Below are 115,343 nucleotides of genomic sequence, written 5' to 3' on the forward strand. Positions count from 1 at the left end.
TTAGAGCATCTACTTTTTCTTTACTTTGGGGCCAACCTTGTTGTGTTTTTCTAGGCGGCGGCGCTTGTGTGCCTCTTTTTCCTGAATTTCACGGTGAATACGGCGCTCACGGGCTAATTTACGCTGGAACGCCTGAGCCTCTCGGTACTCCACGTAGATGACGTCATTGCGCAGGTCTTTTACGATTGCGAACATCAAGAAGATGAGCACGATTAGAAAAGGCGATGCTGCCACAATCGTTACGTTTTGCAGATTGCTTAGTGCATCTTCATTGGTCATCAGTAGGACCAAGCCTACGGCAGCAGTGAGGGCACCCCAGACGGCAGACAGCCACGGAGTTGCATCAGAGCGACCATTTTGGGACATGGAGCCCATGACGGTGGATGCCGAGTCCGCCGAGGTAATAAAGAAGGTAGCCAGCAAAATCATTGCGACAATCGCTGCGATGCTACCCAGCGGGAAGGACTCGAGCAGGTTGAACAACTCAGCTTCAGTAGATTCGCCAACGATAGAACGACCAGTCTGCTCCAAGTGGATAGCGGTACCGCCAAAGATGGCGAACCACAAAGTAGAAACGCCCGCAGGGACCATTAGGACACCCAAGCAAAATTCGCGAACGCTACGGCCACGGGAAATACGTGCCAAGAACATGCCTACGAACGGGGACCATGAAATCCACCATGCCCAGTAAAAGATAGTCCAGCCGGACAGCCACTCACCGGCAGTGCCGTCAGCAGATTCTGCAGTACGGCCGATCATCTCAGTGAAGTTAGCTAGATAGTTGCCAATTGAGCTTGGAACCATATTCAGGATGGTTACTGACGGACCAACAATGAATACAAAGATAGCCAGCAGTGCGGCGAGAACCATGTTCAGGTTGGACAGGTACTGAATACCCTTGCCCACGCCGGAAAGCGCAGACAAAATAAAGGCCAACGTTAGAACCAAAACAATGCCCAAAACAATGCTATTCGATGGATTATCGACCAAGCCAGAGGCTTGTAGACCGGCCTGAATCTGCAGTGCACCTAAACCCAAAGAACATGCAGTGCCGAATACGGTAGCGAAAATAGCCAGGATATCGATCAGCTTGCCGATTGGTCCATCAGCACCCTTTTGCCCTATCAGTGGGACAAAGGCCGAAGACAAAAGCTGCTTACGTCCAATACGGAAGGTGGAATAGGCGATAGCCAAGCCCACAATGGCGTAGACCGCCCATGGGTGCAAGGTCCAGTGGAACATAGCGGTTGCCATAGCAGTTCCGACTTCTTGTGGCTCGTGACCGGGAACGCCATCCCGGTAAAAAGCCAATGGCTCAGAGGCACCGTAGAACATCAGACCAATGCCCATTCCGGCAGCAAACATCATCGCAATCCACGACACCGTGGAAAACTCAGGTTCTTCATTGATAGCGCCCAGTTTGATCGAACCGAACTTCGACGCAGCGATTGCAATGACGAATACGACAAATATGGCAGTGAACAAGATAAACGCCCAACCGAAGTTGTCCACTACAAAGCTCAAAGCATTCGCTGAAAAATCCGCAAAGCTGTTTGGCAGGGCAAGACCCCATACCACAACAGCTGCGACGAGCACTGCTGCGATGCCAGTGACGGTCCAGTCAATCTTGGCGTTCTTCTTGTCGGCTTCGAGTTCGACCTCTTCTTCTTGGTGTTGAGAAGGATCGAAATCGGTGTCGAGCATGGACGCTAGCTGACCGGTTGCAGATTCATTCGATTCGTAAGTCTCCTCCCCGGTTACCTGTGGCGGGACTCCCCCATCCATATTTTCAGCCTGGCCGGAGCCAGGCTGACTTTCTTGTGAATTTTCAGGATCTCCAATAGTCATAGCTAAAAGGATGCTGGAAAAACAGATGCAATGGCAACATAAAAAGGATTGATTTACATATTAATTCTATTAATCTAAGAGCCACAAAAACCCGTGTTTGCTGCTAACTTCATGCACAATGCCATTATCCTCACGAAAGATGATCATTTCACCCGGAAAAATAACGGTTGTATAACATTTCGCCTTTTGTGTGGTGCCTAACAGCTATTTCTTAAGGTTTTTGCAGTGCGGCTTGATATAAATCGCGGTTAGATACGCCAGTCCCCTCAGTTACATGCTTGCAGGCATCTTTCAAACGCATGCCAGACGCTACTAATTTCTCAACCTCCGGCAGCAAAGATTCCACGGACACAACCTGCGCGCTGCCGCCATCTAAGACCACGGTGATTTCCCCGCGCGCATTGTCGACTGCCCACTCGGCTAACTCCCCGAGGGAACCGCGGCGAATTTCTTCAAATTTCTTTGTCAGCTCACGGCACACCACGGCGTTGCGCTCAGCACCGAGCACTTCCACGGCTTGGGCCAGGGTTTCAGCTAGTCGATGCGGCGATTCAAAAAAGACCACCGCGCGCGATTCCGAACGCAGGCTCTCTAGCCACTTTTGACGCTGCCCTGCTTTGCGCGGGACAAAGCCATCAAAGATAAACCGTCCTACTGAAAGACCAGATAGAGCCAAAGCGGTAGTTACCGCGGATGCCCCTGGAAAACACGTTACGGGCACGCCCGCTTCGGCAGCTGCCACCACAATCGAATGCCCCGGATCAGAGACCAACGGCATGCCAGCATCAGTGACAACTAAAACCGTGCCGGTGCGGGCGGCATCGATAAGCTGGTGTGAACGCTGATCTTCATTGTGGTCGAAGTTGGAAACTACCTGTCCCCGAATTTCAATCCCCAAAGCCTGCGCGAGGTTGCGCACGCGACGGGTATCTTCAGCAGCGATGACATCAGCTGTGGCTAAGCCCTGCTTTAGTCGATCTGTTGCGTCGGCCATATTGCCCAATGGGGTTGCTGCGAGTACTACACCGCGCGGAAGATCTGAAGTGGTCATATCTTCCATTATGATGACTTGAGTGCCTAGACTTCAATCCCACCCAGGAAAACCCGGTACACAGAACACCTCCGTGCCACCCCGGTTTGCTCCCTTGGCGCCACCGGTGCCACCCCCTGTCTATTTCTGGCATCGCACCGATCTGATTTCTACCTGGGTTATTGCTGCTCTAGCGTTTATCACCCGCTTTATCGGGCTGACCGCGCCAACGTCATCAGGTACCCCGATTTTTGATGAAAAGCACTACGTCCCCCAGGCCTGGGACATGACCAAGGCCGGTATAGAGCTCAACCCCGGCTACGGCCTGGTGGTCCACCCCCCGTTGGCGAAAGAAATCATTTCTTGGGGTGAGATGCTCTTTGGCTATAGCCCTTTGGGCTGGCGCGTCATGTCCGCGCTCTTTGGGGTGGGCACCGTGGTGATGATCATGTCACTTACGCGACGATTGACCGCATCGTGGCAAGTAGCCACCTTCGCCGGCATCATCGCTGTATTTGATGGCGTGCTACTGGTGACTTCCAAGTTCGGCATGCTGGATATCTTCCTTACTTTCTTCGTGGTCGTTGCCGCATGGGCACTGGTGCGCGACCATCAGCAAGTACACAATCGGCTGCATGCCGCCTGGCTCGACGGCGGCCTCGGGGATTCTGTATTCGGTCCACGCATCGGCTTTCGCTGGTGGCGCTTTGCTGCCGGCGTATCACTCGGGCTTGCACTCAGCGTGAAATGGTCCGGGCTGTACTACATTGCTTTCTTCGGGCTTACTTGCGTCTTTGCCGATTTATGGCTGCGCCGCCGCTACGGCATCAAGCGTTATATCACAGGCACTTTGCTTCGCGATGTCCCCGCCGCCCTTGCCTCTCTTGTCGCCCTTCCGGTTGCTTTGTACCTGTGGTCGTGGCGCAACTGGTTTGGCACTGAAACCGCCGTCTACCGCCACGCGGTCGCCGATGGCACGGTGCCTGCGGATTCTCCCTTGCGGATGTTCCCCGATACTCCGGCGAACTTTTTCTACTACCACTCCTCCGTGCTGGAATTTCACGCCTCGCTGACCACTTCTGGGGGCCACTCCCACCCCTGGGATTCCAAGCCTGTGGAATGGCTGGTCGCCGGGCGTCCGATTCTGTATTACTCCAATACCAATCTGGAGTGCTTCAACGGCACTGAATGCCGGCAAATGATCTATCTTTTCGGCACCCCAATTATCTGGTGGCTACTCATCCCAGTCTTGCTCTGGTCGCTATGGTGCGTACTGCTGCGCAAAGACCGCCGTTTCATCCCGCCACTGGTCGGCTTTGCCGCCGGATTCATCCCTTGGCTCATTGCCTACGACCGCCAGATGTATTTCTTCTATGCTGCACCATTGATTCCCTTTGTCATCGTGACCTTGGCGCTTACCCTTGGGCAACTAGTGGGTCATGGCAAAGAGGTGCGCTGGCTCATCCCTGCGCGCGCCCCACGCGGCACCGTCGCCGCCTACTGCTACCTCGGCGCCGTTATCGCCATGTTCGTGTACTTCTCCCCCATCTTGTACGGATACACCATCCCCGAGGCTTGGTATAACTCCATCATGTGGCTACCGAATTGGCGCTAGCCCAAACGCACCTTGGCCAGTTGTGTACACGAGATGGCTCGTCTGCAAATGAATAAACGGTGCTGCATCCTCATATCGAAGAGCAGCACCGCTTAGATTTTCTATGGCATTATGTCACCAGAGTTAGGCCCCAGTGTTTGACCGGTGTAGATATCACCGCCGGGCGAAGATGCTAGGAGCAAAGCCGTAGGTGCAACTTCTTCCACCCTGCCGAAGCGCCCAATAGGCAGTTCTTTTTGCTTCTCATCACGCCATTGCTGAGTAATCCCGTCAAACAGTGGAGTCTCAATAGGGCCAGGTGCAATGGCGTTGACCAAGATATTGTGCTCTGCTAGCTCCAGTGCCATTGATTTAGTCATGCCGATTACACCGGCTTTGGCAGCGACATAGTGTGCCAGGCTGACTGCGCCCTTGATGGCAGTTTGCGAAGCAATATTGATGATGCGCCCGCCACCACGCTTGACCATATGGGGCGCAGCATATCGTCCTGACAGGAATACTCCCTTGAGGTCAATTCCAATGGTGCGCTCAAAGGTCTCTTCGGACACTTCCAAAAAGTCTTGTTGGTCCAAGATTCCAGCTGCCGTGACTAGAATGTCTATTCCGCCGAATTCAGCTGCGACTTCGTCCATTACCTTTGCGGTTGCCGCCCCATCGGTCACGTCCAGGGACCAGGCTTTCGCTGTACCACGCTGCGAAAGAATATTCTCAACGGTCCTCTGCGCTTTTTCTGCGTTGAGATCAACTACCGCAACAGATGCCCCGTGCTCGCCGAATAATTCCGCTATGGCAGCTCCAATACCACTGGCAGCCCCGGTAACAACTGCAACTTTGCCTTCTAATTGAGGTCCAATAGCCATTTTTTCTTCGTATCTCCTTCTATGTCTCCATGCTTCAGTTCATTCATGACAGCGGTCTAGCTAGGCCAACGCACGGTTTGTCCGCCGTCAACAATAAGTTGCTGGCCGGTGACAAACGCTGCGTCATCGGAGGTGAGGAAGCGAATCGCGCGGGCGCATTCTTCGGTGGTGCCAACCCGTCCCCACGGGATATAGCTGCTCGCTGCATCTAGCCCGTCCTTACCCAGGGAATTGTTTCCATCCAGCGACTGAGGGCTTTCGATGAGTCCTGGAATAATCGTGTTTACGCGGATCTTTCGCGGAGCAAGCTCCACTGCCAAGGAGCGGCATAGCCCCTGAAGACCAGACTTCGCTGCGGCATAGTGGACGTGCTCTTCCCAACCGTAATGTCCGCCCGCAATAGATGAAGCTGCAACCATCGCACCACCGTCAGTCATGCGCGCTGCGGTGGAACGGAAAAGGCGAAGAACACCGACGAGATCGATATCGAGCATGTCATTGAAACGCTCATCAGTCATGTCCTCCAACGGTGCACGACGCAAAATCCCCGCCATGGCTACCGCAATATCAATACGTCCAAACTCATCTAGTGCGGTTTGTGCGAATTTCTCAACTTCAGCAGCCGAGGAAACATCACATGGGACAGCGATACAGCGACGTCCTTCTGCCTCTACTGCCTTGACCACAACTTGTGGGTCGTGACCATCAGCTTCGATATAGGAAATGACACTGTCGCATCCGGCCTCTGCATAGAGTACGGCTAAAGATGCGCCGATGCCGAAGCTCCCGAAGTGCTCGGCAAGATACGGCATCAGAACACATGAAAGTTGCCGCGCTCGCCCTCGGCGCCCACACATGCACTTTCGAAGGCAAAGTCAGCGCAACATTCGGTGTGGATCAAAAGCTACAGGCGCATCGCGGGGGACCTAAGCCATCAATAAGATGCTCTTTTGACGTGCGTAAATCACCTACATGCTGGGGTAACCGGGGTTATAAAAGTAGCCAAAGTCCGGTAAAGAACACCGCTTGGCGATAAAGTAGCTTCTCATGAGTTCTCGCCAGTCTGCCCGTGTTTTTATGGGAGTCACGCTCCTGCTTTTCACCGCAGGATGGGCGGCCAACCACTTCGCTTCAGCCCTGGTTATCATCCGTGACCAACAAGGAGTCCCAAGCCTTCTGGTCAATGCCGCGTTTGGGATTTATGCAATTGGTATGCTGCCTTGTTTGCTCCTAGGCGGCGTTTTTGCAGATCGCTTTGGACCACGTTTCATCGTCCTTACCGGCGGTATTATTTCTGCCCTGGGGAATCTCCTCATGCTCTTTGTGCACGAGGGCGCGTGGTTATTAGCAGGACGCTTTATCGTTGGCATCGGAGTGGGACTAGTTGTTAGTGCCGGCACTGCTTGGGCTGGGCATGTAGGCGGGGCCAGCGGAGTAACTTTAGCCGGCATTATTTTGACGCTGGGCTTTGCGGTCGGCCCGATAGCCACAAGTCTCATTGGTGCATCTACTGCGAACATTGCGCTTCTATTCGCCGTGAGCGTGGCGTTCTCTGCTATCGCTGTCGTGGCCGGTCTTGTTGTTGGCGATGCACCCCGTGTTCCTATCCAGGGTAAATCCGGGAACAGTCCGTCCCAAGACCGTAGTTTGGGCAAGGCTCTAGCAGTGTCCTTGCCCATGGCACTGTGGGTTTTTAGCTGCATTACAACATCCGTTGTAATTTTGTCGGCTCGCGCAGCTGGACATATCGATATCCCCATTCTGCTGCCAGCGCTATCGTCAGGGCTAGCTTTTGGTTCCGGCCTAGTGATGCAGTATTTAGGCCGCAAGTTCTCGTGGGGCCGCAAGTCAGGAACCGCAGGTGCTATTTCCGCCGCCTTGGGTTTCGCTGTGGCGGCCTTCGGCGGAAACGATTTAACTGTTGCACAATTTTTCCTGGCAGCGCTGTTGCTTGGCTCCGCATATGGGCTCTGCCTGCGTGAAGGTTTGGTGGGAATTAACACCTATGTTCCGCTTGCTAAACACGGCACAGGCATCGGTATCTACTATGTCTTTACCTACTTTGGCTTTGCCTTCCCCTTCATCTTTGAGGTACTAGACCCATTCGTAGGTGTCAGCGCACCGCTGGTCTTCATCGCGTTATTAGCGGTGGGCTCTGCGGCTCTTCGCGCGGTACAAATCCGGCGCGGGTACTTGGTCTAAGCGAAAGCCCAGCATGAGTGGGTTCTTACTAATACGGGTCTGCTGAGAGGTTCTTCCACATGTGCCGGATGAAGTATCCGCGATCAGCTAGCCATGTCCACACCATCACGGCGAGCGCGATCCCTAGGCCACAGAGTGTATAAACCTGGCTGGTAGAAAGCGTGTCGAGCGCAATATCGCGCATAGCAAAGCCCGTGAGGAAGAAAAATGCCGTGCCCACAACCGGCAGCAGGCCACCGATAAGGTTAGGCCGCCAGGCGCTAAAGAACATTCCGCCAGCAAGACCTAAACGCAGCGCTGCGGCTTCAATCAGGTGCTCTGCCTCGACTGGATTGGAGTCAGGGTTTAGCATTGCTCCGCCTTCTGCTACACCAGTAAAAGGCCCGGAGGCAATAATGAGCGTAACTGCCCAAATGACAAAAGTGATGGCAAGAACTACTAGGGCGACCCGTGCGCCGGCCAGGCTTGCCAGACGTCCACCAGATACGCGGCGCCATTCTGGTTCCACCTGTGCAAGGATATTTTCAGCTAGTTCCTGCGATGGTTCCAACGGCGTTTGGGGCGCCAGCGCGAAAGTTAGTTTCGCAGCGCTCTCCTGAAAGGCTTTGCATTTCTCGCAGTGGGCAATGTGGGTGTCAATGACATCGTCTTCAAGGTCATAGTCCTCGCCATCCATGCGAGCTGAAAGCGCTTCTTGGACCTGGTCATGCTTCAACACGGCTTAACACCCCATCCAAACTTGCTCGACCAGATCCAAATACCACAACCATCAATAATGCCACGCATAGTACCGCCGCGTACTCAAACCCACCCTCTTCAATAAAGAGTCCGTTTTTAAAGTGCACGAAGTAAATGGACAAAGCGCTTAATAAAGCAAGCATTCCTGCAGCAAATGTCGCTAACAGGCCGATGACCAGCATGGTGCCGGCGGCGATCTCACCCACTGCTACTACCCACGCAAAAATTTGGGGCTGCGGAATCCCCCAGGCAGAAAATTGTCCGATGGTGTCATCCATACCTGGGAAGAAGAATTTATCAATTCCGTGTGCGATAAACACCAAGCCGAGTACCACGCGGAAAATCAGCAGCGCGCCGTCGCGGACAATTGGTGAGTTCATGGCTAACAGATTACCCGGTTAACCACTGGGCAACGAATACGCGGGGTGTGAGATTTCTATGGCTCATATCCTGGGAACCTCTAGTTAGAGCTGCCCGTCTAAAAATGCATGACTTCTTTTAATGATGATTCCTATCCAGAATGGGCGCAAGCCTCTTCCCTTACCCGTGAGTACTACGAATTTGAATGGGGCCGCAGAATTACTGAGGAACACGAGCTCTACGAACTTATCGCTCTATTAGGTTTTCAGGCGGGTTTAAATTGGTCGATGGTTTTAAATAAACGCGAGCGATTGCGCGAGGTATTCCACAATTTTGACCCGGACGCTGTCGCACAATTTGACCACGACGACATCGAGGGCATGCTGCACGACAAGACTCTTATCCGCAATAGAAGAAAGCTTAGCGCTGCGGTGCATAATGCTAAGGCCATAGTGAATTTACGCGAACACGGCGGGGTTTCTGCCTTGGTGTGGGCGCATCAGCCAGACAATCCCACCCAGTGTGAGACCGTAACTGAACTTATTGAACAAACACCTGAGATCACCGAGTTAGCTCAAGAACTTAAAGCTCATGACTTCACCATGGTTGGACCCCGGATGGTTGCCGCACTAGCTCAAGCTATGGGTATGGTGCCCGCTGTTAAACGGCGCTCAAATGCTGCCTAGGTCTGCTATCTAGCAGCGTAGGAGAATCCGGAGACAATAGAAAAAGCGCGTGCTTGCCCACTTCAAAGTTGTGGGCAAGCACGCGCTAGATATTTAAGCTAAAGGGTCTTAGCCGACGCGACGGGCAGCTAGATCATCGCGACGAATACGACGTGGTGCTGGGCGCTGCGGAATATCTTCTACTTCTTCATGCATCTCAGGAAGGTGGTCCCAGTCTGGGCTCGAGTCATCAATTTCCACGATGACAGCGCCTGGGCGGCGGAGGTAGCGCGGGATTGCAAGTTCTTCATCTTGTGCCGAGCGCACACCCAAACGAGCACGACGTAGCTGCGAAATACGACGGGCGCGCAGTTGCTGTTCCTGACGGACCTGAGTACGTAAAGCAACCAGGTAAGCAATGGTGAGACCACCAGCAATCGCGGCGGCCCACCACAGCCATCCGCCGAAGATAATTCCCAGGGCTACGGTCAGCACGACCACAATGGCAAGCCCCATCAGGGTGCGCTGGCGACGCTGATAACGCGTTGCTTTATTCTCCGCATCTGCTTGTGGATCCCAGCCTCCACGGCCAACGCGTGACTGTGCGAATTCTAATTCCTCTTCAGACAGTTCTGTATCGGAGTCCGCGCCAACGAGGTCTTCTTCGAATTCCTGGTTGACTTCGTAATGGGTGACATCCTCGTCTGCGACTGCTACTTCGTTCGTATCAGCGCCCACGCCATCTTCGAGGTCTTCGTCGGTGTTGTGCTCAGCAGCGCTCGTCAGTTCCTCATCAGCTACAGCATCAGCGTTAGCCTCGGTGTCGGGATCGACAGCGCCTGGGTACATCATGTCAACAGCAGAGACGTAGGTTTCGTCCATCTCATATGCATCATCAGCTAGTTCATACGCTGCAGGAGCGGTGAAAACAGTGCTTTCGGAAGCAGATACTTCAGCATCAAACGAAGCCTTTGGCGATTCCTTACGAGGTTCATCTTCTAACAAGATGTCATCATCCTCATCGAGGCCACCTTCGAGGGCATCCAGGTCTTCATCGCTGAGCTCTACGGTGACTGGGCGCATTGCTGATTGCGCAGGTGCTTTCTGCTGTGGTTGTTCAACCTCGGCGTCCACTACATCTACGTCAACAATATCGTCAGCGGCGTCGGCAGCGCTGTCAGCATCGCTGGATGCTGCAGAGTCGGTGGCTTTCTTCGAATCAGCGGCTTCTACTTCGTAGACGATTTCGCCTTCGATGGTCTCAGCAGCCTCTGCAGGCTCCGCGCTGTTATCGGCTTCCGACTGAGCTTTGGCATTGTCATATTCGCTCTTGATGCGCGCGGCAGCAGCCGCAATGGTCTGCTTCTCCTCGTTCGATTCGGCCGCATCGTCGGCTTGCTCGGCAGCTCCGTCCTGTGCAGCATCGGTGTTAGCTTCCGCCTCGGCTTCGGCGTCTTTCCGAGCCTTGATGCGCGCAGCTTTAGCAGACAGCTTTGGGCCGCGTTGCGGTTCAAGGGCGCCCGAGTCCCCTTCAAAAAGCACGCGGGTGTCGTCAAAGGCCTCACCAGTACGGCTCATTGGTTTTTGACCGCGCAACAAAATCGGCGCCAAAATCAAAAGCCACAGCACGATGATAAGAACAATCGCTAATCCTGGAGACACGAGCCTCGGCCACCTTCCGCTCTTAGGCTTTATGAATAGACAGTAAATCTCAATCTAGATTACGTGCGAAGCCAACCCGTGGTTTCCTGCCACGCCGCGCAAAGTGCGCGCAGGCATCAATTGCCAGAAAATTCTCAGACCACGCGCTGCTATGTCGGGAACATGTTCTATAAGACAAAAGAGAACCTTACGGATTAAGGGCGTTTGGTGCGGGCAAGATATCCCAGCACGCGACCAGAGGCGCACAAGCGATCAATGGCGGTGGTGGAATATTCCTCACGGGTTAAAGCCACAAAATGGTGATCCCGCCACGCGCCATCGATGTGTAAGTTGCGGCGTAAATAGCCTTCTTCCCGGAAACCATTAGCCATCAGCACTTTGCCGGAGGCGGGGTTTTCCGGCATATACGTTGCGGTAATCCGGTGCAGGCCGATGCGATGAAACGCATGATCGACACCCAAACCGCAGGCAGCGGTGGCAACACCGGCGCCTGTGTATTTGGAATACACCCAATAGCCAATCCAGCAATCGCTAATTCCGCCGTGCTGGATATTGCCTAAGGTCAATTGCCCAGCAAATTGGCCATTGACCTCAATGACCATGGGCACAAGCAATCCGCTTCGGGCGCTCGATCCGAGGTAGTGGAAGTGGCTGCGCCAGCTAGATTCCGAATGCGCATCTTTCCACGAACCCACCGCGGTAGGTTCCACAGGGCGCAGAAACTTCTCATCCGCGATCCGCTGCCTACGCCACGCACCTTTATCTGTGGAAACTAATGGACGCAGTCGCACGCGCAGCTCGCGGGGAAATTTCTTGGACTCTGGAAGCAGCACCATAGGCGTTACTTCCGGCCAACCAGGATGATAAGGATGACGTTCCGAGGCATCAGCTGGGCTAAGCCGCGCTAAGCGCCAGCCAAAGGGATTAAACACTTCGGATAAAACCTGCTTAGCTTCTCTGGGACAAGAAGATGACGTCTACAACATCACCGGGACGAATCGAGGTGACATCTTCTGGAATCCGCACCATGGCATTAGCTTCAGCCAGACCTGCCAAAAGGTGCGCTGGTGCACCGGTTGCACCTGATAGTCCTTCCACCAAGTAATCAGAAGTTTCAGCATCACGCATCAAGCGCGCACGAATAAACCCGCGACGGCCCGGGCGCGATTCAATGTGGTTGAGCGCGCGAGCACGTACCACGCGGCGATTAGCCACGCGCTTGCCCAAGCTCAAGCGAATCAATGGGCGCACGAAGGTTTCAAATACCACGAGTGCTGCGACTGGATTAGACGGCAGTAAAAAAGTTGGGGTGCGGTTTTCACCCAGCAGACCAAAGCCCTGCACTGAGCCAGGGTGCATAGCAACACGGGAGGTATCGACATCACCAAGCTGCTCTAGCACCCCGCGGATGACCTCGGCTCCCGCGCCACCCACGGCACCGGAGATAACTAGTACCTCTGAACGCGAAAGATGCGTTTCTAAAGTCTCTTTAATCCGGCGCGGTTCGCCTTGGGCAATGCCCACGCGCTGTACATCCGCGCCGGCTTCTTTGGCAGCAGCCGCCAAAGAATAAGAGTTCACATCAAAGACTTGGCCCAGACCAGGCTCGCGGTCGACATCAACAAGCTCGCGGCCAAAAGACAAAACTGTTACGCGTGGACGCGGATAGACCAAGACTTTGGAACGTCCGACAGCCGCCAACAAGCCAATCTGGGCAGGGCCCAAAACGGTGCCAGAAGTAACGGCAACATCACCGGGTTGGATATCGTCACCAACACGGCGCACAAAATCCCCGGAGCGCACCGGGCGATGCGCGGTAACCCGCTTGCGTCCGCGATCTGTCCATTCCAGGGGCAACACTGCATCAGCCAAAGTTGGCAACGGCGCACCCGTGTAAACGCGCACGGCTTGACGCGGCTGCAGACGCAGCGGCTGGCGTGAGCCTGCTGGCACTTCGCCTACAACGGGAAGAGAGCGTTCAACTTCCACGCCCTCTTGTTCGGGTTGAGCACCAATCGCCTTTTCGCCACCGACGTCAACCGCACGCACGGCATAGCCATCGATGACTGACTGAGGAAAGCCTGGCAGGGGCTGATTGGCTTGCACTTCCTCAGCGCACATCAGCCCCAAGGCATGAGCAATCGCCGTACGGACCGGTTCCGGCTTCACAGCCGCATCCATTACCAATGCCAGCTGTTGCTCCACTGATCGCATAATTTACAGGCCCTTCTCTGCCTCATAATTAGCAATAATCTTCTTCAACTGCGTGTACAACGCAGGACCATAAACCTCCGAGCGCAGCCCGAAGTCCACATTCGCCGGGATATACCCACCTGGGTTACCCAAGTCATGACGGGTGCCTTCGTGCACGACTACGTGTACTGGCTCGCCTTCTTGAATAAGCAACTCAATCGCATCGGTTAACTGCAGCTCGCCGCCCTTGCCAGGGGTGATTCGACGCAGCGCGTCAAAGATCTTCTTATCCAACACATACCGCCCAGTTGCCACCAGGTTCGAAGGCGCATCAGCAGGGGCCGGCTTTTCCACCATGCCCACGACTTTTTTCACGCTGTCTTCTTCGGTTGCTTCAATATCAAAAACGCCATAGTTAAAGGTCTGATCACGTGGCACTTCAACAGCCAGCAGGACAGAGCCACCCAGCTTATTGCGCACGGCCACCATCTGTTCCATCGCGTTATTAGGAAGCACAATGTCATCCGGCAGCATCACGCCAAAGAACTCTTCTTCATCCTTGAGCACCGACTCCGCCAAGCCCACGGCATGCCCTAAGCCCAAAGGCTTTTCTTGCTCAACCGCAATGGGGTGAAGCAGAGAATGAGCGCGCTTGACCTTGTCAGATTGGGATAGCTTGCCGCGAGATTCCAGGGTTTCCACCAAGTCCGGGAAAGCCTCAAAGTGCCGCATGACCTCCTGCTTATTGGGAGCAGTGATGATAGCTAGCCTATCGGCGCCTACGGCGGCAGCTTCTTCAGCAATCAACTCGATACCCGGGGTATCTACCACCGGCAACAACTCTTTCGGCACAGTCTTCGTCGCCGGCAAAAACCTAGTTCCCATTCCAGCAGCGGGAACAACAACGGTTTTAACCCACGGTGAAGCTTCGTCGCGATCATTAACCATAACGAACAGCTTACATTCCAGCCCCACCATTACGTGTTGGCACTACCCTGTGTTTATGGTTGCTTTGACAAAACAAGACATCCGCCGTGCACACACCCGGACCCGCAAAGAACTTGATCCTTTGCATAAGGCACAAAAAGACGCGGCAATTACCCGCGCGGTAGTAAAGCGCGCTCAAGGCCTAAAGGTTTCAGCTTACTTCCCGTTGGCATCAGAGCCTGGCGGTGCAGGGTTCATCGACAAGCTTTACGATGCAACCGCCGAGCTCTGGCTTCCGCTTTCCGGTAAGGAGGGCGTTTTAAGTTGGTCTTTGTACCAGGGCCCGGAATCCCTAAAACCAGGTGCTTTAGGAATTGCTGAGCCCACTGGCAAAACTTACGACAGTTCTGTTCTAGCGTCGCTCGATGTGCTTTTCATCCCTGCTCTCGCCATTGATAACAATGGTATGCGCCTGGGCAAAGGTGCTGGCTATTACGACCGCGCGCTAGCAAGTCTTAACCCGCGGCCGCAGACCATCGCCATTGTCTACACAGAAGAAGTCCTTGATGCTGTCCCCCACGACGATCATGACCAGGCCGTAGATCTGGTTATTACGGACTGATACCTCGGCAACCTTTGAAGCCTCATTGCAGTCCAATATATTCATGGCCACTGCAACAAAGACACCTCGAAGCTCACCTCGTGGCGGAAGTCTTCGTGAGGGGATTTCCCGGAAACGAAATCCCCGAAAGTCACAGACTTCGACGCTGCAAATTTTAAAGACTCCTGGCTATCAACGTTCGCAATTTATTCGTCGCGCGCTTGGGCTCGTGTTGGTCTTAGCCGCCGCACTCGTAGCACTTAGTGGACTGCGTGAGAATCCGGAAGTTGTCGTCTTTGCGCGTGATGTCGATGCCGGCCGAGCATTAACCGCTGAGGATGTGGCCACCGTGCGTGTTCCGGAGGAAATTATCCCCGCCGCCGGCGCATTGCATACACCTGAAGAGGTCATTGGGCGTGTGTTGGCCGCACCTGCAGTGGGTGGCGAAATCATCACTGAGCTGCGCCTTGTTGGCGATGACCTAACCTCATTTCTGGTGCCCGACGGACACTTGGTGCCCTTGAAACTTGCAGAACCCGACTTGGTCTCACTGTTACATCACGGCGATACCGTCAACGTGGTCACCTCCCAAGAAACTGCGGAAGAGCCAGGCTTTGCCCAACCTTTAATCATCGCCGAGGGTGCGCGCGTTATCGCGACTTCCGCTGATATTTCCGCCGGCGGCAACGGCGGGCAAGGCTCTACCTCAGGATCGCCCGCGACCGTGTTGATTGTGCTTCCCGCTGAGCAGGCACAGGTGGTTGCGAGCGCTTCTATTTCCCAGCCTTTGACGGTGGTAATCACAGGAGATCGGGCTCGACTGCCGGGAACTCCCCAGGGTTAACGCGTGCACGTGACTGTTTACGCGTACATTGTGATGTTGAAGCACCAAGCTTTAAGTGTTTACTATCACTTTTTGGCTAGTTATCTAGCTTCTTTAACTAATTGTGGTTACATTCCTAACGGCTTATTTGCTACATAACTCAATCTAAGACCCAGTACACCTGAACCTGCAAAGGAAAGATCATGCTCAAGGGCTTTAAAGATTTCATCATGCGCGGCAACGTAATCGATTTGGCAGTTGGTGTCATCATCGGTGCCGCTTTCACCGCCATCGTCACCGCGATTACTGATTCTCTGATTCAACCAATCATCAACTCTTTCGGCTCCGCCGATATGGCTGGTCTTGGTTTCCAGATCACCGACAATGAAAACACCTTCATTGACTTCGGTGTTGTCATCACCGCCGTTATCAACTTCCTGATCATCGCGGCAGTGGTCTACTTCATCATCGTTGCACCAATCAATAAGCTCAACGAGGTGAACAACAAGCGCCTCGGCGTTGACGAAGACGCCCCAGCTCCAACCTCTGAAGAGCTCCTGGCTGAAATCCGCGACCTCATGGCTGCTGACGCTGGTGGCTCCACCGGTGCTCACGGTATCGGCCGTCCCACCGGAGACGACACCAAGTAGTATCCTCGAGGTTCTACGTCTTCGGGCCTGACATTTGAGCCCAAAGCCTTTGGTCAAACGCATTAAGTTGCGTGACCAAAGGCTTTAGTTATGTCGCTATCGTTTGGTGGGCAACTTTCACAAGATAGCTACCCACCGTGGTGTGGCGGGCGCTGTTCTTTCCAGAATTCTTCTGAAGCCCTATCCGGGATGGCAGTGTCTGTCTGTCCATCGTCTAATTCCACGCTGCGGGTAGCATCATCTGATTCCGCTTCATTCGGAAATGCGGAGATAAAATCCGGGCGATCTGCAGTTCGGTCATAGTTCGGCGAAGCTGACTCTTTAAATACTCGTCGACGTTTCCGTGGCACAGTGCCCTCCTTAAGACGTTTTAAAACACAAACTTTTAAGGTGCCGGTCACCAGCTTTTAGCTGCTGGGGTCCGACACCTTGAACGAGGAAATCTAGACTGAGTACTCCTGCAGCTGGTCTACTAAATGGTGTACCAGCGGGGTGATCGTAGCCATACCATCACGTACAGCTGCGCGGGATGGCGCTAAGTTAATCACCACGGTGGAGCCGGATACACCAGCGATACCGCGTGACGTACATGCATCAACGGCACCACACGCCTGACCTGAGGAGCGGACCGCTTGGGCAATGCCCGGTACAATTTGGTCTAATACCTCACGCGTTGCCTCAGGCACCTTATCGCGTGGGCCAACCCCGACCCCGCCGACGGTCAGTACGAGGTCAACACCGCCAACCACTGCGGTTTCAATGGCCTGACGGATCTTCGACTTCTTCATCCGCACGGTGATAGCACCGTCTACGGTAAAGCCAGCTTCTTGCAACAGTTCAGTGCACAAGGAGGTATTTTCTTCAGCTGCTTCATCTGGATGATCTGTTGCAAGAACTACCAGCGCGCGACGGTTTGGCTGCGGAGCATTCTGCTGTTCTGACGCCAGCAAGTACGCGTCATCTGGTTCATCCATTTCCAAAAGAGCGTTCGGGTGAACTAACCCGGGAGCCGGGTTCGAGTCAGTTGTCATAGTGATTTCCACTTCTAGTAGTTAGTTGTTTCGAACGTCATGAGGCTGCTTATTAAACTACTCTGTTGGCAAGGTAACCTCTACCTCTCGCGAAGAATCGTCGTCTTCGCGGGTCACCTCGAGGGTGATTTTATTGCCAAATTCCTGCCCACGAATGGAGGCAATGAGGGAATCTGCGTCTTCAATCGGACGGTCATTAACCCGGGTGATGATATCGCCTTCTTCCAGCCCAGCCTCAGCACCGGCACTGCCTGGTTCCACGGAGACAACATGCGCGCCGTCGGTGATATCTCGGCCGTCAACCTGCACTCCCAGCATGGGGTGAACAACTGCGCCATTATCAATCAGCTGCTGCGCCATGCGTTGCGCGAAATTAGATGGGATAGCAAAGCCCAAGCCAATCGAGCCCGCTTCACCACTCGTTCCAGCTGACAAGGAAGCAATCATGGAGTTCATACCCACCAGATTGCCGCTCATATCCACCAACGGCCCGCCTGAGTTACCGGGGTTAACAGCAGCGTCGGTCTGAATAGCATCGATCAGCGAAGACTGCCCGCCACCTTGGGACGCACGCACTGGACGGTTGACTGCGGAGACAATACCGGAAGTCACCGTCGCATTAAGACCAAGCGGGGAACCAACAGCTACGACTTCCTGGCCCACCTGCAAGGACTTGGAATTGCCGAATTCCAAAAATGGCAGGTCTTGAACATCCTTGATCTTAATCACCGCTACGTCGGTATTAACATCCGAGGCTACAAATTCAGCATCGTGCTTGGCGCCATCATTCATGGTCACCTGCATCATGCCGCCTTCCTCAGCACCAGCGACGACGTGGTGGTTAGTCAGCACATAACCATCAGGGGAAATAATCGAACCTGAACCTTCAGAAGCCGCGGTAGATGAGACTACTTGAATGGAAACCACAGCCGGCAATACCTTGGCGGCAACTGATTCTGTCGTGCCAGCTTCTGCTTCCTGGCCGGTGGTATTGGTGTTATTGACCGGCTGACTGTTAAGAATCTCGCTTACGGAAGTCCCGTTATTCGAGGAACTGTTATTGCCTACGACATAGCCGGTGACCCCGCCCGCACCGATGCCTGCAACCAACATCATGGCCAACGCGGTTCCAAGCCCTACAGTGCGCTTGCTTTTCGATGTCTTCGTCGCGCCATCATCCACCCCCGGCACACCAGTCGGTTGGGCGCCTGTTTGCTGCGCACCGAACTGCTGAGTGCCTGCCTGTTGTCCGTAATACTGCGCCCCTGGCTGCTGCCGCGGTACTTGCGCAGGTCCTTGCAACGGATCCTGCGCACCCTGTGACTGAGCACCATAGGGGCCATAAGGTTCTTGCGGAGGATTAGAGGCAGCGTTGTCAGGTGTTGCTGGAATCTCTTGGGTGCTGTCCGAACGTGGCTGGTTCCAGCCGCGCGAGTAGCTTTGCGGCGAATCCGAATGTTCATCTTTGGAAGTCATAGTAGGTATTCTCCCCCATCAATCTTATGTTGTACTGGAATAATTCTGTAAGTCCGAACGTGGGTTCCTGGACGTTCCCTGTATGCATTTATGTGCGCAAACTCCACGACTTGAGCGCTTGAATGCAACAACTTCTTCCATCCTATAACCCGCACCGGACACTGCTTGCGGGTGATGCGCCACAAGCAATACGCAGGACAATCCAAGAGACATGCGGATATGAAAAAGACACCTGTCATCCTTTACGGATTCCAGGTGTCTTCTTTTAAAGCTTAGTAAGTGACAGTAGCCGTCGAAGCTTTTATTTTTAGAACTGCTCTACGTCAACGAGGCCGAGCTGTGCAGCCTTGACCAAACGACGTGGGATACGAACAGTCTGACCATCGATGGTTACTTCCTGCAGGGCGACATTGTCAGCCTTCCACTGGGAGCGACGGTGGTGGGTATTGGAACGGGACTTCTTAAACTTAGGAGTTGCCATTGTTTTCTTTCCTCCTTATGCCTTCTTCTTACGGCGAGCCATTGCGCCGAAGCGCTGGTTGAAGCGCTCAACACGGCCAGCGGTGTCCATAACGCGCTGTGCACCAGTCCAGAATGGGTGGGACTCAGCGGTCACGTCGACAACGATCAGTGGGTACTCATTGCCATCTTCCCACTGAACAGTGCGGGAGGAGCTGGCAGTGGACTGGGTCAGGAACTGGGTACCGGTACCAGCATCCTGAAAGACCACCGGGTGGTAATCCGGGTGGATATCTTTCTTCATAATTCGATTCCCTCAGGGTTGAAACTTCAGGTCGGTTCTTTACATCCTGAAAGGGTAAAGATCGTGCCTGAGTTGGGTATCTAACAAACTGACAAGAAGGTCACTAACGCAGCTACATTCGCATTCGCGATGACATGCGGTGATCAACTCGAACAAGCATACAGAATACGAGCATAAAACCTAAATCCCGCCGACGAGCACCCTGACAAGAGATCGGATAAGGTAGGCATGCAGCTCTCAAGGTAGGCGTGAAGAAAGCAATCCTCCCAGGCGATTAGGAAATGGCCATAAAGCGGTGTAAGGTTGTTCCTTGCTGTTGTCACTTTGTACGTAATACGCCCCGTCTACCGGTATTTGGCAGCTAGTCTCATCGCTCTTTACCTCACCTCACCTTTTAAAAGAGCAACACGCAGAACGCTTTAGTCATTCTCGTGATAGGCCAGCGCCGTAGCCAAGATGTGGGCGGCTAGGAGAAAGAGAACCCATGTCGGCTATTTGCCAGGTAACGGGCCGCGAGCCGAGCTTCGGCAAGCAAGTCTCGCACTCGCACCGCCGCACCTCGCGTCGTTGGAACCCCAACGTGCAGCGTCGTCGGTACTACTTGCCCTCTGAGGGCCGTACCATCACCTTGAATGTTTCAACCAAGGGCATCAAGATCATCGACCGCGACGGAATCGAATCCGTTGTAGCGAAGATCCGAGCACGTGGGGAGAAGGTTTAAGCATGGCACGTAATGACATCCGTCCAATCATCAAGCTCAAGTCCACTGCGGGTACTGGTTACACCTACGTCACCCGTAAGAACAAGCGCAACAACCCGGACCGCATTTCTTTGATGAAGTTCGATCCAGTTGTCCGCAAGCACGTCGAATTCCGCGAGGAGCGATAATCTATGGCTAAGAAGTCTAAGATCGCCAAGAACGAGCAGCGCAAGGAAATCGTCGCCCGCTACGCGGAGCGTCGCGCTGAGCTCAAGGCTATTATCAAGAACCCGAACACCTCTGACGAGGATCGCATGGACGCACAGTTCGAGCTGAACCGTCAGCCACGTGATGCTTCTGCAGCACGTGTACGTAACCGCGACGCCCATGATGGTCGTCCACGCGGCTACCTCCGTAAGTTCGGCCTGTCCCGTGTCCGCATGCGTGGCATGGCTCACCGTGGTGAGCTGCCAGGCGTTCGCAAGTCCAGCTGGTAAGGGGTGTTGCAAAAAATGAAGCGCAATAACCAGAAGAAGTTCCGGATGGAGCAGACCCGCCGTCCGAAGAAGAACCCATTGAAGGCTGAAGGCATCGAAAAGGTGGACTACAAGGACACCAAGACCCTTCGTCTTTTCATCTCTGACCGCGGCAAGATCCGTTCCCGCCGCGTCACCGGTCTGACCCCGCAGCAGCAGCGTCAGGTTGCTACCGCGGTAAAGAACGCTCGCGAAATGGCTCTCCTGCCGTTCACCACCCGCTAATTAGTAGCCGGGTTTCAACAGCGCACTTTTGCCGTTGGCATAAAGTGTGAACGGTAAAAGTATAAATTGGCCCTTGGCCTCTTCCACCATATAACTGGTGAAAGAGACCAGGGGCCTTTTGTTTCCCCTATGCTGGGGCACCGAGTACGCTAAAGTAGAAAATCTTCTCCCCACCGCTTTAATGCAGGAAGGACGGCCATGCTGCACTCATCGTTGCGGGAACTTGCCTTACAGGCCAATCGGTGTGAGTCCACCGCCGCTGCCCGCGGGATTTTATCTGAAGCTCAAGAGCTTTTGCGCAATGCTCTTCGCCACCGAGAAAGCGAAACCGAACTGACTGCGTGGTTCTCACGCCTGGTTAGTGATGTTGTCCGCTCCCCTGCTATCGCCAGCCCGGTTCGTCTCACAGGAGCAGTAAGCCGGGGGGATGCTATTCCTTCCATGCCGATTACATGGCTTGGTGAGGATGAGCAGTTGCTTGAGATTTTGGAGTCAGTAGGCCTTAAAGGCCGCCAGGCTGAGGACGAGTTTCTGGCGTGGCGGGTGGATGCCGGATACCCGGTGGGCATTGGTGGAGAGCAACAGCTTCTGGATGAAGCCTTAAGCCTGCGCCCACCAGCACTCAAGGTCGTCAATGGCTTGCCTGACCCTGACAGCGAAGTCGATATCGAGTCTTATCTTCTTGCTCCCATTGCAGGGATTGCACGATGGGCTGCGCCGTCTCCACGGCCAACGCTTGACAGGTTAGAGATTGCGATCGAAAGGCAATTGCTCAGCCCGTCGGAGTCACAGTCTTTGGCCGTGGCTTGGGAGACCGCGATAAGCATTGCCATGCGCCGTTGGCTCGCTAATATGGATGGTCGCAGCACTACGTTGGATAATCTTCCAGCACTGGATCGCACTGCCTACGGTGCAGCATGCCGTCTAGTCGCGCAGACCTTCGCGGCGATCTCCGCGCGCTACTCACAAGAATCGTCAGACTCGCAAGAGACTCTGGATCCACAAAACGTGAATTAGCCCCAAGCTGGGCTTTAATGTCGTATATTTAAATGTGCTTTATATAAGGAGGAATTGGTTTTATGGCTGGTGCGGTTGGACGCCCTCGCAAAAATAGTCCTCGCCGACGCGGTAGCACCGCGCGCGAGGAAATCTTGGATGCTTCCTCAGAGTTATTTACCACCCAGGGCTTTGCCAATACCTCGACGCATCAAATTGCAGAGGCTGTTGGAATTCGCCAGGCCTCGCTGTATTACCATTTCCCTTCCAAGACGGAAATCTTTCTCACGCTGCTGAAATCCACCATCGAGCCTTCCATTGAGTTGGCCGATGAGTTGGCAAGTTCTAAGTCTTCACCGGAATTGCGCCTGTGGGCCTTGGTCGCGGCCGAAGCACGTCTTTTGCTCACCAGCGGCTGGAATGTCGGCCGGCTCTATCAGCTGCCGGTTGCGAACTCGCCTGATTTTGATGATTTTCACGATCAGCGCGCACAGCTGCAGAAAACTTTCAGCGATACTGCGGCCGAAATCGTAGGACCTGAGGATCCGCGCACAGATCTGCCTTTCCACCTTGCACTCTCCGCGATGGAAATGCGCGAGAATAATGGCACTCCGCCGTTTCAACATTCAGATTCCGAGCTGCCGCCGACCGCAGTCGTGCTTGCCGATGCCGCCCTGAGAGTCTTGCAGGCTGAATTCCCCGAGGATCGCGAGCAAGCCACCTTGGACATGATTGCAGCTAAAGACGCTAAGAAGGACTAGCGGTCTCATTTCTCGAGCCAGAATCCCCCAGCTGATAGTGAAGTGGCTTTACCTTATTAGGTTCTAACTATTAGGGTTGAAAGAGGTTTCACCACCATGACTCGTCTTAAGCACTAATTTCCTCAAGTCAGTGAACTTCTTCCTTTAATGCTGTTCAAATTGCCAATGCTCGACCGTCGGACCGCGCGGCCGGACTCGGCTGCGGAAGTAGACCTTTCAACCTCCATCGCTGGCAGACCTTCATCGCTTCCTTTCGGAATTTCGCCTACAGGCTTTGCGCGCTTCATGCATTCGGAGGGCGAGGATGCCGGCGCTCCAGCAACTGCGAAAGCCGGCATTCTATTCTCTTTGTCCCCTATGGACACCCGCTCTGTCAAAGAGGTAGCTAGGGTGCCAGCTGTATCTTTGGAAAGACCGCGAGGCATCCAAGGACTTGTTGGAGCGTGCGCAAAAAGGCTCCATCCCCCTACTGGTCGCCGTGGAGACCCCGGTTGCTGGCCAACGCCTGCGTGATACTCGCAACGGCATGACCATTCCGCCACAGCTTACAGCGAAGATAGTGCTGGCTGCGACTTACCGTCCCGCGTAATGGTTTAACTTCCTAACCGCTGATCCGTACAACTCTGCCTCGCTGAGCAACACCGCAGAGGATCTACCCTCTATTTTGGGCTCCATGCTTGATCCTTCCTTGTCTATTGAGGACTTGAAGTGGAATCGTGAAGTGTGGCAAGGTCCGCTATTTTTTAAATGTATCTTAACTGCGGATGCTACCCGCCGTGCTGTCGATCCGAGCGCCGATGGTTTGGTTGTCTCCAACCACGGTGGCCATTAGCTAGACCACAGCCCTGTGTCTATCCAAGCGCTAAGTGAAGTACGCAAAGAAGCAGGTCCAGATATCGAAATTATCTTGGACTCAGGCGTGATGTCCCGGTGCCGATATCGTGGCTGCTTTTAGACTCGGCGCTTACTTTGTCCTCGTCGGGCGCGCGTATCTCTACGGACCTATGGCCGGTGGTGAGCAAGGCGTGGATAAGACCATTGAGTTGTTGCCCGAAGAAGTCAGACCAGGTCATCGCGCCGTGGCTGGGAAACGCAGACGAGAACATCGACGCTTAAAGCTCGATATTTAAAAGTCAGGCTCTAGAAAGCCGAGGGGCCTGTTCACACCGTTAAAATTACGGGTGAACAGACTCCCTTTTTGCTAACTCTTCTGAGCTAAAGCTTCCCGAACGCGAAGCAGAGGAAAGCTTTAATGCGCGAAGTGGCGGGTACCAGTGAAGTACATGGTGATACCAGCTGCTTCAGCGGCAGCAATAACTTCTTCATCGCGGATGGAGCCGCCGGGCTGGACAACGGCGGAAACGCCGGCATCGATAAGCACCTGCAAGCCATCGGCGAATGGGAAGAACGCATCCGATGCTGCGACGGAACCGCGAGCACGCTCTGCGGAATCAGCCAAAGTATTCGCGCGGTCAACAGCCAACTTCGCCGAATCAACGCGGTTGACCTGGCCCATACCCACGCCAACGGTTGCACCTTCATGCGCCAACAAGATGGCGTTGGACTTTACCGAGCGTACTGCGCGCCAAGCGAATTCCAGCTCCGCGAGTTTTTCCTCGGATGCAGCTTCGCCGGCAGCCAAAGTCCAAGTCGAAGCCTTATCGCCCTCAGCCTGGTAAACGTCTGCTTCCTGCAGCAGACGGCCACCAGAGATTTCTTTGACCTCTACTGCTGGTACTTCATGCTCAGCAACAAGGATGCGAATATTCTTCTTGCCCTGCAAAATCTCGACGGCTCCATCTTCGTAGGACGGTGCGATGATGACCTCGGTGAAGATGTCAGCAACCTGGGTTGCCATTTCCTTGGTGACTTCGCGGTTGACCGCAATAACGCCACCGAAAGCGGACATTGGGTCACAGGCGTGTGCCGCTGCGTGCGCCGCTGCGATGGACTCATCAGAAACAGCGATACCGCAAGGGTTAGCGTGCTTGATAATTGCTACACATGGACGTTCATGATCCCAAGCAGCGCGCCATGCGGCGTCCGCGTCCTGGTAGTTGTTGTAGCTCATTTCCTTACCGTGCAGCTGCTTCGCATTAGCAACACCGGTCGTGCCTTCACGAACGATGGAAGCCTGCTGGTGAGGGTTCTCACCATAACGCAGCGCTTCGCCTTCTAGCTCAGCAGAGGCAGCGGAGTCATCGGCAAGCTGCTGGGCAAACCAGCCAGAAACTGCAACATCATAATCTGCCGTGTGCTTGAACGCAGTCGCGGCCAGCTGACGGCGCTGCGCCAGATCGAATCCGCCCTGAGCGACAGCCTCAGCGATGTCGCCGTAACGCGCTGGGTCTACAACAACCGCCACCGATGGGTGGTTCTTGGCAGCAGCACGGACCATGGATGGACCGCCGATATCAATCTGCTCGACGCAACCATCGAAGTCTGCGCCAGAAGCTACAGTCTCTTTAAATGGGTACAGGTTAACCACGACCAACTGGAATGGCTCAATCTCAAGCTCTTCCAGCTGATTAAGGTGATCCGGCTTGCGGGTATCAGCCAAAATGCCCGCATGCACGCGTGGGTGCAAGGTCTTAACGCGGCCTTCGAGGCACTCTGGGAATCCGGTGAGAGATTCAACCGGAGTGACGTTAATACCAAGATCAGCAATCTTGGCGGCGGTGGAGCCGGTGGACACAATCTCTACGCCTGCGCTGTCAAGCGTGCGAGCGAGCTCTTCGAGCCCTGTCTTGTCATAAACGCTAATTAGTGCACGCTTGATCTGCTTGCGGTCATCACTCATGGATGAAAGCCTTGCCTTCCTGACTGTGGGAAATCTGGTTTAAATCTCAATAATAAGCTGCTGGTCTTGAACATTCGCTGCGCGTAAGACCTGCACGATAAGCTCACGTTCGACGCTTTTGATGCGCTCATGCAAGCTTGCCTCATCATCTTCTGCCTCAATCTCTACTGCGCGTTGTGCGATGATGCGGCCAGTATCGACTCCCGCGTCCACAAAATGGACAGTAGAGCCGGTGACTTTCACGCCATAAGCCAACGCATCCCGGACTCCATGCGCGCCCGGAAAGGACGGCAGGAGTGCGGGATGCGTATTTATTGTGCGGCCTTCAAAGCTGGCCAAGAATTCAGGCCCCAGGATTTTCATAAATCCAGCGGACACCACAACATCGGCGGTACCAACCGCTGCGACAAGGTCTTTGTTCCACTGCGCGCGGTCTGAGCCTAAAAGCACGACTTCGGCGTCGATGCCTGCATCTTGGGCTCGGTTAATCCCCGGGCAGGGCTTATCCGCGACTACCTTGATAACCCGATAGGAGTCATCTTGGTTGTCGATAATATTTTGCAGCAAAGATCCGGTGCCAGATACCAGCACCACTACTTGGAGCGGGTCTTGTGCTTTCAAAACTTGCGAAGGCGATTCAGTCACGTGTTAAAGACTAGTCTGTAGCCCTTTCGAGGACGAAACGATGCCGCCAATTTTTCCTCCACCACGGAAAAGAGGACAACTTATCCCCTCTTATTGGGTATCTTTGCCTGTTTTATCGTCCTCATCGCTTTGCTGTTGGCCATCGTGGCCATCATCAGCGTGCTCGACCCCAGAAGCTTCCGTGTCATTTTCCGCAGCTTCTTGGGCTCCGTTGTCAGAGTCTGGCAATACCCCTTCCGCGGTTTGCTCTGCATTGTCGATGTCAATGTCTTCGACGCCGGGCTCGTTATTGGCATCTCCATCGCTCGGCTCATGCGTAGCAGTACCGATCCTGTCCTCAATATCGTCTTCGCCTGGCACTTCATCGGGGAAGGAACCATCTTCCAAATTATCGATCAGCTCCTCCGACATTGCTCCAACGGAGACTGCCTCACCCTGGGAGCCACCCTCGTTGGCAACGGATGTCTCTTCTTCGAGCTCACCATCAATGTAGTCCACTGCCCCATCATCACTAGCCTCATCAGCTTCACCTGCGTCGATAATTTCTGAGGATTCAGCAGCTTCAGTGGATTCGGTGGACTCAGTCTCTTCTGTTGTGGCCTCTGCTGCTGCCGCCACGGAAACATCCGCTGCCTCGTCGCGGCGGGCCTTAATTGCCATTCCCGCAGCCACCGCAAGACCGATGCCACCAACCCAGACGACTGCCAGTCCTGCCGCCATAAACACCATGAGACCCACAGACTCATAAAGGCCAAGTTCACCAGCGGTCAAATAACCACTAACCAGCACAATAATTCCTGCTGCCACACCAGATGCTGCAGCTTGGTAAAAGCTCGGACGCTTCTTTACGGCTACGTATCCGATAGCTACGGCAGTCAGCACCAACAGCCCAATTGCCCAAGGCGATGCCGAACCAGGAACCGCGCCCAACAAAGGCAATGGTGGAAGTGGAACAAGATGCACACTAAACAGGCTGACGCTGGCATCACCAATGTGAAATTCTGAACCCAATAGGATTCCCGCGACTGCAACTAGTGCATTGGGCAGGTACAGAACCGAAAGTCCAATAACCGCAAATAATCCCAAGCCAGCTAAATGCGGAAAGCTATCTGCAATCAGCGCTTGGTTCTTCCAGTTCACAGCCAAAGCAACAAGGAGGACCACAGCAGCTGTAGCCAACAAAGCTAACAACGACAAAGCAGCAAGTACTACGCCATCGACAACGTCGCGCGGAATTTTATAGCGCTTCGCTAGTGCACGCCATAGCCGTGGACCCATGCCAATAAGTAGTGCAGCCAAATGCAATACCAGCGCCCGGGCGATGGTATTTCCCAAAGGTGGTGGAGATAGGTCATAGACCTGGGCAGCATCCCACAACATAAACCAAGCAACCCCAATCAGCACGATGGGGATAGCAATTACCCAGCCCAAAAGCGCTAGGAGGTCATTCACACTGACCTTATCTTTAATAGCGCGATGAATATTTCCCGCGAGCATCCATCCCAGGATCAGCGCAGGCAGGATTGGAAGAGCAGAAATTGTTAAGTCTGCTGCCACAACAGGAGCCAGGTTGGTAACCATCCAAGACTGCGCAATGGCAGTAGGCAACCACGCAGATGGCGAACTAGTTAGCAGCACTGTTGCCGTGGCAATGGCCGCCAAAGAGAAAAACACCACAAGATTAGGGACAGCTACAACAAAAAACATTCGGCGAAGGCGCGAGCGCCAAGTCACCGGACCAGTTGCGCGCCGCGCTTTGGTTTCCTTACCCACCGTCTTGGCAACGCGCGCGGCTGACGGCGAGGCGGCCTTAACACGCCCGCGCCCTCGTGCAGAGCTGCGCGGACCAGAAGTTGACCGTGATTGGGGGCTCGTATTTTTGCTCATCAGCTATACACATTGCCACGATCTGGTTTCTTTTTAGCGTTGGCACCCCGACTCTTCAGCTAATATCCAGCCTGCTGTTAGTTCTTCGCAGTCATGTCGCTGGAGGACACCGCGGATGGAAAACCCTCAACCTTTACAATGGGTTCAAAGAACTCCTATATAAGGAGTAAATAAGTACATTTCACCGTGGCGTCAACGCGAACCTGGCCATTGCCACACAAGCCACATGCATACCGTCAAAAGTTAGAATTTCGACGACCGCTAACCCTGAAAATTTAGCCAATTTTTGACCATTTTTACCCCAGTGGCGGTAATCACATTAAATTTCATCGAGTCAATTTTAGGCCATAAAAACATCCCTGTAATCGTTTGTGCTGGCGCAACGGAGGTAGGGGCAGAATTTGCTTAGCCGCAAAATCAAGCTACCCTTGTTTAATTCCCTGAAACAGGTTGCTCGAGATCATTTGAGACGCTATTGTTACCTCTCGTTGGTAACAGTAAGGTCACAATCCGATAAAGAGCAAGGGTTCAATGTAACGCCCTCTCGCATCAACAAGATGCACACGCTCCAGGAGTGAGACGACAATAGGGAAGAAAATTTACATGCAAAGCATTTCTCGGCGCTCTGGCGTTGGACGTCACCGCAAGGTGAACACCGCACAGACGGCTAAGGGACGCATTGCTTTAGTAACCGTAGCCGCAGGCGCGGTTTCTACTGCTGGCGTTGGTGGAGCTACTGCAGCTCAGGTACAGACCGCCCCTGAAGATACAACCAAAACTCAAACCGTTGACTTCAAGCAAGTTAGCCAGACCTCTCCATTGGATCAGGTTTCCGGCAACATCCAAAACGCTGTTGAGGGGGCACAGAACCAGGTTGATTCCGCTGTTGCAGCTACCCCACAGATTTTGACCGTTGCAGAAACCAAGCCAGTTCAGAACCTCTCAGAGCAGCTCAACACCGCCATCCAGGCTTCTGAAGCTCGCGCAGCCGCTGACGAAGCAGCTCGTGCACCATCTGTCTCTCGCCCTGCTGAAGGTACTTTCACCTCCGGATTCGGCCCACGTTGGGGCTCTTTCCACGCCGGCATTGACATCGCTAACTCCAATGGCACCCCAATCCTGTCCGTTATGGACGGCACCGTCATTGACTCTGGCCCAGCATCTGGCTACGGCAACTGGATCCGCATCAAGCACGACGACGGTTCGATGTCCGTTTACGGCCACATGGAATCTCTTGACGTCGCAGTCGGCGAGCGCGTAACCGCTGGCCAAAAGATCGCTGGCATGGGCAACCTTGGCTTCTCCACCGGTACCCACCTGCACTTTGAGATTCACCCTGACGGCAACACCGCAGTTGACCCTATTCCTTGGTTCCAGGCACGCGGAATCAACATCTCTTAATTTCTTAAAGCGCAATACAAAGCCCCAGGCTGAGCTTCCACCTCCCTACCAACGACATCTTCTGGTGGATGCCCAACCCGGGGCTTTTGCCATGCCCGGAAACGCTCGTCCAGCGCCGAGGCGTCTTATGACGCAATAGCGAACAGCAGGCACCTCAAACAGGACCTTGAGGACCCAGTGGGCCTAGGAAGGCTGCAAGCCCCGCCACGACCCCTGGAACCAAGACTCAAGGCCTTCCGGCACGCCGACCAACAGCTTGCCCACACACGCGCCTAGCAAAGCGCAGAAGCCGCAAGGCCGCCGTTTGCGCGCACATTTACAACATCGTTCCCAAACGCCTTTCCAAGTTGCACCCGGGCCCGATCCCGCGCCCCACAGAGCATCACCGACTTAAGAAAAGGCAAACCAAGCAAGATATAACGATACTTAGGTCTAGATAGTTACGACACGCCGGAAATTATTCCCCGGGCCCAGAATTTGACACCCCCTTTTGCCACCCCCAGAACTTGAACCATTGGTTTACATTCGCAACTTCTTTAACATTAGCAACATGCGCAACATGCTGGGGTGTTCGAAAGGTTCTCGAAAACGAACTGCCATCACCTGCCGTTTTCCCATTGCATAGTGCGCAAACTCCCGATAACTTTAATCGCGTTGCTACAAATCAATCACAGCTATGCAACGAATTCAGTTCATCGAACGATGACGCCTTTTTAGGCGGGTGATTTCTGCATTGTGTTGATTGTGATGGCGATATCAAACACTGATGTACAGCGTTTAGCAAAGGACCGTATCTATGAAGCGCATTCCCCGCGCACTCAAAGCTGCTCTTGCAGTGGCTGCTGCTTCAGGCGTTGGCCTAGCCACCGTCACAGCTGCCACGGCAGACACCCCAGCGCTCAGCCTCAGTGTCGTCGATGGCTCTTCTCAGCCTCAAATCAACCACGTTGATAACAATGAGCTGATAAACGCCGCAACCGGTTTGTTCACAAGCATCGACGGTATTTTAAACAGTGGCGTCGTTCCGACCATTGAACGCACGGAATACGGCGTCTCAATCGTTTTGGACCCAAGTTCCATTCCTGGCCTGGCAGAGCAATTCGCTCCGGCTGACCCATCACAGCTCTCCCCGATGCGTGGCAGTACCGCTGATGGCCGCACGGTAGTCTTTCCTACCTCCGGTACGCTTACTTCCACCTACGGAGCTCGTTGGGGCACTCACCACAATGGCATTGACGTTGCCAACCCCATTGGCACTCCGATCTACGCAGTCATGGACGGTGAAGTTATCTCATCCGGGCCAGCACAGGGCTACGGCAACTGGATCCGCATCAAGCACGATGACGGCTCAATCTCCGTCTACGGACACATGCAGGCTTCATCCTTGCTCGTCGGTGTTGGCGAGCGTGTGACCGCAGGACAGCAGATTGCCTCTATCGGTAGTGAAGGTCAATCCACTGGACCGCACCTGCACTTCGAGATTTGGCCGGATGGCGCTAACGCCACCGACCCGAAGCCATGGTTTGCAGGTAACGGAATCTACTTCTAGTTTCCTAGAGTTTTTCCATAGGCAGGCCGCCCACGAGCATGAGCCTGACCTTGCCTGCGGAACCAAAGTCGATGGTTACAGTCGATCGCAGACCTGAACCATCGGCAGCGATGACTGTGCCCAGGCCATATTTGGCGTGGTTGACGCGGTCGCCTACAACTAAATCCAAATTCTTGTTCTTGGACATCGAGCTTTCCGAAGCCTTAGAAGAGCGAGTTCGCTGCGAAGGGGATGTCGCGGCGGAGCGTGAACTACGGCCCCACCCGGACCAGCTCGAGTCATAAGAACGACCGTAAGAATAGGAATCATCGTAGTCCCATGCAGAGCCCATTGAGCTTTGCGGTTCTTCACGGCGCCAGTCGATGAGATCCTCTGGGATCTCGCCGAGGAAGCGGCTGGCCGGATTCGTCATGGGGTTGCCCCAGGACGAGCGAAGAATCGCCCGAGTGAGATACAGCTCTTCGCGGGCACGAGTGATTCCCACATACGCCAAGCGGCGTTCCTCACTGAGCTCCTTCGGGTCACCGAGGGAGCGCATGTGTGGGAACTGTCCCTCCTCCCAACCGGTGAGGAATACAACCGGGAATTCCAAGCCTTTCGCAGTGTGCAAAGTCATCAGGGTGACCACGCCGGATTCATTTTCAGGAATCTGATCTGCATCAGCAACCAAAGAAACCTTCTCCAAGAAGGCCTGCAGTGAACCCGGTGCAGCCTCTCCCTCACTAAGTTCAGGGGCAACAACAATATCTGAATCAGATCCGTCAAAGGCCAATTGGTTCGCTGCTTCGGAAGAAAATTCACGTGCCACCGAAACCAATTCGTTGAGGTTGTCTAAACGCGCTCCATCTTGTGGGTCATTAGATGCTTCCAATTCCGCTTTATAGCCGGTGGCATCCAAAATAGCGCTGACTAATTCACCCAAGTCTGGCTGTTTAGTGACGTCATTTATCATCGCGGGAATCTGCCCCCGGATTCCAGACATCATGTCATTGAATTTGGTCACCGCATTTACAGCACGGGTCCCCAACCCTGGGACTTCTCCCTGTTCAGCAAAATAGAGTGCCTTACCAAAGCTGATATTGAGGTTATCGGCATGCGTGGCAATCTGCGCCTGAGCCTTATCGCCGATGGCACGCTTAGGCACGTTAATAATCCGGCGCAGACTTACTGAATCATCTGGGTTATCCATGATCCGCAGGTATGCGATGATGTCACGAATTTCGCGGCGCTCGTAAAACCTGGTTCCGCCAACGACCTTGTACGGAATGCCGGAACGCACAAAGATATCTTCCAAAGCACGCGAAGCATTATTGGTGCGGTACATGATCGCGATATCGGAATAGTTGCGTCCCTTATCCGCCAAAGCGTCAATTTCCGAGGCGATAAAGCGAGCTTCATCGTGCTCATTATCGGCGACGTAGCCAATGATCTTCTCACCCTCACCGTGGTCCGTCCACAGGTTTTTCTTACGACGGTTTTCGTTTTGCGCGATCACCGCGTTGGCGGCACTTAAAATAGTTTGGGTGGAACGGTAGTTTTGCTCGAGCAAGATTGTGCGTGCACCCGGATAGTCACGCTCAAAGTCCTCAATATTGCGGATGGTTGCACCACGGAAGGCATAAATTGACTGATCTGAATCGCCCACAACACACAGTTCAGGGCTCTTTTCTTGATCATCTCCCACCAATGCGGCAACCAGCGAGTACTGCGCGTGGTTGGTGTCCTGGTACTCATCAATAAGCACGTGCTTAAACCTGCGGCGGTAAAAGTCGACCACCTGCGGGTGCTGAACGAAGATACGCACGACTTCACCAATAAGGTCATCAAAGTCAACGGCATTAGCAGCTCGCAGGCGGCGCTGATACTCCGCAAAGACCTGCGCCACCGTAAGCGTAAATGGGTTCTTCGTCTTCTCTGCTTCTGCCAAAGCAGTCTCAGGTGAAGTCAGCTCATTTTTGAGATTAGAGATCTGATTCGCCAACACACGCGAGGTGAACTTCTTGATGTCCAGCTGCATGTCTTTAGCAATCATCGTCAACAAGCGGCGGGAGTCATCACCATCATAAATGGTGAAATTCGTATTGAGGCCAGGAACAAGTTGGGCCTGCTGGCGCAAAATACGCACACAAATCGAGTGGAAAGTAGCCACCCACATGCGCTCAGCAACAGGACCTACCAGTTGGCCGACGCGTTCTTTCATCTCTGCTGCGGCCTTATTGGTAAAGGTAATAGCTAAAATTTCCCATGGAGCAACTCCCCTATTGCCCATGAGATAAGCAATACGGCGAGTCAGCACCGCGGTCTTACCAGAGCCCGCACCAGCAATAATTAGCAGTGGCGAACCAGAATGCTCGACGGCTTCAACCTGTTGCGGATTAAGGCCCTCGACAAGCTTTTCGGCCGACACATTGACCTGCGGCCGAGCGCGATGCTGCCCTGCGTTGCTTCCGACCGTGCTAAACGGCGAAGGATTAGATAAACCACTGCCTGCCCCACCGAAAGGATTCGCTGCGGGATTTCCGGATGCAGGCGCAAAAGGATTGAGGCGAGCTTCCGCGCCTGACTGCGTCATGTGGGAATCACGAAAAAGATCGCCAGCATCCTCCGGCGGTAGATCGGCTTCTTCAGGTGGAGCAAATTCAGGTTCAGGTTCTAAAGGTGGAAGTGGAAGCTGATCAAAGTCAGTAATTTGTTCTTGTTTGTCGTTTCTATTTTCATCGCTGCGCATAATAACTTCCAACCTACCTCTTGCATCGGACACTACTTGTGTCTAAACCCATGCCAAGACCACTAGCGGCGCTTAGCCTGGGTCAATGATTCCAGTTTCTCCTACTTAGTGGCACAATAATAAAGCTATGGACACCTCTTCTGAATCTGGCCGTACTGACGCTAGCAATAATCAGTCCCAGGACGAACTCGTGGGAGAAAATATGGATTTCAACCCCGCTGGAGACAACGCGGATATTCGCATGCCTTCAGGCACTGATGACCCATTGTCTGATGCTGAGATTCAGAAGTATCGCGAAGAAATCAACCGCATGGATCGCACTATCTTAGAAGCCATCAAACGTCGCACGAAAGTCTCCCAAGCAATTGGCAAGACCCGCATGGGCTCCGGCGGCACCCGTTTAGTACACACCCGTGAGATTTCTATTTTGAACCAGTTCCGTGATGAGCTCGGCGAAGAGGGTCCCGCCATCGGCTCTGCGCTATTGCGCATGGGCCGCGGCAAGCTCGGCTAAGCACTTCTGGCGTCGCTAATACGACACCAGGCTTAAGGGGTAGCGCTTTTAAAGTGCTACCCCGATTCTATGCATTCATAGGGTGTGGACCGCTTCCCCATCTTTCTGGGATAAGAATCACGTTTTTGCAGGCAATCCTAATTTTTTATAAAAGGACCCTGCTAATACCCTGATTAATTATGAATGCTGTCTTAATTGCTGTGGTGGTCATGCTCGTGCTGGCCCTAGTGCGCGTGCATGTCGTCGTCGCAATGTTTCTTGGTTCGCTTGTCGGAGGTCTGCTCGCAGGCATGGGGTTAGACGGCACCATGCTTGCCTTCCAAGATGGCCTTGGCGGTGGCGCGAAAATCGCATTGAGCTACGCTCTGCTCGGCGCTTTTGCCATGGGTGTGGCATCGACAGGCTTGCCCCAAATCTTGGCGAATCTCCTGCTCGCCCGCGTTAACGCAACCAAGTCCAAAGTATCCCAGTTTGCTACTGCAGGCGCTGGGGGTGCTAGCACCGGGAGCGGCGTCAGTGCAGGCGGCGCACGCGACATTGATGCCGAGGAAGATCCAGCGGATCCTATCGTGCACAATGCCAGCCAGAAGGCAGTGACCACGACAAAGTACCTCATCGTGGCCGGTCTACTGGCTATGGCAATTATGAGCCAGAACATAATCCCGGTTCACATTGCATTCATCCCGCTCATTGTTCCACCACTGCTCACGGTCTTTAACAAGCTCGGCATCGACCGCCGCCTGATTGCTTCCGTGCTGACTTTCGGTTTGGTCACCACTTACATGTTTGTGCCCGTAGGTTTCGGCTCCATCTTCTTGAACGACATTTTGTTGTTCAACATCAACGAAGCCGGCTTGGACACCTCCGACATCAACATCATTCATGCCATGGCTATCCCAGCAACAGGCATGGTGGCGGGCCTGCTCATTGCGGTATTCGTCACCTACCGCAAGCCACGTGTCTACGAAGATCGCCCGTTAGCTGAAGAGCCTGATAGCCAGGAAATTTCTTCCTACAAGGTACGCGTCGCACTGATTGCTATCGTCGCAACTTTCGTGGTTCAGGTTGCCATGCAGGCTATGAGCTTTGAAGCCGATGGTTTGCTGGTCGGTGCTCTAATTGGTCTGGCTATCTTGCTGCTCACCGGCGCGGTCGAGTGGAAAAAAGCCGATGACGTATTTTCTTCCGGTATGAAGATGATGGCGCTCATTGGATTCATCATGATTACTGCGCAAGGTTTTGCAGCTGTCATGACCGAGACCGGCGAGGTCGAAGCGCTTGTCGACGACGTGACTTCTATCTTTGGCGACAACCAGGCGGCCGCGGCCGCAGCGATGCTTATCGCCGGTCTCGTAGTCACCATGGGGATTGGCTCTTCCTTCTCTACCCTGCCGATCATCACCGTGTTTTTCGTTCCACTGTGTATGTCTTTGGGCTTTTCGACCATGGCGACCGTCGCGATCATCGGCACCGCCGGTGCGCTGGGTGATGCAGGCTCACCGGCTTCTGACTCTACGCTCGGTCCAACAGCAGGTTTAAATGCTGATGGACAGCACGACCACATTCGCGATTCGGTCATTCCGACCTTCATTCACTACAACATTCCATTGCTGATCGCCGGCTGGATTGCAGCGTTGGTTCTCTAACACCACGCACCATTTAGATTTATCTTTCGCGGTTTCTCCCAATTTTTGTGGAGAGGCCGCATTTATTTTGCCCCTTAAACTAATATTTTGACTAGTTTAGGAAGTGGCTAGGTTACCTATCTCACCCCTACTTCAGCTCGTTTTACCGCTGGTATCGAAAGGTCAATCATGGAAATAACGCAACAACCTGCATGGGCAAAGCTTCAGCAGCTTTTCGAAGCTAAGAAGCACACAACGCTTCGACAGCTTTTTGCTGCCGATGCCACCCGCGCTTCGGCTTTAACCTTCGATGCTGCGGGGCTGCATGTGGACCTTTCCAAGAATCTTATTGACTCCGAAGTGGTTGCAGCGCTGGTAGAACTCGCTGAGCAAGCAGGGGTTGAAGCACGCCGCGCAGACATGTTTAGCGGCAAGCACATCAATACCACTGAAGACCGCGCTGTACTGCATACCGCATTGCGTCTTCCGGTCGAAGCTAACCTAGTGGTCGATGAGCAAGATGTCGCAGCCGATGTTCACGAAGTCCTCGGTCGCATGCGTGATTTCGCAACTGCATTGCGTTCGGGCAAGTGGCTGGGGCATACCGGCCATACCATCAAGAAGGTGGTCAACGTCGGCATCGGTGGTTCTGATTTGGGGCCTGCGATGGCAGCCCAGGCACTGCGCAGCTATGAAGTCGCGGGAATCTCCGCCGAGTTTGTCTCCAATGTGGACCCAGCCGATTTGGCAAAGACTTTGGATGGACTCGATGCCGGCTCCACTCTTTTCATCATTGCTTCCAAGACTTTTACCACGCAGGAAACTTTGTCTAACGCCCACGCTGCTCGTCGTTGGATGCTGGAGCAATTCGATGGTGATGAGTCTTCCATCGCCAAGCACTTTGTTGCGGTATCGACCAACGCCGAGAAGGTCACGGAATTCGGCATTGATACTGAAAACATGTTTGGGTTCTGGAATTGGGTCGGCGGACGTTACTCTGTCGATGCAGCCATTGGCTTGTCTCTGATGTGCACCATTGGTCCGCTGGACTTCATGCGTTTCCTCGAAGGCTTCCATGCCATGGATAAGCACTTCTGCACCGCACCACTTGAGTCCAATGTTCCAGTGCTCATGGCACTGCTAAGCGTTTGGTACACCAACTTCTATGGCGCACAGTCTCACGCTGTACTTCCCTACTCTGAGGATCTTGGCCGTTTCCCTGCGTATTTGCAGCAACTAACGATGGAGTCTAACGGCAAGTCCGTGCACCACGATGGCTCTGCGGTAGCAACCACTACCAGTCCGATTTACTGGGGTGAGCCCGGAACGAATGGCCAGCATGCTTTCTTCCAGTTACTGCACCAGGGAACACACTTGGTTCCGGCTGATTTCATTGGCTTTGCCCACCCGAAGGAAGATTTCCCCACTGCCGATGGCTCAGGTTCCATGCATGATCTACTCATGGGCAATCTCTTCGCACAAACCAAGGTGCTGGCCTTTGGCAAAACCGCAGAAGAAATAGCAAGCGAAGGCATCGCAGAAGAACTCGTGGCTCACAAGGTCATGCCGGGCAATCGCCCCACCACCACTATCTTGGCCGAAGAGCTCACCCCTGCAGCATTGGGCAGCTTGATTGCACTCTACGAACACATCGTGTTTGTCGAAGGCGTCATCTGGGATATCAACTCCTTTGACCAATGGGGCGTGGAATTAGGTAAGCAACAAGCCAACGACCTAGCGCCGGCGGTCTCTGGCAAGGCGGACATCGATACCGGTGATGAATCGACCGACGCACTGATCTCCTGGTTTCTTAAGCACCGTTAATTAACAGAATTCACGCAGGAAACATCCAGTCCCTCGCCACTGCCAATTCATACTTCTTAGACACAATAGAGCAGTTAACGCGAGTTCAGAAGGAAACGGATAAACATCGTGCAAGGAATAATCGAGTGGATCATCCAGCTCATGGAGATCCTCGGCGCCCCCGGCGTAGGCATCGCTATTTTATTGGAAAACCTCTTTCCACCAATCCCTTCTGAAGTAGTGCTGCCGCTGGCCGGGTTTACTATCTCGCAGGGCAACCTAGGTTTCTGGCCCACCTTTATCTGGGCTACCGCTGGTTCCATCGTGGGTGCCTGGGCACTGTACGGCATTGGCGCGTGGATTGGCGCAGAGCGCTTACGCAAGATTGCGGACTGGATGTGGCTGGTCGAAGCCAGCGATGTTGATGGCGCTTTGTACTGGTTTGATAAATACGGCCCGGCCTCGGTCTTTTTCGGCCGTTTCATCCCCGGTATTCGCTCTCTTATTTCCATCCCCGCGGGCATTGACCGGCTTAACCCCATTAAATTTACGCTCTGGACAGCCATCGGTTCAGCCGGTTGGAACGCTACTCTCATCTGGTTAGGGATGTGGCTCGGTCAGTCATATACACTGGTCGCTGACTATATCGACCAGTACTCCACCGTCGTTTATGCCCTTATTGCCCTAGCGATCATCGTGGTTTTGGTCCTGCTTATCCGTCGAAGCCAAAAGCGCAAGGCAGCCACCAGCGACAGCACTACAGATTCCAAGCAGTCACAGCAAGCCGATGCTTCGCAGCTTTCCGATGCCCCCGGCGTCAGCTCCTCTTCGCGCACCAAGGATTAACACCGCAACAAGATACAAAAAGTTAAAAAACAGCGCCGCGCACTCTACCATTTTTGGAGGGTGCGCGGCGCTATGTTTGAGCCTGCGGGCTTAGAGCTTAACCATTGGCTCGTAGCCGAAAGGAATGCGATCCGATGGCACGATGCTGCGTCCGAATGGGAAGCAGGTCACCGGAATCATCTTGACATTGGCAATCGCTAGCGGAATACCAACGATGGTGACAGCTTGGCCAGCTGCGGTAACGACGTGGCCAATCGCCAGCCATAGACCGGCGACGAGGAACCAGATGAGGTTACCGATGGCAGAAAACCCGCCAGTTCCCTTAGTTGGCTGAACAACGCTGCGTCCAAATGGCCACAGCGCGTAGCTAGCCATGCGGAAACTAGCCACACCCGCGGGGATAGTCACAACAAGGATGCATGCAATAACACCGGCAAGGAAATACCCCGCCGCCAGAAAGAAGCCACCGAAGATAAACCAGATGATGTTCAGGATAGTTTTCATAGAACCTAACCTAGTCGACATCACTGACATTGACATCAGGGTTTACCTCCATTTTCTATTCTGTGACCACACCTCATGATTCTGCGGTCAGCGAATTTAATCTCGGCGTGGTTGGCAGTGTGGGCAGACCCAGATGATGCGCTCGAGCTCGCCTTCTTCGCCACCGGCATCGGGGCCGCCGAGTCTGTCTGTGTAGATGGCGGTGCCGCAGCGTCGGCAACGCTTGTGGTTTCTGCCGAAGACATAGGTGGTTTCCCCGGCGCGCCGCACTCCGGTGGTTACGCGCACTGGCGAGTTTCTGTTTGCCCACATGATGCGGTGGGAGATGTCTACTATCCTTTCCACCAGCTCTGGCCCGATAGCGGCTACAGAGTCACTGGGATGAATACCGGCAATGAAACAGGCTTCAGCGCGGTACTCGTTACCGATGCCCGCGACATTCTTCTGGTCAAGCAACGCCGCACCGATTGAACGCTCTGGCCGAGCCAGGATACGTTTGATGGCCTCGTCACGGCCATCAGACTCCCATTGCTCATCCAGAATATCTGGCCCGAGGTGCTCGATATGGTCGTAGTAGTTGTCAATCGGGTACACATCCACGTTGCCAAGGCTGTGTCCGACTACTTCGATATCGCGTGGGGTATTTGCCAGTTTTAAAACGACGCGGGCGCTAAAGCCAGGCTTGCGCCACTTATCGCCCTCGTAGTGAATGGACCACTGCCCTTCCATCTTCAGGTGAGTATGCAGGATCTGCTCCCCGAATTGCATGAACAGGTGTTTGCCGTAGGGCCAGACATTTTCGCAATAATCGCCCGTAAACGTGGCCGCGGCATAGCGCGGTACTCGGATGGAGGTATAGGTGACTTCGCGGCCGACCATGAACTGCATCTTGTTGGACAGCTGTAAGACTGAATCGCCTTCGGGCATTATCGCCTTCCTCTTCCTCGTGGCGGCTGCGGTCCCCGGCGCGGACGCATCGGTCCAGAGCTTCGTTGTTGTGGAGGTTCTTCCGTCGGTGGATCATCGAAGCTGAGCTCGTCTAGTGCCTCGTTGATGCTTCTGCCCCGCCGCGGGCTCGGCGCTTCGGTGTCCGGCTCAGCGTCTACTTCCCATTCGAAGGTACCGGGTGCATTCGTCGTGCCATGTTCTCTCCTCGTGCCCGGCGCATTGGGCACGCGAGGGGCGGCGGACTTGGTGGCAAGGCGGATACCGCGGGGGCTAATACCAGCGCCAAGGGCGCGAAATTGATTCGCAATTGTGGAATCGAAGATGGAAGTGCCGTTGGCCTTTTCGATGACCAGCGGGCTGAAGCGTCCGGTGGAAATCAGAGCCATGAGAGCACGGTAGACATATTCGAGTGCTTGGGCATGCTCGATGCCTTCAGGCAGCTGATCAAAGAAGGTCGTGAGTGTCTTGCCCCCGCGGGTGAGGTGTGCTGCGCAGAGGCCATCGATAAGCACAACGAGCGCACCGGCGGCACGCGATGGTCCTTGTTGCGGCCATGGCAAAGCAGCACCGTAGGGGTTGGCCGGGTCACAGGCGGCAAGCACCACGGTATCGGGCGTGGTGGTGCCAGATGGCCAACCGGTGATATCCGGGGAATCACTCAACCCGCGCAGCCGGTCAATGACCGCTGGCGTGGAAAATTGGGCGGCACCGAGTCCTTCAATGACGTATCCGCGCATGGCTTTGCCGGATTCTTCAAAACCGGACAGAACCTTATAAGCCAGGGCGAATCCGCCGAGGACATCTTCAGAGACCACCGAGCCGCGGGTGACCACGCCGTAGCGATCCAGCCAGGCTTCGCCTTGGGCAGCCGAGCGCGCCGTGGCATCGTGCGACGCCGGGATGGTCAACGCCCAGCGACCATTCATGTCCGGCGGGGTGGGGTTCGCGCGTTGGGTTTGGGCGAAAGAGGTGCGTCCCATGCGCAGGCGGGAGCGCTGCGGGCGGCGCTTTTGCTTATGCGCGCTGCGCCCAGACCCGTGCGCGGAAAGCCTAGTGCGGATAGGTGCAAAAGAATCGGGGCTGACAAGGCCCATCTCTACTAGTCCCCAGAGTGCTTCACGTACTTGGTCGGTAGTGGGGGCATCACTACCAGCGCCGACACCCACGTCTAATCCGCGCTCATTAGAAATGGAGGTATCGCGGTAAATATCGGCGAAAAGGAAACCACCGCCGCGCGAGAGCAACGCCAAGATAGATTCTTGTAATCCAGTAAGACCTGAGATTTCCTCATCCTGGATGGGCACTAGCCCCGCGGCGTAATCGGCAGGAAGCAGCATCACCCAGGGATCAGAAGAGCCTGCTTTGCCCGCACCGACGATGAGCACTTCGCCGTTAGCGGTTAGCTCATCGAGCATGAGAGGTGAATAGTCACCAACGCGGGATGGCAGCACCATCGATTCCCAGGCAGAAGCCGGCAGGCGCACCCCGGCAAGTTGTTCGAGTACGGCATAGACACCATCGGCGCCCCGCAGGGAGGGCCGGCGCATATTACCGGTGGCACCTTCAATCACCGGTGCCACGTTGTTCCAGTCCGGTAGGAAGCGGCCAAAGGTCGCGGCAGATACAGGTTCGGTCTGCGCGCGGGCACGTGCCAAAGAGCGAGAGCGAATAACGCGCAGGACTTCATTCGCACAGTATTCGACTTCATCCACGCCCCGGCGGTAGTGGCCGTCGATGACCGAGTCCATGCGGCTAATCGTGGAATGCGCGATGGAGACGGAGAGGGAGAAGGCATCGGCAAGCTCTCGCAGCACAAACGGACCTCTGGTGCGTGCCCAGCGCGATACCAGCTGGTCGAGGGCATCAGTAATCGTTTCTACCTGCGCGGGGGTACCCGGTGGGACAGGAATGCCGAGGCCATCGCGAAGCAATGCGGCGTCTTGGGCTTGGGCTAAGTGCATGCGCCCGCCGATGCGAACTTCCATGATGCGATGGCTAAGTTGCTGGTGCAAGGTCTGGAGCGGCACATCGGTGTGCTCACCTAAATTATCTACCGGGATGGGGCCAATAACCCGCAACATATCAGCGACCTGTTCACTGGTCTGCGGGCGTCGGGTGGGATCGGTGCGCTGCAGCTGGGCATGGACCTCAGCGATAATCTCGGGCTCAAGAAGCTCACGTAACTCCACCGTGCCCAATAACTTAGCCAATAATGCCGGGTCAAGGGCAAGGGCTGCCGCACGCTTTTCTGCCAGCGGGCTATCGCCCTCGTACATAAATGCGCCGGTGTAGTTAAACAACAACGAGGACGCGAAAGGCGAAGGCTGCTCCGTGGTGACCTCCGCGATACGTACTTTGCGGTGCGCAATCTCGCGGATGACTTCCACCAAGCTCGGCACATCGTAGACATCTTGGAGGCACTCGCGCACTGTTTCCAAAATGATGGGAAATGATGGATATTTCCGTGCGACATCCAAAAGCTGCTCGGCGCGCTGGCGCTGCTGCCACAACGGCGCGCGCTTTCCCGGATTGCGCCTAGGAAGCAGCAATGCCCGGGCAGCGCATTCACGAAACCGCGAGGCGAAAAGCGCTGAGCCACCGACTTGCTCGGTGACGATATCTTCAATCTCATCCGGGTCGAAGGCAAAAATCGACGCATCCGGCTCCGCCTCACCTTCTGGCAGGCGCAACACAATTCCATCATCGCCGGCCACCGCCTGGGCATCCATGCCGGTGCGCTCTGCAATGCGCGCGCCAATCGCCAGCGCCCATGGGGCATTAACCCCGCGGCCAAACGGCGAGTGCAACACGATGCGCCAGTCGCCCAACTCATCTTTAAACCGTTCCATCACCAGCGTGGAATCATCCGGAATCGAACCCGTGGCCTCATACTGCTCATGCAAAAAGGCACGGAGGTTATCCTTCGCCCACGCATCAGTATGGGTAATCAGCTCCGGGTTCGCATGCGCCTCACGCCGAAACGCACCAATCGCTTGGCCTAATTCATACGGTCTACCAGCGGCGTCGCCCGACCAAAACGGCAAGCGGCCGGTATGCCCCGGCGCCGGAGTCACAATCACTTGGTCACGGGTGATGTCCTCAATTCGCCACGAGGACGCACCCAGGGTAAATACATCGCCGACGCGCGATTCATAAACCATTTCCTCATCAAGCTCACCCACGCGACGCGGTGCGCCCTCACCACCGGCGATGAACACACCAAACATGCCGCGGTCAGGAATCGTGCCAGCATTAGTCACCGCCACCCGTTGCGCGCCGGGCCGCGCGGTCATCACACCGGTAATCCGGTCATAGACCACGCGTGGGCGCAGCTCCGCAAAATCAGTGGACGGGTACACGCCAGAGACCAAGTCAATGACAGAGTCAAAGACCTCACGCGCCAAATCCCGGTATGGCCAGGCCCGGATGACGGTGTCATACCAGTCATCGGCGGTTAGCCCCTCTGGGGCTGCAGCTACCGCGGCGACGGTGTGCTGCGCCAAAACGTCCAAGGGATTAGTGGGGATATGCAGCTTTTCGATGCCCCCTTCCACCATCTTCTGCACCACCACCGTGGTCTGCAGAAGATCCGCTCTGTGCTTGGGATAGAAAGAACCATGACTGGTAGCACCGACAACGTGCCCGGCGCGCCCGATGCGCTGCAGGCCAGAAGCCACCGCCGGTGGGGATTCCACCTGAATGACAAGCTCTACCGCACCCATGTCAATGCCCAGTTCCAAAGAACTCGTAGACACCACAGCGCGCAGCGCACCTTCTTTAAGCATGGTCTCAGTCATCGCGCGCTCATCTTTAGATACTGAGCCGTGATGCGCTCGCGCAATGACTGCCGGGGCTTTGCCGGCAACATCCACAGCTTTCATCAGCTGCGCTGGGTCACGGCGTAGCTCCGGCGACAAGGATTCCGGGTCATGAATGGACGCCCAGATTTCATTCAGCCGCGAGGTCAGGCGCTCTGCGGTACGCCGGGAGTTGACAAAGACCAGCGTCGAGCGGTGCTCCATCACTTGGTCATAGATGGCCTGCTCAATAAAAGGCCAAATAGAGCTCGCCACCGGCAGGGCCGATTCTGTTAAACCCGAATCAGCGGCATCGACAAGTTCTTGCGAGGTAATCCCCAATGGATCATCTACTGTCATCTCACCGATGGTGGAGCCTTGCTCCGGCGTGGGCAGATCCGACATGTCCTCGACCGGCACATGGATATCCAACTGCCACTTCTTCTTCGCCGGCGGCGCAATAATCTCCACCGGCCGCCCACCGCCTAAGAAGTTCGCCACCGTTTCTAGCGGACGCACCGTGGCAGACAAACCGATGCGCTGAAACTCCCCTGCTACCTGCGCCAGGCGTTCCATGGTCAACGCCATGTGCACCCCACGTTTAGACCCAGCGATGGCATGGATTTCATCAATGATGACCGTATCCACCGTGGCTAAAATGCCCGCGGCCTTCGAGGTCAGCATCAAATACGCAGATTCCGGCGTGGTAATCAAAACATCAGGCGGCTTGCGCAACTGCCGGTTGCGCTCCGGCTGCGGGGTATCGCCCGAGCGCACGCCAATAGATATATCCGGCTCATCCACACCCAGGCGCTGCGCCACGCGCGAAATACCTGCCAACGGCACCCGGAGGTTGCGTTCAATATCCACACCAAGCGCCTTCAAAGGCGAGATGTACAGCACCTTCACCCCAGCGTTGGTGGTGCTTCCTCCCTCTGAGCCGAGTCCCACCCCGTCATTGCGCGCTGCAAGCGGCAGTGAAGTTTGGCCTTCGCGTTCAATCAGGTTGTTCAGCGCCCACAAGAATGCGGCCAAGGTCTTACCTGAACCAGTGGGTGCGACCAGCAAAGCGTGATTGCCTCGGGAAATAGCGTCCCAGGCTTGTTCTTGGACGGCGGTCGGTTCGGTGAAAACATCCTCGAACCATCCAGCAACAGCTGGCTTGAAGCGAGAAAGAACGTTTTTGGCCATGCCTTACTTTATCGCGATGGGTAGTCTTAGGGACTATGACAGTCCAGCTCTCTGATGCTCGCTTAACCAATATGATCGCTGAAGGATGCGGCGAGATTTTAAAAGGTGTCCGTAAAGGCGGCCTTCTGCGCGGCCGCGCCTTGGGAGACGCTGGTGATGAACTAGCCCAATCGTGGATCTCCCGCGTCTTAGAACAACACCGCCCCAACGACGGATTCCTATCCGAAGAAGCCGTTGATGACCTAGACCGGCTCGGCAAAGAGCGCGTGTGGATTGTGGACCCACTCGATGGCACCAAAGAGTTTGCCACCGGCCGCCAGGACTGGGCAGTGCACATTGCACTCGTCATCGATGGCATCCCCAAGCACGCCGCGGTAGGTCTGCCAGACTTGGGCGTTACCTTTAAATCCTCTGATGTGCGCGCTGTGCAGGGACCGCTGGCTAAGAAATTCGTGGTCTCGCGCAACCGCCCTCCTAAGGTCGCGCAATACATCACGCAGCAGATGGGCTACGAAACAGTAGGCATCGGTTCTGCTGGGGCCAAAGCCATGCACGTCCTTTTAGGCGATTATGACGGCTATATCCATGCCGGCGGACAATACGAGTGGGATCAGGCAGCCCCAGTAGGTGTGGCCTTAGCCTCAGGCCTGCACTGTTCACGCCTTGACGGCAGCCCAATAAGCTTTAACAATGAAGACACTTACATCCCCGATTTAGTGGTATGCCGTCCAGAATTAGCCGATGAAATCTTGGAGCACGCAGCCAAGTTCGCAGCTGAAAGTCTCAGCTCCTAGTCGTCACGGAACGCCGTGATGAGGCGGCGTGATAATCGATGCCTCATCCCCTAAACTTAGCGGCATGACTAACGCCGCTTCCATCCCAACTCCATATGAAGAGCTTTTAAAAAACGTCTTAGAAAACGGTGCTCAAAAATCCGACCGCACCGGCACCGGAACGCGGTCACTTTTCGGACATCAGCTACGTTATGACTTAAGCAAGTCTTTTCCACTGCTGACCACCAAGAAGGTTTATTTCCACGGTGTTATCGGCGAATTGCTGTGGTTCTTACGCGGGGAATCCAACGTCTCGTGGCTGCAGGAAAACAAGATTCGTATCTGGAACGAGTGGGCTGATGACAACGGCGAGCTTGGCCCTGTCTACGGCGTGCAGTGGCGCTCCTGGCCTACTCCAGATGGCCAACACATTGACCAGATCCAGGCAGTGATGGATCAGCTAAAGAATAATCCTGATTCGCGCCGCATCTTGGTCTCTGCGTGGAATGTTTCTGAGCTAGACAAGATGGCCCTGATGCCATGCCACTTGCTCTTCCAGCTCTATGTTGCCGAAGGCAAGCTATCGATGCAGGTTTACCAGCGCTCCGCCGACATGTTTTTGGGAGTTCCATTCAACATTGCTTCCTATGCGGCACTGACCCATATGTTTGCCCAGCAGGCAGACCTGGAAGTTGGTGAACTCATCTGGACCGGTGGCGATGTGCACATCTACAATAACCACGTTGAGCAGGTCAAAGAGCAGCTCTCCCGTGAACCACGGGAATACCCACAGCTGAAGTTGAAGAAGGCACAGAGCATCTTTGACTATAACTTCGAGGACTTTGAGGTAGAAGGTTATGACCCACACCCAGCTATCAAAGCTCCAGTGTCAGTCTAGGATGAAACCATGAGCTTTCTTGGTGCGATTTGGGCACAGTCCTTGGATGGAATCATCGGCGACGGCAAACAAATGCCGTGGCACGTACCGGAAGATTTAGCTCATTTTAAAGAAGTCACCCTGGGCAGCCCGGTGATTATGGGACGCAATACCTGGGAGTCACTTCCTGAGAAATTCCGTCCGCTTCCCGGACGTGAGAACTTTGTGCTTTCAACGCGTGAGCCTGGCCAGTGGTCTAACGGCGCGACGGTCTTAAACCGCCTGCCTGAATTGACCGAAGGATGGATCATGGGCGGCGGCAAGCTGTATGCCTCTACTTTGGAGCAGATGGATGTCCTGGAGGTAACTCTAATGGACGTCAATGTTGCCGACGCATATGGCGATGATGCTGTCTTTGCACCCTATATTCCTGAGACTTTTAGCCAGACTTCTGATTCCGGATGGCAGACCTCAGCAAAAGGTCATCTGACCATTCCGAATCAGCCGGCCAGCGAGCTGCCCGTTAAGTATCGATTTATTAGTTATGAACGAAAGGACGCTGCCTAAAAATGGCAATCGTAACTCCTGAAACCACCGAACACGTCACTGTTTTCTTCGCCGACTGGTGCCCATTTTGTGCCCGTCTGCGCGCAGACTTAGACCAGTCGAAAACCCCTTATGCGGCCGTTGACGTTGATAACGGCGCAGAGGGTAATGACGAGCTCAATGAGTGGATTAAGTCCGTCAATAATGGCAACCGCGTTGTTCCCACCGTGCTGTACTCCGATGGCACCCACGCCACCAACCCACCGGCTAGTGACGTGCGCGCAAAGCTCGAGGAGCTAAGTAATTAATTAACGTCTTCCCCGAAAAGCTCCAACATGTCTTTTGGGGACAATGTGGTGTTAAGCCCGGCTAGCTCTTTGGAATAGATGGTCTTTAGGTATTCATCTAAAACATCTTTGAGCTGCTGGGCATCAAACTTATTCAGCAGCATGATGCGCTTCGGCTCGCTTCCGCGCACAAGCTTTTCGATGGACAAGGTCTCCACCCCCTCCTCCGCTGAAACCGTGCGCGCGATAATCTCACGACGTTGAACGTCAATAAATTGTGGTTCTAAAGCATCAGCATCTTCTTGATAGGTCATACTCCTCAAAGTAGCGCACCTGGGGTAAACAGAGGCCATATTCTGGAACTAAACCGCTGTCGCCCACCAACATCACATCCCAGTTTTAGCTCACGGCTACTACTCGGGTAACCTAAAGATGTTCACAACCGACCTTCGCTGAGTCTTTTGACTCGCGGTTTGTTGTGAACGGCCCTGCCTTAGTAGCTCAGTGGATAGAGCACGGCTCTCCTAAAGCCGGTGTCGCAGGTTCGACTCCTGTCTAGGGCACCATTGTCCTGAAGTCGATACATAGTTGAGACTATGAGTCGAGTGATGGCTGACAGATACCGCCGCGAGGTTGGAACAGTGTTCTTTCCTCACGGCGGTATCTATTTCTCTTGCTGTTTGGTTTAAGAAAATGGGTTGGTAGTGCGGATTGCGCGAGCCTGCCAACGCCTATCGCGGTACTCAATGTTGATGGGGTGCTCGAAGGCATCGGAGACCAACTCCGTTGTCAGCACGTCGTGCACGTTACCTGCAGCCAGCACGCGCCCATCCTTGATGAGCATGGCGTGCGTGGTTGTCTCAGGCAGTTCTTCGAGGTGGTGCGTGACCAACACCGTGGCAAGCTCGGGCTGGGAACTGTGCAAGTGATCCACGGTCTCTAAAAACTGCTCGCGCGCGGCGACGTCCAGGCCGGTCGAGGGTTCATCGAGAAGCAAAAGTGATGGATCCGTGATTAATGCACGCGCAATCAAAGTCTTTCCACGCTCACCTTGGGACATTGTTGGCCACAGCAAATCTTCAAACGGACGGACCCCGAGTAAATCAATGAGGTTCTCAGCCCGCTCGATAATTTCTGGGGTGGGCTCCCAGCGTGTCATGAGCTCTGTCGTGCCCGTGGCACCGGAGAGCACAACCTCGCGTGCGGTTAGTGAAGAACGCAGCGGGTGACGTGGGTTAACATGCCCAATAGATTCGCGCAGCTTACGTATCTCCACCCGGCCAAGACGTTGCCCAAGCACCTCCACCGTACCACGAGTCGGATGCTGCTGCGCGCCGCACATACTTAAAATCGTGCTCTTGCCCGCGCCATTGGCTCCGATTAACGCCCAGCGCTCGCCAGCATTTACCACGAGGTTAATTTTCTGAAGAATCTCTCGGGAATCTCGTACGAAATCGACGTCGTGTAAGTGCAGGATTTCAGTCATGTTTAGACCCCTTCGCTCTCGCTTATGAATTGAAGGAAACAACCACTCAACTATATAGCTCGCTCGGAGTCTTAACTGCCAAATGCCTCGAAGGGGTCGAATATTAGGATCAAAAACTTCCTGTGACCTGCGTATTTATTCGTATAATGCGCTTATGAAACTTCACGTTACAAAGTCCGTCGGAAACGACGAATACCTGTGCCCGAATTGCGGTGCACGGGTTAAATACAACCCGCAGAGAAAGAAACTGGCGATTCACAATCTGCCGCTTACTCCGGGCAAACGCTGCCCGACAGCAAAGTTGGAAGCGGAGCTGCACTTGGATCCCGATGGCCCGATGCCGGAGCTGTTAAAACTGGAAGAACGCCCCTTAGTCAAAGACGAGCCCGATAAAGGAAAAAGACAAAGGCGCGGGCGGTTTAGAGGACCCCGAGATCCCCAAAGGCCCAGTAGGCACTGGAGGAATGAATACGCCATTAAGGGCGAGGATTCTTGGGGCAATGACGACTTAGGCCAAGAAGGCGGCGAAGTCTCAGTACGTGCCCGCTCCGGCGGCAGAGTCGAAAGCCGCCGAAGCAGGTACTAAACGCATACAAGCAACAGTTATTGAGCGTTGCCGGCTTCTACATTTTCTTTATGCACAGTCTCGAGTGCTTGCTGGAATACCTGCTGGGGCTGTGCCCCGGAGACCGCATACTTGTTGTTAAAGACGTAGAACGGGACGCCTTGGACACCAATTTGCTGCGCCTGGTTGATATCAGCTTGTACCGCGGTATCAAGTTCCTCGTTGTCCATATTCGCCAGCGCTGCATCTCGGGCTAGACCAACAGAGGCTGCAAGATCCGCTAGGACCTCGCGGTCTTCAACATTCTTGCCATCGGTGAAATAGGCCTTAAACAGTGCTTGCATCAGTTCATGCTGCAGACCATTCTCTTCGGCGAAATGAGACAGACGGTGTGCACGGCGGGAATTGACCGTCAGTGCCTCATCAAAGTTGTAGTTCAAACCAACTTCAGCACCGCGCTGGGCAACGCCATCGTTCATCTGCTTGAACTGCTCTACGGGAACGCCCTTTTGCTTGGCCACGGCTTCCGCTGAAGGCAACGGGGAATTCTCCGGGTAATCAGGCATTAGCTGGTAGCTGTGGTAGGTGATCTTGACATCATCGCGGTGCGCGAAATCTTCTAATGCAAGCTCTAGGTGCCTATCCCCCATCCAACAAAATGGGCACATGAAATCAGACCAGACATCCACGGTGATTGGGGCCGCGTTATTTACTTCATTGGTCATGAACAATTTCCTTCCACATCGCAGACTCCGATTGCTTCTTCGCCAAAGGGCTGAAGAAAGGCAAAGGGTTGTGGTGCTGCATTCTGTGCAACGCTCGATGATGTTTGGCCGTCTTCTTGGTTTATTTCCTGATTGTCAATATTGCCCTGCGGCTTCATAGATTCCACCTTAATGAATATTGGGTCATCTCGTTTCAACCACAAATGCTGTCTTTCTGTTCCCGCAGCAGCCGCGCTTCCCTTTCCTCTGTGTACACATTGAGGTAAGTTTTGTTACGAAAGATACTAAAGTTGCACCAGTATATTATTGGTGCCTAGTTAGGAGTTCATTCGTGTCGGGAAATGATGCATCGACAGGCGCTGGGCACTACTCGCGTCGCAATATTTTTAAGGTCGGCGCTGTCGCTGCCGCGGCTGGCACTTTGGCAATTGGCGTGGGAACTGCAACTGCCTCCCGTGCTTCAGCCTTAGGCCCGATTCTGGGCACCGTTATTGACTACTCAGCTGGTGTACCCAGCGCCACAGCCATCAAGGCTGCCGGACACTTAGGCGCTGTGCGTTATGTTTCGGAAAAGCGCCCTAATGCGCAATGGATGGCCGGTAAGCCGGTAACCCTCAAGGAAACCCAAGCTATGTCGGGCCAGGGGCTAGCAACGGCATCTGTTTACCAATATGGGCGTGCAGAAACTGCCGACTGGAAGAAAGGTGCTGCCGGCGCTGCAGTACATGCTCCAAAGGCCATTTCCATCCACCGCGCAGCAGGCGGGCCAACCGGTCGTCCTATTTATATCGCGATCGACGACAACCCCACCCGTTCACAATACGATTCGCTCATCAAGCCCTACCTTGTGACATTTTCGGCTACGCTGCGCGCGGCAGGCTACAGCACTGGCATCTACGGCAACTACAACGTAATTGACTGGGCCATCAAAGACGGCATCGGTTCATACTTCTGGATGCACGACTGGGGCTCCGGCGGAAAGATTCACCCACGCACCACCGTCCACCAGCTGCCGCAGAATAAGCAGCGCACAATCGATGGCGTCGTCGTGGACATCAACAATGTTTATGCCCAAGACTGGGGCCAGTGGAAGCCAGGCCAATCTGGTGGTAGCACTCCCGGGAGCAACACTGATGGTCAGTCCACCGGCGGCGCCACTTCACAGCAGGCAACAGCTGACCTACTCAATGGCTTAAGTTCCACAGTCCCAGGGTTAGACGCAACGGGTTCTTCGGTCACAGCTGAGCAAATTGACCAAGCCAGCAAGCTCGCGCAGCAATTAAGCGGAATGGTTAACCGCTAATCGGAAATAATCTTTTCTGGCGCTTTCTTACTGCCGCCGCCTGGTTTTTGAGATTCTAAAAACCACGTGGTGGCTTCTTTAAGTTTTTGCCCGGAGAGCTGGGTTCGCACCAACTTGGTCAGGTCGCGAGCAGAACCTGTCACCGAAGCTGCGACGATAAAGTTGTCACCGAAAGAAACTGAAGCGTGAATATCGCGATCATTGGACCACCCCCACTTGGTACCAATGACGTTTTTTAATACCGCGGTTCCGAAATCTTGCTCGTAGCCATCGGCAGCAATTTCATCAGGTTGTGACATTGCGACCAAAATCGGGTGCAAAGGATCTTCATCCTTGAGCGCTCGGATGAATTTCACGACATCATAAGTCGATGTCACTGAGCGTCCCCAGTACTCCCCCGCATCGGTAGAATACAGGCCGTATTTCTTCGCGACTTCATCGATCGATTCTGGATATGCTGCGAAAAGTTCTTCTGCAATGCCATCGTCGGAATCAGAAATCATCTGCAGCGCATCATACTTTTCTGACTCGGTTCCCTCATCGATGACATAGTCCGCGATATAAAGTTTCGACAGGCTTAAAGCAGGACGGGCAAACCTTTCATTCGCGCTTCCCAGATGCATCCCATCGCTCAGCCGAATGTAAGTTAGCTGGGATTTGGATTGGCCAATGACGATTCCAGCTTGTTGATGTGCCACATCGCCAAGGCTATCAAGTGCAGAGTCTGCCACGGACGGTTCCGCGGTCTGCGCTGAGGAAGAACCACTAGATTCTTCGTCGGAAGTGGCTTCGTCAGTCCTCGGCGCTGTCGCCCGGGCGACGATCCATGTTCCCACTATGCAGATGACAATAAGAAGCACAATCGCCACAAATTGAAGCCAACCATGCTTGGCACGCGGAACATTAATTTTTGACACAGCTTAAATAATACAAAGCCACCGCATGTAATAAACATGCGGTGGCTTTGTTGTCTTAGTTGCCCTCGGGCGCTTGCGCTGTGAGCTCTTTAGGTTCTAAAGAATTCTGCGCATTGGCTCGTGGCATTTAGTGATCGACTGCAGCCTCAACACCAACACCGGTCAGGGAGCGAACTTCCATCTCAGCAGCAAGTGCTTCGAGGTTGTCAGGCTTACCAATCAGGGTGCCGATGTAACCACACAGGAAGCCGATTGGGATGGAAATCAGACCTGGGGAGGTCAGTGGGAAGATAGACCAGTCAGCGTTCGGGAACATTGCCGTTGGCGTGCCGGAGACTGCTGGGGACAAGAAGATGAGCAGCAGACAGGAAATCAGACCACCGTAGATGGAGGCGACTGCACCAGTGGTGTTGAATCGACGCCAGTACAGGGAGTACAGGATGGTTGGCAGGTTTGCGGACGCTGCAATTGCGAATGCCAGGGAAACCAGGAACGCAACGTTCTGGGTCATCGCGAGGATGCCAAGGATGATGGATGCGATACCGAGGATGACCACGGTGATGTGGGAGACGCGAACCTGCTCTTCCTCGGAAGACTGACCATCACGCAAGACAGCGTCGTAGATGTCGTGAGCAATCGAAGCAGATGCGGTAATTGCAAGACCGGAAACAACAGCCAGAACGGTTGCGAATGCGACTGCGGAAATAATCGCCATGAAGACGGTGCCGCCAACTTCGAGAGCCAAGAGCGGTGCCGCTGCGTTCGCTCCACCAGGAGCATCGAGGATGCGGTCTGGACCAACCAGTGCCGCTGCGCCGTAGCCCAGAACCAGGGTGATCAGGTAGAAGGCACCGATGATGCAAATCGCCCAGGTAACGGAGCGACGTGCTTCAGTAGCAGTAGGAACGGTGTAGAAACGCATCAGAACGTGTGGCAGACCAGCGGTACCAAGAACCAGGGACAGACCCAGGGAAATGAAGTCAATCTTGGTCGTAGTGGAGCTACCGTACTGCAGGCCTGGCTCCATAATCTGCGAAGCCTCGTAGCCACGCTCAACGATTGCTTGAGAATCTGCGTGCGTTGCGATTGCCTGATCGAACAGGGTGACAAAGCCACCCTTGATAGCAACGAAGACCAAAATAGCCATGACGAAGACACCTGCAACCAGCAGGACAGCCTTAATCATCTGCACGTAGGTCGTACCCTTCATGCCACCGATAAGAACGTAAACAATCATGACGACGCCAACAACGCCGACAACAACTGCCTGCCAGTGGAACTCGTGGATATCCAGAAGAACGGAAACCAGGGAACCTGCACCGGCCATCTGCGCAATCAAGTAGAACAAGGACACGAACATGGTTGCCAGTGCGGCAGCTACGCGAACAGGCTTCTGACGCAGACGGAAGGACAAAACGTCCGCCATGGTGAAGCGTCCAACGTTACGCAGAGGCTCAGCAACGAGCATCAACGCAACCAACCAGGCGACGAAGAAACCGACCGAGTACAGGAAGCCGTCGTAGCCGTTAAGAGCAACCGCACCGACAATGCCCAGGAAGGATGCTGCAGAAAGGTAGTCGCCAGAAATTGCTAGACCGTTTTGACGGCCAGAGAATGTACCGCCACCAGTGTAGAAGTCAGATGCTTCAGAGGTGGACTTACCAGCACGAAGCACCAACCACATAGTCACGACGAGGAAGACCAGGAACACCGAAATATTTAGAACCGGGTTACCGGTCGAATACTCAGCCTCTTGGGCAAGAATATTAGGGTTCATTGTGCTTAACCCTCCATTTCTTCACGGATAGCAGCCGCTTGAGGCTCAATTTGCTTATTGGCGTACTGAACGTAGAGCCAAGTAATAAGGAACGTGGTTACAAACTGCAGGAGGCCAAAGATTAGGCCGATATTGAAACCACCACCGATTTCAATCGCCATAAAATCGTGCGCAAAAACTGCAACAACAACATAAAGCAAATACCAGACCATGAACGCCACGGTCATAGGAAATGCAAACTTTCGGTATGTACTCCGCAGCTTTTCAAACTGCGGACTCTTTTGCATAGCAATGAACTCATCTGCCGATGGCTCACGGCGCTTGCTCGGAGAGGCTGTAGCACCAGACATTGGTTTCTCCTTGAAAATTTCAATAGTCTTATCCAGGTTCTTAAACCCGATAGGCTTTCTTTAATAGACGGACTAATGCCATACCCCAGTGCCAGGGATCACATTCCGACCTATTAAGTAAGGTACCGAACAAGCCTTGTTATGTTAAAGGTTTGTTGAAGTGAATAGCCCTTAACAAAAAATTACACCCCCGAAAATCATCGTGACCTGCTCTTGTTACGGCTAGCAAATCACCCCCGAAATTGACGATTCGCCACTTTGCTAAGTTTGCAAATAGACGTTTTGCAGTGAAATTGAGCACAAATTAAAGCATTTCCAATAGATCCCTAGGAGTTCAGCCATGAATTTGACATATTTCTCCTAAGGATTTGCTAGGCCCTCCCCCGTTAGCATTTTGACTGTTATAAAACGTCACAATCCTCGGAACCCAGCAAGAGTTTCCGAGGATTGATTGTGGCGTTGTTCTTAGCTCGAAGCGCTATGCATCATCGCCTGGCCAGACGCGTGGATCATTTCCAGTGCGGCCTTCGGGATTGTTCAAGGAATCAATTACTTCCATCTGCGCGCGAGAAAGTTCAAAGTCTTTTGCGCCGAGGTTTTCGACAAGACGTTCACGACGTGCGGACTTAGGGATAACAACAATGCCCTTCTGCAGCAGGTAACGCAATGCCACCTGCCCCTCAGAACGCTCTAATTGCGCTGCAATGGCCTTAATGTCTGGGTTGTTAAGCACCTTGCCACGAGCCAACGGCGACCACGCCTGGGTGACGATGCCGTGCTTTTTATGGAATTCCAGAAGCTCAGGCTGACGGAAGGTCGGGTTGAGCTCAATCTGGTTAACGACTGGCACGATTCCAGTTTCGGAGATGAGGGTTTCTAGGACTTCCTCATAGAAATTAGCCACACCAACGCTGGCAATCTGCCCCATCCCCTGCAGGCGTGCAATCTCTGCAAAGGTTTCGACATACAGCCCACCCTGTGGCCAAGGCCAGTGCACCATGTAAAGGTCTAGGTAGTCGAAGCCAAGCTTATCCAATGAAGTCTGGAAGGCCTCGCGCACTTTGTCTGCACCGTGGTGGTCGTGCCAGACTTTACTGGTAACGAAGAGTTCATCACGGGTGACATCGCCAGCAGCAATTGCGTCATTGAGGGCTTTGCCCAATACTTCTTCATTCTTGTAAAGCGTTGCCGTATCAAAATGGCGGTAGCCTACTTCAATAGCCTCACGGACAACCTTGATGCACTCGTCGTCACGAAGCTTGTACGTGCCAAGGCCAATCTGCGGGATTTCACGCTCATCATTAAGCGTCAGCGTCGGTACTGGAGCCTTATTGTTTTCAGAAGTCATACTTCTCATTGTGCCTTGAAACAGCGTGCCTGTGTGGCACTTGCCAACAATTGCACAAGGTTAAGCTTTCAAAGCCTGGATTCTAAGCGGCGGCAATGAAAAATCCCCGGTGTCTGGCACGTACTTTCACAATGCCGACCGCGCGGGGAGTTGCCCACTAAATAATGCGAGCTAAAACGAATCCTGAGGACTCGACAGATTAATTTGCGTTAATCAGGTCAATAACGAAGACCAGAGTGCGTCCGGACAATGGGTGTCCACCACCGGCTGGGCCGTATGCCATCTCTGGTGGAATGGTCAGCTGACGACGACCGCCAACGCGCATTCCTGGGATGCCTTCCTGCCAGCCTGAGATCAGGCCGGTGAGTGGGAACTCAATAGACTGTCCACGATCCCACGATGAGTCAAACTCCTGGTTGGATTCGTACTCGACGCCAACGTAGTGAACTTCAACGACTGCACCAGCTTGTGCCTCAACACCGTCACCAACGACGATGTCTTCGATCACCAATTCGGTGGGGGCTGGCTCAGTTGAAGCTTCAATAATTGGCTTATCCATAAAGTAAACATCTCCTTGACGTTGTGTCTAAATGCGTCTGCTATGACGTATTCGGGCTTTCCGAACTTAGACAGTCAACAACCTCATCCATTAAAAGTTTGCCTATTTTTGGGCGCATTGAACAACTTAGGTTGTCCAATCTCCAGCACGCTTTCTTGCTTGAAGGCGAGAATTCAAGTGCTCATTACTGAAGGCTTCAAAGGATTAGATTGTTGGCATAACACTCGCCTCGAAATTGAAAAAGTCGAATCAAGCTCCTCTGATTATAAACGAGGATGCTGATTCGACTTAATTGTGAAGGATAAATACCGGATTAGTAATGCAAATGTTATGAAACATTGCACTGCGCAATCGGCAATTTATCCCTCTCAGATTCGCGTCTTTTCGCTTTAGCGCTCAGAGCGTGGAACGAAGGAGCGAGGAGCCTCACCGGTGTAGATCTGGCGAGGACGGTTGATCTTGGTGTTCAGAGCCAGCTGCTCACGGAACTGTGCAATCCAGCCTGGAAGACGACCGATAGCAAACAGTACGGTGAAGAACTCGGTTGGGAAGCCCATCGCACGGTAGATCAAGCCAGTGTAGAAGTCTACGTTCGGGTAGAGCTTGCGGGATACGAAGTAATCATCAGCCAAAGCGATCTCTTCAAGCTTCATAGCAAGGTCCAGAAGCTCGTCGCCGCCGAGGTGAGCAAGAACCTCGTGAGCGGTTTCCTTGACGATTGCCGCGCGTGGGTCGTAGTTCTTGTACACGCGGTGGCCGAAGCCCATCAGGCGAACGCCCTTTTCCTTGTTCTTCACGCGGTTCATGAACTCGGTTGCGTCGCCATTGTGGTTGTTCTTAATGTCTTCCAGCATCTCCAGAACTGCAGAGTTAGCACCACCGTGCAGTGGGCCAGACAATGCATTGATGCCACCAGCGATAGAAACAAACATGTTGGCCTGTGCGGAACCGATCATACGAACGGTAGATGCAGAACAGTTCTGCTCGTGGTCAGCGTGCAGGATCAACAGCTTATCTAAAGCCTTGGAGACAATTGGATCAACCTCGTATGGCTCGGTTGGGTAACCGAACATCATGCGCAGGAAGTTCTCGCGTGTATTCAGAGAGTTATCTGGATACATATATGGCTTGCCCTGAGCTGCGCGGAATGCGTAAGCAGCCAGCATCGGAACCTTCGCCAAAAGACGTACGGTTGCCTTGTCTAGCTGTTCCTCATCTAGTGGGTCTAGCTGATCCTGGTAGTAGGTGGACAAGATGTTCACCGAGGACGCTAGCACTGCCATTGGGTGCGCGTCGCGTGGGAAGATGTTGAACTGAGCCTTGAAATCCTCATCCAACAAGGTGTGGCGACGGATATCGTTGCTGAACTTGCTCAGCTGCTCTTCGGTAGGTAGCTCGCCCTTGATCAGCAGGTACGAGACCTCGTTGAAGGTAGCGTTTTGCGCCAAGTCCGCAATGTCGTAGCCGCGGTGGCGCAGAATGCCTTCTTCACCGTTAATGAAAGTAATCTTGGACTCGGTGGAGCCGGTAGCGGTGTAACCAGGGTCGAAGGTTACCAAGCCAGTCTCATTGCGAAGCTTGGAGATATCGAAACCGTTGTCACCTTCGGTCGATTCAACGAGATTCATTTCGTACTCGCCGCCTGGGTAGAGCAGCTTTACCTTGTTATCTTCGGAAGCCACGTAGGTGTCCTTTCACTTTATTGTTAAGTGTTTCAACTTTTTCTAACACTAGAAACCCCGTAATCGCTTTAACACTGCAGTTGGGTTTCAGTAGTATTTCTCTACCCACTCTAGCAAGATTTGCGATTTTTCCTGCGCTAGCAGAACGATTGTCCTGTTAGCCTGCGGCGTTTACGTTACGTCTAGCCCCATTTGTGGTAGAGGATACGTCACCCATTCCTCACAGTTTTCGCAATTTTTGATACATTTCACCAATCCTGCGAGATGCCTCATGCCGCATACTTCACATGATTTACGCCACTTTGGGGGTCACATATTATTCATTCCCCCGTATACTCCGGGCATGACTAACCCGGATTTTAAGCTTTCCCCAGATCTCATTCCTTCCGACGGACGCTTCGGCTGTGGCCCTTCCAAGGTCCGCCAGGCGCAAATCGATGCAGTAGTTAACGGCGCACACGACGTTATCGGCACCTCCCACCGCCAGCAGGCCGTCAAGAACGTGGTTGGTGAAGTTCGGGACGGACTATCTGAGCTTTTCTCCCTTCCTGACGGGTATGAAATTGTTTTGTCCTTGGGCGGCGCAACTGCTTTCTGGGATGCAGCGACATTCGGTCTAATCAACAACAAGTCCGCGCACTTGAGCTTCGGTGAGTTTTCTTCGAAGTTCGCCAAGGCCTCCAAGCAGGCTCCTTGGTTGGAAGAACCACAGATCGTCGAAGGCCCTGCAGGCACTTCCCCATCACCTTCTGAACTGGCTGGCACCGACGCTGATGTCGTTGCATGGGCACACAATGAAACCTCCACCGGTGCAATGGTTCCCGTCACTCGTCCTGAAGGTCTGAACGCAGACCAGCTGGTCGTTGTTGACGCAACCTCGGGCGCTGGCGGCTTGCCAGTAGATATCTCCCAGGTCGACGCATACTACTTCTCCCCACAGAAGTCTTTCGCTTCCGATGGCGGCCTGTGGTTGGCAGCAATGTCGCCTGCAGCTATTGAGCGTATTGCTGCAGTTAAGGAATCTGGCCGTTTCATTCCAGCATTCCTGGACCTGCAAACTGCCGTAGATAACTCCCGCAAGAATCAGACTTACAACACTCCAGCGGTAGCTACCTTGTTGATGTTGGCGGACCAGGTCAAGTGGATGAACAGCAACGGTGGCCTCGACGGCATGGTCGATCGCACCACCAAGTCTTCTTCCACCCTGTACAACTGGGCAGAAGCGCGTGAGGAAACTAGCCCTTATGTTGCAGATGCAGCTTCTCGCTCACTCGTTGTTGGCACCATCGACTTCGACGACTCCATCGACGCAGCAGTTATCGCGAAGGTCTTGCGCCAAAATGGCATCCTCGATGTTGAGCCATACCGCAAGCTCGGCCGCAACCAGTTGCGCATCGGTATGTTCCCAGCCATCGATCCAGCCGATATCGAAATCCTGACTCGCGCTATTGATGCCATCTTGGATGCAGGAGTCGCAAACAAGTAGTTTTGCTCACAACCAGGTGGATCTAAATAGATCCAAACGCCAAAATGCGCCGTTGCTGCCAAGCTTCGGCGCATTCCTGCGTTAAGGTGGTGGTTATCTGCTTCACAGTGGATGTGTTTTGATGTCCCCGCAAGCTTGAAGGAGCGCGAAGACCATGCGTGAGTTGTTTATCAACTACAGCGACTCCACGAAGACCTCCTTGGTTTTTACAACTGAGGAAGGCGACGAGTTCTTCGTCGCTGTCACTGAGGAAATACGATCCATCGTGGATGGCTCCTCGGATTCTGGATCGCACAATGGATTGTCCTCAGTTTCTCACCTGACCCCTGCTGCTATCAGCGATGACCCCGACGGCCAGGACCAGGACTTCGATGCTCCTATTTCTGTCGCTTCCAAGGATGCCACGAATAGTGCTGATAACAGCGAGCACGAAGCACAGCCAGCAGCTACCGAAGAAGCTGTTGACGCGGAAGAAAGCTCCGACGAAGCCAATGAAGCCGTCTCGCAGCGCACTCCTTCGCACGGGAAGCTTCATCAGGCTCCTCGTGCGGTCAGCTCGGCTGCCAATGGCAACGGTTCTCGCCCATACTCGGACGCGATGACCATGCGCCCAGCTGAAATACAGGCACGTGTTCGCGCTGGCGCATCAGCTGCGGAGCTCGCAGAGGAAATGGGTATTGCCGAATCACGCGTCGAGCCTTTTGCCTACCCAGTGATGTTAGAGCGCAATAATATTGCCGAACTAGCTAAGCAAGCTCATCCTGTTCGGGAAGACGGACCGGCAAAGTTGACCCTGTGGGAGATTCTGGCAACCTCGTTTGCTGCTCGGGGCCATTCGCTTTCCGATGCCGATTGGACCGCTTATCGGGAGCAATCCCAGCCTTGGGTCATCAAGGTCAGCTGGAAGGCCGGCTTGTCTGAAAATGAAGCGCTGTGGGCTTTTAAGCAGTCGATGTCTTCTCCGTCGACGGTCGAAGCACGCAACTCAGTGGCAGCGGATCTCACCGATCCAGATTTCGTGCAGCCAGTGCGCACTTTGACCTCGATTGGTCGCGGTTCGCGCTATGACGAAGCTATCGATGGGCCAGCCGGCCAAGATGATCGTCCGCGTCTTGCTCCTGTCGAAGAGGACTTCGAGGATGCAGACCAAGGCGTATACGACCAGGAAGCTGATGGCATCGGTGCCGAAGAGCTGGTGCCTACCGATGTCACTGCATCCACCACGCAACCAGCGCCACAAGACATTGCGGATAATGCAGATGCTGAAACTAACGAGTTGTTAGAGCATTCGGATCCGAAAAAGCAGCCCACGAAGCGCCGCCGCAAGGCCGTGACCCCGCACTGGGAAGATGTTCTGCTGGGCGTTCGTGCTAATACCAAGCGTCCACGGAGCTAACCACACGACGGTTAGCTCCGCAAGATAAAAGTGGTTAGCTCGGAAGGCAAAGGTGGTTAGCTCCACCAAGGCAATCGGACGATAGCTGTTGCAAGTGACTTGAAGTTGAAGGAGACAACGGTAATGGTAGACCGCGCAGTGTTGAACATCTGGTACGTCAATATCGAAAACCCAGCCGCAATCCTTGAGACCGAGCCCAAAGCTGACCGCGGTTATGGCCGCAAGTTTCTAGCGCAGCTCAATCCCCTCTTTCCTGTCACCCCTATCGGGCAATTTCCGCTCAATCGCTCTGCGCAAGCAGATGATCACGAGTTTTATATCGGCGGCTACCCCGGGATTACCGTGGTCCAGACAGTCATTCACTCTGAAGACGACAAGCCTTTACTGTTAGAGGAATTAAACCCGCGTCTTCGTCAAGCAGTACCTGCTGTGGATGTTTATGCCTGCGCTTTCGACGAAAAAGAGGGCTGGGCGGGGTTTGCGCATTGGCATCGCGGGGAGCTGAAAAGAGTCTTTAGCGGCACCCGCTTTGAGCTTATGGAAGACACCGGGTTACCGCTAGCTTTTGAAAATCCCTACTGGGCAGGCGAAAAAGCTGAGCAATTGGGCGGCATTGCGCTGCCCTTTACACCGCGGGATTTAATGGAAGAAGCCCAAAGGAATTGGATGGGTGTGCGCATCGACAGCGAAGGACCTGACCTACAAGTCGTGGGCTATGCCGTCGATGGCCGCCCAGAGCCGAAGGTAGATACGGCCCCGCCGCTCAAGTCGGTGAAACAATTGACCTCTGACGCCGCCTTTAAGCTTGGCCTCGGTCCTTCCAATGCTGACTATGACGATTATGAATCGCCGGAAGATGAACCCACCACGGCAACCAGTGAGGCCCTTCAGCATGCTTTAGAAACCACTACTTCTTTTGCGCGTAAAGCCACCAGCCAAGCGGGGTCTTTCCTGCGCAGCGCCACAGATAAAGCGCGCGACTTTATCTCTAAAAAGCGCCGAGATTAGAGCAGGGACCTTTGCCGCTCATAAAAGGCAATAGCAGCCGCGGTAGCGACATTTAAAGAATCCGTCCCCGGAGCCATCGGGATGCGTGCTCGCACGTGCGTTGCGCGCATAGCATGCTCTGTCAGCCCTGGGCCTTCAGCGCCCACCATGAGCGCTACTTTGCTATGCCCTGCCATGGCTTCAGCCAAGTGCACAGCGTTTTCATCAGGGGTTAGTGAGACAAGGTGAAAGCCCTCGCTGGCAAGCAGCTCTAGGTTGCGCTGCCAGGTGGTAAACCCGCCATCGAAACGCGCACAAGGCAGGCGAAGGACATGACCCATCGATACGCGCACGCTGCGGCGGTAGAGCGGGTCTGCCGCCCCTGCCCCCAGCAACACCGCATCAACATCCATGCCTGCGGCATTGCGAAAGAGCGAGCCAATATTCTCGTGGTCTCCTACCCCTTCCAGAATCACGATAGTCTTCGCGCCTTGGATTGCCTCAGCAACACTGAGCGGGGCTACGCGGTCTGCAGCCGCAACGAGCCCGCGGTGCATATCAAAGCCAACGACCTGAGCTAGGGTCTCACGGTCTACCTCATACATTGGGCAACCGGGCTGGCCATAGGTGTCGACATAGTGCTCTAAGGCAGAAGCAAAGCCGACGATGCAGCGCACGGGAAAGCGCGATGCCACCAGACGAGAGACAACGAGGTGGCCTTCAGCAATGACTAAACCCTCGCCTGATTTATCCGACTTATTCAAGTCGCGGACATCATCTAAGCGAGGGTCTTGTGGGTCTGCAATCAACATGCAGACCATTTTATGGCACGAGCACTAACCTACGAGACTAAGCAGTGGTTCCATGGAGAAGAACACTAGGAACAAGGCTGCGACCAGCCAGATGATCCAGTGGACCTGCTTGGCCTTTCCCGCAAAGGCCATCATCAATGCATAAGCGATGAAACCAACACCGATACCGTTGGCAATCGAGTAGGTAAAAGGCATGATGACGATGGTGAGGAAGGATGGAATAGCAACTTCCATCTTGCGCCACTCAATGGTGGTGAGCTGGCCAGCCATCATCACACCGACGATGACGAGCACTGGAGAAGCTGCCTCAATTGGCACGACCTCATACAAAGGAGTCAAAAACATTGCAGCCAAGAACAGCACGCCAGTGGTGATATTTGCCAGGCCGGTCTTTGCACCATCGCCCACACCTGCGGACGAGTCTGCGAAAACGGTGTTGGAGGAAACAGAGCCTAGGCCACCTGCAACAGCGCCGAAGCCTTCGAGGACCAATGCCTTTTTCATATCCGGCAGCACGCCGTTTTCATCAGCTAGGCCACTGGCCTTACCCAACGCAGTGAAAGTACCCATCGCATCAAAGAAGTTTGCCAAAAGCAGAGCAAAGACCAGCAGCGTGGTAGCGATGATGCCGATGTTGGCAAAGGCACCGAACAGGTCAACCTGGCCGACGATCGACAAATCAGGCATACCGCCCAGGGAATCTGGGATAGCTGGTGTTGCCATGCCCCAATCTTCAGATGGCGCGAGAGCCTGGACAACCAAAGCGATCGCAGTCGTTGCGATGATACCGATGAACAGGCCACCGCGGACGTTGCGAACCACCAGACCACCACAGATAATCAGGCCGATAACAAAGATAAAGACTGGCCAGGATGCAATAGAGCCGCCTTGTCCCAAACCAACCGGGACAGTAGTCATAGCAGCATCTGGAACACGGGTGACAAAGCCACCGTCCACAAAGCCAATCATGGCGATAAACAGGCCGATGCCGACGCCGATGGCGGCTTTCATGGACATCGGAATCGCGTTGAAGACCGCGCTACGGAAGCCAGATACCGCCAGCAGGACGATGATGATACCTTCGATGACCACCAAGCCCATTGCTTGTGGCCAGGTTAGACCTTCGCCCGCAACAAGCGTGACCGCGACAAGCGAGTTGATACCCAGCCCGGTTGCAAAGGCAAAAGGATAGTTCGACAGTGCGCCGAAGAAAATGGTAACTACACCGGCAATCAACGCGGTTGCTGCTGCAACCTGCGGGATGCCCAAAGTAGTTCCGTTGACGTCTTCTACTGTGCCGATGATCAGCGGGTTCAGCAGGATAATATACGCCATGGCGAAGAACGACACCGTTCCCGCGCGGACTTCAGTTCCAATGCTGGAACCACGTTCTGAAATCTTAAAATATCGGTCAAGTACGTCGTTCACGTATGGCCCCTTATTCATTTTACAAACAGCCCGCGCACCAAATGCCGATGGAATGAGGGTAAAGGCTCGTCATTATACGGTGTGTGCGACTGCGAGGTTGGCCCGGCTTGCATACTCAATTGTTTGGCAAAAGCAATGAGAAACAGTAATGCTGGATGGACACTAGTTATTTTGTCCCTCCCAGCGCAGTTTTTGCAATTCCCCAGCAATTTTTTACATCAACTATGCCCGAAGGAACTTTCACAAAAATCGGTAATACGCACCACAACGGGGTTCCTCAGAACCCCATTGTCATAGAACCGAGAACTTAGAAGAAGGGCCCCTCATCGTCGAAAGGCTCTTGTACCTTGCGGGCTTCAGGATCAACCACCCGGGTACGCGAATGTGCACCACAGCCGTAGCGCGAGTGCACCACATGTCCGTCGGCAGAGAATTCGTTGGAGCACAGTCCAAAGCTTCTATCCCACGCTAAGAAGAAAGCACAGGTATGACACTGCAGCGGTGCTTGCTTTGCCATCTCCGAATTCGGACCGTAATCACCTTGCCGCCACCGGCTCAGCGCGTCATCGAGTCCTTGTTTCGACAGCTCCTCGCCGTCGATGCGCGGGTCATTGGGCTCCGGTGGCATCAAGTCACCTGGGCCTAAATCGCCCGGCTGGATGCGATCTGACCACGGTACCCACTGGGGTGCTTGCAGGGCTTGCGCTGCGGGCACTAGCGCTAGTTCGCTGATGGTAACCGTGCTCTCACCTGGTGGGCAGGCCACAACCGCGTGCCATTCCCAGCCGGAATAGCCAGGTACATCCGCTGCGAAGCGGTGGGTTGCTGAATCCGCGCCCGTCATGACGATGCCCAGGTGTTGCCCGACATCTCCTTCCCCGAATTCTTCGAGTGCCCAGCGTGCAGTTTCTACTGCCTCGTGCGACATGAGTGGGGATTTATGTTGTTCACCTCGTAAACGTCCTGCGTTACGCGTTGCTCGTCTGCGACGTGGACGCGACTTCGAGCTTTCACTATAAGAAGACACGTTCACATTATGGATCATTTACTGCACAATAGACACATGCCCTCTCTCGCTAAGCCGGCTTTGGCTGCATTATTGACGCTTTCACTAGCCCTTGTTGGTTGTTCCAGCACAGCTTCGCAGACGGATACGCTCGATTCGGTGGCAGCTGAAGAAGGGTCAGAAGATGCATCGACAAGCAATATTGCGCGCTTTGAGGCAAAGGTCTTGGAGCGCTTGCCTTTCGATGCTTCCCTGTTCACCCAGGGTCTCGAGGTCACCGACTCAGGAGACGTCCTCGTTGGCACCGGGCAATACGGCGAATCGGGGATTTTCACCCTGCCGGCAGGAAGTGATTCAGCCAGGCAGCACGTGCGCAATGACAACGCTGTCTTTGGTGAGGGAATTACGCAATATAACAGCGCCGAAGGACCTGTGATCTGGCAGCTTTCGTGGGATTCGGGCGAGGCCTATAAATATGATGCCGAGAGCTATGAACTTTTAGACACCGCTTCTTATCCCGGCGAAGGCTGGGGTTTATGCAGCTTAGGTAACACCACGTTGGTGATGTCTGATGGCACGGATGAGCTACGGCATATCGATGGTGAAACTTTTGCTGAGCAAGAGCGTGTGCGCGTGACGATGAATGGCCAAGCCATCGACAATATTAACGAACTCGAATGCGTTGACGGCGAAGTCTTTGCCAATGTGTGGTTTAGCACCACCGTCTTGCGTATCGATCCTGCAACTGGTGAGGTCACCGGCACCATCGATGCCTCTGGGCTAGAAAATAACGCCGCCAACGACCCGGATAATGTGCTCAATGGTATCGCGCACATCCCGGGAACTGAAGAATATTACTTAACCGGCAAACGCTGGCCGGATATGTACCGAGTGAGCTTCGACCCTATTTCTTAACCCGGCTAGTGGCCGGCTTCGGGCCTGGATGTTCCTGCTGTAGAATCACAAGCCATGGCTACTCGCAAGCAGGCAAGAAAACAAACGCTCGTCCAAGTACTCGCGCTTTTAATCGCTGTTGTCGTCATCGTGGTTGCGGTAGTGCTCTTTCAGTCCTGGTCGAATAACCGCCCCGGCGCGCACCCGAAAGACATTCGCGTCACCGCCACCGTGGGCGATGAGTCCATTGAAGTCGCACCCTATTTAGTGTGCGAGCCTGGCACCGAATGCCCAGAAGGTGAAGTACCTAATTTATATGTGGGCGAAAATGACACCTTGAAGCTTGATATCCCCGATGACATCAGCCGGTATCAGTGGCAAGTGCTCAGCATCTACGACGACCCTGCTGCAAATGATGAAACCCGCCATGGCGCTGGTGAAACCGAAGCCGTTGAAATTCCCGGCTCCGTCGATCCTATCGAAGCATCTGATAGCCAAGACCGCCCCAAGCTCATTGTCGTTGAGGTTTCCGCTGTACTTATCGGCGCTGATGACAACGGCGACGAAGCACCATATTCCTCCGTCTGGTCCCTGTCGACTATGAGCGATGAGGAACTTGCTGAGCAGGAAAATATGTAGCCTTTGGTTACTTTTCTACCGTAGGTTCGGCGTCGAAGTTTCCAGGGATTCTTCCGCACTACCCACCACGTCCATGCGTAGGTTCTCATAAATTTCGTCGCGATCACCGCGGCGAATACACTCCCCCAGCGATTCGTGCAGGGCGCAGGCACGCGAGTCGTCATGGCGCTGCTCCTGCTCAACGGCGAGCACGGGTGTCATCTCCGCTTCCAGAACTGGCCACGGCCTCATCATGAAGGTATTTCCGGAAGCTTCCCCGACACCGCGGTGGAAAGCCATGTCATTGGCAACGCGGGCTTTAGCTAGCTCACGCAATTCTTCACCAGGCATCGACATCACCGATGTAGCTTCCGTGAAAGAATTCTTCAACCAGGCTGGTTCATTCGATACAATTGTCGCTGCCTTAGGTTCCGCACCGTTTGTGCACCTTGAATACGCAGACACCGAGGACTTCCAGGCAGGGTTCAATAACAAGCTGCAGGGCCAGATCAACCTTGTGATGCACGAGCTAGACCACCTTGTTGACGGTGGTTCTTTCACGCTCATCACCGGCATCTTGACCCAACATCCGGTAGAAAAGTCTGTGGTTGCATCGACTTTTAACGGCGGCCTTGAGGCATTTACCTACGCTGCAAGCACCGACATCCCCCCCCGCGGTATCCGCATTAAGACGGTTAGCCCCAACGTCGTTGAAGAATCGGTCGACACCTATGGCGCCTTCTTCCCTGGCTTCGAACCAGTTCGCGCACAAAGCGTCGCCGATTCCTTGTCCGCTCCGCCCATGGCGTAGAAACTGGCCAAATCTTCAAGGTCTGGTAAACAAACTTAAAAACGGGCGCTGGCCTACAGAAAGATTATCTGTAGACCAGCGCCCGTTTCCTATATATAAAGGATATTCCTCTACATACGGGGATTGCTGACTCCGATGTTTTGGTACCGGTGTTCCGGGGAGCTGGTACTTAGAGTTTCCGGGTTGTTGGTACTGGGGTTGGCCCCTGGTGGCAGCTTGTTTGGTCGGTGGGCTGCTACCAGGGGTCAGTGTTGTTAGTCGGTGGTGTGGTGGGTGTAGGCCAGGTGTTGGCGCATGTCGTAGTCGCCGAGGTTGATGCGTTGGCCGGTGTTAAGTCGGCTGACTAGGGAGTCGGCGCCGACTCTATCGGGGAGGGCTTCAAGCCAGTAGGCGGCGGAGGTTTGCGAGGCGACAATGGTTGGTAGTCTGCCGTCGCGGTCGAATATGATTTTGGTGAGGTCTTCTTGTCCACGTTGGTCGATTCCTATGGTCAGGAAGTCATCCAGGATGAGAACGTCTATGTTTTGCAGCCGTCGCATAAGGTCTGCATAACGCTTATCTGCTGGCAGGAAGACCGTTAAAGCATCCACAAGTTGATCAAGTCGGTAGTAGGCTACCGAGTAGCCTGCTTGGCAGGCGGCAATGCCTAAAGCGCAGGCGATATAGGTTTTACCGGTACCGGTCGGTGCTAGCACGTGGACGTTGGTGGGGTTTTCACGCCAGTTTGTCGCGGACAAGCGTTTGAGCTGGCGCAGGTTGATACCACGATCTTGTGGGTTAATCACCTCGGCCAACGTGGCATCGGGGTAGCGGAATTTGGCTTGGGTGATGGCTTTGGCGATATTGCGTTGCCGGCGTTGTTCGGCGGCTTGGGCCACTGCTTTGAGAAAGATCTCTTCCGGCAGCGCATTGGTCATTTCTTCATCCGCTGCGAGTTCAAAGTAGACATCAGCAAATGTGGATAGCCGCAGCTGGCGTAATTGTGCCCGGGTGGTTTCATCAATACTTAACAATGACATGATGGCTATACCTCCTTGACCTGGTCATAGTGACTTGCCGGGCGAATGAAGACAGCGCCTGCGACTTTGTCGATATCAACAGGTTTGCGTGCCCTATCACCTGAAACGACTGTCGGTGGTGCGCACTGTTGTTGATGATTGCGTGCGATATCGGTTTGGATACGGGCAATGACCTGCATATTCGGTGCTAGATTATGCTCAAGTATTTTCTGGCAGGCAGGCTCCAAGCTGGTCTTGTTGTGCTTGTTGCCAAGTTTGACCAGTATGTTGCGTGCGGTGTGTAGCCCGCGGGGAATGGCTTTTTCATTGCGCTTGAGGATTAGTGTGATGACCTTGGTAGTTGCCGGCCCGAACGAGGATGCGCGTTTGAGCAGTTCATCACGGGTGAGAACTTCGACTCCGTGGGTATCACCATCAGGATTATGCGCCGGGTCGGTGCTGTATCGGTAGCGAAATCCCTGTAGCCTGCTGTGTTCTGCTACCAGTGTGTCCCCGTCGAAGATGCTGACGAGGTCTTTGGTCAAACGGGCTCGAAGTCGTTTCCCGATGAGACGAAACGGTACCGAATAGTATTGGTGGTCGCAGGTGATGTGCCAGTTGCGATCGACTTTGACATCACGCCAGGACACTTCGGTAAAAGCTACCGCGGGTAGATCCCGCATCAAGGGTGCTTCATCCGCGTCAAATAGCTCGCGTCGGCTCATCCCATCAGTGCGTACGAGGTTGTCGTTGATATCGTCAACGCGGATGATGATGGCTTCGTTGAGCTCATCCAGGCTGTAGAAGATTTGACCATCAAAATAGCCCAGGATACGGCTATAGGCTGTTTGCACGGCGCGTTCTACTGCGGCTTTATCCTTCGGTTTGCTTGGTCGTGCTGGCACGATAAGCAGGTCGTAGAACGTAGCGAAATCAGCGTAACGGTCATGGATACGACGAGCTGGTTGTGCTTTGAACGGCCGATACGTTGCGGTAGATGCATTATCAGGGACGATGATCCCTGGTACTTTCCCGAGATAGTTCAACGCTTGGACGTGACAGTCAATCCAGGCTGGCATTTTCTCATTTGCGGCAGCCAGGGCAAACAATAACCCAGAATATGGACACACTGCGACAAACAACGAGGCCTTCATCCCAACCAGTCCGGTGGCCTGGTCGATGACCGGGATCTTATCGCCGGCCCAATCAACATAGAGTTCCTGGCCCGGCTCATGTTCAATCACGCTGTCAAGCCCCGAGGCTTGCACATAGTCGCGCAGATGCCCGCAGAACTGCGAGTACTGATACTTTGCTTCGTCCGGACCGGCATCAATGGCAAGATAATCCATCCATAGCTTATGCCGGGTCAGATGCTTATTTGCTGCCAAACGCTTCGCCAAGGCTTGGAAGTCTGGCTGGTGATAATGCTTCTTACGCACAGTACGGTTATCGCCGAAGTGATGCTCGAAAAACTCGGGCGCAAGCTGGGGAAACGATTCTTTGGTGACCGACTCTGATGCAATCACAGCCTTGGTCTTTGCGATATCACGACGTGAGCATCCCAGGGCAGAAGCTATTGCAGAATAGCTCACCCCGTCTAAACACATCGCCATGATTTCTTTGAAGTTAGCCATTACAGGCCCCTTTTTTGACTCATGAAAGGTGACGCGATGACACAAGACGTGGCACCGCCACCTAAAACAATGACCCAAACCCCCAAGCAGTACCACTTATACGGAACACGGGTACCAACTACGCGGAATACCCGTACCAACTACCCCGAAACGGCAGGATTCCTCTTTAGATAGGAATCCCCCTAGCTATCGAGGTCTTTAGCAACCGCGCGCAAAATCTCTGCGACCTGGCGGCCTGTCTTGCGCTCAGGGTAACGCCCTTGCGCAAGCACTGGCTGGACCTGGGTTTCAAGCAGCGTCATGACATCGGAAAGCATGCTTGCAAGCTCATCAGGCTTACGCGCAGGCTTTGTGTTACGTCGAGGCGTATCAAGTATTTTTACGCGCAGGGCTTGTGGGCCACGACGTCCGGCGGCAAAGTCGAATTCGATGCGCTGGCCTTGCACCAGCTCCTCAACGCCTTTAGGAAGGACATTCCGGCCAACATAGACATCTTCATCTCCAGGATTAGAGACAAAGCCAAAACCCTTTTCAGCGTCAAACCACTTAACTTTGCCGATTGGCATTGGGCTCACCACTTTCGATTCAATAGGGAAAAAGACATTTTACCGCGAATTTGAAGAATTACCCAAGCGGCAACTCCTCTTGTGGTTATGCAAATACAGCAGTTGAGAAAGAGCGATTTCACGGCCTGCCCTTCGGCTCAATTATTTAAAATTGCGACCTTTTTCAGACAAACACCACTAGGTGTGGCCTATTTCATATCTGATTTATGGCAATACGCTGGCCGCGACTGAGCTGCAATAACCACCCTAGTATCAACGTTTCCTGTGTGGAAAAAATTCCGAAAGGTCACGAAACGATAGATTAACGTGACGGTTTCGTTATAAAGCGTTACAGTGTTCCGCAGGCGCTTTGATGGCGACTACGGCAGGGACTCCCGCAATAGAGTCCGACCCTGCATCACAAGTAGTTGCCCGAGCTAAGTGCAAAAGAATTTTTCAAGACTGTAAATACACATTGATTCTAACCGGACCACAATCTTGCGGGTATGAGAGGAATACTAGAAAATGGGAAGCCACTCCGCTAAGACCAACTCCGTTGGCACGAAGTTCGCAGCAACCACCATCGCTTTCGGCGCAGCTGCTGCCCTGATGGCACCAACCGCAGCCGCTGCTCCAGACTCTGACTGGGACCGCCTTGCACAGTGCGAGTCCGGCGGCAACTGGCACATCAACACCGGTAACGGCTACCACGGCGGTCTGCAGTTCTCTGCTTCCACTTGGCAGGCATTTGGCGGCGGCGAGTTCGCTGCGACCGCAGACCAGGCATCTCGCGAAGAGCAGATCGTCGTTGCAGAACGCACCCTGGCTCAGCAGGGTTGGGGCGCATGGCCAGCTTGCTCCGCAAGCTTGGGCTTGAACTCCCCTGCAACCCAGCGCACCGCTCCTGCGCAGAGCGTTTCCGCACCGGCTAACTCCCCGGCAGCTGTCCAAAAGGCTGTAAAGAGCGCTTCTTCCAACGAGGTAGCTTCCGATGAGGTCTACAAGCTCGTTGTTAAGACGCTGAACAGCTACGGCGTGCAGGTTCCATCTGCTGTCACCGATGCTTATAAGGCTAACCGCGGCGACTTCAACGCTTTCTACAGCGCAAACCGCGGCACCATTGACCCAATCTTGGCTCAGATTAGCTAATTTGACCCAACCTTAAAGGGTTCTTCGGAGCTTGCTACCTTCACCGGTGGCAAGCTCCTTTTCTTATGCTCACATGACCCTAGCCAGATGGACGAGCTGCGCCTGGCCTGAAGTAAAACGCCAATAGCCCCATCACCTCCGACTGATTCGGGATAATGGAGCTAGGGCTTGCCGTTTAAGCGTCTCGCTAAAAGCCGGCTTCGAATCCAGCGTTAAGGCCGGTTTTCGAAGCTTTTAACGGTTGATGCGGGTGTAAGGGTGAACGTAGTTCAGCTTCTCCTGTGGCAACGGCAGCACGGTGTCATCGCCCCAAGGGCTGCCTGGACCGGTAAACGGTGCAACGATTTCAGTAACAGCATGCTCACGATCGGTAACCGGCCAGTTCGGGGAGACGTGGCCCTTCTTCTCTACATTCGACATACCTCTTATTGTGCCAAACCCAGCGCAAAAAAGTAACTCGATGGTGGCTAAACTCGGAAGTTATTATGTCTGCTGAGCAAAAACCCCAGGTGCATCGCAAAGCGCAGCACCGCGACCAGGTCCAAGAATTTCGAAAGTGGCTGGCCACGCTATCAAAAGATGACCTCGCCGCGGTTCTGCATCACCGTCGCGACACCGCGGTGCCAATACCCCCGGATATCAATTCGCTGTCCACCCGCATGCTGCTGCCGGGCTCGGTTGCGCTGGCATTAGCAACCTGTACGGCAGCGGAGCTCGCTATTATTGAAGCTCTCTCACAGCGCGGCGCGGAGCTAAGCCCGGTAAGTCGGGAAGAGATTACACCTCTTTTGCCCTTCGCTCCCGAAGAGGCCCTGTCAGCACTGCGCACCAAAGCGTTGATTTTCAACCCCAATGGTGACGATAGCTTGGCGCTGCTACCGCGGATTATGCAGGCGCTGCCGACTAACCTGATGCTTTTAAATCAGCCTGATATCACCGTCGAAGAAATTCGCGCGCTGAGCGCCCACAAGCGCGAGATTCTGACGTTGATTGCGCGCGCTGGCGGGAGCATGGTCACCGTCGGAGCGCAGGCGAAGATTGCGGACTCAAAAGACTTTAAAGAACTCCTATCCCAGGGGATCATTGTTGAAAGCAGCGAGCACACCGTCACTATTCCCCGCACTATCCGGCAGGCTATGCAGGGTCAATCTCCCACGATTATCCCGCTGCAGCCGCCGGTCAGCTTGCCTAACTTTAATACGCAACCCGCGCGTTTGGAAGAGGAAGAAACCAAGGCAGATCAGTCAGGCACGGCGGCAGGTCTAGAGGTCGTATACACAATGGACCGGGTCATCGAGTCTTTAGCGCGTAAGCCCCAGGCCTTGTTAAAGAACAAGTCTTTAGGCATTCGACAGGTCACCTCCCTTGCCCAAGAGATTAATAAGGATGAGAAAGAAACCAAGGCGCTTTTAGCACTAGGCCTTGCAGCACGGCTTTTTGGCCGCGGTGAGCCAGAAGGCTTGGAGGGCAATTTCTTAGCTCCCACGATGCAGGCCATGCAGTGGATGGATTCGCCATTGGATGAGCGGTGGCAGGTATTGCTACATGGCTGGGAGCAGATGGATTCGGCTTATTGGAATTCCCAGCGCGGCATCGACGCGGAGGTGGACAATCCCCGCCTGCCAGAAATGCGGAAATTGGTGGTGGAGACGTTCACCGCAAGTAGCGCAGCGCTTTCCGATGCTTCCTTCTGGCCGCTATTTGCCTACCTTCACCCGTTGGCCACGCTGCACAGTAAAAAGGACACAATTTCTCACCTCTTGCAGGAAGTCCGGTGGATTGGCGCGGTTGCGCACGGGCGCGCGACCGCGGTGGTGCGCGAATCTTTCGATGAAACCCAGCGTTTGTGCCCGGAGCCGATTGAGCAGTTTATTATCCAAGCCGACCACACGGCGATGGCGCCGGGCCCACTTACTCCGGAAGTGCAAAAGCTGTTAGCTTCTTTTGCCACGTTGGAATCACCGGGGCTTGCAAGTGTTTACCGGTTTGATCATGGCTCGATTCGCCGTGGTCTGGACTCTTCACTCACGGCCGCAGAGATGAAAGATTTCTTGCAGAAGCACACGTGGGGTGATGTTCCGCAAGCCATCAATGTGCTTATCGATGATGTCGCGCGCAGTCACGGCACACTGCGGTCTTCGGCGGTGAGCTGTTATGTCCGCAGCGATGACTCAGCGTTGCTCGCCCAGGCTGTGGCTGCGGTGACCGAACTGCGCTCTATTGCACCGACGGTAGCGGTCTCCGCACTGCCTTTGGCGCAGATTTTGGAAGCATTGCGCCACGCAGGATTTAGCCCAGCAGCCGAAGATGAATCAGGTATCTCCATCGATGTCCGGCCCGAACCAGCTGTGGTTCCAGCCGCCAAGTCTGCAAAATCTAGCAAAGTCGGAAAGTCCGGGTTATCTACACCGCAAACTGGCCGCGAACACGCTTCCGATGAGAATGTCGAACGCGCAGTCGCGCACCTGATCTCGGCCACGCAGCCAGCCGGAGAGCAGCCTTCGGAGACTACAGCCCCTGTCGACGCAGAGGATTTCACCGCAGTCTTGCGCACCGCTGCCCGCGGCAGCCACCCGGTCAAAATTACCTACGCCAATAAACACGGCGAACCGACCACCGTGGGTGCCACACCGCTGCGCGTCGATGGCGGCCAGGTAGATGCCTTGGTAGGTACCAACACGGTGCGCTTTCCGCTGCATAGGATCTCTGCGGTGGTGATGGACTAAACTGGATAAAATGAATGGTCCGCTGATTGTGCAGTCTGATAAGACGGTGCTGCTCGAAGTTGAGCACCCTCAAGCACACGAAGCACGCGCCGCGCTGGCTCCTTTTGCAGAGCTTGAGCGCGCGCCGGAGCATATCCACACCTATCGCATCACCCCGCTAGCGCTGTGGAATGCCAAAGCTGCCGGCCATGATGCCGAGCAAGCTGTGCACGTGTTGGAGTCTTATTCACGTTTTCCAGTTCCCCAAGCATTGCTCGTCGATGTCGCCGAGACCATGTCGCGCTATGGCCGCGTGCAGATTTCGAAATCTCCGGTGCACGGCTTGATTCTAGAGTCGGCTGAACAAGCCATCCTCGAAGAATTAGTCCGTCATAAAAAGATCGGCGGCATGTTAGGTGCACGCATCGATGAGCACACCGTGGCGGTTCCACCCTCTGAGCGTGGCCGGATTAAACAAGAGCTGTTAAAGATCGGCTGGCCGGCCGAAGACCTTGCGGGTTATGTCGATGGCGAGGCGCATCCGATTGCGCTGAATCAATCCGAGTGGCAGCTGCGTGACTACCAGGAATATGCCACTGAGTCCTTCTGGGAAGGCGGTTCCGGGGTGGTGGTCTTACCCTGTGGCGCCGGTAAAACCATCGTCGGTGCAGCAGCCATGGCCAAAGCCTCAGCCACCACGTTGATTTTGGTGACTAATACTGTCGCTGGCCGGCAGTGGCGCGATGAACTTTTACGCCGCACCACCCTGACGGAAAATGAGATTGGCGAATATTCCGGCGAGAAGAAAGAAATCAAGCCGGTTACGATTGCCACCTACCAAGTCGTTACCCGCAAAACTAAGGGCGAATACCGCGCGCTGGAACTTTTTGATTCCCGCGATTGGGGCCTAGTTATCTACGACGAGGTGCATCTTCTCCCCGCGCCGGTCTTTCGCATGACCTCGGATCTACAGTCGCGGCGCCGGCTCGGGCTCACCGCGACCTTGGTGCGCGAGGATGGCCGCGAAGGCGATGTCTTTTCCTTGATTGGGCCCAAGCGCTATGACGCCCCGTGGAAAGAGCTCGAGCACGCGGGCTTTATCGCAACAGCTGATTGCGTGGAAGTCCGCGTGGACATGAATGCCGAAGAGCGCATGGTCTACGCGACTGCAGAAAGTCGTGACCGCTACCGAATTTCTGCAACGGCGGATGCAAAATTTACGGCGGTCAAAGATATCATCGACAAGCATGCGAACCAGCAAATTCTGATTATTGGTGGTTATATTGAACAACTCGAAGGTATTGCTCACCGCCTGGATGCGCCGCTGATTCACGGGAAGACGTCAAATGCCCAGCGCGAAAAGCTTTTCGATGCCTTCCGCAACGGCACGGTACAAGTGTTAATTGTCTCTAAAGTCGCGAACTTTTCCATTGATCTGCCGGAAGCTGCCGTAGCAATCCAGCTTTCGGGTACCTTCGGCTCGCGTCAAGAAGAAGCACAGCGTCTCGGCCGGCTTTTGCGGCCCAAAGCCGATGGCGGTGAAGCCACGTTTTACACGCTAGTTACTCGCGATAGTATTGATGCAACTTATGCTTTGCACCGCCAACGATTTTTGGCAGAACAAGGTTATGCCTATCGCTTATTAGATGCCAGCGACCTTTAAACCATTCAGCGAAGCTCCGCCGCCTACCAGCAAAAATACCAAGGAATTGAGACGCGATGAAGATATTTAAGTTTGAGGTCGACGAAGCCTTTGCGAAAAAGCACAATGAACTGCTGCGGGACTCCGGACGGTTGCGGCTTTCGGGCCTGATCATGGGTCTGCTTTTGGTTCTCGCGGGAATCGCTACCTACATGTTTATTGAAACAGAGTGGCGTATTACCGTCGGTCTTGGACTCGGGCTGTTCGGCATCATGTGCGCGATTGTCGGCGTTTTAGCCGCGCGCAAAGTCGGCTCCGCGCAAGAGCTGTATAACCGCTACCCGCTAGCCCCTGCTGTAGTCGTAGAAGTCAACGAGCGTGACATGGTGCTCATGGCATTGGTTAATACCAACGTGGACCCTAATCTGCCTCCGCGCTGGGCCGCAGCATTGCGCACCGTAACTAGCATCCCGGGCGTTACGACCCGTACCGTGGGCACGAAAGTGCCGGTAGCTGCAGTATCTGGCCAGGTTAATTCTAATGAGCGTGAGCACTGGCAGCAGATTTCTCCGATGCCTATTGCATGGGGCACCCCGGATCAGGAAGTTGTTAATATCGCGCGGAAATCCATTCCGCAGGAAGAGTGGCAGATTTTAGAGCGCGCTCGTAAGCGTTTGACCGATGTTAAAGCAACTAAGTTCGACCTCTTGGTACTCTAAGGCGCATGACAGTACGCAGGTTGCAGCCTTTTGGCGAGACTATCTTCGCCACCATGTCCGCTGCGGCGGTTCAGCACAAAGCGATTAATCTCGGCCAAGGTTTTCCAGATACCGATGGTCCCCCACGCATGTTGGAGATTGCCCAGCGCGAAATAGCTCGCGGCAATAATCAATATTCCCCTGGCAAGGGCATGGATGTTTTGCGCACCGCGGTGGCTAATTCACGCGGCGTAAGCGTTGACGAAGTACTAATTACTGTTGGCGCGACGGAAGCTATCTCCGCGACGGTATTAGGCCTTGTGGAACCTGGCTCCGAGGTTATTGTCTTCGATCCTTATTATGATGCCTACGCCGCCGCAATCGCGCTCGCGGGTGCCACACGCGTTTCGGTGCCGCTGCGCCAGGTCGATAAAACCTGGGATTTAAACACCGCAGCTTTTGAAGCCGCCATTACTGAGCGCACTTCCCTAGTCATCATCAACTCCCCACATAATCCGACGGGTTCCGTATTCTCCCGAGCGGCGTTGGAGGAGTTTGCACGCATTTGCGTTAAACGTGACCTGACAGTGCTATCCGATGAAGTCTACGAACATCTTATCTTCGACGATAACCAGCACACGCGCATAGCCGAGCTGCCTGGCATGAAATCCCGCACGGTCACAAGTTCCTCCGCGGCGAAGTCTTTCAACGCGACCGGCTGGAAGACCGGCTGGGCTATAGCTGAGCCAGAGCTTCTCGATGCCGTTGTCAAAGCCAAGCAATTTATGACCTACGTGGGTCCAACGCCCTTTCAGCCGGCCGTTGCGCATGCCATCAATAATGAACGCGCATGGTTGCGCCGTATGGTAGAGAACCTATCCGTAGGCAAAGACATCCTCGCTGAGGGTCTGCGCAACGCGGGACTGAAAGTGTTTGATACCGCTGGCACCTACTTCATCGTCGCTGATGTAACACCCCTGGGCTTTGACGATGGCACCGAATATTGCATGGGCTTGCCAGAGCTGCAAGGGGTTGCTGCAATCCCACTAGCGGGATTTAGCGATCATAAAGAGCAGTGGAAGCCGCTGGTTCGCTTCGCTTTTTGTAAACGCCACGACGTGCTGCGTGAAGCATCTGAACGGCTAGCGCAAACACCGCTGTTTCGTCTCTAGTTTCTTCACCCTGAAAACACTATGTAATGACATGCGGACAATGCTAAGCTACCTAATCAAAGAATAGTGCTTCACTCCCGACCCACTTTGGAAGGTAAGACCTAGAACATGAAGACCATCATTACTGGCGTGGATTCGAGCCAAACCGCGCTTGCAGCCGCTGAGAAAGCCGCGGAACTTGCCGCAAGCTTCGATGCCGAGCTCTATGTATTCTCCGCCTACAGCATCAGCTCTGCAGTAGCTATGCAGACCGCGAAGAGCGGCAACATGTCCAATAAGACCTCGGAAGCCTACCAGCGCCTCGCTGATGGCCAAGCCAGCGCTGCACAGCAGGCCGCCGAGTCTGTGGCCGCTATCTTGCGCAATACTTGGCCAAAATTGCAGGTTAAGGCACTCGCTGCTGAGGGCCAGCCCGCGGAAGTATTGGTTCAGCAGGCTGAAAAGCTCAACGCCGACACCATCGTCGTGGGCAATAAGCGCGCACAAGGATTGCAGCGCATCTTGGGCAGTGTCTCCCGCAATGTTGCTTCTGCAACCAATTGCGACCTGTACATTGTTAACACCACCAAGTAGGAAATAGGCAGCAATTATTTCCTGAGCTAAAACTCGTGGCTAAGTCAATCTTTTTGGCTTAGCCACATTGTCATATCTGCTTATTCAATCTGAGTGAAATCAAATATTCTTAGCGCACCCAATGGAAGACTCGCGTCACTGGGAAACCGCATTTGGTCGAAAACTACTGAGATTGTAATCCTTTGGCCAATATGCCGGGACCAGTCGTAACCATTTTCGTCGCTAATTAAGGCAACTTCATTGACGAACCGAGTTACCTTGTTGGTCCCGTAATTTACCGCAGTAACGTCTCTAGGATTATCTAACTCCATGACTATGTGAAGCTCATCCCAAGGCTCACCATTCGGCGTTTCACCACCGTCCATGAGTTCTTGAGCCGTCTTCTCATAGACCACGCCTGTGAACTGCTGGATATCGCTATCCTCGGCCTGGGAAGATTCTGGAGGGGGTTTGGACTCAGAAGCCGCGTGCGGCTGGCCATAAATGATGCTCCCCGGCCCAGACCAACTTTCCACTACCGATGCGTCTGAGGTGTCTGTCCACACTATCTCGTGATGATCCGCAGGTGGAGAAGCCATGTTGTAGGATTCCGCACCAGAAGCTGCGTAGAGTGTTTCGTCTGAGAAGCCAAAAAGCGTACTTACGCCTCGTCCTGACAGCGAGTGGTGATCAACTTGGTACAGTCCAGCCCCTGACCGCGAGCCCTTCACGCGAAGTCTCTGGCTGCCGCCGGTGGGTGCACCATCAATGAGTACACCGCTGGCTTGAACTAGACCGCCGTCTTCAATCGTAAATACGCTAATTGGTGAAGACCACTGTCCGTGAACCATCAACAGTAGCTCTGGTAGCTCGTCCCCTGCTGCCTCCACAAGGGCGTAGGAATATCCCCCTCGTGGCACAAATGAAGCATTGCCTTTGACGGGGAACTTTTCGGGATTGTTGATGACATGACGGTACAAGTAAAGCGACGATGGTTCTATTGCCTCTGAACTAGGCGATTCTGAAGTGGTCTCCTCTGCAATAGAGGTAACTGTTACCGTCGTAGCCGATGGTGAAGAACCGCCCGACTCTGCATTCGTTTCAGGGTTGCTGCACGAAGCTAACGATAATGTAAGTACTGCAGCAGAAGCAATAGCCATAGCACTACCGGAACGACGCCGAGCCGGAGCCTGTAGAGACCGACACAGGGATATAGAGCGTTTAAGGAAGATTGTAAAACGTCGAAAGGACCCGTGAAAAGAGGTTGTCTCTTCACGGGTCCTTTGTCGTATGTAGTTGTGTTTTGTTTAGTTGTCGGCGGTAACTTACTCTCCCACACCCTCCCGGGTGCAGTACCATCAGCGCGGGCAGGCTTAGCTTCCGGGTTCGGAATGGGTAACCGGGCGTTTCCCTGCCGCTATCGCCACCGACAAATCATCGGAACAACACGTGTTCTGATGCCCTAGGGGGTGTTGTGTCAGATACTGCATAGTGGACGCGTTCACACCACAATGGGTGTGCTTGTTTTTGTCTGTGCGACAAGAGTCAATTTTTCTCGTTACGTGTTACAAACCAACATATGTGTGTTGGTTGTGTTTGTTTGTTGGTGTATTAGTACCAGTAGCCTTAACATCTTACAATGCGTACAGGTCTGGCCTATCAACCCTATAGTCTGTAGGGAACCTCAACAGAAACCTCATCTTAAAACAGGCTTCCCGCTTAGATGCTTTCAGCGGTTATCCCTTCCGTACGTAGCCAACCAGCCCTGCTCCTGGCGGAACAACTGGCACACCAGAGGTACGTCCGTCCCGGTCCTCTCGTACTAGGGACAGCCTTCTTCAAGTTTCAACGCGCGCGGCGGATAGAGACCGAACTGTCTCACGACGTTCTGAACCCAGCTCGCGTGCCGCTTTAATGGGCGAACAGCCCAACCCTTGGGACCTACTCCAGCCCCAGGATGCGACGAGCCGACATCGAGGTGCCAAACCATCCCGTCGATATGGACTCTTGGGGAAGATCAGCCTGTTATCCCCGGGGTACCTTTTATCCGTTGAGCGACACCACATCCACAAGTAGGTGCCGGATCACTAGTCCCGACTTTCGTCCCTGCTCGACTTGTAAGTCTCACAGTCAAGCTCCCTTGTGCACTTACACTCACCACCTGATTGCCAACCAGGCTGAGGGAACCTTTGGGCGCCTCCGTTACATTTTAGGAGGCAACCGCCCCAGTTAAACTACCCACCAGGCACTGTCCCCAACCCAGATCATGGGCCAAGGTTCAGGTATCCAATCCGATCAGAGTGGTATTTCAACAACGACTCCACCACAACTAGCGTTGCAGCTTCACAGTCTCCCACCTATCCTACACAAACCGAACCGAACACCAATACCAAGCTATAGTGAAGGTCCCGGGGTCTTTTCGTCCTGCCGCGCGTAACGAGCATCTTTACTCGTAGTGCAATTTCACCGGGCCTGTGGTTGAGACAGCAGAGAAGTCGTTACGCCATTCGTGCAGGTCGGAACTTACCCGACAAGGAATTTCGCTACCTTAGGATGGTTATAGTTACCACCGCCGTTTACTGGGGCTTAAATTCTCAGCTTCGAAACCACAAGGTTTCTAACCGGTCCTCTTAACCTTCCAGCACCGGGCAGGCGTCAGTCCATATACCTCAACTTAACGTCTTCGCATGGACCTGTGTTTTTGATAAACAGTCGCTTCCCTCTATTCTCTGCGACCCACCAACACTCACACCGCAAAGGGCGGTCATCTCAGTGGGTCCCCCTTCTTCCGAAGTTACGGGGGCATTTTGCCGAATTCCTTAACCACAGTTATCCCGAACGCCTTAGTATTTTCAACCTGACTACCTGTGTCGGTTTGGGGTACGGGCCATATACACACATCGCTAGAGGCTTTTCTCGACAGTACAGGATCACCAACTTCACCAAAAAGGCTCCGCATCACGCCTTAGCCTTAATAAGTGACGGATTTACCTATCACTTGGCCTACACGCTTACACCAACAATCCACTAAGTGGCATGGCTACCTCACTGTGTCACCCCATCGCTTGGACCACATATCAGGCCCCACGCACGCACACAGAACCACACTCCCGAAGGAGTGTGAAACATGCTTGTGGGTGGTTAGTATCAATGCTTTACCACGGGCGCGCATATACGGGTACCAGAATATCAACTGGTTGTCCATCGACTACGCCTGTCGGCCTCGCCTTAGGTCCCGACTCACCCTGGGAAGACGAACTTGACCCAGGAACCCTTAGTCATCCGGCGGGACAGATTCTCACTGTCCAATTCGTTACTCATGCCTGCATTCTCACTCGCACACAGTCCACAACTCCTTACAGTATTGCTTCAACCCATGCACGACGCTCCCCTACCCAAATATCAAAAATATTTGCCGCGGCTTCGGCGGTGTGCTTGAGCCCCACTACATTGTCGGCGCAAAACCACTCGACCAGTGAGCTATTACGCACTCTTTCAAGGATGGCTGCTTCTAAGCCAACCTCCTGGCTGTCTTCGCGATCTTACATCCTTTTCCACTTAGCACACCCTTAGGGGCCTTAACCGGCGATCTGGGCTGTTTCCCTCTCGACTATGAAGCTTATCCCCCACAGTCTCACTGCCGTAGAACACAACTGGCGGCATTCGGAGTTTGGCTGATGTTGCTAAGATGATAGTCCCGCTCAACCAACCAGTAGCTCTACCTCCACCAGGCTACTACGACGCTGCACCTAAATGCATTTCGGGGAGAACCAGCTATCACGGAGTTTGATTGGCCTTTCACCCCTACCCACAACTCATCCCCGCAGTTTTCAACCTACGTGGGTTCGCGCCTCCACGACGTCTTACCATCGCTTCACACTGGCCATGGGTAGATCACCCCGCTTCGGGTCCAGAACATGCCACTAGACACCCTAGTTAGGATTCGGTTTCCCTACGGCTACCCCACACGGGTTAACCTCGCGACATGCCGCTGACTCGCAGGCTCATTCTTCAAAAGGCACGCCATCACCCACCTATGGGGCTCTGACGGATTGTAGACACATGGTTTCAGGAACTATTTCACTCCCCTCCCGGGGTACTTTTCACCATTCCCTCACGGTACTCATACACTATCGGTCACACTGAGTATTTAGGCTTACCGGGTGGTCCCGGCAGATTCACAGCAGATTCCACGAGCCCGCTGCTACTCGGGCACCACAACACACACCACATGCTATCTTCACCTACAGGGCTCTCACCTTCTACGGCCGGGCATTCCAACCCACTTCACCTAACAACACATAGCGCGCTCTGTTCTGGTAGAAACAGAAAAATCATGGCCCCACAACACCGCATGCACAACCCCTACCAAGTATCACATACACACGGTTTAGCCTCATCCACGTTCGCTCGCCGCTACTAGCAGAATCATTATTATTTTCTCCTCCTGCAGGTACTAAGATGTTTCACTTCCCCACGTATAACCCCCACACTGACTATGAATTCATCAGCAGGTACCTACCCATAACGGCAGGCGGGTTTCCCCATTCGGACATCCTCGGATCAACGCTTAATTGACAACTCCCCGAGGCTTAACGCAGCCTTACACGTCCTTCATCGGCCCAGTATGCCAAGGCATCCACCATGCGCCCTTAAATAACGAACACACACCCCACACCAAAAGTGCGAGGGTGAACAACCGTAACTAAAAAAATAACTAAACACACAAACAACCAAGCATTAACACCCGATGTTCATGCGCGTTCTCACAGAAAAAATAAGAAAAAATTACACACACCACACAAACCAATGACCAAAGCCAAAACATTCATGCGGTGGATGCTCGCGTCCACTATACAGTTCTCACACAACACCCCACACCACCCTGGGCAAACCACTGCTAAACAGCAACAGTTTGCCTTGACCTGGCGTGAGCATCAGGACCAATCCACAAAAATGGATTGTTGTCCCAGACACCCAACAGTGCACCAACGATTTACCTAGAAAAATTATGTCCCTGTATAAGTGTTTTAAAGAATTCCTGTTACCAACCCTTATATGGTTGGCGGTGTGTTTCCACTCCGATTCAAACCGGTGGCATGACCACATCCGGGCCATCAACCACCAACCCAACAACACGATGGTTACTACCACGTGGTGGGTTATATAAATAATGCTCCTTAGAAAGGAGGTGATCCAGCCGCACCTTCCGGTACGGCTACCTTGTTACGACTTCGTCCCAATCGCCGATCCCACCTTCGACAGCTCCCTAACAAGTTTAGGCCACTGGCTTCGGGTGTTACCAACTTTCATGACGTGACGGGCGGTGTGTACAAGGCCCGGGAACGTATTCACCGCAGCGTTGCTGATCTGCGATTACTAGCGACTCCGACTTCATGGGGTCGAGTTGCAGACCCCAATCCGAACTAAGGCCGACTTTCAGGGATTCGCTCCACCTTACGATGTCGCTGCCCACTGTATCGACCATTGTAGCATGTGTGAAGCCCTGGACATAAGGGGCATGATGATTTGACGTCATCCCCACCTTCCTCCGAGTTAACCCCGGCAGTCTCTCATGAGTTCCCACCATAACGTGCTGGCAACATAAGACAAGGGTTGCGCTCGTTGCGGGACTTAACCCAACATCTCACGACACGAGCTGACGACAACCATGCACCACCTGTATACAGACCACAAGGGAAAGACTATCTCTAGCCCGATCCTGTATATGTCAAGCCCAGGTAAGGTTCTTCGCGTTGCATCGAATTAATCCACATGCTCCGCCGCTTGTGCGGGCCCCCGTCAATTCCTTTGAGTTTTAGCCTTGCGGCCGTACTCCCCAGGCGGGGCGCTTAATGCGTTAGCTACGGCACAGAAGACGTGGAAGCCCCCTACACCTAGCGCCCACCGTTTACGGCATGGACTACCAGGGTATCTAATCCTGTTCGCTACCCATGCTTTCGCTCCTCAGCGTCAGTAACTGCCCAGAGACCTGCCTTCGCCATCGGTGTTCCTCCTGATATCTGCGCATTTCACCGCTACACCAGGAATTCCAGTCTCCCCTACAGCACTCAAGTTATGCCCGTATCGCCTGCACGCCCGAAGTTAAGCCCCGGGATTTCACAGACGACGCGACAAACCACCTACGAGCTCTTTACGCCCAGTAATTCCGGACAACGCTTGCACCCTACGTATTACCGCGGCTGCTGGCACGTAGTTAGCCGGTGCTTCTTATCTACCTACCGTCACCACACAGTGGCTTCGTCGATAGCGAAAGGAGTTTACAACCCGAAGGCCTTCATCCCCCACGCGGCGTCGCTGCATCAGGCTTGCGCCCATTGTGCAATATTCCCCACTGCTGCCTCCCGTAGGAGTCTGGGCCGTATCTCAGTCCCAATGTGTCCGTACACCCTCTCAGGCCGGATACCCGTCGCCGCCTTGGTAGGCCATTACCCCACCAACAAGCTGATAGGCCGCAGGCTCATCCCACACCGCAAAAGCTTTCCACCACACCATCCAAGATGCGGTCCTATATGGTATTAGACCCAGTTTCCCAGGCTTATCCCACAGTGCAGGGCAGATCACCCACGTGTTACTCACCCGTTCGCCACTCGAGTACCTTGTGCAAGCACAAGGCCTTTCCGTTCGACTTGCATGTGTTAAGCACGCCGCCAGCGTTCATCCTGAGCCAGGATCAAACTCTCCACAAAAAAGGCGTGAAAAGCCCAAAACCTAACAAAAAAGACAAACAACACACACAAAGCGCTTAAACCCCATGTGTGAAGCTGACCAAAAATTACTACATAAAGAAATCAACAAACCCAACCAAACCAAAGTCCAGCTGAGCAAGGTAAAAGTGTTTTATCTCCGTATTAAATACAGACAACAATTACATCGATTCAATATGTACCGTTAAAAAAGTTTAACTATTTTCAATGACACTTAATAACGACAAGTGACATCCGGTACACACCAACAACCAAACACTAATCAAAGCATTCAGTCCAACATAATTCTCATCCACACAACACAGACAAAAATATAAAATCTAGTACATTGGTACACTATTGAGTTCTCAGACAACAATCGCACACTCGATTGGAGCTTTTTAACTTCGCCCCGCTCTTAAGCGGCTTTATTGAACTTACGCTCCCGATTTAACTCTGTCAAATCCCTGCTCGGAAGTTCTTGTTTGTTTCGCTTCGCGTTTACCTTGCGGCAACCTCTCGGCGACATGAATAAAGGTAGTTGATGTTGACTGACTAAGGCAAATCGTCTTTTCACTCCACTCTATTTTCGCATGTAGAGTCGTATTTCGTCGCCTCTGCAATAGATTGCTAGTGCTTTGAAGAATGCACGATGCCCGCGACCATTGCGGTGACGGGCATTGTAAAGAATCTATTTCGTATTAGTGGTAGCAAGCCAGTAGTCCACCGGGACCATCAATGACTTGAATCCGAGTATTGAAGATTGGCGTGAGGACTTCTTCGCGCATGATTTCTTCTGGCGTACCGAAGGCAACGATCTGTCCATCTTTAACCGCGCAGATGTATTCCGCGTAGCGTGCTGCGTAGTTAATATCGTGCAGCACCACGATGATGGTGCGGCCAAGTTGTTCCGCTGCTTCCTTAAGGTGACGCATCATCTCCACGGAGTGCGCGATGTCGAGGTTATTTAGCGGCTCGTCGAGCATGACGTAGTCGGTCTCCTGACACAGGACCATCGCAACATAAGCCCGTTGACGCTGTCCACCAGAGAGCTGATCCAGGTAGCGGTCTTCTAATTCACCCAAGTGAAGGAAGTCGATGTACTTGGTGATGATCTCTTCGTCTTCATCTGTAAGTCGTCCCTGAGAATATGGGAAACGTCCAAATCCCACGAGCTGGCGCACGGTGAGCTTAGTGATGAAGTGGTTTTCCTGACGCAGGATAGAGATAATCTTCGCCAAGTCCTTGGACTTGGACGTCGAAATATCCATGTCCGCAACCTCAATTTGGCCAGAGTCCATGCCGAGCAGACGACCAATCATGGTCAGCAGCGTGGATTTACCTGCACCATTAGGACCAACAAGTGCGGTAATACCGCCAGCGGGGATTTCGAGGTTGACAGGTCCAATTTGGGTTTGTGATGAATACGCCTTTTTGACGTCAGTCAGAGTAATCACAGTCGTCCCTTTCTTAAGATGATATACAGGAACACCGAGCCACCGACGAGTTCAATGATGATTGTAACTACGCCTTGGGCGTAGAAAACATGCCTCATAATGAAGTATGCGCCGGTTAGTACCGTAAAGCCAGTCACTGCGGCCATCGGGAACAAGTAACGGTGGTCATAGGTATCAGCGAATTGATAAGCCAAAGTCGCAACCAAAAAGCCGAGGAAGGTCATCGGACCAACTAGAGCTGTGGTGGTTGCCATCAATATGGACACCAAAACCAAGGTGTAGATCGCATTGAACTTGTGATTGACACCCAGGCTAATTGCGGCATCACGTCCCAAAGACAAGACATTGAGGCGACGAGAGTTGAGATACATCAACACTGTTGCGCCGATAATCAGCGGAATAGCGATTGGGTAATAGTCAGTATCTGCATTAGTTACAGAACCGAAGAGTCGAGCAGTAAGAATGTCGAACTCACTTGGAGTAAGCAGTCGCTGCATAAAGGTGGAGATTGAACCCAATCCACCACCGATAACGATGCCGACGAGCAGCATCGCGTGCATATTTTGCGCACGTCCAGTCAACAGCCAGGAGTAAAGCAGCAGCGAGAGAAAGACCATCAAGATGAGCTGGACGATAAACATCTCCACTGTGCGGGCGTTGTTAAGACCAACGGCACCAAAGAAGAAGATGGTGGAAGTGTGAATCACTCGGTACAACGATTCAAACCCCATAATGGATGGGGTCAGAATGCGGTTGTTGGTCACCGTATGGAAAGCGACGGTGGCGACAGCCTGGCACACAGCAACCAGTCCCATCGCGATAACGCCATCGAGACGGCGGTTAGCGATAAGCCAGTATCCCTTGGATCCGAATTCCATCGGGTTTTCATAGGACAGCAGTCCAAAGGAAAACAGTACTGCCATGACTAACATAGCTATCAGCATGATCCAGTATTTGCGCGCTGCCTTGGCAGATTGGAAGGCGCCGACGTGGCGGGGCTTCCCTGCGTTTGGTGTGTCCACTGTGGATTTGATTTTATTTGCCACGGGTCGACCTCACAATCAATCCGACGAATACGAACGCGCCGACGATGCCCAAAATGACAGACACAGGCATCTCAAATGGCGAAATGATTGTGCGGCCAAGCAAGTCACATACGGTAACGATGGCAATACCTAAGAGCAAGACCCATGGAAGGTTGGAGCGCAGGTCATCGCCACGGAACATGCTGATGATATTCGGCACAATCAGTCCCAAAAATGGCAGTGCACCGACCACGACGGTCACAACACCCGTCGCAATGGAGACCAGCGCAGTGCCCAGAAGCAAGATTTGGTTGTAATTGAGCCCGATGTTGGTCGCGATATCTTCACCCAGGCCAGCTGCGGTGAGCTTGTCCGCAAAAATAAAAACCATAATCACGACAACAAGGACCACCCAGAGTACTTCGTACTGGCCTTTATATACCGAAGTAAAAGAACCCATGAACCAAATTCCCAGCTGCTGCAGCGCATCGTTGGACAACGCGACAAAAGACGAGACCGCACTAACCACGGCACCGAGCATGATGCCGACGATAGGCACGACCATCGAGGAACGCAAAGTAACCCGCCGCAAGAACATGAAGAAAACCATTGTTCCGATGAAGGCGAATACAACGGCGACAATCATCTTCACCAGGACTGAAGACTGTGGGAACAGAATCAGGCAGGTTAATAGCCCTAGGCCCGCCCACTCGGTGGTACCCGTGGTGGTTGGTTCGACGAAACGGTTTTGCGTAAGCAACTGCATAACCAGGCCACAAATAGCCATGGCAGCGCCAGAGAGAACCAGCGCGATGGTGCGAGGGATGCGGGTAATACCGAACATCTCCCAGCCGAATTCGCTGCTCAAGATGCTGTACTCACCGACTGAGAGCGAAACGATCAGCAATAGTGCTACGCCAAGAGACGCGAGCGTGAGCTTCCAATCCCACAGCTTGCCGCGCGAGCGCCGCACCGGCGTCTTTAATTCGGGACTCGATGCTGGCGCATTAGCCGCGTGCGACGAGCTCACTGAATTTTCCATAATTTTTAATTTCTTCCAAACCGAAAACCGGTTGAGGCCCTTGGAACTTTATCCCAAAGGTCAACCGGTATCCATCGATTAGCACATTGCAACTTGATCCAAGCTACAAGAATGCTCCTTAGTTCTGAGCCTCAAAAGCGTCAGCGATGAGGTTGAGAATCTCGGTGTAGGTGACGATGTTTTCGTTGGTGTAGGTATCGGTTGGAGCGATGATGACGTTGTCATCCTGAATTGCGGTGACGTTCTGAAGAGCAGCGCTGTCAGCAATCAGGTCAGATGCTGGAGAGTAGTCTGGCTCATCGGAAGAAACAGCTGCGTCACGGTCCAGAACCAGAAGGAAATCTGGGTTAGACTCTGCGATTGCCTCAACTGAGATGTCATCGCCTTCGTGGTTGGAAGAACCATCTTCGACTTCGAGCGATGGGGTGAAACCAATCAGGTCAAACAGTGGACCCCAGGTACGACCGACAGAAGGTGCGATGTAGTTGATTTCGCCACCGGAGGTGTTAACTGCCATGACGGTCTTTTCTGGGTCGTATGCTTCCTTCGCACGCTCCAGAGCTTCGCTGAAGTCATCGATAGCAGCCTGTGCCTCATCCTCGTGGCCAAAGATCTGGCCCAAGGATTCAGTTAGACGGATAAGTTCTGCATCTAGTGGCTCACCATCACGTGGGGTGAAATCAACCAGAGTTGCGTCTGGGGCCAGCTCCTCGAGATCCTCACCGTGCTGGGAGAAACGCTGGCCATTCCAGATCAGGTCTGGAGCCGCTGCAACAACCTTCTCTAGGTCTGGCTCACGGTGACTACCTAGGTCGAACTCAATGGTGTCTTCGTTGTACTTATCAGACAGGGTATCTGGGATCAGGCCGATTGGAGCTGCTGCGAGTTCAACATCCCAGTCGTGAAGAAGCTCAAAAGCGCGGTTATCGGTGACCACAGGCTTTTCAACTGGCAAGGAAATGGTCTTCTCACCGAAGTTGTCTTCAATAACCAGTTCACCTTCGCCAGCTGCTGCCTCGTCGGTTGAGCCTTCAGATGCAGAGGAGTCAGAAGCGGTGGTTTCTGCAGCAGAATCGGCGGAGTCAGACTCAGAGTTGGAGCAGGACGCCAACACGAGGGATGCAGCTGCGACAGAAGCCACAAGGGCGTGACGAATCTTCATGGTTATAGGTAAACCTTTCTCAGTAAAATATCCACTTTGAGCATCAAGAGAGATAGTAGAAAACACTTAACTTTCTCCAAGCTCTGACAAGGCTAACCTAACTGAGGGAAGGTTTATCTACAAGCCCTATTTTTAAACCCGGGGGTAAGAATATCCGCCAGAAGTTGCACCCCCTAGCGATCCTCAGTCGTTGTAATTAACGAAAGCGCTGGCCACAAGAACTTTCCCGACAAGTGGAACAACACGCAGGCGCGCCGTCCCGTGAGGTAAGACACACCCTATATGTCAAATTTATTTCAGCAAATCCGCCACTGCCACTTGTCCACCCGCGCGCTCGAATTCGGTTTTAGCGGCGTCAAGCAAGGTGGCATCGGCAAGCAAATCTAGCGTCACCTGAGCCAACCCTGCCGCGGAGTCCACTGCTGCTTGCTTGGCTGCGGGCGTATTGGCCCACTCGGCAAAGGCTTCGGTGTGCAGGGCTACATCTTCTGGTGACACCTTAACCATCGGGTGAATACCTGGGATTTGCTGGGAGACATTGCCAAAGTCCGTGGATGCCGCCAGGGTGTCTGGCACCGTACCTTCAGGCAGCGCTACCCTGCCGCGCGGTGATTGAGTGTGCGACCAGCGCGCGGCCATAGCTTGGTTATTGCGTACCGGTAAGGACATGGGGTGCGGGTCCCACTCGATCCCAAACCCGCAACCAGCCATAAGTGCGGCTCCCTCAACAATTTCATTGACACGCTGGGAGATATCCATCAACGTGTCCACACCTAAAGAGCGAACGTATAGCTCGATGGTCGATTCCGCCGGGATAATCGACGGCCGGTGCCCACCCGCAGTGATGATGGCATGCAACCTATCGCTGGGCGGCATCTGCTGACGGAAAAGACCTAGGCCCTGGTACGCCAAAGATGCCGCGTCGAGAGCGTTTTTGCCCATATAGGGTTGAGAGCTGGCATGCGCTGCTACCCCATGAAAACGCACCGTGGCGGAACGACGCCCCACCCACGCGTGTGAAGCGATGTCATAGCCAAAGCCGTGGATCATTACCGCGGCATCGATGCCTTCCAAGCTGCCGCCGCGGATCATGTACTCCTTGCCGGTATGGCCTTCTTCAGCAGGTGTGCCCTGTAAAACAATCCTGCCCTCAATACCTTCCGCGGCCTGCGAAGAAAGCACCTTCGCCGCTGCCAGGTATGCACCCACGCCAGATGCGGCAATTATATTGTGTCCGCAGGCATGACCAATTTCTGGCAGCGCATCATATTCCGCCATAATCACGATGCTCGGATCCTTGTCAGCATCAAAGCCCGGGGTTTGCACCGAAGATTCGAAGGCTGTGCTGACACCGTACACGCCAAGTTCAACATGGTGCCCATGGTCTTTTAGCACTTTGGCGAGCACTTGTTGCGAGCGCACTTCCTCAAAGGCTAGCTCCGGGTGCGCGTGCAGATCCTCAACGATGAAATCGAGGTCTCTCTGGATTCTCGCGATATGGCTATCTACTGCCGCCCACAGCTCTTGCTGCTGTGGGTAGGCATCTAGGCGCAGCTCCCGCTCTCCTTGTGCTTTCTGCGCAGCCGTAACCCTTGCTTCAATCAAATCCGACGTGGCGTCCAAGAAGGCAGTCGAGGGCACTTGCGGGTGCCGCAGACCCGGATTATCTAAATGACCAGAATTTTCAGTACACATGTTAGCTACCGATCATAACGCCATTTCCAGGGCCAAGAGGCAGGTCAACGAAGTACCACACCCCTAACAGTACCGCCCACGCTACCCAGAATGGGATAACAAAAGGAATCAGACGCGCCATCAAAGTACCAATTCCGGCGCGCGGTTCATAGCGTTGCAAGAGACCTAACATCACAATCAGGTAGGGATTCAGCGGGGTAATAATCTGCGTTGCGGAGTCACCCACGCGGAAAGCTGCCTGAATGAAGGCTGGCTCGTAGCCTAGCAAGGCGAACATCGGAACGAATACAGACGCCATCAGAGTCCACATAGAAGAACCGGAAATAATCAGCAGGTTCAGCAGCGATGCTAGGACACAGAACGCCAGGATCGCTGGGAAGCCGGTAAGACCGATTTGCTCCAGGAATGCTGCGCCCTTCACCGCACTGTAGGTACCAATGCCGGTCCAGGAGAACAGCGCGATGAACTGGCCCAAGATAAATGCCAGCACCAAAAATCCCATCATGGAAGCCAAAGACTGACCCATCATATCCACAACGTCTTTCATGCCCCGGATGGTTTTGACCACGTAGCCGTAGACCAGGCCCATGACGATGAAGTACGCGAAGATAATAAAGACGATGGAACTTAGTAGCGGCGAGGATGGTAAGAAGCCGCCTTCTTCATTGCGCCATGGGGATCCTGGCACCAAGACGGCTGCCAGAATGATCGCAGTCAAAATAACGATGGAAATAACCGACCACACCAGGCCGCGGGATTCTTCGGCAGATAGCTCAGCGGAGAGTTCGTTGCCCTCGGCATCGCGGTCGCCGCGTTCCTTGGCCTCTTCTGGGTCAATATCCTCTTCAGTCGGGACATCCTGGCGCCACATGCGCGGCTCCAGCACCTTATCGATGAGCCAACCGGCAATCAGACCCAGCACAATCGAAGACGCAATATTGAAGAAGTAGTTGGACACTGCCGTGACTTCCTGGAAGTCAAAGTCCGGCAAAGTTTCCATCACCGCGGTAGATATACCGGCAAACAAAGCATCCAACGAGGTTGGCACCAACGCCGTGGAATAGCCCGCACCAACTGCGGCGAAACCACCCAACAGACCTGCTACCGGGTGACGGTTCGCTGCTTTAAAGACCATCGCTGCCAGCGGCGGGATGACCACGAAGGCGGCGTCGCCCATAACAGAGCCAGTAACGCCGATAACACCGACGGCATAAGGCAAAACAGCCGGGCGTGCTGAGCCAAAGAGCTTGCGAATCAGCGCTGAGAGCATGCCAGAACGTTCGGCGATACCCACACCCAACAGAATGGGTAGCACGGTGACCAGCGGCGGGAAGCCGAGGTAGTTCTCGCCCATCGTGGTGGTCAGCCACGTCATTCCTTCGCCCGTAAACAGGCCGTGAATCTCTTGCACTTCATCGCTTCCTGGCACCTGGAAGGTGATGTTTTGCCACGCAAAGATGGTGGACAAGATACCTGTTAGCAGGAATAACCCAAGGAAGATAGTAAATGGTTCGGGCAGCTTATTGCCTAGGTATTCAATACCGTTTAAGAATTCATCCAGCCACTTGGTACCAGTCGACTGGTTGTCTTGGTACGGGTCTTGCCCGCTTGTCGATGTCTTAACGGACGAACCTGACTCCCCTGCATTCCCAGTTCCTGCTGCGTTCTTCGGATCGTCATGGGGTGCATGCTTTTTATCATCGGCCATGGCGCTCTCCTTAAGCCAGTTAAACGTCACATATTTTGCAACACCATAACCAGCCAAACTAATGAGACTCAAACCACGCCGCAACCGATATGTGGGGCGCGGTACCAATTTGTTACCAATGCTCTCCCCCGCAGCTAGCCCCTATTAGTGCATGAAAACCCCTATTAACGACGATATTTAGCTAATTTTGTGAAAAATCAGCTGCTTATCGCGTTTGCCCCCGATTTATTCACCCCGTGAAACAGGCCCTAGTCAGCTCTCCAACCATTCTTTCAGCACTACCGCGTGGTTAATATCGTGGTCTTTGGCCGCGTACATCAGCGAGACATCACCGTCATCAACCATCTTCTGCAACGTGGCTAAGTCTTCATTGCCGCTGGAATCTGCCTCTGTCAGCTCCGCATTATAGCGCTTGGAAAATTCTTTGAATTTCTCTTCATCATGGTCGAACCACTTGCGCAGATCCGGCGACGGCGCCACTTCTTTGAGCCAATGACCCGGCAGGTCTTCTTTCTTCACGCCACGTGGCCACAGCCTATCCACTAGGACCTTCTTGCCAGGGGCCGTCTCTTTCCCAGAGACATAATCATGGACTTTGACCGTCTTAATCATTTTAAGCAGCACCCTTCTTCGAAAATCGCCGAATCGAAACCTACATATCCAAGACTACGCCGCTGGGCCTATCTGACATGACGGAACAATGAATGTACAACCAATCAATATTCGTCCATCCCGTGGCTCGGAGGAATTCCCACTTCTCGTAGATATTTGGCGCAGTGCGGTTCTAGCAACCCATGACTTCCTTCCAGAAGCCGACCGAGCAGCTATCGAATCCAAGCTAGCCAGTGATTACTTCCCTGCTGTAACCCTCACCGTCGCAGAATTAAACGGACATCCGGTCGGCTTTTCTGGCGTGCTCGAAGGCAATCTCGAGATGCTCTTTATTGACAACAACTACCGTGGCGCCGGAATCGGAACAATGCTTCTCAACCACGCCATCTCAGACCTTGCCGTAACTAAGGTCGATGTCAACGAGCAAAATACCCAAGCGGCAGAATTTTATCTCCGCCGGGGTTTCCAAGTGGCAAGCCGCAGCGAAACCGACGAAGCTGGCCGCCCCTACCCACTGCTGCATCTCAAGCTCTAAAAGATAACCCAAAACACAGAGGTCAAGACATAAAATGCCGGGACTCCACTAATAACGCTACTACCTGCACCGTATCTTTCACTAAACGGTCGTGAGGGACTAATGAGGGACAGGCTTTCGCTGCCTAAACCTGCCCGAGTGCGGTCTATTGCTATGAAGCATCACGGGAAACTTCAATGAACTTTAATGGCTCATTTTTCTTGGACCATTCCTCAAAATAGTCAAACGCGTCATTCGCTACTTTGCCAGCATCCACTCCGTACATTGTTGGGTACTCGGACAGAGAATCTACTGCTTTGTCCCGCTTTGTACCTCGCAATGCCCACCCCAAAGCCCAGTTGTATATCTCTGCGTGTTCTTGCTCTTCGTTCTCAGGCAGACCGAGAGCCTGAGCAGCTTTCTGGCTCTTATGCTCTCTGGCGTATAACGAGGCTTCCTTTTGATCAACGAACTTTTGGAGTTGATCAATCTGAAACTTTTTCAGGTTCAATTCCCATTCAAATTTAATCTTCTTGAACTCAGAGATTACTGCAGTTAATAGCGGCGTCAACACGGAGCCTGCGATGATAATCGCTACTAAATATAAAACTATCCGCACTACTTGATAACCAATGTTCCTAGTCGAATCATCGAGTGCTCCAGTCCAATAATCCAAAAGATAGAGAAAGGCAATCAGGAGAAAGAGAATGACATACCTGCGATAAGCATTTCTATACTGCGACCGTAGCCAATCATTTTCGGCAAAGTCCAGTAATGATTTCTGTACATGCGCGTTGAAAGCTCTATACCCCTCGGATTCTGGGTTCATCTGCCGGAGTATCTTAATCTCTTTATCGATCTCTTCTCGCCTATCTCTCTCGGTCATACTCACCAAGATTGGAGCAAGCAAGGTCGCTATTCCGGTAATAATCGCCACGACAACGCTGGTGTTCATTAACCCTTAAACTTTCTTCCCAATGCAATCTTGAATAATCGACATATTTAGCCAGTCTATTCAGGGAAGAAGGCTTCCAGTACTTGAGCCGTAAAACGCCGAAATGACCCCACCGCAAGGTGAAGGTCATTTCGGTTAGTTTGTCTTCAGAGGAATCGAGGGTCGCTCGATGCTTCACTGTCCACGTTTCGTCTAGTAGATGTTCGGGAGACTTTGGCCCCCACTCGGTAAGTGTACGTTCAAGGTCATTTATGTACCGCGCTGCCTCACGTACTATTAGACAGGTTTGATGGTCGTCAACACGGTCCACATTGGTCATATCCACTGAGCCCCGAAGATATTATCTAAATTCACGCAGTTTCTGAATAGGATATTTCTCGAATCGTCATAAGAGTAAATCGATCTTCGCTCCGGCACTGACCTAGCCAATCTAGAAAGTTTTCAATGTCAGTAATGTTTGAGTCCCCGCTCTACCCGACAGTTTCCGGATGAAACGACACGATGGTGCCGCAGCCAGAACGCACAGCAAGGAAACAATTTCGCGTCAAGATATTTACCCCAGTTGGAGAATCTATCCAATCCCGAGAAATTCCCAGCGACGAGCTATCAGAAAGCAACCGGACGCGAAGTTACGCCGCACCGTCTTTCGGTCAGAAAGCTGCTCTGCGAAGCCGTGCGAATAGACGCTTTCGACTGTGCCCTTCATTAGGCAAATGATGTAGCACACTTTCGCGTTCAATCGCGTGCAAGAGCTAACTGTTTAGTCTAATCTTCTTCTGAATAGCAGGTTCTAGTCAGAAGGTATCCCTATGCCAAACCCCTACGCCTCATCACCTGACCCCAAGAAAAAGAACCTCATCAAGAAGATTCTTGCTTGGGTCCTCATTGTCCTCAGCCTCCTTTTCCTTTTCGCCATGACTGGCTTCTTATCCAAGGTCTTCGGATTTATCACGTTCGCCTTGCCCGGCGCGTGGATTCTGCTTCATGCACGCCGTGAGTCCGCCGGCGCGGAGCTGATGAAGCGGCATTGGGGAATCATTGGTACCATCGCGGCTGCTTCTTTCGTGGCCACGGTGGCCACCAGTCCAGCGACTGAGAATGCGGATGATGAGCCGGAGCAAGCGGCCGTGGCCACGACGGTTGAAACTACAACCAGCGAGACTTCTACGACCGGGCCGACATCGAGTGCTACAAGCACGACCGCAACAACAACAACCAGCGCCGCGTCGACATCCACGGTTGAACCGACGCCGACTCGCGAGCCGGAGCCAACGACGGAAGCACCAGCAGCGGTGGCCGTGGAGCAAGACGAGGAAGAAGATGATCGGCCGGTGGGATTTACAGGAGGTCCAGCAGATTCAACCCCAGCCCCAATGAATAAGACCATCGAGTCATGCGGTGACCTCTTGATTCATGAAACTGGAACGACCTTCTTCACCGATGGCACTTCTGGCTGGACTGAGCAGTGCTCGAACGAGATGAGTGCAGCGCGTCAAGCGAGCGTTCCGGAGGTAGTTGAACAAGCACCAGCCGCGCCCGCAGTTCCATCGCGCGGGGCAACCTGTGCCCAAGTCGGTCACAAGACATACATCGGCGACGGCGTATATGCACCGAACCAGGACGGTGACGGCGACGGCGTCGGATGTGAATCCTACCCAGGATAAAAGAAATGACCTGCTCCGATATGGAGTAGGTCATTAAAGAAGTAGTTCAGATACCAGTCAATATGAATCTAAAAAATGGCCTCTTCCAAATGGAAAGGCCATATTTTTGCCTTTCTGGGAATGGTCGTTCCGGACAATTCCAGTGTTACAAACTGTGTGATATTATCACTCTTTGTAATATTATTACCGAGAATTTAACCCCTCGGTAATGCTTCGCTTCTACTCCAACCGAAGGGTTAAACATGTTGCAGGCAGTTCTTGAAGAACTCATTCCTCATTTTGAAGATTTCCAAACTGCGAGTCTGGCAGGCTGTGAAAAGCTTGTCCAACTACCTTATGATGATCTGCAGTTCAAATACCGTCGACTTCAACGCGAAGCGATGCTCAATGCATTCTTCACTCAGTTGCCCTCGAAACTCGGAAGCTTCGAACGGCGCGAAGATTCCTACCGAGCAAATCGACTGGTCTATTACTCCGCTGAGCATAACGCCGAGCTCATCTTCCGCCGAAAAGGCTCAGTCTCCTTCATGGCTGCGCAGAAGCGACGAGAGCTAGATGCACAAATCCCGCTTTTCCAGATTGCAGGCGAGCCTCACGACAGCAATCCCCCCGGCAAATCGCACTTATCTGGGAGTTCCCAGAGCTCGATGAAGATCATGAACCTACAGGCCCTATCATGCTAGTACTTAGACTCGCCAAAATAGGTGCAAAGGTCGACCACCGTCAATGGGAATCTACTGCAGTACTCGATGCAGAAACAGAGTTTATGCCCAAGACCACTACATTCGATCCGAATGTCTCCGAATGGGACATTGACGACGAAGAAGACGACACTCAAGCGGAAGGAAAATAACAATGATTGCAGCGAACCAGCGACTCCACAGCCTGCGTCTGCTTAACGGCATGGGACAAGCGGAGTTTGCTGCAATCCTCGGAGTAGGGCAGTCTCAGCTTTCCCAAATCGAAAGAGGAACAAGGTCGCTTACATACCAGCACCAATTGGCTGCAAGAATGTATTTCAAGCTTCCTGCTGATTACTTTGAGAAAGAGCCTGTTCAATACTCTCCTGCGCAATTGAACTTCCGTCGGAAAAAGCTTAGTGCCAAGGCCGCAGACATGGCTACTCAGACCTTTGGCCTGATCGAAGAGAACTTTAAGGACCAGGAAAACAAGACCACCACTCTTGAACTTAAAAATACCCCGGCACAGCGAAGTCTCGCTGAAATCGAGGTAATCGCCGCTGAGACTCGTTCACTTATCGGAATCAAGCCTGATACCGCTGTCCGGAATGTCACACGCTGTATGAATCACATTGGCATAGTGGTCACGGAACTTGCCAACCCACTTCTTCCAGCCGGGAAGATAGATGGCATCTCGTCCCCGATAAGTACGCAATCCGCTTTCGTCACCACACTTTCCCGAGATGTCCCGGGAGACCGCTACCGGTTCTCAGCAGCACATGAGCTTGGACACATTATTTTGCATACCAACGACACAACCAAGTCGACGGAAATCAAGGAGAAAGAGGCAGACGACTTCGCCTCTGCTTTCCTGCTTCCCAAGCGCGCATTGTTAGACGAACTAAGCCCGACGCTCACGCTCAATGGATACGGTCGCCTTAAAGCCAACTGGGCTGTATCCATGCAATCGATTATTCGACGGGCACTGGACTTAGATGTCATTAACGAGGACCGATATCGGTCCCTCTACATCCAGCTAAGTTCACGAGGGTGGCGTAAAAAAGAACCAGTGGAAGTACCTCTCGAAAACCTGATCACACCGCCTCCTTATCTTGGCATCTCACCCGCCAAAATGAGCAATTCCGACGTCATCGCCGGACCTAACGAAATCGCCGGCGTCACTCAACTATTCCCATAAGCCATTAGGAATCTGCAGCTAGCTCCTGCTCTAACTGTTCCGAATCCGAGCCCTTAGCAGCGTGCTTGGCATCCAGGTCTGCAACACCATCGGGGACCTTGAAGGTATCATTGACGGCCGCGAGGACGGAAGCCTTCTTCTCCTCGGTGGCGCGCATGTAGACCTCGGTGATGGTGCGGGTGTCACGTTGTCCAAGAATTTCTCCGATGGCCGGAATAGGCATCGATGCTTCAGCCAAAGTCGTGATGATGAAGTTTCGTCCATAGTGCGGGGTCAGTGGCATGTTCTCGTACCCGGCGCGCTTCTTGGCGCGATTAAGGATGGAGCGGTAGGAAGCGTCCAGAACGATAGCGCCGGTTGCGGTTGTGAAGAGCATAGCGTCTGGTTTGCCGCCGACGAAGTGCTCGAGGTGGTAGCGCACGTCGCTGTGGAAGGCTGGGAAGATTTCAACGTCTCGGTATCCGGCATCGGTCTTTACAGTGTCTTTGCGAACCATTCCGTCTTTTGTGCGGTAGCAGTTTCCGCGGACTCGGGCGATAATGAGATCTCCAAGGTCGACGATGTCCATTCGGCGTAATGCTAGGGATTCGCTGATGCGTAGCCCATGGAAGAACGTCAAGATTGCATTGAGCTTGTGTGTTCCGTCGACGCGCGGGACGCTGTGGTCTAGCTGTGCAACGATTTCTTGGAGGACGTTTACGGGTGGAAGTTCTTTGTGCTTTCGCTTTGGTTTCTTCTTCGCTGCTTTAATTCGGGCTGCTGGATTTTCAGGAATCATGTCGCGGTCAACAGCTGCTTCGAGTGCGGTATGTAAGCGTTTGTAGGTATTAAGGACAGAAGTTGGTTTAAAGCGCGCGGCGATATCGTCGTACCAGGCTGAGACCTGGCGGCGAGTGAGTTGGGTCAGGGGGATGTCGCGCAGGCGCGCGGCCTTCCCATCGACCTCCAAGATTCTAATTCGAACGTCCTTGTTGTAGTCCAGCAAGGTCGATGGTTCGAGGGCATTGGCTCCGGTTTTGCGCATCTCGAGCCACTCCTCCATCCAATCGCCAACGGTGCGACCGCGGTCTTCGCGGGATTGAGCGCGCGATTTCGGCGGTGTCCATTCGTCATACTCGATGAGCTTTTGCTCGGAGCGAAGCCAGGCGCTCGCGTCTCCGGTATCAAAGAAAGTTTGTGGGGCACGGTGACGGAGGCCGTCAGGACCACTGTAGTTAGCGCGGTATTTTCCAGACTTAAGAAGCTCGACATTTCCGAATTGGCGGCGGCGGTTTTCATGGGACTCGGGTTCAACTCTGCAGGCTTGAACCCGGGCTTTGAGGGAAAAATGAGGGACACGTGGGCACTATCGTGGACTCTATCGTGCAAAAAGTGGTTGATCTTTCCGGTTAGCTCGGATCCAAAACAAATTAAGAACACCCAGCTCAAAGCATGAAAATGCCGCTTACCTCGATTAGAGGTAAGCGGCATTTGTGGAGCTGCCGGGATCTGAACCTCCTACCTTCATAACCCCAGGTAGACCACTATTGTGCAAAACTCAAACCCAGAGCATTCCCGTAACTTTCCCGTAACGCTCTACATTATTCCACCATCGAGCACGTCGGGCTGGCTAATTTCCCCCTGCTTCATATCCAACGCAATCAATCTACCAGCTATCCGCTCGATACCAACCTCTGCACCATTATTGACCGCGCCCTGACCCCGGTTTGGGCGACGTCATTCTTGGCAGTTGTAAGCCACAGATACAAAGGTGAATCAATCTCTCGGGTTAAAGCAACCAAACCCCTTTGCATGTCTTAGGCTATAGCCATTGTCTTTATCGAAAGGTGCTGGTTGTGTCTACGTTGGCTCAAATATCACGCGGTGATGTAGTTCGAGAGCTTCACAGTTTCATTGATGTGTGGTCAAGCCGCATTGAGACGTGGAAAGACAATAACCAAGGCCATACTGAAAGCACAGCTGCACAGCAGTTTTGGGGGCATTTACTACGGTGCTTTGGTGTTATCCCTGAGCGTATTGACCTGTTCGAGCGTGACGCGATTCGTGCCACCACCGGTAACACCGGTTATATCGATCTATTTTGGTCATCGGTCGTACTAGGTGAAGCTAAGTCACTGGGTAAAGACTTAGTAAAGGCAGAATCACAGGCGTTGGATTATCTAGCTGGTGGTTCTATCGCTTCACATGAGTGGCCTAAGTTCGTTATAACAACCAACTTTGAAACAATCCGACTGACCAAACTTGGTGATGAAGGTTGGACAGAACAATTTGGGCTTGAAGAATTAGCTGACCATGTCGATCAATTCATGTTCTTAGCAGGACGTGAAGAAGTCACCAAGATAGAAGAAACCCAAGCATCTATCGCAGCATCTCGGCTCATGGCAGAACTATTTACAGCCATGACAAACACAGACGTTGACGAATCAGTCGGTGATGAAGCACCCACCAACCCAGAAGATGAAGACTGGCAAGTTCAAAAAAGCTCAGTATTTCTCACCCGCGTTTTGTTCCTACTCTACGGTGATGATGCTGGCCTATGGGAAAATGACCTGTTCTACCGGTTCATTCTCAACGACACCAACGATGAGAATCTTGGCAGCCAACTAGCCGGACTATTCCAAGTGCTGAACACACCAGAGAATCGTCGTCAACGAGTCCCCGACTCTATGGCACGTTTTCCCTATGTCAATGGCAGCTTATTCGACGAGTACTGGCCACAAGAGTTCTTCGATCACGATATGCGACAAGCATTGCTCAACGCCTGTCGCTTCAATTGGACACGCATTAGCCCAGCTATCTTTGGCTCAATGTTCCAGCTGGTCAAATCCAAAGAAGCGCGCCGGGCAGACGGTGAGCATTACACCAGCGAAACAAACATTCTCAAAGTCATTGAGCCACTGTTTCTGGATGACTTGAGGAAAGAAGCCAACCGGCTGATCGGTAACCGGTCAACAACGGTTAAGGCATTGCGTGCGTTCCGTGATTCTTTGGCTGAGATGGCGTTTTGTGACCCTGCTTGTGGTTGTGGCAACTTTCTTGTCGTGGCCTATCGCGAGCTGAGAAAGATTGAAACTGACATCATCGTTGCTATTCGCCAACGTGAAGGCCTTGGAGATTTCTCGCTCGACACCTCATGGGAGCAAAAGCTGAGCATTGGCCAATTCTATGGTTTCGAGCTGAACTGGTGGCCTGCAAAAATTGCAGAAACAGCCATGTTCCTAGTTGACCACCAAGCTAACCGCGAACTGGCATTGCGCATTGGTAACGCACCAGAACGCCTACCAATTAAAATCACTGCTCATATTCGCCACGGCAATGCCTTAAGGATTGCGTGGGATGTGGAGATTAAGCGAGTCAAAGGCGCTACCTACATCTTTGGTAATCCACCGTTTATTGGTCAGTACACCAAGACTAACGAACAGACCGAGGACATGAAGCATGTGTGGGGAGACGATTACGACGGCTACCTAGATTATGTGACTGGTTGGCACGCCAAGAGCAAGGACTTGCTAAGCGATAGACCAGGTGAATTTGCGTTCGTAACGACGAACTCTATTGCCCAAGGCCAACCTGTTCCAGCACTGTTTGAGCCACTGTTTAACGCTGGTTGGGTGATTAAATTTGCTCACCGTACGTTTGCTTGGGACTCAGAAGCACCAGGCAAGGCCGCTGTTCACTGTGTGATTATTGGCTTTACCAGGGACTTAGACATAAAGCCTAGGCTGTGGAATTATCCCCGTGTTAACGGTGCGCCAGTGGAAGAGCCGGTAACCCGGCGCGTCAACGCTTATCTAGTCGATGGCGCTAACGTACTGGTCAAGAAGCGTCTAAAGCCGCTAGCTGATGTTTCAACAGCAGTAAGAGGTACGCAACCAACAGATGGTGGTCATCTTATTGTTGAAAAAGAAGATTATGAGCGAGTTGCTAGTGATCCGATTGCAGCCAAATACCTACGCCCATTTATGGGGGCTAGGGAGTTGCTGCACGGCCTAAAGCGGTGGTGCCTGTGGATGGGAGATGATGACTTTGATCCAGCTGACATCAATCGTTCCCCCGTATTAAAAGAGCGAGTAGAAGCGTGCCGCGATTTCCGCGAACGAAGCGGAATTAAGTCCCCCAAAGGAGACGCATACAAACTACGCCATATTCCCCATCTGTTTCGCCCGAACGAGCAACGCCCGCTAGTTCCTTATCTATGCATTCCTAGTCTGGTTAGCGAAACGAGACGATATTTTACAGCTGAACTACTTCAACCTGAGGTAATTTGTTCCAATCTGGTGTTTCAGACAACAGATCCAGAAGGCTTGCAGTTCGCTCTTATATCTTCGTCCATGTTCATAACGTGGCAACGCACTGTCGGCGGAAGGATGAAGTCGGATCTTCGTTTTGCAAGCACACTGACATGGCACACATTCCCTGTTCCTGAGCTATCAGAGCAAGACCAGGCCGCGATCATCAACGGCGGCAAGGCTGTACTTGAAGCGCGTGCCAAGTTCCCTAATCGTTCCCTTGCTGACCATTACCAGCCTTTGGCTATGGATCCTGACTTGCTCAAGGCTCACGACAAGCTAGATCGTGCTGTTGATAAGGCTTTTGGAGCACCAAGGAAACTCACGAACGAGAAACAACGACAAGAATTGCTATTTCAAAACTATGTGAGACTGACACAGCAATAACATCCCGCCCAAGCAAAGACCAGGATCTGAACCTTCTACCGGTTCAGCACCAGGTAGAAGGCTATTATCTGTACCTCAAACTCAGATCGTCCCTGTGGCTTTCCGGTAGCGCCCTACATTGCCCCGCTATCGAGCGCGCCGGGCTGGCCATCTGCGACCTCCCTCATCGCCACCGCAATCAACTTATCCACCGCCCCATCAATATCAACATCCACACCATTATTCACAGCTACCTGTTGAGGCGCATCCAACCCCAACAGACGGGCACGCCGATCCATAATCTTTATGACCCTATCCATCGCGCTTAAATCACCATCTATCGCCCTCTCCCACACGGCGTGCTGCAAAGCATCCAACCGCGCTGCCTCAAGGTCTCGTAGCTGCTGTGCGTATTCTTTGGTGACCTCTGCGAGCGAATCCGTGACATAGCCGTGAACCGTGCTCAAACTCTTCCCCATACGCTCAGCTATTTCCGCGTAGGTCATTCCCTCCAGGCGCAACTGTAGTGCCTCTTTCTTACGGTGTTGTAGCTCCAACGCCTTACCTGTGTGCCTCATGACTTTCTTGCCTTTCTCCCCGTAATTTTCGGGGGTCTTAGTTTCAACGAAACAGCTTTGGGTTATTCGTCCATCGGGTAGCTGTCAGGGCGTTGCGCATCGAGTTTCATAAGCTCTTCCACGTCAGCCCAGCCGCGCCCCGAAAACACGAAAATCAGGCCGTTAAAGATTTCCCCATTCTTCGGTGCAAGGTCATGCGCTGGTGGCAGATATACGGCTAGATAGCCGCCCTTTTGTCGCCTTATCTCACCACCTGCATCATGGATCGCTGTGGCGACACGTTGACGGTATGCCGCGTGTTCCCGGTTGCGCTGTGCATCACGGGCTTGTGCATCTATTGCTTCATCTACGGTGTTCCAGTCAACCCCTATACCGCCCCCTGTCCATCCCTGTAGGCCGTTAGGGCGTTTCTTAATCGAGTACCCGGCATCTTGTGCGCTACGGGCGTTGGCCTCTTCTGCCCGGCCTATTAAGGCTCTTTCGGTGGCTTCTTTTTCGAGGCGGGCTTGTTCCTTAGCTAGGTATTCTTTTTCGCCATCTTCCACGAACTTTTTATAAGCCAGGTATGAACGCACCATCCCCAGGCGGGCTTCTTCTTCGGTGGCAACACTTTTTAGGTTTGGTCGCATGCCGTAGACGTATGGCCCATATTTTGAGTCTTGTGACTCTTTCGCCCAGATGTACCCGGCTTCTTGTGCTTCACGTTCCGATTCGAGGTTGAACGGTTTACCTTTCTTAAACAACATGGGTTGTCCTTTCGATGATGTTGTTGTCATGTGGCGATTACGCGGGCTTCTACTGTGTGCCTGCTGGCTTCAAGCCCGGCGCGCTGTGTGTGTCGTGGGAGTGGCGATCACCTCTATCCAATTCGTTGGTATTTGCCCGCTGGCTCTTCCTTAGCGAGTCCACGATGAACTAGGCCATCAAGTACAGGGGTTAAATCATCCACCCCAAAATCAGCGAGTTGAGCTTGGGGGAAACAGCCTCTTAGGGTTCGTACGTTCATCGGATAACTACAAAGCGCGCTCAAGATGGCTTGTTCTGTATCGCTTAACCCAGCTGGGTCAGTTGTGCCATCAATGTTTGCACGCGTGCCACCCGTGACCTGACTAGCTTTATCGGGCACATCCCGGGCAACATCCTCGTTCGTGGGATGTGGGATGTTGACCTGTTTGGGATGTTGTTTTTGTGCGCTGACCTGCGAACATCCTACATCCCGACTCCCACGTGCACGGGACATGGCTTCGGGATGTTGTTTCTCTAAAGTCCACACCCAACCGTTGCCCCGTTTCTCTGTGCGCACGCCCCATTTCTTTCGGGTGTTCTGAACTGTTTTCCAGGCAAGCCCCGCTGCCATGATTTGCTTTCGCACATCGTTGGCCGGGGCTGAACCTCCCTGCGAGATGAGGAAGTCAACAACAATCATTTCCGCCTCACTTCGGTCATCATCGTCATCATGCGATACCAACAGATCCGACGCAGATCGGTTCGTCTCATTGCCCCACACAATGCGACCAACCTCTGTTGCTTTGCCGTCATCTGTCGGTATGGTCACAGACTCAATGCGGGCTTCACGCGATACCTGTTTGGGCGCTAGGTTTCCTTTGGTGTTCGTGACAACTATGGTGCCTTCATCATCGACTGCTACCGATAGGACTGAACGGGCTATTTGGCTCCAGGCGATAGAACCTAAAATGAGTTTGCCGGGGTCTGTTGATTCGCGTTTGCCGAAGTGCACTAGGCCGATGACCACGATGTCTAGGTCATCACAAAGGGATGCCAGTGGTTCTAGAAACTGTCTCACGTCATCATCGCGGTAACCGTCAAGGCTGGAGTGCATGGCAGATTTAGCGGCATCGAGGATGACTAGCTTTACATCGTTCGTCTTAAGGGCATCAGCAAGTAGATGAATATCTCCGGGTAGGCTTAACGCTCCTGTGCGTCCTGCATCCGTGGTGACGTTAAGTAGTAAAGCTCTGTTGGGGTCTGCGCCTGCTGCCACCAGGCGGGGCTTCACTGTGATGGATAGTGAATCTTCGGTAGCAACATAGGCAACATTGATTGGTTTACCGGTTAGCCCACCTGTTGTTGCTTGCGCTGCAATGTTTGAGGCAATGGTTGATTTTCCTAGCCCCTCCCGCCCGGCCAATAGGGTGATCGAACGGTGCGGTACCCAGTTGGGAATCAGCCAGTCCAAGTGCTCAGATTTAATCTGGGACGCGGGGACAAGGTCTATCCGCCTCTTAAGTGCAAGCTCTGTTGTTGGGGGCTGTGGCGCGCTTGTAGCGGGGTTCATCGGTGTGTTGTCGATAGGTTCGCTCATACGTGCTCACCTGCCTGTCGCTCCACCCCAGCCCGGCGCGCTAACGCCTGTAAATGTTGGGTGCGGCCGATGGCCACCAAGATGTGGTCGTGCGAATCTTGAGACGCCACAATCAGCTCCCGCCCGGCGGTGTCGAGGGCACGGCGTAAACGCTCTACCCGTAGGTCTTGTGCAAGCCGATGCACCGTAGGCGGAATAGGGGCTGGGTCGCCTGTAGCCGTGATGGAAAGCAGGAACGCATCGAGCGGGTCATTAAGACACCCTGTTGCCTTTAAAGCGTTTCTAATGACGCCCGCATGTATCTCATAATCGTCGTAGCCCTGTACATCGAGGTCGTGAGCCACCCTAAGAATCTCCCGGTAGATTATGCGGGCGTGCTCATTGAAAAAATCTTGCTCTTCCAGGCCGCTTGCCACATCGAGTATCAAGCGCGCCGGGCACCATATGAGTGCCTTTAATAGGGCGTTTTCGGTGGTATTGAATGTGGTAAACTTTTGTTCAGAATCACACCAATTCTTTGAGGCCTCTGCATCCAGACGTGCGGGGGTCTTTTCTTTTGCGGTGGTCATTATTTCACCGCCCACGAATCGGTCGCCGTGAACATTGCTTCAAGGTCGGACTGCTTGTAGCGAATAAGCCGACCGGAACGGTACGCTCTTAGTTCCCCGTTAGCTACGCGCCTGCGTAGTGTTCGTGCGCTTACGTTTGAAAACTCTACTGCCTCAGCGGTCGTTAAGAATGACTCTCTTTTAGCCATTTTGACTTTCCTTACATACTTTCAGGCATCACAAGATGCCCAGCATGTGAAGGCTGGAGAAACACAACCACGAACAGTATTTACCGTAAGTAGGGGCGGCTAAAGTTCCGCCCATTCACGTATTACTACGCTGCCACAAACGATACATCTAAAGTCGCATATTGGCCACCTTTGGGGACTCTTAGCCTTTCCCGTAGTTTCCGTGGATAGCTTGTTTCACCAAACCAAAAGGCACTTTCTGCAGACGTCCGATAAGGCGAAACTTATGAAGTATCTCCCCTAACTGCACGCCACCAACCCATGCCGATTTATCCCCTGCGTTAAACTTCACTTGCATTGCTCGGCTGTAAGGGTCACGGCGTACCTCAGCTAAGTCATGACGGTGTACATCTCCCCGGTTCGCCAATTGCTTAGATAGCTTCAACGGATCATGGTTGACTTCCCTGTGATAGTCCTCTCCCCAATTGTCAGGGTCACCGAATATCGACTGAGGCATCTTCCCCTTTGCATCGCCCCATTTACGGCCTTGATCAATCCTCAAAGGACGCGTGCCCACCACAAACGGATTAGCGGGCTTCTTCTTCCGTGGAACAGCCAGATACGCATCATGTAATTCCCCGGACTTCTCCAGCAGGAAAAACGTAGCCATGCTGTGAGCATGCCTACTCATGTCGTGGGTTATCCGTATCCATCGGAATACCGTAGGGGCTGCGCCCTCTTCATCCCATCCAAGGCCAGCGAGGTCAATAACACCTTCCCCATCCAACGCGTGCATGTCCCACACACGTATAAGTGCTTCTTGCTGCTGCCTGTGGTCTAGCTCTTCCCATATGGTGCCTTCTGCCTCCAAGACGGCACGAACATCGACCTCAGGTAAGTCATCGAAGTTTTTCACCATCGCCTACACCTTCCCCAACGAATCATTGACTTTATCCATTAACGAGGTTGTGCGCCCCGCCCTAACTTTCATATACACCTCTAAAATCGTGTCCATATCCGATTGCCCTAAAAGGTGCCCAATCTCTTTAAGATGCGCCCCTTGTTCTGCCAGCCGCGTGATCAACCAGTTGCGCCCCGTATGAGGGTTAATATCAGGATGCACGCCGACGGCCTTCTTCACGCGGCTTAAAACACTTCTATACGACGTGTCCATGAGGATTGTTCCGCTTGATGTCTTGGTAAACAGCTCTACTTCTTTCGCCCCGTCAGCGGTGCGCACAGGGGTCGTTTTACCGTCAACAAACTTTTCTAGGTGGTCGAGGAAGTACGGCACGTCTTTGCGCATTATCGGCACGTCCCTATAACCTGCATCGGTCTTAGGGGGTTGAATTAACATGTATGTCTTTTCACCGTCAGGGGACAACCTGCCTGCATCCTGTTCAATCGTCACAGTGACGTTAGGCGTATCCCTCCCTGGCACATGCTTCACATGAACATGCCTCACCTCCAGGGCGATGGCCTCACCGATGCGCAGACCGTGGTGGAAAATAAGCGAGGTAAAGGCTTTATACCTGTCATTCATACCGTCGAGAATCTTTTCTATTTCTTCATCGCTAGGCAAGTACTTTTCCTTAGCTTTGCCCCGTTCCCCGGCCTTTTTAACATCTACAGGGTTTACGGTGACCATCTCACGGCGCACCGCTTCGATATACGCAGCTTTCAACCGTTTATAGGCCTGTTGGTTTGTGGTTGCAGACTTGTAATTGCGCTGTACTGCATCCCACCACCGGTACACATCATTCTTAGAAACGTCGGTTAAACGCATCGAGGCCAGACGGGTTAAATCATCATCCATGTCTCCCGGCGCGCTAGGCTGCGTAATTCTCCACCTAGTCACATTGCGGTAGTTCTGCATCGTGGTCGGCTTCAACGGGCTAGCGCCTACCTCCAGCAGGTCGTGGAATTGGTCTAGCCACTGTGCGACTGTTAGCGAATCAGCCTTTTCTTTCTCAGCCCGACGTGCCGGTGGTGTCCTTGTCTCCAAGTCCATGAGACGGCGCTCTGCTGCAAGCCAACCATCTGCGTCCGTTCTATTGGGGAATGAGTGCCCCGGGGTATGTTGCGCACCATCGGGGCCGGTGTATTCCGCATAGAATCGTTTGCCCTTTTTGCGGACGGTTCCAAAATCGCGCCGGGTTCGTCTTTTAGCTGCCATGGTGTCGCTCTTCTGAGTTAAGGAGAATTGCTGGGAACCTTCCCGTAACTTTCCCGTAGTGACTACACTTCACGGCAATCTGTGGCCGCTCATGGCATAATACTATCATGTCCACTACCTGCATAGATATAGCAAAACCCCCGGTCAATCACGACCAGGGGCTTTACCATTTGTGGAGTTGCCGGGACTTGAACCCGGGTCCTCCGTCATCTTGCCAGGGCTTCTCCGTGCGCAGTTCGCGCAGGATCTCTGCTCGGCTCTCCGGCTCGGACGAACACGTTCCGGATGATGAGCCCAGTCGCCAGTAGAAGTCCCGTCTGGTCCTGTCGACCCAGCCAGACGGCAAGTTCCCTAGTCGATGCCAGGTTCTAGGTCAGGAACAAAACCTAGGCTGACAGACACGCGTCGCTGTAATTAGGCAGCGAGGGCGTAGTCACGCTGAGAGTTCTTCTCTGCGTTTATTGGTTGCTACGACGCTTAACGGTGGTCTCTAGCCTTCACCGGCACGCTTCCCCTGGCTCAATGAGCGAAGTCGAAACCAAATCAACCCCATTGCTGTAGGCGGGATGTGCATCTTCCTACAGTCGTTACAACACTACAGCAGGACGGTTCATTCCCACAAGCTTGCGGCGCAAGCGAAGCTCTCGCCAGCAAACCTGTTTCCGACTTTCCTCGGCGAAGCAATTAGGCGTTGATGCCCTTGATACGCCGGCCAAGCTCACGCGTGATGTCCCGGTCCTGGTCGCGGCGCTTGATGTCCTCGCGCTTGTCGTAGTCTTGTTTACCTTGGGCAAGACCCAACTCTAACTTTGCATAACCGTTGCGCAGGTAAACCTTCAGCGGAATCAGGGTCTTATTGCCATCACGGACTTGGCCCATGATTTTGTCGATTTCACGGCGGTGCAACAACAGCTTCCGGGTGCGCTTAGGCGAATGGTTCGTCCACGAGCCCATGGAGTACTCCGGAATATGCAGATTGCGCAGGAAAACCTCACCGTTATCTACGGTTGCAAAAGCATCGGTTAGAGAAATCTTGCCTTCACGTAGTGATTTAATTTCCGTGCCCAGCAAGACAATGCCACACTCGAATTCCTCGAGAATTTTATAGTCATGGCGGGCACGCCGGTTGGTCGCCAACGTTTGAGTACCGTCAGCGCCTACCGCATTCTTTTTCTTCTTGCCCTTTTTAGCCATAACAAATAACCCTACCTGCACTAAGGGCTGCTATTCAAGAAAAGAACGGACAACATAATGCTTGTCCGTTCTTTCGTGTTTTGGGCGCTGGCGACTAGCAGTGCGAAGCCAGCCGCACTATTTGCGCACGTAGGCTCGCAAAGTAATCGAGGCCGTAAACGCCGCAGCCAAAATAGCGGCAATGCCAACTAGTGGCCACGAGACCCAAATATCAGAGGTTCGAATCGGCGCCAGCAGCTGGGATTGGTACAGAGATGCAAGCGAAGAATCCACGATCGTGGACTTCGCGGCAAAGACGCCAAGTCCGGCAAGAACCACACCGATAAATGATGCCACCACCGCTTCCAATACGAATGGTGCCTGGGTGATCCAGCGAGAAGCGCCCACCATGCGCATGATGCCAATTTCCGTGGAACGGTTATAGGCGGCGATCTGCACCATGTTCGCAATCAAGAAGATGGCAGCAACCGCTTGCACAAATGCCAGCAAGAAGGTGGCATTTCGGATCGAGTTGAGGTTATCCGTTGCCGAACGCACTTCCTCTACTTGGTCAACGATGGTATCCACCTGCGGTAGGTCACGCACTGCATCAATCGGCGCGGTATCGGTCGGGTTAACTAGTCGCACATGCAGCGCAGCTGGCAATGCATCAGGGGAAGTTTCTTCTACCAGCACTGGGTCAGTGTCTTGGAAGACTTCGACAAAGCGCTGATAAGAGTCCTCACGGGAGCGATAAGTTACTGTCTCTACCCCGTCATCAGCTTCCAGCAGCTCTTTAACTTCAACACACGCAGCGGAAGAACAGTCCTGGTCAGTGTTGGAAATTTCTTCATCCAGCTGAATCATCACCTCGACGCGCTCGAGATAAATCTCTTGGGTTTCGCGCGCCATATTCGACACCAAAACACCGGCTACCACCAGCGCGACTGAAATCGCGGTGGTAATCACCAGCGCGATGGTCATGGTCAGGTTGCGGCCCAGGCCTTTGAAAGCTTCACGGAGAACAAATTTAATCTGCATTGTTTATTTCGCCTCTCCGTATTCCGCGTTGTGCTCATCGCGCACCAGGTTGCCATTGCTCAGCTCAATAACTCGCTGACGTGCATCATTAACGGCACGCGCATTGTGCGTGGACATCACCACGGTAGTGCCATGGCGGTTGATTTGATTGAGCAAGGTCAAAATTTCATCAGCGGTGCCAGGGTCCAGGTTGCCGGTGGGCTCATCGGCAAGCAGCAACTTCGGGCGGTTCACAAAAGCTCGCGCCACAGCAACGCGCTGCTGTTCACCACCGGATAGCTCAGCTGGCATGCGGTGGGCTTTCGTCCCCAAGCCAACCATGTCAAGTACCTCAGGCACTTGCTTTTCGATGCGGCTTTTCTTCTTCCCAATCACTTCCAACGCGAAAGCCACGTTGGAATACACATCAAGCTTGGGCAGCAGGCGGAAATCCTGGAAGACATAGCCAATGGATTGGCGCAGCTTATTAATTTCTGTGCCTTTGAGCTGATTAACGTGGAAGTCATTGAAGTAAATATCGCCGGCCGTAAGGTTCGTCTCACGCACCATCAGCTGCAAGAACGTGGATTTACCAGAACCAGACGGGCCAATTAGGAAGACGAATTCGCCATCTTCGATCTTAAAAGACACATCATTTAAGGCCGGTCTGGTGGAGGTGGAATAAACCTTGGTTACATTCTCGAACGTGATCACAGGTGCAACACTAGCAACATTAGATGCGTACGAAAACTAAAATACAGGTTTATTCAGTATTTACAGCCCGTGCCCATCTGCCTTTCAGGCTTCGCTCATCTCTGCCATGCGCCAGCGAATGCCTGCTTCGAGGAAGTCATCAATATCGCCGTCGAGTACCTTCGATGGATCGCCCACTTCATGGTTAGTGCGCAGGTCCTTGACCATTTGGTACGGATGCAGCACATAAGAGCGCATCTGATTACCCCACGATGCATTACCGCCGGCACCGAGTGCATCCATTTCGGCGCGCTCTTCTTGGCGCTTGCGCTCCAAGAGTTTCGCCTGCAGGACACGCATCGCAGATGCCTTGTTTTGAATCTGCGATTTCTCATTCTGACAGGTCACCACAATGCCCGTGGGCACGTGCGTTAGGCGCACTGCCGAGTCCGTGGTGTTGACGGACTGCCCACCTGGACCAGAAGAGCGGTAGACATCCACGCGGACTTCCGCATCGGGGATCTCAATAGAGTCAGTCTGCTCCACGACGGGCAAAACCTCGACCTCGGCGAAGGAAGTCTGACGGCGGTTTTGGTTATCAAAGGGCGACAAGCGCACCAAGCGGTGTGCGCCTTGTTCTACGGACAACGTGCCGTACATATATTCACCGTGGACTACAAAAGTCGCCGACTTAATGCCGGCTTCTTCGGCATAAGAAATGTCATAGACATCCACCTTGTGCCCGTGCTTATCTGCCCAGCGGGTGTACATGCGCATGAGCATCTCCGCCCAATCCGCCGCATCCACACCACCAGCGCCAGAGCGGATATTAATCACTGCTTCACGCTGGTCATATTCGCCAGAAAGCATGGTGGTTACTTCCAAAGATTCGATGGCTTCGCGCAGGTCGGCAAGTTCTTCATCGACAAGCGATGCATCGCCTTCCTCTTCTGCAAGCTCATACATCACCGGCAGATCATCCAAGCGCTGCCGCAGCGCTGACAGTTTCTTGAGCTTGCTCTGGGTCGAGGACAGCTCCGAGGTAACTTTCTGCGCATGGTTTGGGTCATCCCACAGTGATGGATCACCGGCCTGAGCTTCCAGCTCACGCGCCCTTTCTTCCAAGGCACGCGGATCCATGACCTTTTCAATAGTGGTCAAGGTGGCAGAAAGATCATCAATCGCTGCAGAAATATCCGGTTGCATGGCACTAGAGTCTACCGCGCGGGAGCATTTCAATTCGCAATCACCTGATAAAGCGACAACAATAGCTTCTATGACTGAATCAGCTCAGCCCACTTTTGAAGAGATGCTCGCAGCTATCACCAAGACTTTCATCGTCGCCCATGTCGATGACTCGGATGCACACCTGGCCCAGGCTTTGGTGTACAACGCCGGGCGTTTAGCGTGGCGTATGCGTGAACAGGGCATTTCCACCGAGCAAAAGACATCCGTGTCCGATGTTGTGACCGAAGCAGACCGCGCGGCCGAAAAATTCGTCGCCGGAGCGCTCGAAGCCATCCGCGCTGACGACGGCATCATTGGCGAAGAAGGTGCGCAGCGGGAGTCCAAGTCAGGTCGCACCTGGGTCATCGATCCAGTCGATGGCACCTATAACTTCACCAACGGTTCAGATTATTGGTGTTCAGCACTAGCGCTGAGCGACGCCTCCGGCACCCTGTTGGGCGCTGTCCACCGCCCCGCGATGGGATATACCTGGTTCGGCGGCCGTGATTACCCAACCTCACGCGATGGCAAGGAAGTAGCACCGCTTGCCGATGCCCCCGCATCGCAGCTGTGTCTAGCTACCTACCTGCACCCACGTTTTATGGCAGATGAGGCGCTGTGCGGCGCCTGGCAAAAGGTAGCGCAGAATTTTGCCTCCGTGCGCATGTTGGGCGCAGGCTCCGTCGACCTATCCACCGTTGCTGATGGCTCCATGGGGGCATGGATGCAGCACTCTGTTCCGGACTGGGATTGGCTACCTGGCCAGGCATTAGTACACGCTGCCGGGGGTGCAACTTCCAAAGTTGAAGCAGGTGGAGTTGAATGGTGTATCGCTGGAAACCAGCAAGTTGTATCTGAAATGGAGAACTTCCTTCGTGGGTAAGTACAAAGAAGACCTCGGATTGGCACTCGAACTAGCAGGCCACGCCGATGTTGTGACCATGCACCGCTTTGAAGCAGCGGATCTATCGGTGAAAGCAAAGCCCGATATGACCCCAGTTTCCGATGCCGACCTAGCGTGTGAGAAGAAACTGCGCGCCGAGTTGAAAAAGGCACGTCCGCAGGATGAAGTCTTAGGCGAAGAATTCGGCGGCGAGCCGGTCACCTCTGGCCGCCAGTGGGTCATTGACCCCATTGATGGCACCAAAAACTACGTCCGCGGCGTTCCTGTCTGGGCAACGTTGATTTCGCTGTTGGAAGATGGCGAACCGGTAGTCTCCGTTGTGTCGGCGCCGGCGTTGCGCAGGCGCTGGTATGCATCGAAAGACGCTGGCGCTTTCCGCGTGTGGTGCGGCGAACCGAAGCAGTTAAAGGTCTCCCAAGTATCCAAGCTTGCCGATGCCTCCGTTGCCTTCTCCTCCCTTGAAGGCTGGACTGAGCGCAACCTGCTGCAAAACTTCATCGATCTATCCGAATCCACCTGGCGCCTGCGCGGCTACGGCGACTTCTGGAACTACTGCCTCGTCGCTGAAGGCGCAGTCGACATCGGCGCTGAACCAGAAGTCTCCCTCTGGGACCTAGCTGCACCCTCCCTGTTGGTTACCGAAGCCGGCGGCACGTTTACCAACCTCGAAGGCATCCCAGGCCCCGCCGGCGGTTCGGCCATCGCCACCAACGGCCTGCTGCACGAAAAGGTTCTAGGCAAGCTAAATAAGTAAATTAAATTCTCCTCCCCTCGCTCAACGCTGCTTTGCACAAATCGTGCTTCGCGTTGG

Annotated in this window: 106 protein-coding genes, 1 tRNA gene, 3 rRNA genes, 1 other RNA gene and 2 pseudogenes; 47 read left to right on the plus strand and 66 right to left on the minus strand. The window is 53.6% G+C overall.

Annotation, left to right across the window (positions count from 1 at the left end; all coding sequences use genetic code 11):
- Window positions 1–9: 9 nt before the first annotated feature.
- Window positions 10–1,785, minus strand: a complete 1,776-nt coding sequence (locus tag CSTAT_RS09085; RefSeq protein WP_211273041.1) for a BCCT family transporter — start codon at window positions 1,783–1,785, stop codon at window positions 10–12.
- Window positions 1,786–2,059: 274 nt separating this feature from the next.
- Complete coding sequence (gene rsmI / locus CSTAT_RS09090; RefSeq protein ID WP_156845113.1) at window positions 2,060–2,899, minus strand: 16S rRNA (cytidine(1402)-2'-O)-methyltransferase; 840 nt, start codon at window positions 2,897–2,899, stop codon at window positions 2,060–2,062.
- Between the two features lie 73 nt (window positions 2,900–2,972).
- On the opposite strand from rsmI, the gene CSTAT_RS09095 reads away from it, so the two are divergent.
- Complete coding sequence (locus CSTAT_RS09095; protein WP_075723176.1) at window positions 2,973–4,493, plus strand: dolichyl-phosphate-mannose--protein mannosyltransferase; 1,521 nt, start codon at window positions 2,973–2,975, stop codon at window positions 4,491–4,493.
- Between the two features lie 101 nt (window positions 4,494–4,594).
- Here CSTAT_RS09095 and CSTAT_RS09100 read toward each other — a convergent pair whose 3' ends face one another.
- Together CSTAT_RS09100 and CSTAT_RS09105 are read right to left on the minus strand one after the other, a co-directional pair.
- Window positions 4,595–5,353: an SDR family NAD(P)-dependent oxidoreductase gene (locus CSTAT_RS09100; protein WP_075723177.1), complete on the minus strand. Its 759-nt coding sequence runs from the start codon at window positions 5,351–5,353 to the stop codon at window positions 4,595–4,597.
- A 56-nt stretch (window positions 5,354–5,409) separates the two neighbouring features.
- Window positions 5,410–6,165, minus strand: a complete 756-nt coding sequence (locus CSTAT_RS09105; RefSeq protein ID WP_075723178.1) for an SDR family NAD(P)-dependent oxidoreductase — start codon at window positions 6,163–6,165, stop codon at window positions 5,410–5,412.
- Between the two features lie 235 nt (window positions 6,166–6,400).
- On the opposite strand from CSTAT_RS09105, the gene CSTAT_RS09110 reads away from it, so the two are divergent.
- Complete coding sequence (locus CSTAT_RS09110; RefSeq protein WP_075723179.1) at window positions 6,401–7,555, plus strand: MFS transporter; 1,155 nt, start codon at window positions 6,401–6,403, stop codon at window positions 7,553–7,555.
- 28 nt (window positions 7,556–7,583) lie between these two features.
- Here the strand turns inward: CSTAT_RS09110 and CSTAT_RS09115 are convergent, their stop codons facing one another.
- Together CSTAT_RS09115 and CSTAT_RS09120 are read right to left on the minus strand one after the other, a co-directional pair.
- On the minus strand, window positions 7,584–8,273 hold the full coding sequence (locus CSTAT_RS09115) for a zf-HC2 domain-containing protein (protein ID WP_075723180.1): 690 nt from the start codon (window positions 8,271–8,273) through the stop codon (window positions 7,584–7,586).
- A complete protein-coding gene (locus CSTAT_RS09120) occupies window positions 8,260–8,673 on the minus strand; it encodes a DoxX family protein (protein WP_075723181.1) in 414 nt (137 codons plus the stop codon). Before CSTAT_RS09120 ends, CSTAT_RS09115 begins: the two co-directional genes overlap by 14 nt.
- 108 nt (window positions 8,674–8,781) lie before the next feature.
- Between CSTAT_RS09120 and CSTAT_RS09125 the strand changes: the two genes are divergently transcribed.
- The gene (locus tag CSTAT_RS09125; RefSeq protein WP_075723182.1) at window positions 8,782–9,339 is read left to right on the plus strand and encodes a DNA-3-methyladenine glycosylase I; all 558 of its coding nucleotides are present in this window, start codon (window positions 8,782–8,784) and stop codon (window positions 9,337–9,339) included.
- Window positions 9,340–9,447: 108 nt separating this feature from the next.
- Here the strand turns inward: CSTAT_RS09125 and sepX are convergent, their stop codons facing one another.
- From sepX to CSTAT_RS09145, 4 genes are all read right to left on the minus strand, one after another.
- The gene (sepX, locus tag CSTAT_RS09130; protein ID WP_075723183.1) at window positions 9,448–10,980 is read right to left on the minus strand and encodes a divisome protein SepX/GlpR; all 1,533 of its coding nucleotides are present in this window, start codon (window positions 10,978–10,980) and stop codon (window positions 9,448–9,450) included.
- Window positions 10,981–11,174: 194 nt separating this feature from the next.
- Window positions 11,175–11,912, minus strand: a complete 738-nt coding sequence (locus tag CSTAT_RS09135) for a GNAT family N-acetyltransferase (protein ID WP_075723184.1) — start codon at window positions 11,910–11,912, stop codon at window positions 11,175–11,177.
- Window positions 11,913–11,928: 16 nt separating this feature from the next.
- Window positions 11,929–13,194: a molybdotransferase-like divisome protein Glp gene (gene glp / locus CSTAT_RS09140; protein ID WP_075723185.1), complete on the minus strand. Its 1,266-nt coding sequence runs from the start codon at window positions 13,192–13,194 to the stop codon at window positions 11,929–11,931.
- 3 nt (window positions 13,195–13,197) lie between these two features.
- Window positions 13,198–14,121 carry a UTP--glucose-1-phosphate uridylyltransferase gene (locus CSTAT_RS09145; RefSeq protein ID WP_075723884.1) on the minus strand — a complete coding sequence of 308 codons (924 nt, stop codon included), beginning with the start codon at window positions 14,119–14,121 and terminating at the stop codon, window positions 13,198–13,200.
- Window positions 14,122–14,176: 55 nt separating this feature from the next.
- Between CSTAT_RS09145 and CSTAT_RS09150 the strand changes: the two genes are divergently transcribed.
- The 3 genes from CSTAT_RS09150 to mscL all read left to right on the plus strand — a co-directional run bounded on the left by CSTAT_RS09150 (window position 14,177) and on the right by mscL (window position 16,174).
- Window positions 14,177–14,722 (plus strand): 5-formyltetrahydrofolate cyclo-ligase, encoded by a 546-nt coding sequence (locus CSTAT_RS09150; RefSeq protein ID WP_075723885.1) that lies wholly within the window; start codon window positions 14,177–14,179, stop codon window positions 14,720–14,722.
- 43 nt (window positions 14,723–14,765) lie between these two features.
- Complete coding sequence (locus CSTAT_RS09155; protein ID WP_169833261.1) at window positions 14,766–15,545, plus strand: SAF domain-containing protein; 780 nt, start codon at window positions 14,766–14,768, stop codon at window positions 15,543–15,545.
- Window positions 15,546–15,727: 182 nt separating this feature from the next.
- On the plus strand, window positions 15,728–16,174 hold the full coding sequence (gene mscL, locus CSTAT_RS09160) for a large-conductance mechanosensitive channel protein MscL (protein WP_075723186.1): 447 nt from the start codon (window positions 15,728–15,730) through the stop codon (window positions 16,172–16,174).
- Between the two features lie 128 nt (window positions 16,175–16,302).
- On the opposite strand, the gene CSTAT_RS09165 is transcribed toward mscL, so the two are convergent.
- From CSTAT_RS09165 to CSTAT_RS09185, 5 genes are all read right to left on the minus strand, one after another.
- Complete coding sequence (locus tag CSTAT_RS09165) at window positions 16,303–16,524, minus strand: hypothetical protein (RefSeq protein ID WP_066795364.1); 222 nt, start codon at window positions 16,522–16,524, stop codon at window positions 16,303–16,305.
- Window positions 16,525–16,617: 93 nt separating this feature from the next.
- Window positions 16,618–17,205: a MogA/MoaB family molybdenum cofactor biosynthesis protein gene (locus tag CSTAT_RS09170; RefSeq protein WP_075723187.1), complete on the minus strand. Its 588-nt coding sequence runs from the start codon at window positions 17,203–17,205 to the stop codon at window positions 16,618–16,620.
- A 57-nt stretch (window positions 17,206–17,262) separates the two neighbouring features.
- Window positions 17,263–18,681 carry a trypsin-like peptidase domain-containing protein gene (locus tag CSTAT_RS09175; protein ID WP_083640797.1) on the minus strand — a complete coding sequence of 473 codons (1,419 nt, stop codon included), beginning with the start codon at window positions 18,679–18,681 and terminating at the stop codon, window positions 17,263–17,265.
- A 307-nt stretch (window positions 18,682–18,988) separates the two neighbouring features.
- A complete protein-coding gene (gene rpmF / locus CSTAT_RS09180) occupies window positions 18,989–19,162 on the minus strand; it encodes a 50S ribosomal protein L32 (RefSeq protein ID WP_066795369.1) in 174 nt (57 codons plus the stop codon).
- A gap of 15 nt (window positions 19,163–19,177) precedes the next feature.
- The gene (locus CSTAT_RS09185; RefSeq protein ID WP_066795372.1) at window positions 19,178–19,444 is read right to left on the minus strand and encodes a type B 50S ribosomal protein L31; all 267 of its coding nucleotides are present in this window, start codon (window positions 19,442–19,444) and stop codon (window positions 19,178–19,180) included.
- A gap of 484 nt (window positions 19,445–19,928) precedes the next feature.
- Here CSTAT_RS09185 and rpmB point away from each other — a divergent pair, with 484 nt between their 5' ends.
- From rpmB to CSTAT_RS13910, 8 genes and pseudogenes are all read left to right on the plus strand, one after another.
- Window positions 19,929–20,165, plus strand: a complete 237-nt coding sequence (rpmB, locus tag CSTAT_RS09190; RefSeq protein ID WP_075723188.1) for a 50S ribosomal protein L28 — start codon at window positions 19,929–19,931, stop codon at window positions 20,163–20,165.
- A 2-nt stretch (window positions 20,166–20,167) separates the two neighbouring features.
- Window positions 20,168–20,332 (plus strand): 50S ribosomal protein L33, encoded by a 165-nt coding sequence (gene rpmG / locus CSTAT_RS09195; protein ID WP_006822996.1) that lies wholly within the window; start codon window positions 20,168–20,170, stop codon window positions 20,330–20,332.
- A 3-nt stretch (window positions 20,333–20,335) separates the two neighbouring features.
- Window positions 20,336–20,641, plus strand: coding sequence for a 30S ribosomal protein S14 (rpsN, locus tag CSTAT_RS09200; protein ID WP_006822995.1), 306 nt, complete (start codon window positions 20,336–20,338; stop codon window positions 20,639–20,641).
- Between the two features lie 15 nt (window positions 20,642–20,656).
- A complete protein-coding gene (gene rpsR / locus CSTAT_RS09205) occupies window positions 20,657–20,905 on the plus strand; it encodes a 30S ribosomal protein S18 (protein ID WP_003846456.1) in 249 nt (82 codons plus the stop codon).
- Window positions 20,906–21,103: 198 nt separating this feature from the next.
- Window positions 21,104–21,922 (plus strand): putative nucleotidyltransferase substrate binding domain-containing protein, encoded by an 819-nt coding sequence (locus CSTAT_RS09210; protein ID WP_075723189.1) that lies wholly within the window; start codon window positions 21,104–21,106, stop codon window positions 21,920–21,922.
- A gap of 62 nt (window positions 21,923–21,984) precedes the next feature.
- Entirely contained in the window at window positions 21,985–22,662 is a 678-nt protein-coding gene (locus CSTAT_RS09215) for a TetR/AcrR family transcriptional regulator (RefSeq protein WP_075723190.1), read from the plus strand.
- 165 nt (window positions 22,663–22,827) lie between these two features.
- A pseudogene (locus CSTAT_RS09220) lies at window positions 22,828–23,494 on the plus strand (alpha-hydroxy acid oxidase).
- Window positions 23,495–23,603: 109 nt separating this feature from the next.
- A complete protein-coding gene (locus tag CSTAT_RS13910; RefSeq protein ID WP_272867659.1) occupies window positions 23,604–23,792 on the plus strand; it encodes an alpha-hydroxy-acid oxidizing protein in 189 nt (62 codons plus the stop codon).
- Window positions 23,793–23,911: 119 nt separating this feature from the next.
- On the opposite strand, the gene purH is transcribed toward CSTAT_RS13910, so the two are convergent.
- The 3 genes from purH to CSTAT_RS13850 form a co-directional block, all read right to left on the minus strand.
- Window positions 23,912–25,462, minus strand: coding sequence for a bifunctional phosphoribosylaminoimidazolecarboxamide formyltransferase/IMP cyclohydrolase (purH, locus tag CSTAT_RS09225; RefSeq protein WP_075723191.1), 1,551 nt, complete (start codon window positions 25,460–25,462; stop codon window positions 23,912–23,914).
- Window positions 25,463–25,501: 39 nt separating this feature from the next.
- Window positions 25,502–26,107, minus strand: a complete 606-nt coding sequence (gene purN, locus CSTAT_RS09230; protein WP_197462006.1) for a phosphoribosylglycinamide formyltransferase — start codon at window positions 26,105–26,107, stop codon at window positions 25,502–25,504.
- Window positions 26,108–26,197: 90 nt separating this feature from the next.
- Window positions 26,198–27,994 (minus strand): cell division protein PerM, encoded by a 1,797-nt coding sequence (locus tag CSTAT_RS13850; RefSeq protein WP_083640800.1) that lies wholly within the window; start codon window positions 27,992–27,994, stop codon window positions 26,198–26,200.
- Between the two features lie 603 nt (window positions 27,995–28,597).
- Here CSTAT_RS13850 and CSTAT_RS09240 point away from each other — a divergent pair.
- Together CSTAT_RS09240 and CSTAT_RS09245 are read left to right on the plus strand one after the other, a co-directional pair.
- The gene (locus CSTAT_RS09240) at window positions 28,598–29,395 is read left to right on the plus strand and encodes a M23 family metallopeptidase (protein WP_075723193.1); all 798 of its coding nucleotides are present in this window, start codon (window positions 28,598–28,600) and stop codon (window positions 29,393–29,395) included.
- A 796-nt stretch (window positions 29,396–30,191) separates the two neighbouring features.
- Window positions 30,192–30,944, plus strand: coding sequence for a M23 family metallopeptidase (locus CSTAT_RS09245; protein WP_075723194.1), 753 nt, complete (start codon window positions 30,192–30,194; stop codon window positions 30,942–30,944).
- A 4-nt stretch (window positions 30,945–30,948) separates the two neighbouring features.
- Here CSTAT_RS09245 and pcrA read toward each other — a convergent pair whose 3' ends face one another.
- Window positions 30,949–33,516: a DNA helicase PcrA gene (pcrA, locus tag CSTAT_RS09250; protein WP_075723889.1), complete on the minus strand. Its 2,568-nt coding sequence runs from the start codon at window positions 33,514–33,516 to the stop codon at window positions 30,949–30,951.
- Window positions 33,517–33,874: 358 nt separating this feature from the next.
- Between pcrA and CSTAT_RS09255 the strand changes: the two genes are divergently transcribed.
- The 4 genes from CSTAT_RS09255 (at window position 33,875) to CSTAT_RS09270 (ending at window position 38,460) form a co-directional block, all read left to right on the plus strand.
- Complete coding sequence (locus tag CSTAT_RS09255) at window positions 33,875–34,186, plus strand: chorismate mutase (RefSeq protein WP_075723890.1); 312 nt, start codon at window positions 33,875–33,877, stop codon at window positions 34,184–34,186.
- A 179-nt stretch (window positions 34,187–34,365) separates the two neighbouring features.
- Window positions 34,366–35,832, plus strand: coding sequence for a Na+/H+ antiporter family protein (locus CSTAT_RS09260; RefSeq protein WP_075723195.1), 1,467 nt, complete (start codon window positions 34,366–34,368; stop codon window positions 35,830–35,832).
- Between the two features lie 168 nt (window positions 35,833–36,000).
- Entirely contained in the window at window positions 36,001–37,635 is a 1,635-nt protein-coding gene (gene pgi, locus CSTAT_RS09265; protein WP_075723196.1) for a glucose-6-phosphate isomerase, read from the plus strand.
- A gap of 108 nt (window positions 37,636–37,743) precedes the next feature.
- The gene (locus CSTAT_RS09270) at window positions 37,744–38,460 is read left to right on the plus strand and encodes a DedA family protein (RefSeq protein ID WP_211273001.1); all 717 of its coding nucleotides are present in this window, start codon (window positions 37,744–37,746) and stop codon (window positions 38,458–38,460) included.
- A 90-nt stretch (window positions 38,461–38,550) separates the two neighbouring features.
- Here the strand turns inward: CSTAT_RS09270 and CSTAT_RS09275 are convergent, their stop codons facing one another.
- From CSTAT_RS09275 to CSTAT_RS09285, 3 genes are all read right to left on the minus strand, one after another.
- The gene (locus tag CSTAT_RS09275; RefSeq protein WP_075723197.1) at window positions 38,551–38,964 is read right to left on the minus strand and encodes a YccF domain-containing protein; all 414 of its coding nucleotides are present in this window, start codon (window positions 38,962–38,964) and stop codon (window positions 38,551–38,553) included.
- A gap of 96 nt (window positions 38,965–39,060) precedes the next feature.
- Complete coding sequence (locus CSTAT_RS09280; protein ID WP_075723198.1) at window positions 39,061–39,891, minus strand: DNA-formamidopyrimidine glycosylase family protein; 831 nt, start codon at window positions 39,889–39,891, stop codon at window positions 39,061–39,063.
- Window positions 39,891–44,900, minus strand: coding sequence for an ATP-dependent helicase (locus tag CSTAT_RS09285; RefSeq protein ID WP_075723199.1), 5,010 nt, complete (start codon window positions 44,898–44,900; stop codon window positions 39,891–39,893). The genes CSTAT_RS09280 and CSTAT_RS09285 overlap by 1 nt, the downstream gene beginning before the upstream one ends.
- Window positions 44,901–44,935: 35 nt before the next feature.
- Between CSTAT_RS09285 and CSTAT_RS09290 the strand changes: the two genes are divergently transcribed.
- From CSTAT_RS09290 to CSTAT_RS09305, 4 genes are all read left to right on the plus strand, one after another.
- Window positions 44,936–45,694 (plus strand): 3'(2'),5'-bisphosphate nucleotidase CysQ, encoded by a 759-nt coding sequence (locus tag CSTAT_RS09290; protein WP_075723200.1) that lies wholly within the window; start codon window positions 44,936–44,938, stop codon window positions 45,692–45,694.
- A 64-nt stretch (window positions 45,695–45,758) separates the two neighbouring features.
- The gene (locus CSTAT_RS09295; RefSeq protein ID WP_075723892.1) at window positions 45,759–46,571 is read left to right on the plus strand and encodes a thymidylate synthase; all 813 of its coding nucleotides are present in this window, start codon (window positions 45,759–45,761) and stop codon (window positions 46,569–46,571) included.
- Between the two features lie 9 nt (window positions 46,572–46,580).
- On the plus strand, window positions 46,581–47,117 hold the full coding sequence (locus CSTAT_RS09300; protein ID WP_066837611.1) for a dihydrofolate reductase: 537 nt from the start codon (window positions 46,581–46,583) through the stop codon (window positions 47,115–47,117).
- 2 nt (window positions 47,118–47,119) lie between these two features.
- Entirely contained in the window at window positions 47,120–47,404 is a 285-nt protein-coding gene (locus CSTAT_RS09305) for a mycoredoxin (protein ID WP_075723201.1), read from the plus strand.
- Here the strand turns inward: CSTAT_RS09305 and CSTAT_RS09310 are convergent.
- A complete protein-coding gene (locus CSTAT_RS09310) occupies window positions 47,401–47,697 on the minus strand; it encodes a cg0963 family protein (protein WP_066795415.1) in 297 nt (98 codons plus the stop codon). The two genes, CSTAT_RS09305 and CSTAT_RS09310, sit on opposite strands and share 4 nt — an antisense overlap.
- A 176-nt stretch (window positions 47,698–47,873) precedes the next feature.
- Here CSTAT_RS09310 and CSTAT_RS09315 point away from each other — a divergent pair.
- Window positions 47,874–47,949, plus strand: a tRNA-Arg gene (locus CSTAT_RS09315).
- Between the two features lie 119 nt (window positions 47,950–48,068).
- On the opposite strand, the gene CSTAT_RS09320 is transcribed toward CSTAT_RS09315, so the two are convergent.
- The gene (locus tag CSTAT_RS09320) at window positions 48,069–48,869 is read right to left on the minus strand and encodes an ABC transporter ATP-binding protein (protein WP_075723202.1); all 801 of its coding nucleotides are present in this window, start codon (window positions 48,867–48,869) and stop codon (window positions 48,069–48,071) included.
- Between the two features lie 154 nt (window positions 48,870–49,023).
- On the opposite strand from CSTAT_RS09320, the gene CSTAT_RS13855 reads away from it, so the two are divergent.
- Window positions 49,024–49,455 (plus strand): hypothetical protein, encoded by a 432-nt coding sequence (locus tag CSTAT_RS13855; protein ID WP_244892827.1) that lies wholly within the window; start codon window positions 49,024–49,026, stop codon window positions 49,453–49,455.
- A gap of 17 nt (window positions 49,456–49,472) precedes the next feature.
- Here CSTAT_RS13855 and CSTAT_RS09330 read toward each other — a convergent pair whose 3' ends face one another.
- Window positions 49,473–50,159: a DsbA family oxidoreductase gene (locus CSTAT_RS09330; RefSeq protein ID WP_075723203.1), complete on the minus strand. Its 687-nt coding sequence runs from the start codon at window positions 50,157–50,159 to the stop codon at window positions 49,473–49,475.
- A complete protein-coding gene (locus CSTAT_RS13615) occupies window positions 50,156–50,317 on the minus strand; it encodes a hypothetical protein (protein WP_168969915.1) in 162 nt (53 codons plus the stop codon). The genes CSTAT_RS09330 and CSTAT_RS13615 overlap by 4 nt, the downstream gene beginning before the upstream one ends.
- Window positions 50,318–50,490: 173 nt before the next feature.
- Here CSTAT_RS13615 and CSTAT_RS09335 point away from each other — a divergent pair, with 173 nt between their 5' ends.
- Window positions 50,491–51,462, plus strand: coding sequence for a DUF1906 domain-containing protein (locus CSTAT_RS09335; RefSeq protein ID WP_075723204.1), 972 nt, complete (start codon window positions 50,491–50,493; stop codon window positions 51,460–51,462).
- On the opposite strand, the gene CSTAT_RS09340 is transcribed toward CSTAT_RS09335, so the two are convergent.
- From CSTAT_RS09340 to CSTAT_RS09365, 6 genes are all read right to left on the minus strand, one after another.
- Window positions 51,459–52,379, minus strand: coding sequence for a hypothetical protein (locus CSTAT_RS09340; protein ID WP_156845114.1), 921 nt, complete (start codon window positions 52,377–52,379; stop codon window positions 51,459–51,461). The genes CSTAT_RS09335 and CSTAT_RS09340 overlap by 4 nt on opposite strands.
- Window positions 52,380–52,506: 127 nt before the next feature.
- A complete protein-coding gene (locus CSTAT_RS09345) occupies window positions 52,507–54,156 on the minus strand; it encodes a solute symporter family protein (protein WP_075723206.1) in 1,650 nt (549 codons plus the stop codon).
- 5 nt (window positions 54,157–54,161) lie between these two features.
- The gene (locus CSTAT_RS09350; RefSeq protein WP_075723207.1) at window positions 54,162–54,506 is read right to left on the minus strand and encodes a DUF485 domain-containing protein; all 345 of its coding nucleotides are present in this window, start codon (window positions 54,504–54,506) and stop codon (window positions 54,162–54,164) included.
- A 478-nt stretch (window positions 54,507–54,984) separates the two neighbouring features.
- Entirely contained in the window at window positions 54,985–55,854 is an 870-nt protein-coding gene (locus tag CSTAT_RS09355; RefSeq protein WP_075723208.1) for an aldo/keto reductase, read from the minus strand.
- Window positions 55,855–56,053: 199 nt separating this feature from the next.
- The gene (locus tag CSTAT_RS09360; protein WP_066795435.1) at window positions 56,054–56,413 is read right to left on the minus strand and encodes an FKBP-type peptidyl-prolyl cis-trans isomerase; all 360 of its coding nucleotides are present in this window, start codon (window positions 56,411–56,413) and stop codon (window positions 56,054–56,056) included.
- Between the two features lie 389 nt (window positions 56,414–56,802).
- Window positions 56,803–58,095: a citrate synthase gene (locus CSTAT_RS09365; protein ID WP_075723209.1), complete on the minus strand. Its 1,293-nt coding sequence runs from the start codon at window positions 58,093–58,095 to the stop codon at window positions 56,803–56,805.
- Between the two features lie 343 nt (window positions 58,096–58,438).
- On the opposite strand from CSTAT_RS09365, the gene serC reads away from it, so the two are divergent.
- From serC to CSTAT_RS09380, 3 genes are all read left to right on the plus strand, one after another.
- Entirely contained in the window at window positions 58,439–59,581 is a 1,143-nt protein-coding gene (gene serC / locus CSTAT_RS09370; RefSeq protein WP_075723210.1) for a phosphoserine transaminase, read from the plus strand.
- Window positions 59,582–59,735: 154 nt separating this feature from the next.
- Window positions 59,736–60,977: a septation protein SepH gene (gene sepH / locus CSTAT_RS09375; RefSeq protein WP_075723211.1), complete on the plus strand. Its 1,242-nt coding sequence runs from the start codon at window positions 59,736–59,738 to the stop codon at window positions 60,975–60,977.
- Between the two features lie 123 nt (window positions 60,978–61,100).
- On the plus strand, window positions 61,101–61,985 hold the full coding sequence (locus tag CSTAT_RS09380; protein ID WP_075723212.1) for a DUF6928 family protein: 885 nt from the start codon (window positions 61,101–61,103) through the stop codon (window positions 61,983–61,985).
- Here CSTAT_RS09380 and CSTAT_RS09385 read toward each other — a convergent pair.
- The 3 genes from CSTAT_RS09385 to CSTAT_RS09395 form a co-directional block, all read right to left on the minus strand.
- Window positions 61,982–62,776: a TrmH family RNA methyltransferase gene (locus tag CSTAT_RS09385; protein WP_075723213.1), complete on the minus strand. Its 795-nt coding sequence runs from the start codon at window positions 62,774–62,776 to the stop codon at window positions 61,982–61,984. The genes CSTAT_RS09380 and CSTAT_RS09385 overlap by 4 nt on opposite strands.
- Window positions 62,777–62,800: 24 nt before the next feature.
- The gene (locus tag CSTAT_RS09390; protein WP_075723214.1) at window positions 62,801–64,204 is read right to left on the minus strand and encodes an NCS2 family permease; all 1,404 of its coding nucleotides are present in this window, start codon (window positions 64,202–64,204) and stop codon (window positions 62,801–62,803) included.
- 307 nt (window positions 64,205–64,511) lie between these two features.
- Window positions 64,512–65,231 carry a DUF3027 domain-containing protein gene (locus tag CSTAT_RS09395; RefSeq protein ID WP_244892828.1) on the minus strand — a complete coding sequence of 240 codons (720 nt, stop codon included), beginning with the start codon at window positions 65,229–65,231 and terminating at the stop codon, window positions 64,512–64,514.
- A 36-nt stretch (window positions 65,232–65,267) separates the two neighbouring features.
- Between CSTAT_RS09395 and CSTAT_RS09400 the strand changes: the two genes are divergently transcribed.
- Window positions 65,268–66,125, plus strand: coding sequence for a glutaminyl-peptide cyclotransferase (locus CSTAT_RS09400; protein ID WP_075723216.1), 858 nt, complete (start codon window positions 65,268–65,270; stop codon window positions 66,123–66,125).
- Between the two features lie 54 nt (window positions 66,126–66,179).
- Window positions 66,180–66,743 (plus strand): DUF2771 domain-containing protein, encoded by a 564-nt coding sequence (locus tag CSTAT_RS09405; protein ID WP_066837583.1) that lies wholly within the window; start codon window positions 66,180–66,182, stop codon window positions 66,741–66,743.
- A gap of 15 nt (window positions 66,744–66,758) precedes the next feature.
- Here the strand turns inward: CSTAT_RS09405 and CSTAT_RS09410 are convergent, their stop codons facing one another.
- On the minus strand, window positions 66,759–67,022 hold the full coding sequence (locus CSTAT_RS09410) for an FCD domain-containing protein (RefSeq protein WP_075723217.1): 264 nt from the start codon (window positions 67,020–67,022) through the stop codon (window positions 66,759–66,761).
- Here CSTAT_RS09410 and CSTAT_RS09415 point away from each other — a divergent pair.
- Window positions 67,021–67,533, plus strand: coding sequence for a short chain dehydrogenase (locus CSTAT_RS09415; protein WP_075723218.1), 513 nt, complete (start codon window positions 67,021–67,023; stop codon window positions 67,531–67,533). The two genes, CSTAT_RS09410 and CSTAT_RS09415, sit on opposite strands and share 2 nt — an antisense overlap.
- A 254-nt stretch (window positions 67,534–67,787) precedes the next feature.
- On the opposite strand, the gene CSTAT_RS09420 is transcribed toward CSTAT_RS09415, so the two are convergent.
- The 3 genes from CSTAT_RS09420 to CSTAT_RS09430 all read right to left on the minus strand — a co-directional run bounded on the left by CSTAT_RS09420 (window position 67,788) and on the right by CSTAT_RS09430 (window position 70,731).
- The gene (locus CSTAT_RS09420; RefSeq protein ID WP_075722545.1) at window positions 67,788–68,552 is read right to left on the minus strand and encodes an ATP-binding protein; all 765 of its coding nucleotides are present in this window, start codon (window positions 68,550–68,552) and stop codon (window positions 67,788–67,790) included.
- A 5-nt stretch (window positions 68,553–68,557) separates the two neighbouring features.
- Window positions 68,558–70,165, minus strand: coding sequence for an IS21 family transposase (gene istA, locus CSTAT_RS09425; RefSeq protein ID WP_075722970.1), 1,608 nt, complete (start codon window positions 70,163–70,165; stop codon window positions 68,558–68,560).
- A 182-nt stretch (window positions 70,166–70,347) separates the two neighbouring features.
- Window positions 70,348–70,731 carry a cold-shock protein gene (locus CSTAT_RS09430; RefSeq protein ID WP_066839674.1) on the minus strand — a complete coding sequence of 128 codons (384 nt, stop codon included), beginning with the start codon at window positions 70,729–70,731 and terminating at the stop codon, window positions 70,348–70,350.
- A 504-nt stretch (window positions 70,732–71,235) separates the two neighbouring features.
- Between CSTAT_RS09430 and CSTAT_RS09435 the strand changes: the two genes are divergently transcribed.
- Window positions 71,236–71,859: a resuscitation-promoting factor Rpf1 domain-containing protein gene (locus CSTAT_RS09435; protein WP_075723219.1), complete on the plus strand. Its 624-nt coding sequence runs from the start codon at window positions 71,236–71,238 to the stop codon at window positions 71,857–71,859.
- Between the two features lie 234 nt (window positions 71,860–72,093).
- On the opposite strand, the gene CSTAT_RS09440 is transcribed toward CSTAT_RS09435, so the two are convergent.
- Window positions 72,094–72,279: a hypothetical protein gene (locus CSTAT_RS09440; RefSeq protein WP_066795497.1), complete on the minus strand. Its 186-nt coding sequence runs from the start codon at window positions 72,277–72,279 to the stop codon at window positions 72,094–72,096.
- A gap of 65 nt (window positions 72,280–72,344) precedes the next feature.
- Here CSTAT_RS09440 and CSTAT_RS09445 point away from each other — a divergent pair, with 65 nt between their 5' ends.
- The 5 genes from CSTAT_RS09445 to CSTAT_RS09465 all read left to right on the plus strand — a co-directional run bounded on the left by CSTAT_RS09445 (window position 72,345) and on the right by CSTAT_RS09465 (window position 78,649).
- Entirely contained in the window at window positions 72,345–74,585 is a 2,241-nt protein-coding gene (locus CSTAT_RS09445) for a helicase-associated domain-containing protein (RefSeq protein ID WP_075723220.1), read from the plus strand.
- Between the two features lie 10 nt (window positions 74,586–74,595).
- A complete protein-coding gene (locus tag CSTAT_RS09450) occupies window positions 74,596–76,227 on the plus strand; it encodes a DNA repair helicase XPB (protein ID WP_075723221.1) in 1,632 nt (543 codons plus the stop codon).
- A 56-nt stretch (window positions 76,228–76,283) separates the two neighbouring features.
- Window positions 76,284–76,925 (plus strand): DUF3239 domain-containing protein, encoded by a 642-nt coding sequence (locus CSTAT_RS09455; RefSeq protein WP_075723222.1) that lies wholly within the window; start codon window positions 76,284–76,286, stop codon window positions 76,923–76,925.
- A gap of 5 nt (window positions 76,926–76,930) precedes the next feature.
- On the plus strand, window positions 76,931–78,076 hold the full coding sequence (locus CSTAT_RS09460; protein ID WP_075723224.1) for a pyridoxal phosphate-dependent aminotransferase: 1,146 nt from the start codon (window positions 76,931–76,933) through the stop codon (window positions 78,074–78,076).
- 108 nt (window positions 78,077–78,184) lie between these two features.
- Complete coding sequence (locus CSTAT_RS09465; RefSeq protein WP_066795509.1) at window positions 78,185–78,649, plus strand: universal stress protein; 465 nt, start codon at window positions 78,185–78,187, stop codon at window positions 78,647–78,649.
- 80 nt (window positions 78,650–78,729) lie between these two features.
- Here the strand turns inward: CSTAT_RS09465 and CSTAT_RS09470 are convergent, their stop codons facing one another.
- From CSTAT_RS09470 to CSTAT_RS09525, 11 genes are all read right to left on the minus strand, one after another.
- Window positions 78,730–79,788, minus strand: coding sequence for a hypothetical protein (locus tag CSTAT_RS09470; protein ID WP_156845115.1), 1,059 nt, complete (start codon window positions 79,786–79,788; stop codon window positions 78,730–78,732).
- Between the two features lie 152 nt (window positions 79,789–79,940).
- Window positions 79,941–80,059 (minus strand): 5S ribosomal RNA (rrf, locus tag CSTAT_RS09475).
- A gap of 159 nt (window positions 80,060–80,218) precedes the next feature.
- Window positions 80,219–83,295, minus strand: a 23S ribosomal RNA gene (locus CSTAT_RS09480).
- A 517-nt stretch (window positions 83,296–83,812) separates the two neighbouring features.
- Window positions 83,813–85,338 (minus strand): 16S ribosomal RNA (locus CSTAT_RS09485).
- Together the 16S, 23S and 5S rRNA genes form the textbook arrangement of a ribosomal RNA operon.
- 698 nt (window positions 85,339–86,036) lie before the next feature.
- A complete protein-coding gene (locus CSTAT_RS09495; RefSeq protein WP_075723229.1) occupies window positions 86,037–86,792 on the minus strand; it encodes an iron ABC transporter ATP-binding protein in 756 nt (251 codons plus the stop codon).
- Window positions 86,789–87,838: an iron chelate uptake ABC transporter family permease subunit gene (locus tag CSTAT_RS09500; protein WP_075723231.1), complete on the minus strand. Its 1,050-nt coding sequence runs from the start codon at window positions 87,836–87,838 to the stop codon at window positions 86,789–86,791. Before CSTAT_RS09500 ends, CSTAT_RS09495 begins: the two co-directional genes overlap by 4 nt.
- Complete coding sequence (locus tag CSTAT_RS09505) at window positions 87,828–88,859, minus strand: ABC transporter permease (RefSeq protein ID WP_066795522.1); 1,032 nt, start codon at window positions 88,857–88,859, stop codon at window positions 87,828–87,830. Before CSTAT_RS09505 ends, CSTAT_RS09500 begins: the two co-directional genes overlap by 11 nt.
- Window positions 88,860–88,977: 118 nt before the next feature.
- A complete protein-coding gene (locus tag CSTAT_RS09510; RefSeq protein ID WP_075723233.1) occupies window positions 88,978–90,021 on the minus strand; it encodes a siderophore ABC transporter substrate-binding protein in 1,044 nt (347 codons plus the stop codon).
- A 291-nt stretch (window positions 90,022–90,312) separates the two neighbouring features.
- Window positions 90,313–91,716 carry a M20 family metallopeptidase gene (locus CSTAT_RS09515; protein WP_075723234.1) on the minus strand — a complete coding sequence of 468 codons (1,404 nt, stop codon included), beginning with the start codon at window positions 91,714–91,716 and terminating at the stop codon, window positions 90,313–90,315.
- Window position 91,717: 1 nt separating this feature from the next.
- The gene (locus CSTAT_RS09520; RefSeq protein ID WP_075723235.1) at window positions 91,718–93,424 is read right to left on the minus strand and encodes an AbgT family transporter; all 1,707 of its coding nucleotides are present in this window, start codon (window positions 93,422–93,424) and stop codon (window positions 91,718–91,720) included.
- 252 nt (window positions 93,425–93,676) lie between these two features.
- Window positions 93,677–94,036 (minus strand): DUF488 domain-containing protein, encoded by a 360-nt coding sequence (locus CSTAT_RS09525; RefSeq protein ID WP_075723236.1) that lies wholly within the window; start codon window positions 94,034–94,036, stop codon window positions 93,677–93,679.
- Window positions 94,037–94,124: 88 nt separating this feature from the next.
- Between CSTAT_RS09525 and CSTAT_RS09530 the strand changes: the two genes are divergently transcribed.
- Entirely contained in the window at window positions 94,125–94,571 is a 447-nt protein-coding gene (locus CSTAT_RS09530; protein ID WP_075723237.1) for an acetyltransferase, read from the plus strand.
- A gap of 151 nt (window positions 94,572–94,722) precedes the next feature.
- Here CSTAT_RS09530 and CSTAT_RS09535 read toward each other — a convergent pair whose 3' ends face one another.
- Window positions 94,723–95,505 (minus strand): type II secretion system protein, encoded by a 783-nt coding sequence (locus tag CSTAT_RS09535; protein WP_075723238.1) that lies wholly within the window; start codon window positions 95,503–95,505, stop codon window positions 94,723–94,725.
- Window positions 95,506–96,314: 809 nt separating this feature from the next.
- On the opposite strand from CSTAT_RS09535, the gene CSTAT_RS09540 reads away from it, so the two are divergent.
- From CSTAT_RS09540 to CSTAT_RS09550, 4 genes are all read left to right on the plus strand, one after another.
- Entirely contained in the window at window positions 96,315–97,169 is an 855-nt protein-coding gene (locus CSTAT_RS09540) for an excalibur calcium-binding domain-containing protein (protein WP_075723240.1), read from the plus strand.
- A gap of 242 nt (window positions 97,170–97,411) precedes the next feature.
- Complete coding sequence (locus tag CSTAT_RS09545; RefSeq protein WP_075723242.1) at window positions 97,412–97,852, plus strand: hypothetical protein; 441 nt, start codon at window positions 97,412–97,414, stop codon at window positions 97,850–97,852.
- Window positions 97,846–98,022 (plus strand): hypothetical protein, encoded by a 177-nt coding sequence (locus tag CSTAT_RS13505; RefSeq protein WP_156845116.1) that lies wholly within the window; start codon window positions 97,846–97,848, stop codon window positions 98,020–98,022. The genes CSTAT_RS09545 and CSTAT_RS13505 overlap by 7 nt, the downstream gene beginning before the upstream one ends.
- 2 nt (window positions 98,023–98,024) lie before the next feature.
- On the plus strand, window positions 98,025–99,047 hold the full coding sequence (locus tag CSTAT_RS09550; RefSeq protein WP_075723244.1) for a helix-turn-helix domain-containing protein: 1,023 nt from the start codon (window positions 98,025–98,027) through the stop codon (window positions 99,045–99,047).
- A 4-nt stretch (window positions 99,048–99,051) separates the two neighbouring features.
- On the opposite strand, the gene CSTAT_RS09555 is transcribed toward CSTAT_RS09550, so the two are convergent.
- Window positions 99,052–100,089, minus strand: coding sequence for a tyrosine-type recombinase/integrase (locus tag CSTAT_RS09555; RefSeq protein ID WP_473206065.1), 1,038 nt, complete (start codon window positions 100,087–100,089; stop codon window positions 99,052–99,054).
- 84 nt (window positions 100,090–100,173) lie between these two features.
- A pseudogene (locus CSTAT_RS14025) lies at window positions 100,174–100,296 on the minus strand (tyrosine-type recombinase/integrase); the annotation flags it as partial.
- A gap of 586 nt (window positions 100,297–100,882) precedes the next feature.
- Here CSTAT_RS14025 and CSTAT_RS09565 point away from each other — a divergent pair.
- Window positions 100,883–103,723, plus strand: a complete 2,841-nt coding sequence (locus CSTAT_RS09565) for a DNA methyltransferase (RefSeq protein ID WP_336469887.1) — start codon at window positions 100,883–100,885, stop codon at window positions 103,721–103,723.
- 113 nt (window positions 103,724–103,836) lie between these two features.
- Here CSTAT_RS09565 and CSTAT_RS09570 read toward each other — a convergent pair whose 3' ends face one another.
- The 12 genes from CSTAT_RS09570 to prfB all read right to left on the minus strand — a co-directional run bounded on the left by CSTAT_RS09570 (window position 103,837) and on the right by prfB (window position 113,607).
- Entirely contained in the window at window positions 103,837–104,280 is a 444-nt protein-coding gene (locus tag CSTAT_RS09570; protein ID WP_075723248.1) for a sigma factor-like helix-turn-helix DNA-binding protein, read from the minus strand.
- A gap of 62 nt (window positions 104,281–104,342) precedes the next feature.
- Window positions 104,343–105,056 (minus strand): hypothetical protein, encoded by a 714-nt coding sequence (locus CSTAT_RS09575; protein WP_156845117.1) that lies wholly within the window; start codon window positions 105,054–105,056, stop codon window positions 104,343–104,345.
- An 83-nt stretch (window positions 105,057–105,139) separates the two neighbouring features.
- The gene (locus CSTAT_RS09580; RefSeq protein ID WP_075723252.1) at window positions 105,140–106,603 is read right to left on the minus strand and encodes an AAA family ATPase; all 1,464 of its coding nucleotides are present in this window, start codon (window positions 106,601–106,603) and stop codon (window positions 105,140–105,142) included.
- Window positions 106,600–107,172: a hypothetical protein gene (locus CSTAT_RS09585; protein ID WP_075723254.1), complete on the minus strand. Its 573-nt coding sequence runs from the start codon at window positions 107,170–107,172 to the stop codon at window positions 106,600–106,602. The genes CSTAT_RS09580 and CSTAT_RS09585 overlap by 4 nt, the downstream gene beginning before the upstream one ends.
- Entirely contained in the window at window positions 107,172–107,360 is a 189-nt protein-coding gene (locus CSTAT_RS13995; protein ID WP_075723255.1) for a helix-turn-helix domain-containing protein, read from the minus strand. Before CSTAT_RS13995 ends, CSTAT_RS09585 begins: the two co-directional genes overlap by 1 nt.
- Before the next feature lie 181 nt (window positions 107,361–107,541).
- On the minus strand, window positions 107,542–108,258 hold the full coding sequence (locus CSTAT_RS09595; protein ID WP_075723256.1) for a hypothetical protein: 717 nt from the start codon (window positions 108,256–108,258) through the stop codon (window positions 107,542–107,544).
- Between the two features lie 3 nt (window positions 108,259–108,261).
- Window positions 108,262–109,515 carry a tyrosine-type recombinase/integrase gene (locus CSTAT_RS09600; protein WP_075723257.1) on the minus strand — a complete coding sequence of 418 codons (1,254 nt, stop codon included), beginning with the start codon at window positions 109,513–109,515 and terminating at the stop codon, window positions 108,262–108,264.
- 170 nt (window positions 109,516–109,685) lie between these two features.
- Window positions 109,686–110,066, minus strand: a transfer-messenger RNA (tmRNA) gene (gene ssrA, locus CSTAT_RS09605).
- 133 nt (window positions 110,067–110,199) lie between these two features.
- A complete protein-coding gene (smpB, locus tag CSTAT_RS09610) occupies window positions 110,200–110,709 on the minus strand; it encodes an SsrA-binding protein SmpB (RefSeq protein ID WP_025387946.1) in 510 nt (169 codons plus the stop codon).
- A 117-nt stretch (window positions 110,710–110,826) separates the two neighbouring features.
- Entirely contained in the window at window positions 110,827–111,729 is a 903-nt protein-coding gene (gene ftsX / locus CSTAT_RS09615) for a permease-like cell division protein FtsX (RefSeq protein WP_075723259.1), read from the minus strand.
- 3 nt (window positions 111,730–111,732) lie between these two features.
- Window positions 111,733–112,422: a cell division ATP-binding protein FtsE gene (gene ftsE, locus CSTAT_RS09620; protein WP_075723261.1), complete on the minus strand. Its 690-nt coding sequence runs from the start codon at window positions 112,420–112,422 to the stop codon at window positions 111,733–111,735.
- Between the two features lie 84 nt (window positions 112,423–112,506).
- A complete protein-coding gene (gene prfB, locus CSTAT_RS09625) occupies window positions 112,507–113,607 on the minus strand; it encodes a peptide chain release factor 2 (RefSeq protein WP_075723262.1) in 1,101 nt (366 codons plus the stop codon).
- A 70-nt stretch (window positions 113,608–113,677) separates the two neighbouring features.
- Here prfB and CSTAT_RS09630 point away from each other — a divergent pair, with 70 nt between their 5' ends.
- Entirely contained in the window at window positions 113,678–114,511 is an 834-nt protein-coding gene (locus CSTAT_RS09630) for an inositol monophosphatase family protein (RefSeq protein ID WP_075723264.1), read from the plus strand.
- Window positions 114,504–115,286 (plus strand): histidinol-phosphatase, encoded by a 783-nt coding sequence (hisN, locus tag CSTAT_RS09635; RefSeq protein WP_075723266.1) that lies wholly within the window; start codon window positions 114,504–114,506, stop codon window positions 115,284–115,286. Before CSTAT_RS09630 ends, hisN begins: the two co-directional genes overlap by 8 nt.
- Window positions 115,287–115,343: the final 57 nt, after the last annotated feature.

This window comes from Corynebacterium stationis, assembly GCF_001941345.1.
GTDB lineage: Bacteria > Actinomycetota > Actinomycetes > Mycobacteriales > Mycobacteriaceae > Corynebacterium > Corynebacterium stationis.

Bases quoted from the DNA above. Each gene is read 5' to 3' on its own strand.
- CSTAT_RS09585 (WP_075723254.1), bottom strand. From the start codon at position 107,172: ATGACCACCGCAAAAGAAAAGACCCCCGCACGTCTGGATGCAGAGGCC.
- CSTAT_RS09350 (WP_075723207.1), bottom strand. From the start codon at position 54,506: ATGTCTGGTGCTACAGCCTCTCCGAGCAAGCGCCGTGAGCCATCGGCA.
- istA (WP_075722970.1), bottom strand. From the start codon at position 70,165: ATGGCTAACTTCAAAGAAATCATGGCGATGTGTTTAGACGGGGTGAGC.
- CSTAT_RS13995 (WP_075723255.1), bottom strand. From the start codon at position 107,360: ATGGCTAAAAGAGAGTCATTCTTAACGACCGCTGAGGCAGTAGAGTTT.
- CSTAT_RS09385 (WP_075723213.1), bottom strand. From the start codon at position 62,776: ATGTTGATTGCAGACCCACAAGACCCTCGCTTAGATGATGTCCGCGAC.
- mscL (WP_075723186.1), top strand. From the start codon at position 15,728: ATGCTCAAGGGCTTTAAAGATTTCATCATGCGCGGCAACGTAATCGAT.
- CSTAT_RS09345 (WP_075723206.1), bottom strand. From the start codon at position 54,156: ATGAACCCTAATATTCTTGCCCAAGAGGCTGAGTATTCGACCGGTAAC.
- CSTAT_RS09240 (WP_075723193.1), top strand. From the start codon at position 28,598: ATGCAAAGCATTTCTCGGCGCTCTGGCGTTGGACGTCACCGCAAGGTG.
- CSTAT_RS09155 (WP_169833261.1), top strand. From the start codon at position 14,766: ATGGCCACTGCAACAAAGACACCTCGAAGCTCACCTCGTGGCGGAAGT.
- CSTAT_RS09460 (WP_075723224.1), top strand. From the start codon at position 76,931: ATGACAGTACGCAGGTTGCAGCCTTTTGGCGAGACTATCTTCGCCACC.
- CSTAT_RS09415 (WP_075723218.1), top strand. From the start codon at position 67,021: ATGTCATTGGCAACGCGGGCTTTAGCTAGCTCACGCAATTCTTCACCA.
- CSTAT_RS09550 (WP_075723244.1), top strand. From the start codon at position 98,025: ATGATTGCAGCGAACCAGCGACTCCACAGCCTGCGTCTGCTTAACGGC.
- CSTAT_RS09525 (WP_075723236.1), bottom strand. From the start codon at position 94,036: ATGATTAAGACGGTCAAAGTCCATGATTATGTCTCTGGGAAAGAGACG.
- CSTAT_RS09260 (WP_075723195.1), top strand. From the start codon at position 34,366: ATGAATGCTGTCTTAATTGCTGTGGTGGTCATGCTCGTGCTGGCCCTA.
- CSTAT_RS09420 (WP_075722545.1), bottom strand. From the start codon at position 68,552: ATGTCATTGTTAAGTATTGATGAAACCACCCGGGCACAATTACGCCAG.
- rpmF (WP_066795369.1), bottom strand. From the start codon at position 19,162: ATGGCAACTCCTAAGTTTAAGAAGTCCCGTTCCAATACCCACCACCGT.
- CSTAT_RS09430 (WP_066839674.1), bottom strand. From the start codon at position 70,731: ATGCCAATCGGCAAAGTTAAGTGGTTTGACGCTGAAAAGGGTTTTGGC.
- CSTAT_RS09435 (WP_075723219.1), top strand. From the start codon at position 71,236: ATGGGAAGCCACTCCGCTAAGACCAACTCCGTTGGCACGAAGTTCGCA.
- purH (WP_075723191.1), bottom strand. From the start codon at position 25,462: ATGAGTGATGACCGCAAGCAGATCAAGCGTGCACTAATTAGCGTTTAT.
- CSTAT_RS09520 (WP_075723235.1), bottom strand. From the start codon at position 93,424: ATGGCCGATGATAAAAAGCATGCACCCCATGACGATCCGAAGAACGCA.
- CSTAT_RS09175 (WP_083640797.1), bottom strand. From the start codon at position 18,681: ATGACTTCCAAAGATGAACATTCGGATTCGCCGCAAAGCTACTCGCGC.
- CSTAT_RS09360 (WP_066795435.1), bottom strand. From the start codon at position 56,413: ATGGATAAGCCAATTATTGAAGCTTCAACTGAGCCAGCCCCCACCGAA.
- CSTAT_RS09170 (WP_075723187.1), bottom strand. From the start codon at position 17,205: ATGACAACTGACTCGAACCCGGCTCCCGGGTTAGTTCACCCGAACGCT.
- ftsX (WP_075723259.1), bottom strand. From the start codon at position 111,729: ATGCAGATTAAATTTGTTCTCCGTGAAGCTTTCAAAGGCCTGGGCCGC.
- prfB (WP_075723262.1), bottom strand. From the start codon at position 113,607: ATGCAACCGGATATTTCTGCAGCGATTGATGATCTTTCTGCCACCTTG.
- CSTAT_RS09540 (WP_075723240.1), top strand. From the start codon at position 96,315: ATGCCAAACCCCTACGCCTCATCACCTGACCCCAAGAAAAAGAACCTC.
- rpsN (WP_006822995.1), top strand. From the start codon at position 20,336: ATGGCTAAGAAGTCTAAGATCGCCAAGAACGAGCAGCGCAAGGAAATC.
- CSTAT_RS09295 (WP_075723892.1), top strand. From the start codon at position 45,759: ATGACTAACGCCGCTTCCATCCCAACTCCATATGAAGAGCTTTTAAAA.
- CSTAT_RS09515 (WP_075723234.1), bottom strand. From the start codon at position 91,716: ATGTGTACTGAAAATTCTGGTCATTTAGATAATCCGGGTCTGCGGCAC.
- CSTAT_RS13855 (WP_244892827.1), top strand. From the start codon at position 49,024: ATGAAACTTCACGTTACAAAGTCCGTCGGAAACGACGAATACCTGTGC.
- CSTAT_RS09510 (WP_075723233.1), bottom strand. From the start codon at position 90,021: ATGAAGATTCGTCACGCCCTTGTGGCTTCTGTCGCAGCTGCATCCCTC.
- CSTAT_RS09320 (WP_075723202.1), bottom strand. From the start codon at position 48,869: ATGACTGAAATCCTGCACTTACACGACGTCGATTTCGTACGAGATTCC.
- CSTAT_RS09580 (WP_075723252.1), bottom strand. From the start codon at position 106,603: ATGAGCGAACCTATCGACAACACACCGATGAACCCCGCTACAAGCGCG.
- CSTAT_RS09245 (WP_075723194.1), top strand. From the start codon at position 30,192: ATGAAGCGCATTCCCCGCGCACTCAAAGCTGCTCTTGCAGTGGCTGCT.
- CSTAT_RS09440 (WP_066795497.1), bottom strand. From the start codon at position 72,279: ATGTCGAATGTAGAGAAGAAGGGCCACGTCTCCCCGAACTGGCCGGTT.
- CSTAT_RS09110 (WP_075723179.1), top strand. From the start codon at position 6,401: ATGAGTTCTCGCCAGTCTGCCCGTGTTTTTATGGGAGTCACGCTCCTG.
- CSTAT_RS09595 (WP_075723256.1), bottom strand. From the start codon at position 108,258: ATGGTGAAAAACTTCGATGACTTACCTGAGGTCGATGTTCGTGCCGTC.
- CSTAT_RS09255 (WP_075723890.1), top strand. From the start codon at position 33,875: ATGGATTTCAACCCCGCTGGAGACAACGCGGATATTCGCATGCCTTCA.
- CSTAT_RS13615 (WP_168969915.1), bottom strand. From the start codon at position 50,317: ATGAAGCCGCAGGGCAATATTGACAATCAGGAAATAAACCAAGAAGAC.
- CSTAT_RS09530 (WP_075723237.1), top strand. From the start codon at position 94,125: ATGAATGTACAACCAATCAATATTCGTCCATCCCGTGGCTCGGAGGAA.
- rpmB (WP_075723188.1), top strand. From the start codon at position 19,929: ATGTCGGCTATTTGCCAGGTAACGGGCCGCGAGCCGAGCTTCGGCAAG.
- CSTAT_RS09380 (WP_075723212.1), top strand. From the start codon at position 61,101: ATGGTAGACCGCGCAGTGTTGAACATCTGGTACGTCAATATCGAAAAC.
- CSTAT_RS09085 (WP_211273041.1), bottom strand. From the start codon at position 1,785: ATGGATGGGGGAGTCCCGCCACAGGTAACCGGGGAGGAGACTTACGAA.
- CSTAT_RS09125 (WP_075723182.1), top strand. From the start codon at position 8,782: ATGACTTCTTTTAATGATGATTCCTATCCAGAATGGGCGCAAGCCTCT.
- CSTAT_RS09470 (WP_156845115.1), bottom strand. From the start codon at position 79,788: ATGGCTATTGCTTCTGCTGCAGTACTTACATTATCGTTAGCTTCGTGC.
- CSTAT_RS09120 (WP_075723181.1), bottom strand. From the start codon at position 8,673: ATGAACTCACCAATTGTCCGCGACGGCGCGCTGCTGATTTTCCGCGTG.
- CSTAT_RS09450 (WP_075723221.1), top strand. From the start codon at position 74,596: ATGAATGGTCCGCTGATTGTGCAGTCTGATAAGACGGTGCTGCTCGAA.
- pcrA (WP_075723889.1), bottom strand. From the start codon at position 33,516: ATGACGCAGTCAGGCGCGGAAGCTCGCCTCAATCCTTTTGCGCCTGCA.
- CSTAT_RS09145 (WP_075723884.1), bottom strand. From the start codon at position 14,121: ATGGTTAATGATCGCGACGAAGCTTCACCGTGGGTTAAAACCGTTGTT.
- CSTAT_RS09185 (WP_066795372.1), bottom strand. From the start codon at position 19,444: ATGAAGAAAGATATCCACCCGGATTACCACCCGGTGGTCTTTCAGGAT.
- CSTAT_RS09465 (WP_066795509.1), top strand. From the start codon at position 78,185: ATGAAGACCATCATTACTGGCGTGGATTCGAGCCAAACCGCGCTTGCA.
- CSTAT_RS09300 (WP_066837611.1), top strand. From the start codon at position 46,581: ATGAGCTTTCTTGGTGCGATTTGGGCACAGTCCTTGGATGGAATCATC.
- smpB (WP_025387946.1), bottom strand. From the start codon at position 110,709: ATGGCTAAAAAGGGCAAGAAGAAAAAGAATGCGGTAGGCGCTGACGGT.
- CSTAT_RS09400 (WP_075723216.1), top strand. From the start codon at position 65,268: ATGCCCTCTCTCGCTAAGCCGGCTTTGGCTGCATTATTGACGCTTTCA.
- CSTAT_RS09455 (WP_075723222.1), top strand. From the start codon at position 76,284: ATGAAGATATTTAAGTTTGAGGTCGACGAAGCCTTTGCGAAAAAGCAC.
- CSTAT_RS13850 (WP_083640800.1), bottom strand. From the start codon at position 27,994: ATGAGCAAAAATACGAGCCCCCAATCACGGTCAACTTCTGGTCCGCGC.
- CSTAT_RS09355 (WP_075723208.1), bottom strand. From the start codon at position 55,854: ATGACTTCTGAAAACAATAAGGCTCCAGTACCGACGCTGACGCTTAAT.
- CSTAT_RS09570 (WP_075723248.1), bottom strand. From the start codon at position 104,280: ATGAGGCACACAGGTAAGGCGTTGGAGCTACAACACCGTAAGAAAGAG.
- CSTAT_RS09555 (WP_473206065.1), bottom strand. From the start codon at position 100,089: ATGGAGGAGTGGCTCGAGATGCGCAAAACCGGAGCCAATGCCCTCGAA.
- CSTAT_RS09630 (WP_075723264.1), top strand. From the start codon at position 113,678: ATGACTGAATCAGCTCAGCCCACTTTTGAAGAGATGCTCGCAGCTATC.
- rpsR (WP_003846456.1), top strand. From the start codon at position 20,657: ATGAAGCGCAATAACCAGAAGAAGTTCCGGATGGAGCAGACCCGCCGT.
- glp (WP_075723185.1), bottom strand. From the start codon at position 13,194: ATGCGATCAGTGGAGCAACAGCTGGCATTGGTAATGGATGCGGCTGTG.
- CSTAT_RS09285 (WP_075723199.1), bottom strand. From the start codon at position 44,900: ATGGCCAAAAACGTTCTTTCTCGCTTCAAGCCAGCTGTTGCTGGATGG.
- CSTAT_RS09405 (WP_066837583.1), top strand. From the start codon at position 66,180: ATGGCTACTCGCAAGCAGGCAAGAAAACAAACGCTCGTCCAAGTACTC.
- CSTAT_RS09290 (WP_075723200.1), top strand. From the start codon at position 44,936: ATGACAGTCCAGCTCTCTGATGCTCGCTTAACCAATATGATCGCTGAA.
- serC (WP_075723210.1), top strand. From the start codon at position 58,439: ATGACTAACCCGGATTTTAAGCTTTCCCCAGATCTCATTCCTTCCGAC.
- rsmI (WP_156845113.1), bottom strand. From the start codon at position 2,899: ATGACCACTTCAGATCTTCCGCGCGGTGTAGTACTCGCAGCAACCCCA.
- CSTAT_RS09210 (WP_075723189.1), top strand. From the start codon at position 21,104: ATGCTGCACTCATCGTTGCGGGAACTTGCCTTACAGGCCAATCGGTGT.
- CSTAT_RS09150 (WP_075723885.1), top strand. From the start codon at position 14,177: ATGGTTGCTTTGACAAAACAAGACATCCGCCGTGCACACACCCGGACC.
- CSTAT_RS09535 (WP_075723238.1), bottom strand. From the start codon at position 95,505: ATGAACACCAGCGTTGTCGTGGCGATTATTACCGGAATAGCGACCTTG.
- CSTAT_RS09575 (WP_156845117.1), bottom strand. From the start codon at position 105,056: ATGACAACAACATCATCGAAAGGACAACCCATGTTGTTTAAGAAAGGT.
- CSTAT_RS09305 (WP_075723201.1), top strand. From the start codon at position 47,120: ATGGCAATCGTAACTCCTGAAACCACCGAACACGTCACTGTTTTCTTC.
- rpmG (WP_006822996.1), top strand. From the start codon at position 20,168: ATGGCACGTAATGACATCCGTCCAATCATCAAGCTCAAGTCCACTGCG.
- CSTAT_RS09215 (WP_075723190.1), top strand. From the start codon at position 21,985: ATGGCTGGTGCGGTTGGACGCCCTCGCAAAAATAGTCCTCGCCGACGC.
- sepH (WP_075723211.1), top strand. From the start codon at position 59,736: ATGCGTGAGTTGTTTATCAACTACAGCGACTCCACGAAGACCTCCTTG.
- CSTAT_RS09330 (WP_075723203.1), bottom strand. From the start codon at position 50,159: ATGACCAATGAAGTAAATAACGCGGCCCCAATCACCGTGGATGTCTGG.
- CSTAT_RS09100 (WP_075723177.1), bottom strand. From the start codon at position 5,353: ATGGCTATTGGACCTCAATTAGAAGGCAAAGTTGCAGTTGTTACCGGG.
- CSTAT_RS09545 (WP_075723242.1), top strand. From the start codon at position 97,412: ATGTTGCAGGCAGTTCTTGAAGAACTCATTCCTCATTTTGAAGATTTC.
- CSTAT_RS09280 (WP_075723198.1), bottom strand. From the start codon at position 39,891: ATGCCCGAAGGCGATTCAGTCTTACAGCTGTCCAACAAGATGCAGTTC.
- CSTAT_RS13505 (WP_156845116.1), top strand. From the start codon at position 97,846: ATGCTAGTACTTAGACTCGCCAAAATAGGTGCAAAGGTCGACCACCGT.
- pgi (WP_075723196.1), top strand. From the start codon at position 36,001: ATGGAAATAACGCAACAACCTGCATGGGCAAAGCTTCAGCAGCTTTTC.
- CSTAT_RS09445 (WP_075723220.1), top strand. From the start codon at position 72,345: ATGTCTGCTGAGCAAAAACCCCAGGTGCATCGCAAAGCGCAGCACCGC.
- CSTAT_RS09310 (WP_066795415.1), bottom strand. From the start codon at position 47,697: ATGACCTATCAAGAAGATGCTGATGCTTTAGAACCACAATTTATTGAC.
- CSTAT_RS09410 (WP_075723217.1), bottom strand. From the start codon at position 67,022: ATGGCTTTCCACCGCGGTGTCGGGGAAGCTTCCGGAAATACCTTCATG.
- CSTAT_RS09275 (WP_075723197.1), bottom strand. From the start codon at position 38,964: ATGAAAACTATCCTGAACATCATCTGGTTTATCTTCGGTGGCTTCTTT.
- CSTAT_RS09105 (WP_075723178.1), bottom strand. From the start codon at position 6,165: ATGCCGTATCTTGCCGAGCACTTCGGGAGCTTCGGCATCGGCGCATCT.
- CSTAT_RS09600 (WP_075723257.1), bottom strand. From the start codon at position 109,515: ATGGCAGCTAAAAGACGAACCCGGCGCGATTTTGGAACCGTCCGCAAA.
- CSTAT_RS09505 (WP_066795522.1), bottom strand. From the start codon at position 88,859: ATGGAAAATTCAGTGAGCTCGTCGCACGCGGCTAATGCGCCAGCATCG.